Genomic DNA, 115,343 nt, shown 5'->3' on the forward strand with positions numbered 1-115,343 from the left:
GCACGATGCTCTATGGTCATCGCACCGGAAACACCCAGGTTATTGCAGCAACCACACGTTATGTGGTTTTAGCCGATTGGATCTTTACAGGTACTTCAGGGTTCCTCCAACCCCTCACTGGCTTATGGATGGTTTATTTAGCCGGTTATACATGGACTTCTTTATGGGTTATGGGTTCCATTATTGGTTACGCGATCGCTGCTTTTTGTTGGTTTCCTGTTGTGTATCTGCAAATTAAAATGCGCGATTTTGCTGTTGAGGCAGAAGAAAATAAAACCGTACTCCCTCCAATTTACTACCGTTATTTTAAGTACTGGTTTTGCTTAGGCTGGCCTGCGTTTATTAGTTTAATTATTGTTTTTTATTTAATGACGAATAAACCGGCAGGGTTTTGGTTTTAAAACAACATCATGAACATTTTATTTATAGAGGCTCTAATTACCGTGGCTTAACCATGGTAATTCGTGAGCATTTAGAAGAGACCGGTGCAAGCAACCAGGCTGCACTTTTTAAATTATTAGTCTATATTGATTAATAGCTGTTCATATTTTTCGCTTATTTGGGTGCAAGTTACTCCATAACGCTGATTTTACAAGGTAATTTATGAATACAGGTCACATTGCCTGGATGCTAATTTCTTGTGCCTTAGTCATGCTCATGACTCCAGGATTAGCATTCTTTTATTCTGGACTAGTCCCCGAAAGAAATGTATTGAATACAATTAAAATGAGTTTTATTTGCTTAGCTATTGTTCCTTTATTATGGGCTATTCTGGGGTATTCGCTGGTCTTTAGTGCGCATAACCAATGGATTGGGGGGTTAACTTATGTTGGCTTAGCCCATATAGTCGATGCCCATCCGACAGATGGCAACATTCCTCCCCCCCTCTTTATGTTATTTCAAATGATGTTTGCCATCATTTCTCCCGCCATCATCTCTGGCGCTTTTGTTGGACGTATGAAATTTGCTGCCTATTTTTTATTTGTCAGCTTGTGGAGTTTATTTGTTTATGTTCCCTTAGCACATTGGGTTTGGGGACCTAACGGGTGGTTAGCGCAAATTGGGGCTATTGATTTTGCCGGTGGAGTGGTCGTTCATATCAGTGCCGGTTTTTCAGCCTTAGTCGCGGCTTTATTTTTGGGTCCAAGACTTAAGTCATTACACAACAAAGACAAACCCCATAATATCCCTTTCGTAGTGCTTGGCGCGTCATTACTCTGGTTTGGTTGGTTTGGTTTTAATGCGGGTTCAGCCTTAGCTGCTGATGGAATTGCTATAAATGCCGCCATTACCACCATGCTTGGAGCAAGTGCTTCCGTTACCTCTTGGACTCTACTCACCTGGCTCAGAAAAGCTCGGCCTTCCGCTGTTGGCGCTTCTGCTGCGGCAGTAATTGGTTTAGTTGCTATTACCCCCGCCTGCGGTTTTGTTACCCCTATGGGCGCTATTGCTATCGGTAGCCTCAGTGCGATTACAACTCAACTTGTTTTGTTATACATAAATAACATCAAAAAAATCGATGATACGGCAGATGTTTTTGCCTGTCATGGAGTTGCTGGAGTTATGGGTGCAATATTAACAGGTGTTTTTGCTACTACAGTAGTAAATCCGGCAGGTAAAAACGGTTTGCTTGCGGGAAATTATATGCTGCTGTGGCATCAGCTGATTGCGGTTTTCGCCGCCATTGTGATTTCGGTAGCAGGTACAGCATTAATTTTATTTTTATTAAAAAGCATCATGAACATCCGTACGACCCCTAGAGAAGAAATTCAAGGCACGGATATCATTGAGCATGGAGAGAGTGCCTATGATCACTCTGTTGAGCCACCTACCAAAGTATTGAAACGTAGAGGTACATTATCCTAAAGGATGATATGTTCCCTATGTCGCGGGATTCATGGATCCCGCGACATAGCCGCGGGAATTCGAGAGTGAATTATTATTCCGGCTTCAAAAGCTGTATTCTTTAAATTGGCATTATTAAGTGAGCAATTACCCGGAAACTTTACCACAAGCGATGCGAGCACCCCCACCACCTAACGCAGGATTATCACTGTAATTATCTCCACCTTCATGAATCATAACGGAGTGGCCTTGGATGTCTTTGGTGGTTAAACGAGGTGCTAAAGTAGGTGTATTAGCCACGCCTTTACTATCAACCACTAATACGGGCAAATCACCTAAATGGCCTTGTCCATAAGGACCTTGGTGGCTGTTACTTGCCGCTGGATCTAGATGCCCACCCGCCTTCATCGCATGATCACCACAATCAGGATGTTGATGAATATGAAAACCACGAGCCCCTGCGGGAAGACCAGAAAGCTCAGGTTTAATTAACAACCCAAATTTACTGTCTTCAAAAGTAATTTTTCCTACAGTAGCACCTGCTGTATTAGTTACCTCACTAGTCACCGTAGCTGCTTGACTTAGGGATGATCCCAACAAAGCAAGAACGCCTAGAGCAAACACTCCCTTATACTTAATTTTGTTCATAATCTATCCTTAAAAAGTTACGCCATAAATTGTAGCCTAAAATTCCTCTATTATGATACGCTTATCCCTCCATAACTAATGTAGGGACGCATATGTATTTTAAAATTAGGAATACCCTAGGGCCTTTGTTGTTAATTCTTACCTGCCCTATTTTTGTCATGCTAATGTGGTATACCAATACTGAATTAAAAGGCTCTTTATCAGCACTCTGGAGCCTAATGAATGAGCAAGGCTTTTTTCAAACGATCTACAACGTCTGGCAACCTTATTTTTGGGGCTCAGCTACAGCCTGGAAAATTATTTTTACTTTTATTGTATTTGAATTAGCGTTAATGCGTTTGCTGCCAGGTAAAGCATTTGATGGCCCGGTTACTCCTAAAGGAAATGTGCCTACTTATAAAGAAAATGGACCTTTAGCATTCGTTACCACTATGGGGCTTTTTTGTGTAGCCAGTTTTGGTTTGAACTTATTCCCAGCGACCATCCTCTATGATAATTTGGGAGCATTATTCGGTGCATTAAACATTTTTAGCCTTGTCTTTTGTCTGTTCTTATACCTTAAAGGACGTTTTGCTCCCTCAAGCACAGATTCAGGCATTACCAATAACTTTATATTTGACTACTACTGGGGTACCGAGCTTTATCCAAAAGTTCTAGGTTTTAGCATTAAAAAATTTATTACCTGTCGTTTCGGTATGATGAGCTGGGGCTTATTCCTGATTTCCTATTGTGCCAAACAAAGTGAATTAAGTGGCATCTCTAATTCCATGTTGGTGTCTGTAGCCTTACAATTCATCTATTTAGGTAAGTTCTATCTCTGGGAAAAAGGCTATTTACGTTCTCTAGACATCATGCATGATCGCGCGGGCTTTTATATTTGCTGGGGTTGTCTGGTCTGGGTTCCTTGTATCTACACCTCACCAAGCATGTACTTAGTGCTACACCCCATTCAGCTAAGCCCCTGGTTAGCAGCTACCTTCTTCATTTTAGGTGCAGCCGGTATCATTATTAATTATCTGGCCGACAAACAAAGATTAGTAACCCGAGCAACCGATGGTGATTGTAAAGTTTGGGGTAAAAAGCCGGTTACTTTAGTAGCCCATTACCAAACCACTGAGGGTGATAAAAAAGAAACGATCCTACTCGCTTCTGGTTGGTGGGGTGTTGCCCGACATTTTCACTACATTCCTGAACTTGCAGGTACATTCTTCTGGTCGGTTCCCGCTTTATTTGAAAATTTCTCTCCTTACTTCTATATTTGTTTTCTAACCGTTCTTTTAGTCGATCGTGCTTTTCGTGATGATCAACGATGCTCTGAGAAATACGGTCATTATTGGAGTAAATATTGTGAGTTGGTTCCATACAAAATCGTTCCGTTTTTGATTTGATACACTCCTCAGTTTTATTTCAATATCCCCTCCTTCGTCTTTAGAAGGAAGGGGACCTATATTTACAGTCGCAAAACAATCAAGATTTCCAGGTACCTCACTCACGGTGAGATGCTCTTGGTTTGTGTGCTCCATTACGATAGCAATCGCCCAAAAAGTACGGTATTTTGAAGAAGAACTAGAAACAATAAGGAGATTGGGACTATGGAAACAGATGAGCATATTGAACTAGGTAATGCGACTAGACTACGGATGGAACTATTTAAGGATAACCCGTATGTCAAATCTGCTCCCGATGGCACTCCGCTGATAGACATTCAGGGTCTTGATGCTAATGGCATGCCCATATCAATTAATCTAAACGATATACCTGTGGGGATAATTATAGGTATGTCAGGTGATTATTTTGGTGGTCGAGAGGTAGCCTATGAACTGCCAATGATTAATGACTTTAAGCGCAATAAAGCAACATTTAACAGGGATGGCTCATGCGAAACTCTAGGACAACTATTAAACAAGATGCCAATTACTGAGGAACAAGCTCACAAATTGGTGTGCTCGTATAAACGGTTTGCTAATGAAGATGTCACTCAAAAAGACATCAATACGATTTTAACAATTAATAGTGCAAGCTATATTCCTTTTTCCTCAACCCTAAATTCTTATGTGCAACAACTGATGTTTGCGTTGCGGGTAAATAACTATAGTGAAATATTAAATCGGAATTTATCCCATTTTACTCCCTGGTCAGTCCGTGCTTATACTATTGGTCATCATCTTGCTCTTCAATATGCACGCCTTTCTTATGAGTTAAAACAACTCGCGGATAATTCGGATTATCAATCTGATAATGAAGAGTTCAATCGCATTCGTGGCATCTTAGAAAATACACCCAATGGTTTAGCAACCGAAAATGTGCAAGACCTATCTTATCGCTATCAAGCACTTTCTCTGAGCATGGAATATTTTTGCTTCCATTATTATACGGACCATTTTGCAGCAGGCCATGGTGCATTTATGGGCGATTTACGGGCCATATTACCTGAACGCTTCGGCACTTTAGGTAGTATCTTAGTCAACAATCTCCATGACGAATTAAACCGAGTCGCCGTTTATACTAAAAAACCTTATGATCCCACCCCAAATCCTGAAGACCCTCCCGTAATAGCTGGTGGAGATGGCGACTTTGATGCCCCCAACAACCATTTTAATAAATTAGCTTGTATCGCGGGTATGCAAAGTTCATTAGAAGATCTGAATAAGGTATTCATTGGTGAAGCAATACCGCGACAAAACCAATATGGTGGATTCGAAAGCATGCCAGATATTGACGATAATTATCGCCAACCTCAACCCCTAATTATTCTGGGCGAAGACAATAAGGTTTATCGTCGTACTCACGTAAGTGAGATTAAAACTTTATCTCCATCTCAATTAAAAGCAGCCCTTGCTGATCCGGAAAATAATGGCTATACCGAGTTATCGAATAAATGGGATGCATTTCGTTTGGTATTCAAGTTACGCATTTTACCTTTTTTTTACGAAGGCAAACTGCTGCCACTCACCTCCACGCAACTGCAAACCATTGTGGAAGAAGAGACAATTCTCAATCCAGGAAGAGCACCCATCCCAACGCCACAAACTGCGTTTCCTGTGCAAATCCCGGTGGCTACACAGCCCGCTTGGCAGATACCAGCCACCCGTGCTACGGTTAGTGAAGGCTTAAGAAGGAACAGTATATTAGCCACAGATACATCAGCAAGAATACCAAGTGTAGATGTAGAGCTGGAACTAGCTACTGAGCCATCGATGGCAATGTAACATTAGTTGTAGCCTTGATGCAGTACAACGTAATCAAGGGATGCGGAATCTACTAAGCATTCCAAACCTTGATTATTCTGGGCTATATCAAGGCTACGTTTATTAAAAAACAGATATGGATTTGTAGCCAATTTGGATGATTCATCAACTTTATCTTCTGTTTTAGACAATTCATCATTTGCCGCTCTTTTTTTATGGCGCCGTCGCTTTTTAATATAGTGAAGCACCATGTATGCTCGGGCTAATTCCACCTTGTGATTTTGAAATAATTCGCGAATCTTTTTAAACTGTTCTGTAGTAAGTAGGAAGAATAATAAATTATGCTCACACGTATAATTATATTTATTACGAGCATAGGTGCTTTCATTAAGTTCATCGATTTTATTGTATATCGAATTATGCTTACGAAGCGCGTGTAAATAAGCGATTAATAAAGGATAAGCTGCCTCGCGTAACTCCGTTTTTTCCTTGATAATCGGCTTAAATGGCTCGACGTCCTTTACAGATACATCCAGTTTCAACCGAGTCAATTCCATTCGCTAACCATCCTTGTTCCGAACTCACGTTAATTACTACTGATGCATTCCTTGCTAGTATTTTTCAGTATAGTATTAATCCCCCAGAAATGACCACAATATAAGCATAAAGATCTTATTCTGTGTTTTATGATATTTATGTGGGCTTAAGTTGATAACAGCCAATAAGCTCCGCATACAATTAATCTGTGCTAAACTGATTAAAATTAGAACAATTGAGTGTGCTATGAATCCTGGTTTTTTCCAGTCTGGAAGAGACATTTTTATGTTAGCTTTACAGACGAACGATTTAATACCATTGAGAAATGCATTAGCGCCTAAGACTCTTTGTCGCCTAGCACTTTCAGGAGATGGATGGATTCAATCTGATGCTCTGGATGCACTTTTTGAGCAATCTACTGCGGAAGCTAGAGCATTTCAGCGATTAGTACTCGCCTCGTGGGTAAAGCATCCTGAGATAACGTTAATTCCTGATGATGATAAGTTAAAAAGTTATTTACCAACTCTACCTCAATCTGAACAAATATTAATTCTTCTACTAATGGCTAAGAAAAAAGGTATGTCTTATTCAATCCCCGACTGGCGTACTGCTCAATATTGGATTTTCCCTTGTCTGCATGATTTTCAACGTGAGCATTTATTCTCTTCATTGTCTCATGAAATAATCTACTTGACTGAAGAGGCGACACAAAACACTCCTTCTGAAAAATGTCGAAGCAAATGGTCTTTGAATGACATAATCGAGCTTCTATATTTTAAAGAAGCGGAGCAATTGCTTCCTGAAGTTATCACCGCGCTAAAAAAATCACCTATATTATTGACAACGTGCTCATTAAAAAATATACATGCGCTGATTACCTTGCTTTCTGATGAGGATAAATTCACAATTATGGATGAACTTCTCTCTCATCCCTTTTTAAGAAATGCTGATAAAAAAGACTATAAAGCATATAAAAAATTCCCTCTGTGGTCTCTTGATAAAATTTTAAGTCCTCTTTTGGAATCGATGTCTAGTGAAAAAAGAGCCCTATGTTTTGATAAACATGCAGCGTATTTTTTAATCAATTATTCAGAAAAAAACCGGATTTGGAAACCCTTTCCTAACCAATTCCTAATCGCCGCGTTACCTTATCTTGATAAAGCATCCATTAATCAGCTTACCCATAATTTTTTGATTTATTTGAAGAAGGCCTTTAATCGTTCTAAGGAACATGCAGAGTTAGGATTAACACTTATGCCATATTTAGATACCTTTTCTTTAGAGTTAATAGCCTCACATTATTTGTGTCCAGGAAGCTTAAGTCGCCAACAACTCCACAGAGCATGGGCATTTTTATCCGTACGCGTATTTCCACAATGTTTGAATTTAATCGATACTTGGATTAAAGAAAAAGGATTTAAGGATTGCCTCAAAAACTTTTTCTTTGATTTCAACTTTCCTTTGCCTGCAGAAAAACAACAGGCTTACTTTCAACAACTTTATGTCGAGATAAAAAAAGAAGAAAAAGCAATACCACTAAAAGAGGCTGAAGCTTATGCCCGTCTATTATGCGTGTGGTCTATACCCAATAATGAGGCGGATCAAAAAATGGTTTATGATGGATTAATAAAGATATTATTTACACCATCTGTGGCAGGCGAAGAGACATTAAGACCCGAAGCCCGATTTATTTGTGAAGCATTTTGCAATGCCACAGAGCCTATCACTCATTTGCCCATATCTCTGGTAGAGATTTTGAAAGGACATGGATTAGATATGGATCAACCTTTAAGACCATTTTTAGTTCTTCCTGATCCTTATGAATTACTAAGAACAGTTCCACTAAAAGAACGCTGCACCATATTAAATATGTTACAAGAATGGGATCAGCACTTAGATAATTATCTTAATAATAATGAAACGGCATTTGAAGCAATAAACCCTTTACTGGAATGGGCAGATGCAAGCAATAGTTTTTCCCAACATCAAGATCATAATCTGCAACATACCAGTCATTTGGCCTATCAACTAGGATTAAAGTTATTGAACTCCTATCTTTTGTCGTGTTCATTAGAACAATTACCCCTTATGCAGCAACTCATCGATGAGGGTTTATCCGTTTATGCGTACCCATCAGTGGCATTCTATAGAAACTATACTGAGCTTGATAAATTAAATCGCTTATCATGGATTACCACCTTCAGCCAGGATTACATGAGGCCGGAACCGACATCTTGGTGTACCATATTGTAAATGCTTTAATTTTAAACACCAATCACCCCCATCTCAATAAAACGTGGTTTTCTATGGATCCGACTACCATGGGTTTATTTTCAATTTTGTGTAATTTATGAGAAATTTTTTAATAAAAGGACTTAGAATGAACCTAAAGATTTTTCACTCAGAAAGGGATGAGCTTATTTTAACTTTAAAAATAAAGAGTTAGCTCAAATACTGACACCACGGACTCTTTATCGCTTAGCATTATCAGGTGCCCCATGGATTCAATCTGAAGCCCTGGATGTACTTTTTAAACAATCCACTGCTGAGGCTAGAACATTTCAAAGATTTGTTCTCACTTCATGGATTGCGCGCTCAGAAAATATGTTAATTCCTGAAGATGATAATTTAAAAGATTATCTACCTACTTTAGCTGAACCTGAGCGGTTATTTAGGCTTGTACTGATGACTAAAAGAAAAAAATTGGCTTATCCAATTCAAGATGGTTATACCATTAGTTATTGGCATTTTCCTTGGATAAACCATCATCATAAGAAATTATTCACTGTATTATCGGGCCAAGTAAAACTCTTGGTTAAAGAAGTAATGGAAGGCGACGAACTGCAAGAAAATCAAAGAGTACAATATTTTGGCGATATGATTGATTTTCTTTATTTTAAAGAAAATACACAATTCCTTTCTCAGATTACCACCACGCTAAAAAATACACCTCTTTTATTGACCACCTGCTCATGACAAAATTTATATGCACTGCTTACTTTGCTTTCTGATGAGGATAAATTCGTAATTAACCAGTTATATTGTTTATCCCGGATTGCGATTACCCGTCAGGATTGTATACAGCCTGAATCTAAAACTTCGTGTGCGATACATTGATGTATAGAGAAACTGTAGCTTGATGCAGCGTTGGACTTCATCAAGCTACGTGTTTACTACATACCGTAAGAGAAACTATCAAGCTCAAACTCTGCTTCATCAAAAAACAAATTATCTTCATCTTGCTCAAGATTTTCATCAAACTGTGCTTGAATTTGACTTGCTAGGCGCGATTGAAACTGGGCCTCAAATTGATAAAACTCAGCTACCGATTCAAAGCGTTTGCAATAAACTCCGCTTTTAGCTTCTTCTCGCCCAATTTCTTCAGCTAAAAACTCTAACTTCTCATTAAGAGTTTTTAGCTGGCTTAATGTTTTTTGATGTAATGCATCTAGAGCACTTGTCAACTCAGCCTGTTGTTTTTTAATTGTAGGCAATAAGCTGTATTGAACTTGATTTCTAGAATGCTTTTTAAGATCATCCAACAGCTCTTCCCGATCCTCTTCAGACTCCTGATAGAACACAGTGCGAACGGCTAAAGACCATGCGCTTTTCCAAATAGGTTTAGGCTTAGCTGCTTCAGTAACTTTCTCGTGTAAACGTATTAAATCTGCTTTTAAATCCTCGTCTTGAATTTGCTCTATTTCATCTAAATCTAATTTAGCTAATGTAAAGTTTTTGATGCGCTCTCTATCTTGGAAATAAGCCTGCACTGTCGCTGAAAAGCCATTTAAATCATCAGGTGTATCCCCTTGGACATAAGCATTTAATTGCAAAATAGCATCAACATCAGCCTGGAACTGAACAGGGAATAATTTCGAATCTGCAAGTTTAACAGCCTTATGGTTTAACAAAGGTAATTGTTCCCTTTTTAGTTGCTCGAGTTGGGTACATAAATTCAGAGCATCAGCCAATTGCTGGTTATATTCTCTTTGGGTTCGCCTCAAGTTAGGGATTTGAGAATTATAGCGAACAAAGTCGTTCAGTGCTGAATTTACACCTCTTCCCTCAATCACTAAATCCAGATAATCACTAAATCCATTGTGGCCATGTTTTAAACTAACTTCATTAACCAAGAAATTATTCATCCCAGCCAACTGGGTTTCAATTTTCGTTGCTTTAAGCTTGAAGTACTTACTTTCATCCATTAATTCAGGATGATTTTGCTCACACTCATGCCACATTTTATTTATTTCACCACGTAACTGAGTTAGTGGTGCTAACAGCCCTGCATCACCTTTGCCTAGCTTAGCAATTTTATTGATAATGAACTCATTCATTTCATAAAGAGCATAAACACTGTCATTATTTCTTTGTATATCAATTAGGTGCCACTTAATTTGTCTCCAGCCACTATGCCCATCCAACAGGCTTGCTTTCTCTTGTTCTAATCGAAGGAGTGCAGCATTAAACTTATCACGCATTACCTGATAGATGGCCTCTTCTTTGCTCTCTTGAATAAAGGTCTTATTCAGGGTTTTCTGTCCATTGCCGATCAGAGTTAAACCATCTAAGGTGGTCAAGGTTTCTTGAATCAAGTTACGCGTATTTTTATGCCCCAAAGGAAATATCCATAGGTCAGCCAATCGTGCTTGATGCTGCATTAGAACTCTATAAAGATTTTTAATTGCTGATTGGCGTTGAGCCGGGTTGGTCTTAGCTCTTAATGAGGTAGCTGCCTTTAAAATATCATTAGCCGCATCAGTAACTGCCGTACGCTCTAATAAATATCCTAGTCCACGATTCCCTTGAACTGCCCATGAAAGATTATGTTCCAATTCATCTGTAATTTCATCGACCACACTATTAATGTAAATATCTTTTAAATCAGTCAACGCTTCTTCTGGATAATCTACCTGCTGAGCTACCTGGAGCAATTCTTGAATAGCGGGCTGCATGGCATATTTCTTTTCAAAATCTTGATCAGCAAACCATCCTACATAGGAATTTAAAAACAAAATTAACGCATTCAATGTATCTGCATAATTTATTTGGATTAACAAATTATCTCGAACCGATTTGCTTAAGGCCGTTTCATTGGCAATAACCTTGCTAATATGTTGTTGCAATGATTTGACACGAGTTTGAGTAAAAGCCGCCCGATAGGTGTCAAGCTCATCGTCGGAGTAACGCATCATCGCGCCATTTATGTCTAATCCTGAAGCCACATAACGCTGCGCTTGTTCTTTTTTCACCTGTATTGCTTTTGCGTTCTTAAGCTCATCGATTTCATGCAAGCGGAATTGCTCGCTAATTGACATACTTGCTAAATAATTGCTACGCAACTCATCAAGTGAATCATGCTCAATGACGCAGGCTGCTTTTGCTTGCAATTCAGCACATGTTGTCTTCCATATCTCTACAGCAGCTTGTTCAAACTCAAGCATGGCCTCCTGAAAACCAGTAAGCAACAGGCTTTTTCCCTCATGATTTTGGCGCTCATAGACACTAAGATAAAGTTCTTGCCCACCAAGCGGATTAATGCACTCTTGCCATTTCTCACTAAAGGCGCGAGCCAAATTATCTTTTAGCAACAACAATTCATTACTTAATTGCGATAATTCGTCTTTCGCATAAATAGAATATAAAAATGCTTGCCAACCATCAAACTGTTTCATTGCTACATAACGCATGGCAGCAGCAGACTGGTTATACTGATGTTGAATTGCCGTAACTTCTTGCCGCTTATGACGCAATACATCAATGTCTTTAAACATTAATTCACGTTCAGCATCGTCATAATAATTCCAAGATCTAGCACTTATTACATCTTGAGCCTCATAAATAGCTGTATATTGACCTGGCTTCTCATAGGTGGAAATTCGACGTAAAAACTCACGCACATGATTTGCTGAATCGAGGTAGGTTTGTATCGTCAAAAATCCTTCCGAAAGTTCGGTATTAAAAAAAGTACCCCGTCCTAGTGCAGAGGCTGTAGTAATCGTCACCGTATTCGGTTTGCCCGCCTTTCTCAACCAGGACTGCTTATTGGCCAGATCCAACACGCCAACACTCCGTGCGGTACCATAATGTGCTGTTAACATGTCTTGAAGATAACGAACCTCATTCGCATCTTGTGCAATTAACACAATAGGCTGTCCGTTTACGGCTTTAGCCATTACATTTTGGAGCAACCTACGATACTGTTCTTCGTGTTTGGTCGGAGCTATGGCCAATTTACTCTGAGTCTCAGGCATACAGGACGGAATAGCGCTGGCAACGGTGACATTTAACTGCTCACATAATTCTCCTAGCTTATCCGCATTCATTGTTTTAGACAGCCCAATAATGCGTCCTTGAGCTTTATAATCATCAACTAAATCTTTTACGGATGCCTGAGCAATCGTACTACGTACTGGATTAAGAGGGAATTTCCGCCCTAAAGCTACATATTCTTTTTCTAAACGAACATGCAAAAATGGCAGTACGTCTTGAGCAAGGCTCATTCCCTTCTGAGCGGTCTTCAAACTATAAGGGACTGCTGTATAGATATTGGCACCCTGCTTTAAGACTTCAAAATCTTCCCCTTCCACCATACGCTGAGCCGCTACAGCAGAGTCTATCCAACCGCTTAATTGGTTTTTGGGGATGCTTTTTAATTTAGAGCGATGAATGCTCGTTGGAGCATATTGCTCTAAAAAGCCTCTGAGCTGAGTTAAATCTTGGCGTTCGCTCCATGCGTTAGGGTGAGTTAAGTTTTTAAACTGAGGCTGATTAATGAACTCATTAATCAGGGGATAAATCCAGGTATCAGGATGCTCACGTGATTTATCAACTGTCAAATTAAATACTTGTCTGTCATTTAAAGCCGAAAGATCGGCGCCGCAAAGAATTAAATTAGTTGATAATGAGTAACCATCTTTTTCAGCAATTAAAGTCTCTTGCCTTTGCTTGGCGCGTTGACGATACAAAGCCAAATCACCCATGGTTGCGCAATTGATTCCCCCTTTATTATAAGTTCCAAAAGCTGAATCAGCCTCAAGGGAACAGGAATCAATCCCGACCGAAATAAAGAAATCTTTATGACCAAGGCCATAATAATCTTGTTTTATTTGCTCACGATTTGTATAGCACAAATCAACCGTACCACCATCAGCCTGAACCCATTGCATCACCGCAAGCAGTGGATTAATAACTCGCATATCCTGTTCTGAAGCAATCTGCATCAACAAATTACGTCGTTCATTTTTTAGTGACAACAATACTACTGCCAGTTGCGGGGCATAAATAATTTGGCCTGTTGCTCGTTCATATTGTTCACGCAATACGGCAATTAGGTTTAGTTTGGCATTAAATTGGTCTGCAGACGAACAATTCGGTTGGCGTATCGTTGCAATCAAATGATCGGAAATTAGGCGTAACTCGGCTCGAGAAAGCGCCGTTAAATCCTCATGTTTTGCACTCATTCCTTTAATCACTAAAGGAGCTTCTTTGCCAATCGCATTAATGTAAGTAATTTGCTGGGCTAGATCATGTTGTTCCTGGGCAGTTAAATCAATTCCTTCAAGCATATTTTTAACTTCGGTAACAACCCGAGCTACCTGCGACATATCAAATTGTTCTTGTACTACCTGCTCAGCAGTCTTAGTAACTGTAATACCAAATTCTGCATCATATTGCTTTGCGCGCCCATTTTTAGGGTCTTTATCAAACTGCGTAATATACGCCTTTAACTCATTAGCGCTTCCATTTAACAAGCGGATAAACTGCTCTAAATCCGGATAAGGAGGGCTTTCAAATAAAGAAAGAATCTCTGCTAAATTAAACTCTTGTATTTCAAGACCTTCATGTAATTCAAACAACAATGGTAATTTATTGTCAGCAATATTTTGGCCATAAGCCGTGAGTATCTTGATCCACGCATTTAAAACCGGCTCTTTAGCACGAACAAACTTGGCTAGCAGCTCATCATATTGGTGCAGCTCCGCCGCACTCCCTGTTTTACAGGCTTTAATTAACGCAATCATTAACGGAAGTATTAAGTTTTCTGAACCTGAAAAGCCTTGAAGAACCAAAAAGGTGTGGTTAATAATCTGTGCCAACAACAGACTATCTACTTGCTGTACATCAATTTTTTTGATCAAATCCATCCAAACATCAAATAAAGTATAAACTTGGGCAGACTTGCTACTGAATAGTTCATAAATCTGTATTAATTGCTCAAATGGAAATAACGTAGTCATAGACAAATTGTGTCCAAATGACAACTGTAATAACTTCATATACGTAGCATAATCGATAAGACCTGCTATTCTATATTGCATTAAGAGAGATACCTGCTGAATAGCATTCTCAAATTGCTCTTCAGAATAACTCGCTCCTGTTTGCATCGCATTTAGTAGAATATCTAATTGCCCAACAACATTATCTTCTGCTATCTGGTAAAATCCTTTTAGCAGATCCGCAATCTGCTCAGGGGTAAATGAGCATCGGTGATCTTCAGAATTAAATTCATTCGCTAAGAGGGTAACACAACGACGAAACTCATTATGATTATTATTTTTTAGATAAATTAAGGAGTTAATGAATTGTGCTAAATCATCAAATTGTTTGCTTAGGCGAAGTTCGAGCTCGTCATCAAACTCATCTTCATAAAAATCAGGGGCTAAACTTAGCAAATAATCGTCAAAATCTTGATTTGCTGTTTGCAATGAGTTTATGGCCTCAATAATATGCTCTTCATAATCTGCGGAGTCCTTCGGTTTTTTCAAACTTACTATCGGGATTCTACCTATTTTTGTATTAGGTAAGGCTTCCTGGATTAAATTTAAAATAGACGGCTTTTGCTGCTCAACTCTGTCCATGACTCCTAAATTAGCTGCCTCCATGCTTACTGCCTGAACAATTTCAATCAATTTTTCTAAAGAGGGAAGATGGTAAGATGCCTCAATATCAATATCTGCAACCAAGGTTAATAATAAGGTTCGCTGGTCTTCAGGAAGGGCTAAAATATTTTGTGCCAAAGTTTTAACTTGTGTTTCAAATTCTGAATCAGGTACTTCCGCCGCATCATTGTAGGGTGGAATATCATCACTAATTAAAGACAGCAACATCATGAATTGGGCAAAAGAAGTAGGCTCCTCTGCGAAACATTCTGATATGTATTGGCCTAGCTTAGCAGTCAAATCTAAGTGTCTTAATAGCTCATTGAGATTAAATGAGTTAATCTCGGTGGTCTGGGCATGCTCTAGAGTAAAGCGTGTTTTGTAATTATTAATCAAAGATGCGCCAATATGACCATAAGCATGCAGAGAGTTGAGAGAAAGAGCCATGAGTACGAGCATATTTACTCGCGCGTCAGAGGTTTCAACATTCTCTTCTTGGGGGCCCATTGGTGGTTTAGCCAACTCATCCAGCAACGCCTTTAATGTTTCATTATTAGCATGCACATTATTCACTGAAATAAGAGGCATGTAATTCGCCTTCTCGCGCTCAGGTATCTCTATGGCTGCGCCATGCTTGAGTAATAACGTATCGAACAGAACATTCAGCTCATGCAAAGAAGGCATATGTTCTTGCTCATAAGCCCCTAATGCTCCGAGACACATTAAGAGAACAGGCATCAATCCTGTCTTCACCTCAGCCTCAGGATTAATAATGTTGGCAACGGCCATCATTTTATCAATTAAGTTCTGAACTGCCGAACAAGGGTTACGCTCTTCACTGCAAGAACGCTTTCCGGTTGTGGTTAAAAGAATAATACCAAGTAATGCCGCGCAAACATCATGGCCCAGATGGCCATACTTTGCATTTACTTGGGTTTCAATAACTTCATACACATCTAAATCATAAGCCCAATCCTGTGTGCCAATAAAACGATAAAATTGGATACGTAATGCTTCAACTGTATGATCTTCAGCAAAAAACGTACAAAGCTCTTGTGAATTTTTAAACTCTACCGCATTGACCTGTCCAGGAACTAATCCCATGTGTTGGGAAACGAGACGATAATCCTGGGCATAATCAGCAACAAAATCCAAACCATGAAGATGAGCCAATTGCTCTTTGGGAGCAGCTGAATTTTTAATAATAAATAAAGCTCTGTCTAAAGCCGGTTTCATATGTTTAATATTTCTCAGAGGGCAACTCGCAGGTAAATCCTGAGCAAGCTCACCTAATTCAGTGAGAAAATAAGAATAAGCATCAAATAATTCATTAAAATTAGTTCGTGCACCAGCTTCTTTATGCTGATTCACTAATGAGCACCACCAAATGTATTGTTCAGAAGTTAACTCAGTTAATTTTTTAAGATTCTCAATCCCCTTAGGTGTCGCCAAGTCCGCATAACTTTGAGGGTTTTCGAGAAATAAAGCATGTAACTCGTTAAAAAGCTCTTGTTCATGAAGCGTTTTAAATTGCTGTAGAACCAAGACAATCCCATCAGCACCTGCATTAGCCAATACATATGCTAAACCGTGATAATGCGAATTAGATAAAGGTAAAAACTTCAATAAATTATGAATACGTCTGATTTTCAGAGGATCCTGCTCCAATTCTGAAAGGAAAAATTTTAAGGCATTTAGACGTATTTCTGTTGCAATTTTGGGTGCAAATAAATGAGCAAATTCAGTCTCATACCGTACACTATTCGGAGATTCATCTCCAATTAGATTAAATTGCTGAAATGAACCGTTAACGGTTGGATTCACCAATTCCGGGAGAATTGTTAATGGCGTAATCGTATCAAGATGCTGCGCTTCAAGCTCTGGGCTATAGCATAAAACCAGCCCTTCCTCATTGGTGGTTTGGAGAGAAAACCCTGCGGGTAGATTATCCAAAACTACTCCATAAGCGAACTCTGGGTAATAACGAATAATTTGCTCCATGGCTTCAGTTTGCACATGAGTTATTTTCTTATCTTTCTCAGTGGATACCCCCACCAATCGGTCCCATAAAAGCTGTAAATCGGGTGCTTTTTCTTTAAAAAGTTTATTAGCAAAACGTTTTGATTTTGCATTAATCGTCTCACGATCAATAAGCTCTCCAAGGGTATCCATAGGCACAGGCGGCTTTTGAGCCACTGCAGCAACGACAACAGCTGCTCGTTGCTTTCTTAAGCTTGCAGTTATAGGCAGACTTGGTTGTGTAGTGAGTGAGGACTCGCCTACGGAAATTTGTATATTTAAACTTGCACCTTGGGTTCCCTCAAGCCAATTTTTCTTAGATTTTCTTAGAGAAAAGGCAAGGGGTTGAAAAGGTCGGATAGGCTGGGGTAACTCGGCAATATTTTGCTGAAAATCAAGCGCTAATCTACGTCGCTTACTTGCCAAATACGCATCATCAAAAGCCAATTGAGCACTACTATTCTTTAAGGATGCTATTTGTAATTTATAAGTATGAGGATGCTCAGGATTTAAAAGAAACTCAACAAGCTGCGCCACATGCTCTGCTTCAAGGGCCTCACATTTTAAGCGAATAAGTATTTCCCTGGATGCAGGCTGAGCCTGTTCATATGTATGTTCTAAATAGGCAGTAAACTCTTGGACGGTATCAAAACTCCGCGTATCCACAGTGATCTTCATGCAGCCATCCCCTTAACGAATATTTAGATCTTATTGTTCATTGAGTGCGAAAATATAGCACAAATGGCCTTAAGATAATATGAAGGAATGAATAATTTTAGCTCAGCATTAATTAATCATGGTAAGGCTAAGCAAGATCACATTACTTGTCTCATGAGTCCGTGATTGAATGGACTGATGCAGATATCCTAAATCCATAATTGTTGATTTAGAAAGCTGTTTGGCAACTCCGATAAATGCCCGATTCTGTTCAAAAAAATAAGGTGAGGTCCATTGGGGGTGATTTAGATTGAAAAAAAACTCATTAAAGGTTGAAAAAGAATAATCCCGCCATTTAAAAGGAATTCTTAACCACAAACGTTCACGTAAGCGAAAGGCCGTTTGTGATTGATTGCTTTGTCGTCTTTCTTCCAGACGAGTTCGACTGTTAAGGCTGAAATTAAAATCATTCGCTATTCGCCAATTTAACTGCTGCCACCATCGGTGTTCTGTATGTGTTTTATTTGCAGGTGTTTTGGTTAAAATCCATCCAGGCCCTACAAAGAACATCAGGTTTGGATTAAATTGATAGCCTAATCCGCCTAAAAAAAGAAACTGATTAAAAACCGATGCGTTATCAATCAAGCGCAGTTGTGGTTCCACGTAATATTTAAAGGATGAGTTTTCTGATACAGGGCCAATAATGTTTACAACCGCCCAATCTTTGCTGTAAACCCTGGTACTATTGGCGGTTTGCACGCCCATACAAAGAAAAAAACTGACTATTATCTTTATCCAAAAAGAATAACTTATTTTGTCCATAAAATACTCATCGCTTTAACTGTTATCCCCCTAATTTAATAGAGGAAAAACTATTATATCTCATCAGCATAAGTATTCCAAAGCAGGAATTATTTTGAAGTATGCCTTCACCAGAAATAAATGCATTTTATTTAGCCCACTTATTTTAGTACCATAGAACCAAGTTTTTAAAATAAAACATGATTCATGGTTACCAAAGAAAAATGGGACAAGCTCGCAGAGCTAATGCATAAACTCAATATCGGTGAAGCAGAACTCATTGAAAAATTTATTGTAGGCAGCGGCAAAGGAGGTCAAAAGCTACACAAAACAGCATCAACAGTGTACTTAAAACACCCCCCCTCCGGCCTGGAAATAAAATGCCAGGAATCCAGAAGCCGAGAAGACAACCGATATTTCGCAAGAATGCGGCTTTGTGAAAAAATACACTCATTAGTTAGTGATGAAAAAAGCAAAGCACAACAACAGCTTGAAAAAATAAAACGTCAAAAGAAAAGACGAAGCAGACGATCTAAGCAACGAATGTTAGATGAAAAATCTAAAAAAGGTGCGATTAAAGTATTAAGAAAGTCTCCTCAATCTTATGAGTAAATGTATTTAGAACCAATTTTTCCTGCCCCTCATTTGCATTCAATGAACCACTTTAAGATACAATGAGTTAAGAATAATAACTCTGATTAAAAATAATTACAGTTAGTGATTTTTAATATTTATGTATAATTTCCGGTAATAAAAATGGAATATGAGAAGGCTCCAGCCCATTGTGCTAGAGAAAAGTAGATTAATTTCTCGAGAACAAAAAAATTTTTTAGTCCTTACTGATACTTTCCACCACGATGAAGCCCAATATAGGTGTTAAATTAAACAATATTGTTGGGCTTCGTTGTGCTCGGCTTGCTACATTGGTGCAGCAAGCTTCGTCATCCGGCTCACATACTTACCATAGCAAAATACAAAGAAAACAATGAAAAGCGATAAGGGAATGCAAAGAGTCCAAATGTTTATATTCGAATAATTTTCACCAACAAATCCTACAAAAATGGCACCGATTACACCGCTCAAATAATAAGTCATTTTCCACGTGGCAAGACCTAAACCCTCATTCCCTGGGCCAAATGATGTTGCAGCTATTTTTTTTGAGATTGGCGAGAAGAGCATTTCGCCAATGGAGGCGAAGAATATAAAAATTAGACTCAATACCAGGTAGCTGGTAATTCCAAATAGAAAATATCCTGCACCTAAAAAGAAAGCCCCGGTACTTAGCAGAACTAAATTTCCCTTAGCGTGCAATTTGCCGATCAATAATGGCTGGACAAATATAAGCATCATGGGATTTAACGATAAAATAAGCCATGAATAAAATGGGCTGTTAAAGCGTGAAACGGCCTCTAAGGGAAAATAGATTCTAATTAATGAGTAAATAATGCCGTAAACAAACACCACGGGTATAATCATGCCTAGAGCTGATATATTTTTTTTAACTGAATAGACAACCTTTTTTTTCTCCAGCACAAAACCATCATCCCTGGTCAGTAAAAAAATGGCTGAAAATAATAAGAGAAACCCAAACAGCATAAATAAATTCGTCAATCGCTCAGCTTGAAAATAACTCATAAAAAAGCTGCTGATGGAAAACGATAAATTAAATACTACGGATTGAACAACAATAATTCGATTTTTCATTGCATCACTGTCAGCCAATTTAATCAGTGCCGTTAGATTCGCGATCATCATAAAGACCCCGCCAATACCGCATAAAAATAAGATGGCCAGCAGATAAGAATATGAAGTTATGGATGAAAGTAAAAAGAAACCTAAGGCGTAAAGAAATATCCCAAATGCAGATACCTTAACCACAGAAATTCTAGTAGTTAAATAACCGCTTATTAATGAGCCGATGCAGGTCCCTAATGAGAAGGCGGACATTAATTTTCCGACTTGAAAGGTTGTAAAGTGTAAGGAATGAACCAAATAAATTGAAATTAAATGTGAAACACACATCGCTATTGATTCAATAACTACTAGGGGAATCACTTTTCCTGTGCCTTTGGGAACATCAGTATAATGTGCTAAATAATTTTTTAGAAAAGTGTTTGTAGCACTATCCATAATTACAACCTATTTAAATCCATTTTATCTAGGAGGGATATTCTGTGATATTTATAATTTTTGCAAGATGTAAATTTAAAAATCATCAGGACAGCATGGCCATCCTGATGTGCTCTGAATTATTTACCCGCATTCATTTTGGCTAACTCTTCCGGAGTTGCTAAGAATTTATCTTCGAAATCGATAACAAAACCGGCAAAAATACGCACAATTCGGTCATCAATTTTTTCAGGATAATGTACGGAAATACTCCAATTGTTTGCGCTCTTATTGCGGTTTAACTCGGCGATTGGATGAGGATTAGTATTCGATTCGAGAATAACAAATCTATCAAAATTTGCATTTGCATAAGCACTACCTATGTACTTTGGATTGCCTGACTCATCATATTCATAAAGATTAAATTTAGCTGATTCAAGCGTAGCCATATCACCATCAATCAGACCAATTTTTACCCCGCGAGTATCATAAATATCAATATCAGTTGCCCAAGGATAGATAGAACCCATAGAAATTACGCGAGTAATTCCGGTAGCCTGCCAACCTTCGTTCTTTGATAGGTCATAGTTGGTGCGAATACGAAATGCGCTCTTTTTTATTGAACCTGGATAAGTTTCTTTAAGTGGAGATTTAATTTGATACACTTCTGAAAACTTATAAATATCTTTGGTTAGTGCTAAATCATAAGGATGATCTTCATGAACACCATAGCTGCTAGCGCCTGTTGCAAAAACGAGTACAAACAGGAAAAACATGCATGAGGTAAATAATTTACGCATTAAATACTCCTATATTAAATTTGTGTTTAGAGGCGATGATGCTTCTTTGAAATGCAGGGCTATCATATATCATCTTTATTAATGATTTATTAAGTCGATGAATTTAAATTTCTTATTCCTTGTTAGATGATATCTAGCACTGCATTGAGCAATTGTTGGGTATATTCGTGTTCTGGCTGATGGAAGATTTTTTCACAAGAGCCGAACTCAATCGCCCGCCCCTCCTTCATCACTAAAACATCATCAGCAATGTAGGAAACAACGCCCATATTATGGGTAATAAATAAATAGGAAATACCGGTCTCTTGCTGCAATTCTTTCAATAAGTTAAGAATCTGGGCTTGAACGGAAATATCCAAAGCGCTTGTTGGTTCATCACAAATCAGAATATCTGGCTCAGTAGCTAAAGCCCGAGCAATACCAATTCGCTGCCGTTGCCCACCTGAAAACTGATGCGGGTAACGGTGCAAACTACCGGCTGGTAAATTAACCTGGCACAAGAGCTCTTTTTGACGCTTATGAATTAAAGAACGTTTCATCCCCTGAGCACGCATACCTTCAGCAATGATTTCACCTACGGTCATCCTCGGGTTCATTGAGGAAAACGGATCTTGGAAAATAATTTGGACCTTTTTACGGTACTCTCTTAATGCCTTGCCCCGCAATGATAAAATATCCTGGCCGCGATATTGCACCGCCCCCCCAGAAATAGCTAATAAACGCAACAAAGCGCGACTCGTAGTTGTCTTGCCACAACCTGATTCCCCAACTAAAGCTAGAGTTTTTCCTTGTTGTAAACGAAAAGAAAGCTTATCTACGGCAGGAAATAATATTTTAGCTCGGCTAAACAATCCTTTTTTCTGAATAAAATCAACGGATAGGTTAGTAACTTGCAAAATGGTTTCTGTTTCGTTAGTTGCCGCATTCCATGCGATTTTCTTCGTATCTAAAGGGGGGAGCTCATTAAGTTCTGGATATAAATGGCAGCGTACTATCCGTTGCTCTTGTTCTTGCAATTGAGGTTCTTCTTGATGACAACGTGAAAAAGCATAAAGACAACGTGGATGAAAACGGCAGCCCGAGGGCAATGCATCCAAAGCCGGAACAAAACCTTGAATTACCGATAAGCGTTCTTCTCTTTTGGCAAATGAAGGTAATGAAGCCAGCAATTGCTGTACATAAGGATGTTTTACGTGTGAAAAAAAATCATGGGCGGTTGATTGCTCTACTACCTGCCCCGCATACATCACACAAACACGGTCAGCCATGGCTTTTACTACACCTAAATCGTGGGTAATAAGTAACATACTCATTTGATGAGTTCGTTGTAATTTTTTCAATAGAGCGAGTATCTGCGCCTGAATCGTTACATCCAAAGCAGTAGTTGGTTCATCCGCTATTAAAATTTCGGGACTACAAGCTAAGGCCATGGCGATGACAACCCTCTGCTTTTGCCCACCCGACAACTGATGCGGGTATTGATGCATTTTGATTTGTGGTTGTGGCATTTCTACTTCATTAAGCAATGCCAGCATAGCCTGCTCTAATCCTTGTTTCGAATAGGCTTGTTTTCTTTTTAATACCTCAGCTAATTGTTCTCCAATCGTCATCACTGGATTTAAGGCGGTCATCGGTTCTTGAAAAATCATCGCCAACCTCTTGCCCCTTAAGTGTCGCATCATCTGCTCTGGCAAATTGAGAATATCTGCTCCATCGACATTAATTTGGCTATCAAGACCATAAACACCCGTATGCGGTAATAAACGCATCAAAGCTAAGGAGGTTAATGATTTCCCACAACCTGATTCACCTAACAATACTAGCGTTTCTCCAGGATGGAGTACAAAGCTTAACTTATCCAATGCGGAGACCGTTTTATGCGGTTCTTTGAATGCTACTGATAATAAATGCGCTTCTACCCGATGTTCCATATCTTTTATTACTTATGAATATTCCTCTACTCTACCATATCTATGATAAAATGAACCCTAGTACATATATTTGAGTGAGTGCCATGTCAGAAAATTACACCGCCCAGGCCATTGAGGTCCTAAGTGGACTTGAACCGGTTCAACGTCGCCCCGGGATGTATACCGATACCACACGCCCAAATCACTTGGCTCAAGAAGTCATTGATAACAGCGTGGATGAAGTATTAGCAGGCTTTGCTAGCCACATCACCGTCACCCTTCATGAAGATGGGTCTGTTGAAGTAGAAGATAATGGTCGCGGTATGCCGGTCGATATCCATCCCCAAATAGGATTAAGTGGGGTTGAAGTGATCATGACACGTCTACACGCGGGTGGTAAATTTTCTGATAAAAACTACAGCTTCTCTGGTGGATTGCATGGTGTAGGCGTTTCTGTAGTGAATGCCTTATCGGAGCGCCTTGATGTTACGATTAAACGTAATGGTATTGTTTATCAAATGTCCTTCTCGAATGGGGATAAACTCTGTGAGTTAAATGAGTCTGGCGTGGCTAAAAAGCGCGACACAGGAACAACCATTCGTTTTTGGCCTAATGAGAAATATTTTGATACCACACGTATTTCGGTCAAACATCTTACCCATATTTTAAGAGCAAAAGCGGTACTATGTACTGGCTTATCAATGACTTTCGTTAACAAAGCGAGCAATGAAGTATCTAACTGGTGTTATGAACATGGACTGGTTGATTATTTAAATCAATCCTTAAGCGATGGGACTTATTTACCTGAAGAACCATTCACCGGTGAGTTCAAAAGTGATGAAGCCACAGTGGATTGGGCATTGGTTTGGGCTGATGGCACCAGCGTTGGTTTTAGTGAAAGTTATGTGAACTTAATTCCTACCATTCAAGGTGGAACGCATGTTAATGGCTTACGCTCTGGTTTATTTGATGCCCTGAATGAATTCTGCGAACTCAGAAATTTATTACCACGCGGGGTTAAACTTACCGCCGATGATCTTTGGGATGCATGCCAATATGTTCTTTCTGTAAAAATGAAAGAGCCGCAATTTGCAGGACAAACTAAAGAACGTTTAAGTTCACGACAAATTTCCGCCTTTGTCAGTAACGTGGTAAAAGATGCTTTTGCACTTTGGCTAAACCAACATCGAAATCAAGGTGAAGCAATTGCCGCTCTAGCAATCGACCGTGCGCAGCGCCGTTTAAAGCAAGCCAAACAAGTAGCACGTAAACGCGTAAGCCAAGGACCAGCTCTTCCGGGAAAACTGGCGGATTGTTTGCAAACAGATCTCAGCCAAGCCGAACTCTTCCTGGTTGAAGGAGATTCTGCAGGTGGTTCAGCTAAGCAAGCACGTAATAAAGACTTTCAAGCAATACTTCCATTACGCGGAAAAATTCTAAACTCTTGGGAAGTTGATTCGTCTCATGTGTTGGCCTCACAAGAAATTCATGATATTTCTGTTGCGATTGGTGTTGATCCAGGCTCGATAGATCTCAGTGGTCTGCGTTATGGAAAAGTCTGTATTCTTGCCGATGCGGATTCAGATGGTGCGCATATTGCAACCTTGATTTGTGCTTTATTTTTACGCCACTTCAAACCCTTAGTCCAAGCAGGACATGTGTTTGTAGCGATGCCTCCTCTTTATCGTATTGACGCAGGAAAAGTGATTCATTATGCCCTTGATGATGAAGAAAAGAATCGCTTAATCGCACATTTAACCCAAACGAGCAGAGCTAAAATTAATGTGCAACGCTTTAAAGGATTGGGAGAGATGAATCCCATTCAATTGCGTGAGACCACAATGGATCCAAACACCCGTCGTTTGGTCCAACTTACTTTAGATGACGAAGCAAATGCTGAAGCAGTAATGGATATGATGCTCAATAAAAAACGTGCAGGAGATCGTAAGGTTTGGTTAGAAACGAAAGGGAATTTGGCGGAGATTTAAGAGCTAATTATTCGACGTCATTGTGAGCATAGCTCGCAATGACGAAATTTATATACATCGTGAACATTTACTTATTGCCTTACCAATTAATTTTCCCTTAAGCATCGTATGTTTAAATTAATGAACAAAATTTAACATAAAGAATAGCTTTTTTCATGTCCTCTTCAAAAATAGACCGATTATTACGTGAAGGGATGCCGAATCACATCCCTGTTCCGCATAAAGCCCCTCATTTTATTAAACAAGACCCCATTTCCAGACATTTACGCAAACACGATAATAAGGAAATTCAATTTCCCTTCCCTAATCAAGCGGGCGTGTATATCAATACCAACGAACATGGAGTTAAACATATTTTTGATCAAATGGACTCTCTCGATCGTGTACCAGAATCCATTCATATCGGTTTTTCTGGCTGGCATAATTTTGATATTATGGCCCGAAGAGAGTCTTCTAGAGCGATTATTTGTGATATTAATCCAGAAAATGCATTATTTATGCATTACACCTTAAAATATCTAATAAGGTGCAACAGCAAAAATGAGTTCATTGAAAAAATGACCCAAGTGGTTAAGAAAAAACAATATGAAGGTTACAGAACAAATTTTGCCAAAAGCTCATATCTCACACTGGTTAAACCTAAAAGCATCAAATTCAGTTTAAACGTTAGCGAAGAATATCCTGATCACTTTGCTGTTCATGAGGAAATCGCTTTGGAACAACAAAGAGAGACAAGCTGGCTGTTTACGGATGAACGTTACCACTACATTAGAAATTTAGCATTGACTGATAAAATCGCTGTAATCACGCAAAGCATATGTGCATATGAAAGCTTTTTACGTATCCGTAGTGTATTAACGGAAAACGCGATCCAAATAGACACTATCTATGTCAGTAATATAGGCGAATGGATATTTGGAGAGCAACAAACCAGTTTTATTGAAACCATAACCGCGTTATTGACGGAGAATGAAACGATTTTAATTGATGCTCAAGTCAAAAATCCTCAAAACAATGAACCACCTTCTCAACGATGTATTTTAAAAAAGGATATCACTCCGCAACGTTTAAGAGATTGGTTTTTTCCAGGTAAAAAGCAGGAAAGCATTGAGGAATTAAATACGATATTCACCCCATAACCATCAAAGCAATCCTGGTTGCGAACAGCCAGGATACATTATTTCAAATTAAAAATTACATCCTGACCTACCACTTCAACAACGGAATTATATTTGAATAATCATCAGTCCATAAAAACTGTTTACCACTAGCCACAAAATGCCATTCATTGCCATTCATTAATTTAGAGGCTAAATCCTGATTCATTGTTAATAAAGCCCATTGAGAAGCGAATTGCCCTAATGCTGCATTGCCCTGATCAACCTTACTAAATACCATAAGCTCCAAAGCACGCCCTGAGGCGGTCACAACCGGTAATAAATCCAAATGCCGATTGCTCAAATTAATCAGAATGGTCCCGTCTTCTGTGATTTTCTGCCGGTATAAAGAAAAAGCTTCCAAAGTAATTAAATGGATGGGAATCGCATCCGAACTAAAGGCATCAACTATTAAAAGCTTTTGGGAGGCATCCATTAATTGCTCCACAGCCAAACGACCATCATTTTTTATGAGTTCAATTTTTGGAGGACAATCGCGTAAATAAGTAAAATATTGCGGATCTTGAGCAATTTGAATCACTTGCTCATCGATTTCAATAATCTTAACTTCATCACTATGACGAAATTGGCAAGCCATAGTACCAATACCCAAACCAATAATCGTGACTGGTAGGGATTGCCATTCTTGTTGAAGAACCGTCACAACTGATTGGATCGCGCCATAATACGAGCTAAACCCAAAAGGTATTACATCACCCATTGCTTGCAATCCATGTACGGTGGATTGACTAATCAACGCATGCACGGCATTTTTATCGGAGCCTTTATCAACAACCTTTTTCACTCCATAAAAATTTCGTTCTTGCACTAAAATCTTATCTACTTGCAAATAAGGAGAAAAAATAAAGCTAAACAAAATAAATAAAGAACAAACTAAACTCGTTTTACCGCGCCCCCAAACAGCGATGAGCGCGAGCGCCAGAATCGCGCCTATTTGAAAGTTCGATAGTCCACCAGGCCATTGAATAGCAGGAATGAAATAATGGCACAGTAAAATGGTCAAGACACCCGTAGGAATACCAATTGCCAGCAATGTTGATTGCTTTTGATAAATAGATTTTACCTCTCCATTCGCTTCAACAGACCAACTTATAGGTAAAGCAATTAAACAAAGTAATAGCGCTAAAGGATATTCATAAACTTGATTAAACCAGTGTGGCGCCAGAATACCATTAAATATTCCAGCTAAAACACCTCCAAGAGCCAAGCAAAAATAAAATAAAGTCAGTAATTGCGGCTTAGGTCTTTTTAAAAATAATTGCCGATGGCAAAGCACTGCCAAAATAAAAAAGGTAGCTAAATTAAATAAAATATTCTGCCATGCCCGGATTTGGCTCACATTCAAGACAAAACAAAGCACAGTAAACACTAAAAATAAAACAACATTTTGCGCAAGCCAGCTAAAAGAAATGAGTGGTTTGGATGAGAAGGCAATAATAAAGGTCAATAAATACAATGCCAGGGGCAACACCCAAAATAAGGGAGTCGCAGCAACATCCGTGGTGATATATAAAGTAACGCCTAACATTAAGCTGCATGGGACAAAGCTTAAAAATACCCAATAGCCCATCTGTCGCCAAGGCCATGGAGCGCTATCCCCCTTATCTGATACCAAAGGATTAAATCGGTTAGTGCAAAACACCACTAACAAAAGCCCTATATAGATTAGATAGCCAATTCCCCACCAATGAAATTGCTCCTTTAATCCGATGAAACGTTCGATTACCCATGGATAAAGTGCTAAAGAAGATAAGCTCCCCAAATTAGAGGAACTATATAAAAAATAAGGATCAGCAGCACCTTTCGCCTTAGTCTGACTGTAGCCAAATTGCAATAAAGGGGCCGAGGCGCCAAGGACCAGTAAAGGCAAACCTAATTGAGTTAATAAATTAGATAAAATACTCCTCTCGGGTGCTCCAGGCATAACCACTGGCTGCAAGAAAAGAGGAATAGCGCTAAGACTAAATATAAGCACAATACTATGAATTATCCGCCAAGTCTTAGTATTTTTAAAAGCACTCAATAAGGCTGCATATCCATACGCAACTAACAATATTGCCTGAAAGAAGAGCATACAGACAGTCCAAACGGCGGGAGTACCTCCGTAAATGGGTAATAAGGCCTTCGCGGCCATAGGCTGAATACTGAACAGTAAAACTGCGCTTAGGAACAAGCAAGTTGGAAATAGAAAATGTAGCACCACTCGTCCTTGATTTACCTTAATTCTATAAAGGACGTTATTGTAGAATTATAAAAATTTATATTCAACTTAAACACCTAACAACGTACAACACGTTTTAGGGAAGCGTATCCCCAATTTTTTTATAATCTCGCTCACCAAAAATCGCTGAATCATAAGAATAGTATTTAAATTCCAGTAAATTATTGCTGGGATCTTTTAAGAAAAAAGATTGATGCTCAATACGAGTACCTATGAAGCGGGTTTTTACGGGAATTTCAAAATGAACGCCTTGCTTATATAGCCTGTCAATAAATGCAAGAAACTCGTTCTTCTCGAGAAAAATCAAACCAAAATGTCTAGGATAAATGCTCTCCTGTACAGGTACGGGCTCTTCAATTTTATGCGCAACAATTTGATGAGCCCCAAAATTAAAAATCAATGCCTGCTCCGATTCACGCCCTAAAATAAACCCTAATTTGTCTTGGTAAAAATTCTTTGCTAAAGCCAAATCGTGAATTGGGAATGCCAAATGAAACAAAGTCTTCATAGAGGTTGCTCCGAATGAAATCTCTAGATTGATGCATCGATTCTCGCTCACGCGAATGACGCAAATTAAAATTTATTTTTAATTATATGACATTGCATTACGTCATGGTACAGCATCGACAAGGGAGCATAAAATATGGGAAAATGACCGCGATGAGTAAAACGGGACTCTGCTTACATTTAGCTAAGGCTTTCTTACTCATGCATAGGCGGGAATCTATTTCTGAATGTAACACCAAACTGCACTAGAATTGGATCCCGGCATTTTTGATAAACAATAACCAATCCGAACCTAAACGTAGGGATAAAATGAGCTTCTTACATCAACTGATTGATTACATCCTGCACATTGATATTTATTTGAATACCTTTGTATCCACTTATGGATTTTGGACTTATCTTGCTTTATTTGCTGTGATCTTCTGTGAAACAGGACTCATCGTCACGCCATTTTTACCAGGTGACTCATTGTTATTTGCAGCAGGAAGTATTGCGGCTCAGTCGGATAATTCATTTAATGTAGTCCTTCTATTTACGCTACTGTTTATTGCTTCTGTCTTAGGTAACCAACTTAATTTTCTTATTGGTAGAGCCTTAGGACCACGTATTTTTTCAGCCAATGAATCCTGGTTGTTAAATAAAAAGCATTTGCAGGAAGCCCATATTTTTTATGAAAAACATGGTGGCAAAACCATTATTTTTGCCCGCTTTCTTCCCATCATACGGACATTTGCCCCCTTTGTTGCCGGGGTAGGCACTATGAAAATAGTGCATTTCTCTCTTTATAATATAGTCAGTGCTCTACTTTGGATCGGGGGCTTACTCAGTTTGGGGTATTTTTTAGGCTCCATCCCAGTTGTTAAGGCTAATTTTGTCCTGGTAATTTACGGGATCATTTTTGTTTCTTTACTCCCTGCTTTATTTGCATTTGTTAGTAAGAGAAAGGTTCACTCATAGGCCAATTGCTGACGAACGTGCTTAAGTAAAGTCTTTTGTGGTTTATAAAGTCTTGTATCGCTTATAGAAGACCCCATACCGCGGCTTGACCGCGGTATTTGAAGGATGTGCTATTCATTGCCGCGACCAGGTTATATTTTTATAATGAACTTAGGATTGTTGTCGCTGTATTTTCTTCTATATCTATTTGCTTTTTGAGCTGTACTAATTGCCAATCATAATTTTTTGAAGTTTCCTGCAGACTAGTGTTCAAACTTGGGTTTGTTAACTCATGTAGCAGCATAGTACGGAATGAATGTGGATGAGTGTTACCTTTCTTATCATTCTCAAGATAATCAATCAAGAGGTTCTTAACCTCATTAAAGTCTTTCTCTACATTGATTTCGGCTAGAAAAGCTTGAGCGCGATCTCTCCCTGATTTGCCATGACGGTGAAAAAAAGAAAAGATAATACCATCGCTATGCGCGCAATATCTGATCACTGCATCACCAATTACACGCTGCAATTCCTCAACATCATTGATTTCTTTAAATAGTTTTTTACGAGCTACTGGTTTACGTGGCAAAGGAGCTTTTGACTCAGCCTCTACTTTATTCTCAGGTTGAACCTTTATCTCTGGCTCTACTTTGCTCTCAGCTTTTTTTATTGTTTCCGTTTCTTTTACTATTTTTCTAATATTGGTTGGACGTACAATAACCTTCTGGATTTCTTCAACAAGCGTGGTCCAATGACCATTACCTTCATTATTCACAGTAAGAATTGGGCGATCAGGCTCGTCATTAAAAGGATATTTTTGTATCTTATTTTCTAAAGTATGTAAATTAACCTCAAAAGGATAGGCTAAATAATCCAAATCCAAATGAGTACCCCAAAAATAGTTTTGGGTAATGCGTTCAATAGCACTAGGAATGGCTGAATTAGGTGCTATCGGTGTTTCCTCAGTAGTCGCATCCAAATCAACATCATCACCATAAAGTAAGCGCAAAAATAATGGCGCTAAAATATAGTTTTCAAAGCCATCAATAAATAAAGTATTATCTTCCTGAAGTATCTCTAATACATGCTTTTTTCTTTCATCAGAAACAGCCTCATAAAGCCCATTAGATATTTCCCTCCGCAGCTCATCACGCTCTAGTTCAGTAAGCTCAGGCAGATGTGTTGCCAAGAGTTGCAGCAAAACAGGTTTTTTTACTTCCCAAGTAGCTTCATCGAATATTGTCTGCCATACCTCTTGCTGTCCAGCTTCAGTAATATTTAGAACACGCTCTAGTAAGCCCGGGAGCGTGCTTTGACTTACTCTCTTTTTTAGTTCAAGTGCATTTATACCTTTACTGGTGAAAGCCGCATCAATACTCATTCGTTTTAATGCGGCGGTAGGAGTATGACCTCCATTTGATGTAATTAATTTTTTAATTTGCTCAGCAGTCAATTTCAGTGAGCTGGAGCTATCTCCATTTATTTTGACCAATTCTTTTTTGAATAAGGCTAAATTATTAATTTTTACCTTTTTAACCTCTCCATTCACGTTAATATAAGACAACTCATCCTTGCAAAATATATAACTGTTTTTTAATTTTTTAGGGTCTTCAGGGAATTCATCTAGCAAATGGAAATTACGTCCGCCGACTAAAGCAGCTTTAATTTTTTCATCAGCAAACTCATTATACCTAGGATCATTATCTCTTTTTAAACCATAAAATAAATAAGAAAAGTTAACAAAACTACTCGTACCAACAAGACCTGCATACCCATCTGCAAGTCGGGAGCGCGCACAGGTCTTTCGCAATTCACTCAACTTATATTGATAAGTAATTTTCCTAAGTCCCATTTGCATGCGATCTAATAATGCTGTCTGTTTATTAGGATTATTGAGATCAAACGCACAAATAGCCTCATAATCATTCGCAAAAGACGGATCTAAAGCAATCCAACGCTCAAACATGGGACTACGTACATTGCCATTAGCAGCTCTTTCTTTTTTGATAATATCAATCAGGCCAATAGAAAAAGCATAAAAAGCGCAATTACCACGCCCTGGGTTATCAATGCGTCTTACGACCTTTTTTTGAATAAATTCAGTGGTCTTAGGCGAATTATCGGCACCTTCTGACTCAACAACGGTACGTGGTTTGTGAGTGCCCTGAGAAGAGTTTAGAATTAAATCTGATGTGTTCTTTGTGCCGCCAGTCATAGCCCCTCCGGGAATATAGTATATACTCCACTGTGTATACTTATTATACTACGAGAGAGCAAACCATTCAATGGGGAATCTATTTAAACTACGTCTGCGAGTTATTACGCCTCAAGGTTTAATTAATAACGCAGACAAAAGTCCTCGCTGAATCCAGTTTTTAAGATAAGAGGCTGCCCGCATCCCTACCTCTTCCTCGTCTATCCGTTGACAGAGGCCCTCACAAACTAAACCGAAGGAAGCACCTTGAGCCAACCGCTCTAAAGCCCAGGCTTCATCTAGTGATAAACTACAAAATTGAATCATTAATTCAGGAGTGCGCCATAAAATCCAAGCAGAAGTTTCTACTTGTTGCTGTAGTTCAGGCAAATCGTGATCATGAGCCAAAGCTTGCCAAAGAGAAACACTATTCCACAAGTAATTAAGCCGCTGTACTGAAGGGTGTAATACAAATTGCAAATTAGCCCAAGCCTCTGGTGGAACCGCGGCCATATCAGCAACAGATACTACAGGTGCCTCTGCGGCATCAAAAGCTAAAGTCATATTCCATTCAAAATCAGTTAACTCGCTTAGATAAGGATATTGGGGATAATTAGTGTGAATAAACGCCGCCAAATTATCACCAAACCAGCGAATAGAACGAAATGAAGAAGGATGCTCTCGCAGATAGGCTCGTGCAAGGTGATTAAATTCCTCGGTACCGAGATACGCATACAAGCAAGGAAAGTTTGCGACAAGACTTTCGATTAAACGCAGTTCATAAGCATCTCGATAAATTCCTAAGCGAGTTTCAGCAGAGACGAGCTCTGTTTTCATAATTGAACTATGAATTTGATTATCACCCGATAGTAAGAATTGATGGAACTGCTCTTGCAACTGCTTTAGCTCATTCATACCAATACCTCACCGCATAATGCCACTTCGGCAATACTTCGAGCTTGATTCATTTCGGCCAATAGCTCAGCAAAAACAGGCATATTATCATCACGCTCAATCATGGTAGATATTTTTCCCAAATGCCGGATTGTTTCTGCATAAAGCGCCCATACTGCCTCCGCCACCGGAGCATCATGAGTATCAATAATGTAATCACCATTATTGGAATGCCCTGCTAAATGAATCTGGGCAACCCGCTCTCCAGGCATTGCATGAATATAATCTAAAGGATTAAATCCATGATTAACCGAGCTTACATACACGTTATTCACATCCAATAGGATATAACAGCCAGATTCGTTAACTATATCTAAAAGAAACTCCCATTCAGACATTTCAGATTGTTTATAGGTTAGATAACTGGACACATTTTCAATTAAAATTGGGCGTTGTAGAACATCTTGTACTTGTTGGATACGGCCCACAACATGCTTTACAGCATACCGGGTATAAGGGATCGGTAGTAAATCATGGGCATTAAGACCATTAATCCCAGTCCAGCACAAATGATCGGAAATCCATTCGGGCTCTGCTCGTGTAGCCAAGTTTTTTACTTGCTGCAAATAATCATTATCTAAAGGGTCACTGCTTCCTAGGGAAAGGGAGACCCCATGCATTACCATAGGATAATGCTCACGAATCCTATCAAGATAATATAAGGGCTTGCCCCCGGGAATCAGATAGTTTTCGGTAACGAGTTCAAACCAATCTACCTTCGGTTTTTGCAATAAAATTTCTTCATAGTAATCAGGTCTTAACCCAAGACCAAAACCAAGAAAGGGCATTTTTTGTATGGATTTATATTGAGACATAAGAAACCTTGATGGCACCAGGCAGAGGCTCATGCCTGGTGTAAGGCAAAAAATTATTCAGCAGTACCGCCCGCTTTTTCGCACTCTTCTTTAGTCATTTTAACAACGCCTTTTCCTTTGCAAGAATTTTGGCCTTTGCATGAATTATCAGCAGTTTTGCAAGAGCTTTGACCTTTACATGAGTTACCACCTTTACAATGAACCATTGGTGCAGAAGAAGCTGAGTCATCAGCAAAAGCAGGAGCTAAAGCAAACATAGAAGCAGCGCCAACTGCAAGTGCAGCACCAGTTAATTTAATTTTGTTCATTTGATTAATTCCTTTTAATTTAGTTGATAAAACACTTGAGATACCAAATAACAATTTGGTCACTTGCATTTTAGAAAGCAATATTAAATCTTGTCAAGTGAGGTTTCAAATTAAGATTATACTACTAATTATTTTTTTGTTTCTAGGGACAACAGCAAAACTATTGCCCCTAATATTTTCCTTTATCAAGATATTGAAGAACGGTTAAGGGACATTCCAGATGCCCACAAAAGAAAGGTTGGCTAGTGCAATTGATATTGATCTATTGAACTTGACAAACTCCAAGGATAGACCAAAATCTATTCATTACTGCTAATTTATACTCTATTGCTCAGGACCTGAAACGGAGAATATAATGGCTACATCAAAAAGACCTAGGGAAGCCCGCCCTGCGCGCGAAATAGATGCAATCTATAAACGCAGAACCGTACGAGATTACAAGCCGCAAAAAATCGAGGCGCCAATGATTAACGCCTTACTTAATGCCGCGGTCCAAGCTCCGACAGCATTACGCGAAGAACCCTGGGCTTTTGCAGTAATTCAAGATAAAGAAATGCTTAAGCAACTATCCGACACGATTCAAGGTTTAATCTACAATGAAGCTCGTAATTATCCCAAGCTAATGAACCGTGTCAAAGAGCTCACGGATAAACCAAATTTTAATGCGTTTTATAATGCAGGCACACTCATCGTAATTTACAGTAGATTCCAAAGACCTTTTGTTGTAGCTGACTGCTGGCTTGCTGCTCAAAATTTGATGCTCACGGCTTGTGTGAATGGCTTAGGTTCTTGTGTCGTTGCGCTTGCAGTACCTGCGTTAAATACTCCAGAATGGAAATCAAAACTACATGTTGGGTCTGAAATGATTGCCATCGCACCAATTATTATTGGCATTCCCGCAGGTCCCGTTGAGCCAGTATCCCGTTATGAACCAGATATCCTTTCCTGGATCTAAACAAGAATTCAATCCATACCTTCACACCACAGTCCTGGTTAAATCAGGACGTTGGTTGTATTTTGATAATAAGAGCTCACCTCAACGAGTACTCGCTCAATATCAGCGCTGGAAATATCACGATGGGTAACAAGGCGAATGGAATTCATTTTATTCGGTCTTTTGGGAAAAATAATACCTCGCTCAGCCAAATAAGCCTGAAGTTTAGGATAGTTACTTCCCACTTTGATAAATATCATATTGGTCTGCACTGACTCCTGATCTACAAGCAAATCCCCCACCCCCGACAAACCTTGAGCTAATAAGGCCGCATGCTCATGATCCTCTTGTAAGCGCGCGATATTATGTTCTAAAGCATAAATTCCGGCAGCAGCAATAACACCAGCCTGACGCATACCACCACCCAATACTTTACGCCATCTTTTTGCTTTACTGATTAACTCTTTATGCCCGCACAATACTGACCCAATAGGAGCAGCCAATCCTTTGGATAAACAAATAGAAATAGAATCAAAGCCACGACTAATGCGGTTTAAATCCACATTCTGTTTAACCGCTGCATTGAACACACGAGCCCCATCAAGATGGCTCGCTAAATTTTTTGCTTGGCAAAAAGCCTGAACTTCATCTACATAAGAAAGAGGTAAAACTTTGCCATTTGTTGTATTTTCCAGGCATAACAGTTTGGTACGAGCATGATGATTATCAATGGGCTTAATTGCCATCTCTACCTTGTGTAAAGACAAACTCCCATCTGATTCAAAATCTAGGGGTTGAGGTTGAATACTACCCAATACCGCAGCACCACCTCCTTCCCACATATACGTATGAGCAGTTTGCCCAACAATATACTCATCACCCCGTTCACAATGTGCCATAATCCCTAATAAATTAGTTTGCGTTCCCGTAGGCGCAAAAAGAGCCGCATCCATCCCCGCACGCTCAGCCAGCATAGCCTCCAATTGTTTAACAGTAGGATCTTCATCAAAAACATCATCCCCTACTTCAGCATCCATCATCGCTTTTAACATTTCCTGAGAAGGCTTGGTCACTGTATCACTACGGAAATCGATTGAATTCATGCATAACTCCTTAACTGGCGTCAAATAAATCGTTTTCTATACATTGATTGACTACGGATTCAGGAAGTGTGATCCCTGACCCTTGGCCTATTCGTCCTGATGATTGTTCTAAAATAGTAACGTTTGCTCCTAAACGCTGAAGCAAAACTGCCGTAGCACAACCAGCAATGGAACCCCCAACAACTACTATATTTTTTCCACGCATAAATCACTTTAAGTGGTAAGAGAGCTAACCATCATACAAAATTTTTTTAACAAAACAACTACTAAACAACGAATACTCCCATGTCTCATTCAGCAGCGTCCTTACTAGGCTCTGGATGACGTAGGCCCTTTACCAATGACCATCATAAGGCCTATGCTCTTTAATTTCTTGTTTTGTTTTGCCTCGATGATAGTGCAATTTCCATTCTTTGCTTTGAGTAGCCTTATTCCAAAAAGGATGATAATCAAGGGCAAAAACCCGTAGTGAATGATTATCTATTTGTTTATACAGGTTTACCCCCCCTCCTCCCTTTGCATAAAACTGTAAAGCTACTCGATAATTACCGGTGCGTATTGCACCATAAGCAGCTACGGAAGCCACTACTGCAGCTGTCGCCGTTGTTCCAAATAAAGAATGTTCTGCTTTGGGTCCGTTTATTTTACTATCAGCCACGAGCTCCTCTCTCATAGTGCATCAAATCCTATCTGATGAAGAAAACTGACATATAAGACCACATTTAGGAGATTATTTGCAAATATCATTAGAAATGGGGTTATTTACATGTCGCTAACTTGCGGCCATTTGGGCTAAGACAGTAGAAATGTGAATAGCCCCTCTAGCGTTTTGCATAAACGGCTATAGATAATAAAACCATTCCCATTCCAATCATTTGTCCAATCGTCAATTTTTCGCCTAATAAGACCCAGGCAAGAACTACCGTTGCCAAGGGCATTATCGCAGTAGATAAAGAAGCCATTACCCCATCAACGCGTTGACAACCAAAGTACCAAAATACATAAAATAAACCCGAACTTAACCCTAAAATAATTAAACTCCACCACCCAGAAACATCAATATGAGCACCACTCCAAGAACTCAGACTTAAAAAACATAATAATAAAATCGCATTGATCCCATTAAGCAGCGAAGAAACTAAAAATACTGGCAGCGAACTTACATACATTTTACTTAAAATGTAATAAGCAGCCTCTGGAAATAAAGATGCTAAGACAATTGCATCGCCTAAGAAGGAGTGGCTTACAACCGCGCCAACCAGCTTTTCTCTAGCAATAACCAAAAGTCCAAAAGTAGCAAAACCGATGCAAATCGCAGTCTTACCGGAAATTTTCTCCTTCAGGATAATCCAGGACATAAGCGCGATGATTGCAGGTAAAACACTCGTAATAATACCGGCTACATTTGCATCAGTATAATGCAATCCCAATAGCATCAAAGCATTAAAAAGAACTCCTGCGCATAAAGCCTGGGCTAAAATGAAATACCAATCTCGTCGTTTTAATTGCGAAAAATAATAAGCAATAGACTGTTTTCTAGCGGGTGACAATTCATGTAACACGAGTAAAATCGCAGCGGCCAGACTAAAGCGAAGTACTAGAATGAGTTGGATAGGAATTGATAAGAGGATGTATTTAGACAATACAATATTAATCCCCACCATAATTTGGGCAAGAAAAAGAAAGAACATGCCCTTAAAAAAAGAATCACTTTTTTGCATCGCGTACCGCTTTTTTATTTCCAAGTACGAGCAAGTCTAGCAGACTTAAGAGCAAAATCAGTTATCCGTGGCATGCATCTGTTTTGCCGTTAAACGCCATTGTGATGGAGATGTTCCGTGTACCTTCGTAAAACGTCGGCTAAAAGCGGATAAATTTTCGTAACCAACCTTAAAGGCCACCTCTTCAATAGAAAGGGCACTCCCAGATAATAAAATCTGTGCTTGTTGTAGTTTCTTCATGCGCCAATATTCAGCAAGAGTACATCCCATCTGCTCCTTAAAACGCCGCTGCAATTGACTGATACTCAAATGACAATGCTTTGCCACCTGGTAGAGCATGACCGGTTGGGCAAAATGTAAATCAATCCAATGTTTCGCTTTTTGTACCTGAGCATCACTTTCTGAAACATAAGATTTAGTCGTAATTTGCAGCAACAATTGATTCATTAATGCATCAGTAAATACATCACGTTCGTTATGGATTAAATAATGATGGCTAAACTGCATTAGTTTCTTAGCACCGCTGGAGAGATTCATCAAACTGGGAATTGTGCCCTCATTCCATAAAAAACACTTATCTTTAATATCAATAACTAAAAAAAGATTATCCTCGCCCCCAGAAAAACAATGCCGCTCTTCAGGGGCAATATAAACGCCTAGATCCTGATGAATAACTCCAGAATATTGATTAATCTCCAATTCCATAAAACCGGACAAAGGCAACACTAACTGGGCAAAATCATGGACATGGCTGCAGCTTTCGGAATGATAAGAGCGCAGCTCAATGTGGTTGTTAAACACGCAATAATCCTTCTGTATCTCTTACCCAGAATGGGTGAGCGCATTATAGCGCGCGTAGATATTTACTGTATATCCTCATCATTCAAATTAAACGCTTCTTGAATATTTTCCAACTGCTCTTCAACAACATTTAATTTTTCAAAGCTTGCGATGTGAAATAAAGCCTGTCCGGCATGAACCAGCGGCAACATACTTTCGCCAATAATAATGCCTGAAATAGGTGATTTGAGTTTGTACTCTTCTGTGCTGGTAGGATTAGCAATAATCGCAATAATTTGCCCTTTGCTAACGCGATTTCCAGCTTTTTTAATATGCCGCAAAATGCCACTAATTGGCGCCCTTAACCAATAACTATTCCTTGAAATGGTGGGCGTAAATTTTTTTATACCAAGCCGCCCTGGTTTAATCATATCTAAAGCGGCCATAACGCTTAAAATGCCATTAAGTCCGGTTCTAATTGATAACTCATCAAAACGAAGGGCCTCCCCACCTTCATAAACTAAAATAGGTACTCCTTGCTCATTCGCATACTCTCTCATCGAGCCGTCTCTAAAAGAGGAATGCAAAATCACCGGGGCGTTAAAAGCACGTGCGAGGGCCTCAAGGCCTGGCATATCGAGGTTGGCACGAATTTGCGGTAAATTAAAGCGATGATTTGACCCTGTATGTAAATCGATAACATATTGAGATTGAGAAAGAATTTCGGTACTGATAATCCCAGCAAGAATTGATGCCAATGATCCCTTAGGCCCCCCAGGAAAAGAACGGTTTAAATCCCTTCGATCCATTAAATAACGTTCTTGGTATAAAAAGCCATAAACGTTAACAATAGGGAGAGCAATTATGCTGCCCTTGATGCGTTTCAACCCTTTTTTGTGTAATAGGCGTCTAATGATTTCTACCCCATTGATTTCATCACCATGAATAGCCGCAGTCATACAAAGTGCCGGTCCTTCCTCTACACCATTGATAACATGGATGGGTAAGCTCATGGGGGTCCAATCATATAACTCAGGTAAAGGCAAAAAAACCGTTTTTTGCTGTCCAGGTTTGATTTCTTCCTTACCAATAACAATATTTGCTTTACTCATTAATTATCCTTATATGAGCGAGCAGCTGTATGAGTCATGGTAAACGTCCTGTCCATTAAGATTCTTCTATAAAGTATAGTGCATTTCCTAATAGAACAGGCTTCAGGCTAACTTAAGCCCAAATGGCCTGATTTTGCAGGGTCAAATCAGGCCATTTGAGTTATATAATATATCTTAGTGTTGTGTTTTATGTTTGGATTTACCACACAACCAATCAATACTGACCTCAAGCTCATCAGCAATTTTTTTCATAGCATAGGCATCTAAAGCAACCACGCCATTTAATAAAGCCTCTATTTTAAACTTAGGCAGCTCAAATAGTTTGGAGCATACTTGCACTCGCTCAGTCATCAAGGATGGAACACCTAGCTCGTCAAGTTCATGATTCAAACGTTCAGTTAATTTTTTGTTTGTCATAGTATTTCTCCTCTTGGCTTTTCATTAGTGTAAAACACTAAAGCTTAAGGAGTGATTAACTACTCAAAATTTTTGAAAATTATTTTGAGGCTCCCCTCCCCCATAAATGAATCACTGTATTTTTTACAAATTTCCATTAATATAAAAACCACGCTCGCATGAACTAAAAAATGGAAAACCTGCCAATATGACGAATGGACCAAAGGATAATTACGATAGAAACACAGGGAATTAATCAACATAAGGAGCTTATGTCTTTTCAACACACGGTCTTAGTGTAAAAGAAAGTGGGACTGCTGAGTATGTTATTTAGTTTTATTATTAATAATTTGGTGAATTATGAAGCGATTGTTGGACAAAAATGATCCTCTATTAAAGCAAGTTGCTGAGCCTGTTCTAAAATCGGAATTTGGAAGTAGCTGGCTAAACGAATTAGTGCAGGACATGTTCCTTATAATGAAAGAACAATGTGCTGTAGGTGTTGCAGCACCACAAATTGGTATCAGTAAACGCGTTATTGTATTTAGTACAGCTTATACAAAACGTACAAATCTGGAATACCCAATACCCGATACAGCGCTGATTAATCCCTCTTTAAATGTTTTATCTGAGGAACTCCAAACAGGTTATGAGGGCTGTCTCAATTGTGGTGAAATCATGGGAGAAGTCCCAAGAGCAATGGAAATTGAATATTTTGGTTTGGATATCAATGGGAATTTCATTTGCAAAAAAGCTCATGGCTTAGAAGCGAGAATCCTGCAACACGAAATTGATCACCTTAATGGTTATTTGTTTTTAGATCGCATCCAAGACAAGGAAACATTAACAACAAAATCAGAGTTGCAGAATAAGATTTAGCTTAGGTTCCAATACAGCGTTTTTAAATGGAATGCGCATGCTTACAGCACCTATTGACAGCACATAGGTGCTGCTCCTAACCCAAACCACCGAAAGATGGTCTACTGCTATCGTATACATCCATTTTGGGGGTTAATGCATCCATTAAGTTCATTGCCATTTGAGCAATCTCCTCTAACTGAGGCAAAGTAATTTCCTCAAACTCATGCTCTTCAGGCTCATCAGAAACACGTTTTTCTGCGGCAAAGACATTGGCTCAAAGCATGGTTTCATTGGGGTTGTAAACCTGAACAGCCTGTCGAAACCACCGTACCGATGAAAGGGCGGAATTTTAATTGATAAGTGAAGGAGGAGATCTAATGGACTTTACTAGACTTATTTCTGCTGTAGATTATGATGATTTAAATCGTGTTATCAGTTGCTTAGATGCAGGAGACGAAATTGATAAGCCAAGTTATGATGAGTCTGAGGAAGTAGCCAATAGTTGTACCGCTTTATTTCTGGCAGCACAAAGAAGTGAAGCTAATATTTGTGAAGAGCTTCTTAAACGAAGAGCTACTGTTGATTTACCATCTCTAGCAAACCAAACCCCTCTATGGATAGCCTCTTTTCTGGGGCATTCAAAAATTGTAGCCCTGCTGCTTCAACATGGCGCCAATACTTAAACAATAGCCCACCAAGTTACTCCATTATGGATCGCGGCACAAAATAATCATTAGGACTAGATAGCGTAATACACCCGAGTGTATTAAGTTTACGTCAATAGAATCTCCACTCATTCAGAAACTAAGAGTACCAGTCATTAACAGATTTTAAATTTGGCATAAGAAGAAATGGATAATTAATATACAATAACTATAGACGAGTTTCTTAGCCCTATCTTGTATCGATGTTCCGACCAGGAGATTGGAACACAACACTACTCTGAGACCTTGTAATTTATATTAAGGCTTTAGGGAGAAGCATCATGTCTGTATTAATCGACAATGCTAAAACTTATTTGAATATTTCTGTGAGATTTAGTCCTGCTTAATATTTTTTCAGCCCCTCCACCATGCGATAATCGCCCTTGTACTACCCTGCATCCAAATGAAGCACCCTATTAGCGCAATCCAGGTTTGTTAGAATTAGTGTTGCTATGCTCCGGTTCATCCTTATTCAACGCACCTACTTCCGTTTTAGAATCTAAAGGTCCCAGGTTATGGAGTTGCGCATCATACTCTTCTATGGTGTCAATAGGGCTGCCTAGTTGCGTACTATTAATCCGGGTCCTGACCTTCTCCGCACTATCAACGGCTGAATGAGGGTTATCTACTTGGTTTGGTTGTTTAGACATAACATTTCTCTCGATAACGCATCTTAATCTCATTATAGTCTATTATGACAATAAAATTTCTTGGCAACAGAAAAGACTAGGACCTTTGCTAGGAAAGCTTCTCCGGTGATTAGCAACCCTGGAGAGCGCTATTTTAGAAAATAAACAATGTTCAAATAGAAGAGATAGTAAAGGACTCTCTTCCAAGTTTTAAAGCCTGGAAGGCCAGCCAATCTACTTCCGATTTTTCTATTCTATTCGTTGAAATCGAGGAACTGTTTTTCCATTATGAATGACATTCTCAAAAAACATTTGCATAGGACGAACCCAAAGCTGATTTTCCCCATATTCATCACAATGATACAGTGCCTTGTAGACTACCATATCCTCCTCTGTTTCACTGTGACGAGCTTGGCCAACTACCTCATATAATTTTTCATTTTTATAATGCCTGTATTTTCCACATATAATAGGATCAGCTAACATTTACACCCTCCCAGAATGGTTAAGTAAGCCCTGATTTTGGTTTTCTTCCTCAAAAAACTTCACGAAAAATGTTTTTGATAACTTGGAGTTTATCTTATTTTCACGAGTAAACTCTGGGTAAAACCCACACTTCTTATAAAATTCTGGTGCCTGAAAAGCACTTGTACATAAATTAATATTATTAAATCCTTGTCCTTTAAAATGCGCTTCCAAAGCTTGCAACAATTTCGTTCCATAACCTTTGCCGCGATGATCGCTATCAACCCATATGTCATCAATATAGATTTCCGCAAAGGCCGTATAGGCATTAATAACGCCACAAGCAACATCATTTGCATTATAGAGAACTACTGAAAAGCGCTTGTAATTAATATCAATCCCATGACTAACCTCATAAGATTCAAAACCTTCCGACATACGCTGCTTTAGCTCATCACTGAGGCTATCAACAAAAATAATTTTAACATTATCATGTCCTTTGAAAGTAGGGGCTGAAAACTCATTGCGAGTATCAAAACTCAGTATAATTCGTTCCGATTGTGACTTATCATAATCAATTTCCATGAGCTTTTCTGTGTAACTACTCTTGGTAAAAACTGATACAGCTTTTCGCCAAAATGCTAAAGCAGGCTTATTTTCGGGGATAACTGATACCTCCCAACAACCGGAATGTGTTTTCCATAGTTCATGTGCAATGGACTGACCAATGCCTTTCCCTTGAAATTTAGCAAGAATAAAAAATTCAGCCATATTCCAATCAATGCTGAGTTGCGTGCCCTTTTTATTAAGCAGAATAAAACCTGCTACTTCACCCCCAACGTTAATAAGAAATGCTTGATTAGGATTAGTGAAATAAAAAGTTAAATCATCGGGAATAAAATTCAGATTCACCGGGCATTCCCATCCCTTATTGAATCCGCAATAACGACCCAATTCGTAAATGTAAAATAACCACATATTCTGAATGAGGGGCAGATCATCTTGAGTTGCTTCAATAATTTGAGGTTTCATTTTTATATCACTATTTAAAAATTTCAACGTGTTTAGCTTATCTTTTTCTGGGTTTCTTTACTTTCATGATCACCAAGATGTTGCTTCCGGCAGCAAATAAAAAAGATGGAATCTAAACAAGGGAGTGTCATTTTAATGGAAATGTATCCCTAATTGTACCGGACAAATTAAGCCAAAAAATTATTTTTCATCACTCATTTATTTGTCAATGAAGCTATTTTTTCATCTTCCATAAATTGCATAATAGCGTTTAACGTTGTTTCTTTATCTTGGCGAATGGGTGAATGCCCTGCATTTGCAATTTGCATAGGCACTAAATCAGGTTTAATTGTAAGTAATGTTCCAACCTCATGGGCAGTTGTTAAACTCCCAAGAGTAGCGTTTCCATAAAGTAACAACGTGGGACATATTATTTGTTTAAATAATTTATTGATATTGTAATGTTTAAAGGTTTCATCAAATTGATAAATCATTTCTGAAAGCATATCCGGATCACAGTGTCTCACATGCTCAGGAATAAAGTGAGCGATAGGGAATCCCAAATTACTTAATCGAAGACCTTGAATAAGCATATTAATTTGATCTTTAAAACTCATCGTTAATTGTCGAAGATAGCTTTAATTTAAAGGAGGATCGATAAGAATGAGCGCTTTCACAAGCTGAGGGTAAGCGGCAGCAAGCATACTCCCCACCATTGCGCCTAATGAATGCCCGATTAACACGGTAGGCTCTTTTGTTACTCCTTGGATAAATGATTGGGTGTCTTCTAGATGATCCTCTAATGCATAGCGGGCCGCACTCTTTTGCGATTTACCATGGCCGCGAAAATCCATAGCATACACATGAAAATAAACACACAAATCAGCCGTTATAGGGGTGAAGGATTGCCAACGATGTGTAGCACCATGAAGTAATAAAATCGGAGCCCCATGATTAGGCCCTTCTGCATAATTTATTTTGAGGGAACTATTATAATAGGAGTATTCTTTCATCCGAGCGCCTTAAACACATACCTACAAAAAGCAACCTGACTACGAAGCGTGATTTGTTGCGTTTAATTATAGACAATTAAGATGAAGTTTGGCCAAATGCTTCTTTAAAAATACATCCGATGTCCTTAATTAAAAATTATAGAAAAAAATTCTTCCAATTTTTAAAGCTCAGTAAGCGTATAAAAATAAATATGATAAATTTCAAGAAAACCAACACCGTATACCACCATGGCACACGGCTCATCTAGCAGATGATGAGCAAACCTTAAAAGATATGTTATAGCTATAACTCTAAGCTGAATATTAAAATCAAAATCAATCGAGCTTGCCCTCATTGATCGTAAAAAAAACACTTGACCCCTTAAAATTCTGAAATACAATCCTTCTACTAAATTTTAATATCCATTGAAAGGAGTAATTAACATGCTTGGAGATTTAAATCCTGTGAATAATAATGATGATGATTCTTCGACGAGTTATTATCTTCTCTTTACACTTCTTGTTGGTCTCGCTACTACTCTTTATTTAATTACTAGGGCCGCATCCCAAAATCGTCTCAGCTTTAAAGATCCAACGGCCCGTTTCATAGCCGGCGCATTAACATTGATGGTAAACACTCTACATACCAAGAAAGGGGATTTAGAGATTACGAATCCAGAAGGTCAAATTATTGCAATAGGTCCACATCGAACCGGTTTATTGGACGCGGCTGTTGCTTCCTCAAAAATTAGCGGAACACCACCCCGCTTTTTTGCCACAGATTCTTTCAATACCATACCCGGTGTCGCTGCTTTTATGAAGATGTTTGAAACCATCCCGGTAGCAGCAAAAGCTACTAAAAATAATACTCAATCTGCGAATGCTGGAGTTATAGAATTAGGATGCGAAGCGCTTAGTAAAAAAGGTTGCGTTGCTCTGTTCCCTCAAGGAAATTTTGCAAAATTAGGCCAAGATCCACACCCAGTTTACGCTGGAGCAGCCAAGATGGCATTAAAGAGTAAAGCACCTATTCAAGTAATTCGACTGGATGGTTTTGGATTCGAAAAGTCCTTATTGCCTGCCTTTATTCTCAATAATAATGTATATCGCGCCATGTTTTCTTTATTTGCCGTAAGAAATATAACCGCCACACGATGTTGCGTAATTGATTTTCATCTACAACCAGAGAATGAAAATCTATCAGATGAAGAAAAAATCGATGAGATCTGTGCACAAATTTACGCCTACTTTCGCAATACTAAAGACCTGAATTCTGAACAGATTGATAAGATTGGTACAGATATATCGAGCAAAAAACATCATCTCATTTGGGGCAATAAAAAAGAGCAAGAAGAGGCCAAGAAGAAACTCTTAGTGTTGAAAAAAGATGAAGCTGCATTTGATGAAACCCCATCAATGAGTCAATAGAAAGTAAGTCGGGCCCATGGCCCGACATTTCTCATTCCCTCTCACCAAAATCAGTCGTCATGAGATTCATTTTTTTTACCAACTTTCGTGGGATGTAGAATCTGGCATAATTATCTCCATCAAAAATTTGGTTAACAAGTTTGCTACGTTATAATTTCCTGTGGCATTTTATACTTATTAATAAATTTCGATTACCCTATAAAATAGGGTAGTAGCAATCTAATAACATGCCTAGTTAAGCTCATACCTCACTATTTATGGCCTATAGCTTGGCGAACTTGCGACACCATATTCAATTCGCCACTTTCTATCATTAGGATCATAATCACTTCTAATATTGAATTTTTCGTTTTCATTTATTCTCAAATTACTTATTTCATTTAATGCCATCATTCTATAGGTTAGAGGTTTGCCTTTGGTGAGATGAGAATTAGAAGTACCGCCAATTTGATAACAAAGCAACGAATCTACCGGTGGTTTCTTGATTAATTTATACTGGGGTGTCATCACAGGTACCCCATAATGATAGGGTTCAGCTACTCTTGAATGCCCTTTATAATTAAAAGATATCGTATTCCTCGCATCTATCGCAATTTTCAAATCATCCTTGATACTCATTTTTTTCCTCCACACGTTCTTCTTAAATTATAATGAATCCAAAAAAATATGATGAAATAAAATGCAATTTGCCTTTATTTTCCACCATAAGTGTCACGCTCGCGTAGGTCGAGACCATGGCCCGATGTTTCTCATCTCATCCGATCTCACCATCCTTTCATTAAAAATAAGATGTCCCCAAAATAGTTTTCCCCCGTCCCGTTTATTTTTCCCGGTATTAGAGGTTAGCAGCGGTTTTGAAAAATGGTCGGATGGTGTTTTTGAATGAGGAACGTAATTTATCAATATTCTGAGGGAGCAATTTCTTTTTCTATCTTGGAGGGCTAGTGGAAATGTCGGGCCATGGGCCCGACCTACGCTGGGGAGCCCATAGGCCGATTGTTCCTGCGATTAGATTACTGCTCGTATTTTGCGCGATTGATGTAATTTTTTATAGCTTTCAATCAGTCGTAAATGAGGCTCTATACCTTCAAGAGCCATACTTGTTTTAGTTAAGCCGTAAAAACGTACCGTGCCAGTGACTGAACCCACCACATTTTCCATCACCTCGACACCAAACATGCGATTGAAATTCTCGATAAAATGCTCCAGCTCAAGATTTTCATCTAAAGTGACTTCGAGTACGGCATTTATCGCTTGGTAAAACAAACCGCGTTTGACTGTATTGTCGTTATATTGCAAATACTCCTCGACTAATCCGATGGCATCCTCATGGGCGCCAAGTGCGAGATAAATCAGGATTTTAAGTTCGATAATAGTCAACTTGCCCCAAGCCGTATTTTCATCGAACACGATACCAATCAAGGTACCAATATCAATATAGTTATCTAGTTGACTTTCTTCCAAGCGATTAACTAAATTACTCAGCTCTTTAGTGCTTAATGAGTGTAAATTTAAGATGTCTTCGCGGTAACTTAGCGCTTTGTTCGTGTTGTCCCAAATAAGATCTTCAACTGGATAAACCTCTGAATAATCAGGCACTAAAATACGACAGGCGGAGGCACCTAAATCAGAGAGATTGGCAACATACACTTCTTTGCCCATAGACTCTAGAATGCCAAATAACTCGTTAGCTTCTTCTTCGCTGCTGCCAGAGAAGTCCCACTCACAGAACTCATAGTCACTTTCACTACTAAAGAAGCGCCAAGAAATCACTCCTGTAGAATCAATAAAGTGCTCAACAAAGTTTTCAGGTTCGGTAACGGCCATGCTATTAAATGTTGGCTTTGGAATATCGTTTAAGCCTTCAAAACTTCGGCCTTGCATCAACTCTGTAAGGCTGCGTTCCAATGCCACTTCAAAGCTTGGGTGAGCACCAAAAGAAGCTAATACCCCCCCAGTTCTAGGATTCATCAAGGTGACACACATCACAGGGTATTGTCCGCCTAAGGAGGCGTCTTTCACCACAAGTGGAAAGCCCTGCTCTTCTAGGCCTTTAATGCCTGCTAGAATGCGAGGGTACTTTTCGAGTACGCTCATTGGCACATCGGGTAAAACAATTTCTTGTTCGATGATTTGCCGTTTGACAGCCCGTTCAAAAATTTCAGATAAACACTGCACATGGGCTTCATGTAGATTGTTGCCCGCACTCATGCCGTTACTTAAGAATAAATTTTCAATCAGGTTTGATGGGAAATACACCGTTTCACCATCGGACTTACGAGTATAAGGAATGGCACAAATACCGCGAGCTTTATTGCCTGAGTTGGTATCAATCAGATGGGATCCATTTAATTCATTATCTGGGTTGTAAATATCTAGACAATAGTCGTCCAAAATACCCGCTGGCAACGCATCATCCTCTTCTAATGGAAACCACTTTTCATTAGGGTAATGAACAAATTCACTGTTGGCTATTTCTATACCAAAGAATTGGTCGTTATAGAAAAAGTTATTATTCAAGCGCTCAATAAATTCACCTAATGCCGAGCACAGTGCGCTTTCTTTGGTTGCACCTTTGCCGTTAGTGAAACAGATGGGCGAGGCGGCATCACGAACATGTAAAGACCAGACATTAGGCACGATGTTGCGCCATGAAGAAACTTCTATCTTCATGCCCAGAGCGGCTAACATCGCAGTCATATTTTTAATAGTCTGTTCCAGAGGTAAGTCTTTACCCAAAATAAAGGTATTCGCATCCCCTTCTGGCCGGTCCATCAACATAGCATTAGCATCAGCGCTCAGGTCGTCAACGGTTTCGATTTTAAATTCTGGGCCAGTTTGCACCACTTTTTTTACCGTACAGCGGTCAATAGAGCGTAAAATTCCTTCTCTATCTTTGTCTGAAATATCATCAGGCAGTTCAACTTGAATTTGGAAGATCTGGTTATAGCGATCTTCGGGATCGACAATATTATTTTGCGATAAGCGAATGTTTTCAGTGGAAATATCACGAGCCTTACAATACACCTTGATAAAGTAAGCAGCACATAGGGCTGATGACGCTAAGAAATAATCAAACGGACTTGGAGCCGAGCCATCCCCTTTATAGCGAATAGGTTGATCGGCGATGACGGTAAAATCATCAAACTTGGCTTCGAGTCTTAAATTGTCGAGAAAATTTACGTTGATTTCCATTGAGTATGTCCAAAGTCATGCACGGCCCACCGGCCAAATTGCATTATGATTATGTTTATAAGGTAAAGAGTCATTCAATGTTGAGCTAGCGTTAGCGTAATTTTGAAGAAAATCTTTCGTTATTTGAGGCTTAAAACAAGCCTAATAAGCTAAAAATAGCTGAAATATATCATAGAGTATAATATATTTGCAAAATCAAACTGTTAATCACTAAAGATGAAACTCATTTAACGATGTTTATAGGCTAGCAATTTTGAACACTATAGAGTGCAGGTTAAGGCGCTATGTTATTTACCCTCTTACAAAGACCTGATAAGACTTAACAACCTGAATTTTATATTCTTTATTATGAATAAAGCAAAGAACATTAGACAATACATTAGCTGTGATATGCATTGAAAATCCGGTTCGAATTTTAGAAATACCGTAAAAATTACGGTATTTGGCATTGTATGAATAGATTAAAATATGAACACTAATGCCATACAAGGATTTCTATGAAAAGCACTAACGCTCAACAATTAAACCCGCAGATACAAAAGATATTAGATGACTATTTTAACCTTTTATTTAGAACCATCATTACAGCGGCGACTGAAACAAATAATCCCAAACTAGGCTTAGCAGCTTTTAAAGAACTTAATGCCGATGCGGTTGACCTGCTCTTGAAATAACAGAACAAGAAATTACAGAATTTAGTGGAAATGCTATCTGGATCGACGTTTATGAAGCTATTCGATTTATCCAAGAACCGTCACTCCTTAACTTAAAAAGCCATAACAATGGAATTGAACCTGACGTAGCTGAGGGTGCAACTCTATGATGAAGTGAATGAGGAACGATATAAAAGAATCCCAAAAAATGTAAATTCCATTTCCTTAGACCGCGCAATTCGCACAGGCAATATCCCTACGTTCATGCAGCATTTAGGAGAAAGGAATTGACCTGAATACCTTAGATCCTCCCCCCTTCAATTAGCCACTCAATATGGCCAATTTGAAATAGCCAAAATTTTACTGGAACTAGGTTTTGTAAATGAAGATGTTTTAAATAAAGCTATAAAGTCCCTAACATTTTATGAACGGTATCCAGATTTGGTATTATTGTTAACGACCTATAAAAAACAAGCTGGTTTAGAAGAAGCACCTCAACCAGCGAGCGCTAGTTCACTGGAGAGTGTTCATTTAACTGTGTCACCTCATTGTTTATCTAAGCCTCAAAGTTAGCCTGTCTTCAAAATAGATTTGTAGCTGGGAGACGATAAGTGCCCAATTGTGCATGGGCTGATTCCATTTTTCCAGCCAGCGTAGGTCGGGCCAATGGCCCGACGTTCCTCATCCCATCTCACCAAAATCCAATAGATTAAATTTATCATCACATCCCCAATCGTTTCTAAGAATTCCCTTCTGAATAAACCGATGAATACTTGAATACTCCCAATCTGATGGATTTACTACATATCTATGTTTAACCGGATTATAATGAATGTAATTGGCATGATGCTCAAAATCCTTTTCATCACGAATAAGATGCTCCCAAAATCGTTTTTGCCAAATACCCCGCTCCCGCTTATTTTTCCTGATATTCGAAATAGACTCATTGGCTGGCAACTGTTTTGAAAAAGTGCCCTTAATGCAATTCCAACGTACTGAATAATTCCCATCGTCTAGAGGCAAGCTCATGATCATATGAAGATGATCCGGCAGCACAACGATAGCCTCAATACCAAAGGGGTAATACTGCATAGTGTTTTGAAAAGAGAAACGTAATTTATCAATATTCTCAGTGAGCAATTTACTTTTTCTGTTTTGGAGATTGACGGTAAAAAAATAAGAAGCACCGGGAATAATTATTCGTCGATAGCGCATGGCTGGCTTATTGGTTAGTCCATTAAGCCAGATATATAGCAATTAAAAGCTTGGAGAGCAAGAGAATTGTCGGGCCATGGGCCCGACCTACGCTGGCTCCTTTTGGCCTAGAACTGCTTGCAACAGTACATTGGGTGATTGCTCATAACTCAATAAACTCTCAGGATGATGTTATAAAATATACTTATGCTTGGAATGAGCGAAAAAAACAATTTTCAACCTCACAAATTAATCTGGCAATTAATATATTGTCAAGCAAAGGTTGGATTGAAATCTCTCGCTGGAAAAATTAAAAGGTTGACATATGCTCTCCTGTCTTAAAAAACATTAATCAGAATTTTATTATATAAACAGACTCTTAAGTTTTCATATGGAAGAAGGTACTCTTTTATAAATTATTCTGCCGGGAATTGAGCTTGGGATAGAAGCTAAATTCCCGCTTTTTATTGCTTCTTTAAACATTAAATCGCTAGGATCTTGATGTACTTTAAAGTTACAAGCCCCTAATTCTTCCGGTAGTTTAGTAGTATTAAATAATTTGGAAAGTCTGAAATCGTTACACATTAATCCTAAAGCACACTTCTCTATTGTATCTCTTTTTTCTGTATCAAACCCAAGGCAAAAATCTACATTAGCTAATTTGGCCTCTGCAAAAAGCCAAATATAATTTTTCTTTCTATCATTAAAGATAGCATTTCCAAACTGAGTAGATGTTAAATCAGCACCAAGAAAATCTACCTCAGTAAATTTAGTATTGGTAAAGTTTGCCTGTGTTAAATTTGTATTAGCGAAAGATGTATTTTTAAAAGTAGTATTTTTAAAATTCGCTTCAGTTAAATCAGCGCCGTTGAAATTTACATTTTCTAATGAACTACCCTCAAAATTTACATACGCTAACTTACTTCCTGATAACTCAACATTTGCCAAATGAACATGCGATAAATCAATAATATCGCTGCGATTATGAGGAATATCATATTGCCCTTCTGCTATAAAATTTAAAATTGCTTGAATGTCTGTTTGAATATTTTCGTTGCGTGAAGGATTTTTGTAATTAGTATCAATAGAACGATAAATTTTAATATAGGAAATTAAAGTATGAAGGACTGGCCAATAAAAATCCTTATTAGTTCGAGCCAAATTTTCTAAAGCATAAATTCCTCCAACTCTAACTTCTAAATGAGGTGAAGCTAATATTTTTAACATTGCTGTAAAAGTTTCGTTTTCTAACTTATTTTCAGTCATTTTTACATTCAATAGGCTGACTTTAGTATTTTCTTCTTGGCTAGTTTTGATTTGCACTAGCTCATGCCACCCTAAATAAAATGTTGCGATTATTCCAAAAACTTTAAATATCTGAGGAATTGAATATTCTTGTTCATTTTCATTATTAAAATTCAATAAGAATAATATTCCAGCAAAAATAACAATAGAAAATTTGGAGTTAACATTAATTAAATGATATAAAAAAATTAAAAAGCTTAATATTAAAATCAATTGCATAACTTTAGATCTTATTATCTTATTCATTATTATCCGATTCCCATGATTAAAAATTGCATATCATTACTTAGCACAGATCGTATCACAGAGATTTTTTATACTCATATCAAGAAATTAATTAAATCTACTTTTACATTTGCTATTCAACACACCCAGTACTTTATATAATCATCTAGCAATTCTCTGGCTGACTCAAAATCGAATTATTGAACTGCTTGGTGTCCAGCGTTTAGCAATTACCAAGCATTTAAAAAAATATGCAAAGGGAAGAATTGAAAAAAAATAGCACAAGTTCTATTTTGGAACATATGAATAATGAACATAATTAAAGCTTAAAAGTGATAATCCATAGCTGTTACTCAGATAAAGGGAGGAGGCAATTTGCCCCCTCCCTTCCATATGACAAATTTACTTCATCATGAATTGAATAAATTACGGCTAGAGCCGTAGCTAGAGTCAATTTCAAAAATTAGGCATGAAACATTAAAAAGAAATAAAGATAAATCACGAATAAAAAGAGTTAAGATCAAGAATAGACATATAGATTGTCAGCTCAACAGTTGCAAATTTTGCAACTATTCAAAATAGAAACAAATCTTCGGTTATGGAATATAGGAGTTCCTAAATTTCTTTATTCAGGGATAGAACGCACATTACATTTCACTAAGCTCGATTATATAATCCTCGTGTCAAGCTATCTTTAGCGGGAGAAAAGGAGGCATCAGCCCCTCTCTGCTTGGCAATAAACTAGTATGTGCTGCTATTACTTGCTGGAGTAATTCTTATGGTATCGGTTATTTCAAAAGAAAAAACCTTATCTCCTATTTGATAAGTATGTTCCTGTCTTGTTAACAGCAAAGTATCCTGAATATTATGAACAGTTGATAGAGTATGGTCTGAATCGTCAAATTACTTTATGTTGTCGCACTAATATTCTTTCAGCAAATGATATTAAAATATCTGAAGATTTTCAGTTAAGTCCCGCTCAAATAACACAAGTTTTTCAGGAAAAACCAAAACCGGTGACTCTTCATTTTAAATTACCTGAACACTTGATGAAACCCCGATATAAAAACATTAAAGTTAATGTCGGAATTAACGGGTTATATATAAATAGCATTTGACGCAGATTATCTGGTGTCATTAATAAAACAAGATCTTCTATCCCCACAAGAAAATACAACTGGTTACCGTCAAGATGCTATATCAAGTGCTGTTATTAAAGATATTTTACCCATACTCTTCCCCAATAAAACTGTGAGTTTATCCAACAAGGAAAAAAACAAATTAAAATTCAAATGCTTTGAACAAATTAAATCAATTTTGGAAAATAACGGATGTAAAATCATTTATAAGAGAATGCCAAGAAAAGACGATTCATATATACAAGTTCAAGATAAAAGTGGGACATCGATACGGACCACATTTGAAGCATTTCGAAAAAGGTTGGCGAATTCTAACTAGAAGTGCGACAGACAAAAATGCTGTATATTCAAGTTGTTGAATACGAGAATATCAAAGCAAAGGAGTCTGTCGAATGAGGGATTATACTCATTTAACGAAGAATGATCGACAACGATTATATACCTATCTTGATATGGGTTTATCGATAAGAGCGATATCGAAAAAATTATTAAGGCATCCATCTACATTATATAGAGAGGTTAAACGTAATAAAGAGCATGTATATTTGCCTGTTATAGCCCATCAGAAAGCGATATCAAGAGCATCAAATGGTCGTCGAAGCAAACTGGCTGGAGTCCTGAGCAAATATCAGGAAGGATGAAATGTCAGAAGCTCACACTATATGTTTGCCCCGAAACTATTTATCAATATGTATATAAATCAAGAAATAAAGAACTCTATCATTGCTTGCCTTATAAACAACCTAAAAGATATCAACGCTATTCTAGAAAGCAGCATCAGTGCCGCTTTGGTGGAGATATGCGCTTAATTACAGAAAGACCTATTGATGTTAATTCAAGGACACGTTTTGGTCATTGGGAAGGAGATACCACATTAGTTGATCGTAAATCGAGAATGGTTTTTCTTATTAAAAATAATAGCAAGCATTCCCAAGGTGTTATGGAAAAGATAGGTGCTAAGTTTCAAAACTTACCTCAACAAATGTTTAAGTCTATAACCTTCGACCAAGGTGTTGAGTTCGCTAATTATAGGCATCTTGAGGATAATATGAAGTGCAATGTTTACTACTGTGAAACCCATTTTCCTTGGCAGAAGGGAAGTAATGAAAACACGAACGGTCGGTTAAGACGATATTTACCAAAAACAGCTACAATTGATAATGTAACGCAAATAGAGCTTGATTTATTAGCTGATAAAATGAACCTATGTCCAAGAAAGTGTTTGGGATTTAAAATGCCTAAGGAACTGTTTATACAGCAGTATAAAAATGACTGTCGCACTTGGAGCTAGAATGCGCCCTCTGGGGTAGACTGTAACCTGTTGATTCTATTGGTCGGGACGGAAGGATTTGAACCTTCGACCACTAGCACCCCATTCTTAAAAAGACCGTTTTCAAACAGTATCATTTGATATCAAAAATCATCATTAACTTATTGTATTTTATTAATTTTTACCATATGCTATACTTCAAAAAATATCAAACGTTTTCATGTGAGAACTCACGAAAGTACACCTAGAAGTACACCTAATTTTTAAGTGGTGCAATGATGGAAAGACAATTTACAGATGCCTATATTCGATCGCTAAAACCAAATTCTTCTCGCTATGAAGAATTCAGAGATGGAGGTTTTGGTATTCGAGTCACTCCCAAAGGGTTAAAAACATTTCTATACCGATATAAAATCAACGGTCAAAGGCATTTCATAACTATAGGCCACTACCCTGCTATGAGTTTATCGGAAGCCAAAAAACGCTTTATCGATTTAAGCGACATGCGCCATGGGGAGGTAAATCCCAAAGAACAGATCGCAGAACAAAAACAGAAAGACCAGAGTACAGTAAAAAATCTGATACTACACTGGTATACCAATTACATTGAAAAACACCGTGCCCAGCCCCTGCAAGTCTGGCAGCACATCAAGGGAGATATTATTCCCTTATTAGGCAATAAAAAACTCGAACACTTAAAAACTCGTGAGATCACTCAAGCACTGGATAAAATTGTAGGCCGTGGCTCACCAGTTCATGCCAATAAAGTCTTAAGCACGCTAAAACAAGCATTCAACTACGCAGTAAGCCGAGGCGAAATGCTGCTAAATCCTGCCATGACCATACGAGCCAGAGACATAGGCGGTATAGAAAAACCCAGAGAACGCTATTTAACCCTCGATGAAGTAAAAATCCTATGGCAATTCCTCGACAGCGAAGAACACGGCACCTCCTTCCAGATCAGAGCAGCCCTGAAAATCATCCTGCTTACAGGCGTAAGAACAGGCGAAATCCGAGTAGCTAGATGGTCAGAATTCGATTTTGAAAACTCCTTATGGACTATCCCCGCCGAAAATACTAAAACCAACATAGTCATGAGAATTCACCTCACAGAAATAACCAAAAAGGTATTACGAGAGCTTCAAGCACGCAGCGATTCAGAATACGTCATTACAGGCGCAGACGGACAAAGTATTTTATCCGACCGAGCTATGCCAAGAGCCGTGATCAGAATACAATCCCGTGTCGGAATTCCGCACTGGACAGCCCATGATCTAAGACGCACTTTTGCAACCCAGCTTGGAGAGGCTCTGCATGTTGATCCAGTCGTGATTGAAAAATGTTTAGGACATAAGATGCCAAAGATCATGGCGACTTATAATAAAAATGAAATGCTGCCTCAAAGAAAAGAAGCACTAGAAAGGTGGAGCCAACACCTTAAATCCTTATCTCAAAACAATTTAGACGTAGCCTGGATGAAACAACGTGAAATCCAGGAACCCATGAGCGCAGCGAATTCATTCTAATAAGTATCAATTGGCTGTCCATAGCATATGTTCCAAAATGGAACTTATGCTGATTATGCAAAGTTACCTAGAGTTTTTGATAAATTTCAAATCAAATCTTGTAAACTCAGTTTACAAAAACTATAATAACAATATGGAATAGAAGTAATGGTTACAAAACCTTCTAAAAAAACAGACCTAGAGCTTTTTGCTTTGATTGAGCAAAAAATTAAAGAAAGAAACTATCTCTTTGTAAAGCATGCAAAAGAAAGGCAACAACAAAGAAATATTTCAGAACTTGATGTGCTCAATATTTTAGAGGGTAAATCAGGCTATGAGAGAAAAAGAAACAAAAGCAAGGATTCCTATGAATCCAACTACATACATGAAAAACCGCAGGATTGGAAATACTGTATTGAAGGCAAAGATATAGATGAGAAAAAAGTACGAATTATTCTTACATTTGATGACCATCTGATGCCCATTATTACAGTAATCAATTTAAGCGAGGAGGAAATACCATGAAAACTAAAATAGAATCCACATTCCTTTACGAAGGACTTGGTTTTCCTATTGAATTAGAAAATGTAGAAATGATTAACATCAATGACGAATGGCATCCCAAAATTGATGTCCGCTACGTTGCTGATGAAATAATAAAAAAATTGGCTATCCAAGAAGAAAGATTAACAGGTAATCAAGTGAAATTCATTCGTTCCTATTTCTCCATGCCTTTACGTGAATTTGGTGAAACCGTGGTTCATGAATCACACACCGCCGTCAGTAAATGGGAAAAATGTGAAGATGAGATAACCAATATGAATGAAAATACCGAACAGGTATTACGACTCTATATTATCGAACAAACTCAAACCAAGACTAAAGCTGATCAAAAGAATTTTTATTCGAACTTTAGAAGAAGCAGAGCTTTTGTAAAGGCAAAAGGTAAAAAACCCAAACCACTGCAATTAAACCTCTGTGCGTAAATTGTTTGCACTGAATACCAGCCGGTGACATTTTGTCACCAACTGAAATTAACAATTAATGAACAAAGTGGGATTAAGGGAGGTGGCAAATTGCCACCTCCCTTTCAATTGAATAAAACAGGTTATGGAAAACAGGTGATTATTATGACTAAGAAACATTTATCTACTTTTGAAAGAGAAATGCGAGACCCTATTTTTCGTAAACAATTTGAAAAAGAATACCAAGACGAACTTGAAAAATGTCAAAATAACTGTGAGAAAACCAGCCTAAAAAGTAGAAGCACCTCTGACCGTAATTCAAAAAAATGTAAAACTTAAATATACTTTAAACAACTTCCACTTTTGGGGTAACTTTATAAAAAATGAGTGATAAATATAATTTAGAAATTAATATAACCACTTGATTTTTAATTAAATAAATTGAAATTAATGGTTATCTCTAAAAACCTCTAATAAAAACCTACCCTTTGGTAACACGCAAAAAGCCAAAATCCATTCAAATAATCCTATATAAATAACAGGTTACCCCCAACACTCCAGGGTTACGGCCAGAATCGCGGCTAGAGTGAAATCATCTTGCAAACATCCAGAGGAGCAAGCCTTGCTTCTTGCCTGTTTTAGCAATACATAGCAAAAAGCAAAGCTTAATACTCTACTGTTATCGTTTTGCCTCTAATTTTATGCAATTTGAAAATTTATCACAAAAACATTGTTGCTGGGATATGCACGCTATAATATTAAAAAGCACTTTTTATTTTATAAAAAAAATAAAATATTATATTTCATATAGATAAACAGAAAATAAAATTATTTAATGTAATGTTTTTGGTATAAAATTTATTACATGGGTTAATCATGAAATCAATGAGTGACAGCATTTTAAGACGAATCAGAGCGAAACAACACGGTTGGGTTTTCACACCTAAAGATTTTATTGATATTGCACCTCGAAATACAGTAGGCGTGACCTTATACAGGCTGGTTGAAAAAGGTATTATCAGGAAAATTGGGCATGGGATATATGATTTCCCTGTCAAACATTCAAAACTTGGAACTCTATCAGCAAATCCTGATGCAATAGCAAGAGCAATTGCATCAAAAAAGGGTGATATTATTCAACCCGGTGGTGCTCAATTAGCTAATCAGCTTGGCTTTGATGATCAAGTATCAGCTACACCGTCTTATATTGTTTCTGGTGTCTCCCGACAAAAAACCATAGCGAACTATCCAATAAAATTTAGTCATTCAAAATTTATGAATAATATACCTTTAAATCCCCATGTGATTAAGGTACTGAATGCATTAAACCATATTGGAAAGAATCATATTACTGAAGATATGGTGCAGAAAAGTAAAAAAATATTGTCTCAAAGAGACAAAGCCCAACTTAAAAAAATATTGAATCAGTTACCAGACTGGATGATTTACGTTGTTTTAAAAATCCTAGGAAAATAATAATGCAAGATTTATTGGAATTTAGTCCTCAAAAGCGCCAACAAGCTTTTGAAGAAGCCACAGCTCGTTCCACAACAATTAAGAACCCAATTATAATTGAGAAGGATTTTTGGGTATGCAGGACTCTAGATCAAATTTTCTCTAATGAAGACCACTCTCCTCATGTGATTTTTAAAGGAGGAACTTCACTTTGTCACAATTTGAAAATAACTTCATATATATTCAATCAATAACCGGTAGGAAAAACCTTTGACAAACACTCCGATTTAAATAAACATCATCAATAGATAACCATTAAACTAAACTTTCACCACAATTTTTTAACTCCCCAAATCAATGAGCCTAAATCCGTCCAAAACAAGACCGACCTTAACACGACACATCAACCCGGCACAAACCCGACATAGCACAATTCAGCACTAACAAGGGAAAAATAACTGTCGAATATAAAAACCCGACAAAGTGAAACTCTCCAGGCCGACCCACCTCATAACTCTAAAATCTGTTTTTTATGTGTTTACGCGCGCGAGGAAAAATTTTTAAACAATTTTGAACAAAAATAACTAATTGCCAATGCAAAAACTTCTCAGTAAAAAAATATAAGGTTCATTGAATATCATTTAGTATCAAACTCATTTTCCCTATTGACACCCTCCACCAATTTCCTAGAATGAATCAAGTTTAATGCATCTTGGTTATCTAAATATCATCGATTGATAGCGTTTGATATCAATTGAAATGCAAATACAGAGTTAAAACAGGAGTAAAAAATGGATTTCTTATTCGTCACCACATACGAACGGGGCGCACTCAGTGAAATCCCTCTCATGCAACGAGTAGTCTATCTCATGGGCATCCGCCCCTACATGGACAGAAAAACGTTCATAGTCGGCATTAAACGCAAAATCAGTTACCAGTCACTGAGAGAAACACTTTATGTCGCGCCCATCAAAGGCGTAAAAACAGGCTGCCCCAGCCACCAACAAATGAAACGAGTAATTAAATCCCTGGCACGCCAAGATATTATAGAAATTTGTTCAACAAACAAAAACCTCATAGTTAAATGTCTTCTGGCTAATCCATATGAGCCAGTGGACATTGAAAATGAATCTCAGGCTGAAAAAAATCCATCAACACAAATAGAGCAGAATAAGGCACGACCTCAAGAAAATATAAAATCAATAAAAACCCGAAAAGCCAACCTATGTTTCAAAATCAGCTATCAAATCTCAATCCAACAGAAACCTAAAAGATCTATACCTAAAATTCGAAAAATTCTGGCAACTCTACCCACTACCTAGCTATAAATCTGAAGCCTGGAAGCAATTTCAGCAAATTGATCCTGATGAGCAGCTTTTTGCAAATATCATGAATGGGTTACAGGTACAGCTAACCAAACTTAGTCAATCAACATTTTATTGGCCTTATCCTGTAGGCTGGTTGGGTCAAAAGAGTTGGTGTAAAGATCCAGCTACCCAATAAGTTTCTTAAGAAATATTTCGTGTGCAGACGCAAGAAAATTTTGCTTCAATAACTCATTCGCTTGATCACAAAAAATCTGACAAATCTGTTTTTTTCGCCCTGGATTGTCTATCAAAAAGGGAGCGCTATCAGGATTATTAAGAGATGTACACTCTTCTGCATATCTTAGGATCTGTTTTTTATAGTGCGCTGGTTTGTTTCTATCATTAATCTGATCTTTTTTTATTATTTTGTATTTATCTTTTTTTAATATCTGATTAATCACTATTATCATCATCTGATAAGGTAAGAAATCTTCAATTTCCCAATCTGCATCTAAATTACTAGCAATTACGCCATCGTGCCGAGGAAGCGATTCGATATTCACGCAAAGATTTTTGTATGAATTAGGCTTTAGCTGATTTTTCTGTTCTCTTCCTTCGTTATCATTATCAAATATGCAAATAAAATTAGGTTTATAATTCAGATCTCTAGCAAAATGATCATAATATTGTAGATACCCAGCAATTTTAGATGCCCCGCCTGACCAAACAATATTAGGTATGGGTAAGTTAAGATAACTAAATAATGTTTCTAAATATCTTTTATCCTCCTCTCCCTCTACAAGTATATTGTGAGGAAGAACCTCCCACCCATCGTTATTAGTTATTCCTAAATGATTTTTAATCAAGGTAGCTTTTTCGTAATTTGATTTACACTTAAATGGGAATGCAGACATCTCATAGTAATTTTGATTAGGTCTTCTCTGATAAGTTTTGTCTGATATTTCCCCGACGAATAAGTGAGTATCGTTTAACTCATTCAATTTTATGAAATGTTGAGAATGAGTAGTCAGAATAACAGGTTGACCTCTTTTTTCTACAATTTCATGCATAACATTCGAAATTTGCTTTTGCAATCTAGGCTGCAGAAATGCCTCCGGCTCGTCTATACCCCAAACTATATTCTTTTTGGAGTTTTGAGAAATAAATTGCATCAAGGCAAGAAACACAGCTCTTTGTGCTCCACTGCCTTTAGCTGCAATACCATGATTGTTACCATCGTATAGAGTTATCGAGGTCATATTTTTAACAACATCTCTTAATTTATCAAACTCAGCAAATTTAATTCTTAATTCTTTCCCTTTTAAGATACCGTCAAAATTAGTTCACTGTCTGAAACAATCATTTATTTCATTTTCAATATCGGCAATGGCATGTTGAGATAATTCTATAAACTCAGCTAATTTTACTAACGGTGCAGACTGTTTAGATCTTTTTGCGTCTAACGGCATAAGACCGTCCTTCTCGAGAATCACTGAAATTAAATTTGGCAGTACTATATTGTGAGACTCAACATACAAATAATGGAATTGAGAAAGAATATCTTTAACTTTATCTATATTGGAACTCTTACCATTAATAAAGTAATGAGGATCACAATTATTTTTGAAAATAATTTGAAGTGAAATTTCCTCTCCATCTTTTATAAAAGTACCAGTAAGTTCCGTTTTCGCCCCCGCACCACCTGAACCATAAAAAATGTGATGAGGAATATCATGATTTGCTTGATAATTATCTTTCTCATAAATGTGGTTAAAAAACACATTTAAAGCCCGTAAAAAATTAGTCTTTCCGATATTATTTTCTCCACAAATAACTACTGGCCTGGAATCACTGATATCAAGGCATACATCTAAAAGTGAACGATATTTTTTAACATGAAATTTCGAGAATTTAATTTTATTCATTAAACAATATCCTTGTTTCAGACTGGACTATGAAAAAAAAAAGAACTAGATAGTTTTATTACCAATTATTATAGCTTGGCTTTTAAAGTCCGATCATATCGTAATAAAACTCTGCGTCACTGCATCTATCAGCAGTGACGCAGAAATACTTATAGAAAATCTGATTTTAAAATCAACTAATTAACAACTAAAATTCAATCCCACACCACAGGATTGAACAAAATATTCCTCCAAAACCTATTGCCCCAAGATCTCACCTTTGCTAAATTTTTCATAAGCATAACTGATGAGCCTGTGCAACTCAGGCGAAACCTTCGGGTCTTATGCTAAGCCACTCTCATCCCATAACCTGTGGCTGGACGTCTAGTCGGGAATCTGTAGTTCTAGGATAGGCTACCATCGGGTAGATAAGTTAATAATCACTTCTTTATTAACCATGGATCAGCGGCAGCTGTTGTTGGATTGCCGTGCGTTTTTGTATTTAAACAATAAGGAGATAAACCACTAAAAAAACCGTTGTACCAAAATAATCATTAACCTTGATTTGCCCCACCATTTCGAGCCTTGCAGCGCAAGCTGGATATCCTCTTTGAGTGAATCGCTCGACTAACACTAAACCAAAGACAGGGCAAATATATTGATTGAATAAAACTATGCGCAAACACTCTTTAAGACAAATAGCGAGCCAGTATCTGGATCATGATAATAGCGGTAGTCCTCGCGGTAAAAAATATCGTCGCTTTGTTATTCTTAGGATGATAGAGGAGCTCTTTGTGCTTGGGCTTGCTCCATCCAATTGGCCTTGTTTGACCCCAATCCATTTGCAACAACTGCTTCAACATTGGCATAAGAAAAAAGTTAAACCCTCGACCCTAATGAATTACATGACAATCATCCGCAAATTCCTCTGCCATGTAGGTCATAAGGCAGAGAATATTGATAATCTCAGTCTTGGTTTGCAAACTAAGAAAATTAAAAAGAAAACACGGAAATCCCCTAATGATTTATTAGAGAAGATCAAAGATCCTGTTGCCAAAATTCTCTTAAGCTTTCAAATTCATTTTGGTTTGACCTTGAGCGAAGCCATGCGCATTTTGCCCGGAGTACATATTCAAGAACATGAATTATTACTGACCCGAGAAATCACTTTTAATAGCAAGGATAGGAAGATTCCTATTCGCTCTGAAGCTCAAATAAAGCTTATAGAGGATTTTAATCTATTAACCCAAGGGAACGGTTGTCTTATCACTACTCATGGTTACAGAGCTATCTGTTTTAGCTGGCAAAAGGCTATGAAGTCCTTAAGGTTTTCTGGAAAAAAATGCTGGCGTTATCTTTATGCCCAACAATTAAATTCACAATTATCCTCTCAAATATCCCATTACCGCTTGTCCTTACTCATCATGGATGAAATGGGATTGAAATCACGTACCTCACTTTGGAGTTATCTCAATGAGCAATAAACTACGCAGTGCACTTTATTCAGTACACCAATTAATTAAACAAATGCAGGGTTACTCCTATGCCAGTAAGGCAGATATGAAACATATGATTAATCGTTGCATGAAAGACCTACATGAATTGGGTTTCAAAGTTAGTCATTTAAATGGTTTAAAGCCTAAACATATCTACGTGCTTATTGAACACTGGAAAAAGCAAGGTAAGAGTCCTGCAACTATCAAAAATTACATGTCCAAATTGCGTAAACTTGCTTATTTTCTTGATAAACCCAAGCTGGTTAAAACAGGAAATGATTCTTATCAAATTGATAAACGCGCTTATATTCCTACTCAAAACAAAGCCATTCACCATATCGATTTAAACTTATGTACTGATCCGCACATACGCCTTTCGCTTGAAGCGCAAATGCTTTTTGGTTTACGGAGGGAAGAATCAATGAAATTTGTAGTCAGTGAAGCATGGCATGGCGATTGTTTGCATATAAAACCCAGTTGGACAAAAGGCGGTATCGGTCGATTGCTTAAAATCACCAATGAAGAGCAAATGAAATGGCTATCAAAAGTCTGGCAACAAATAAGACGTGGTGAGTCCCTAATACCTGCAGAAAGAACCTATAAACAGCATTTAAGTCATTATCAACAGCAGGCTAAATTAATGGGGGTCCGTAAATTACATGGCCTTCGTCATGCTTATGCTCAACGTCGATATGTCGAATTGACTAAAGAATTTGATTCTTTAAAAGTTGGATTAATTTGCCCGATAGCTGGCGGAAAAACTACTAAAGAACTCAATCGTGAAGAAAAGCAAATTGATAAGCAGGCGAGATCAATCATTAGCCGTGAACTTGGGCATTCCCGTTTAAATATTACTAAAATTTATTTAGGTTAATAATTAAGACTCTGCGAAACAACATAAAAGAACGCATGCTAAGCAGAAGCCCAACATGCGAAATAATCATTTTAATTAGCGTCGACTTCTCTTTTTAGCTTGTGCTAAATCACTAGCGGCAACTGACTTATGATCGCTTGTCGATCTTTTATCTTTTAATTGTTTTGAAGCCTTTGAAGCAATTTTTTTACTTGTAGTCATTATAAACTCCTTTTCTTAATGACAAATTAAATGATCAATTCTTTCTCTTAAAGAGAGAATTCAGATCATATTATCATTAAAGAATGCATTACGGAATAACATTTTTAAATGATTTTATGAGGCAAGTAAGAAGGTTATAAAAAGCTCGATTTTACCAATAAATATACAAAAAACCTTAATTTGCTTCACTATATCAAGGCTAGTTTTGTGTGTCCAGAGACATCAAGCTTTGTTTCTTTATTAAACTATCCCCCCCACACCTTTGAACTTATCAACAAACGCAGCGATCTTTTGAAATACGCTCTGTTTCTTGGTGAGGTATTGCGGATTTAATGGACTCATCTTAGGCAGAATGGCATTAAGCTCTGTTCCTTGGTCACTCGCGTACTCCCGTTTGAGTGAGGAGGCGAGATAGCGTCGGGCTTCTTCGGCATTCAGGCCTTCTGCATTTATCAGCTCATCGGCTTCACGTTGCTGCTCAGCTTGGGCGAAGGCAAAGAATGCTTCGATCACGCCGGACTTTTCGCCAATCTGATCCAGGTCGGTTTGATTGATAAAATCCACTATCAGGCTTTCTTTAGCGCGGTTACCGAGGCTGGCGCGGATCACCCGGCGCACTTCGTCAACCAAATCGACTTTGCTTTTGGTTTTCTTGTTGTGCTCGAAAATCAGTTCCAAAATATAATCTAGGTTGATCTCCTGAGATTTCAGCAGGCCTATCTCGAACACCACGTCATCCCAGTCAATGGTTGATTTTTCTTTCTCTTCTGCTGATTTTTGTCGGCGTTGCCAATCGCGGATGTCGTTGTAGGTAGAACGGTAATCCTGAATCTTTCGTTCAGCTGGCAGGCGTATGGTTTGTAACTCAGCCAGTTTTTCATCATCCAAATAATGTTCTGCTTTAAACGCTTCAACTGCTTCGGGGTTATTCATGTCAAGGCTTTGCAGGGATTTCAGGCTGGCAAACTCATCATAGTTTTGTAGTACGTTCTCTACGCGCAGGTATTCGCCAAAGAGTTTGGCAAAGTCTTTTTTATCGGACTCTTTTTCAATGGCACTCGGATCAGGAAAACGTTGCTCTAGCTCGCTTACCACATCCATAAAACCGCGTCTTGCTTCACCAGTCACCACATCGGTAAAGCCTTCCATGTATTCCTTATAGCTCTTTTCTAGCACCACGTTTTTGGTGTTTTTATCGCCAAATAGGGTAATAGCATCCACTGTTGCCGTTTCCAAGTCTCGGAATGTGACAATATTACCAAAGGTTTTGGTTGAATCATAAATGCGGTTAGTGCGCGAAAAGGCTTGTATCAAACCGTGGTAACGTAGGTTTTTGTCCACAAACAGAGTATTAAGCGTAGGCGCATCAAAGCCGGTGAGGAACATTCCCACCACTATAAGCAAATCGATTTCCTTGTTTTTCACTCGCTTGGCTAAATCACGGTAATAATTCTGGAAGCCTTTACTATCAACACTGAAATTGGTTTTAAAAAAGACGTTGTAATCGCCTATCGCCGCGTTTAAAAACTCTTTGGCGCTACTATTCATAGCTGAAACATCAAAGCTTTCATCCAGAATTTCACCCACCGCATCCTGCTCTTCATTGGCAGCAAAGGAAAATATGGTGGCGATTTTCAACGGCTTGTACTTGTTTTTATATAAAGGGGCGGCCTGCAACTTGTTCAGCGTCTCATAATAGAGCTTAGCTGCATCCACACTGCTCACGGCGAACATGGCATTAAAGCCCCTGGCGTTCAGCTGCAATCGGTGGGTCTTCTGGCGGTAGTTGTTCAGAATATACTGGGAAATTTCGCGAATACGTTCTGGGTGCAACAGCGCCTCTTTATTTTCTGCGGCAGATAGTTTCTTCTCATCCTGTTCAGTTTCAATAGCCTTAAACTTGTGGCGCACATCGTTATAGTCCACCTTGAACTTGAGCACTTTCTCATCGCGTATTGCGTCGGTTATCACATAGGAATGCAATTCACGGCCAAATACGCTGGCGGTAGTTTCCGCACCTAAAGCGTTTATGGGGAAGATGGGCGTGCCGGTAAAGCCAAATTGAAAGAACCGTTTGAATTTCTTGTTCAGGTTTTTCTGAGCTTCACCAAACTGGCTGCGGTGGCATTCATCAAAAATAAACACCACCTGCTTGTTGTAGATGGGCAGATCTCCTTCGTTTTTCATTAGGTTGTTGAGCTTCTGGATGGTGGTGACAATGATCTTATTATCATCTTTATCCAGATTGCGCTTTAAGCCTGCGGTACTGTCTGAGCCGTTCACACTGTCGGGTGAAAAGCGCTGGTATTCTTTCATGGTCTGGTAGTCAAGATCTTTTCGGTCCACCACAAAAAATACCTTGTCGACAAATGGCAGTTCTGTAGCCAAACGTGCGGCTTTAAAGCTGGTTAAGGTTTTACCAGAGCCGGTGGTATGCCAGATAAAACCGCCACTATCGGGTTTGCTCCAGCTTTTGGCGTTATACGAGCTTTTAATCTTCCACAAAATACGCTCGGTGGCAGCGATCTGGTAGGGGCGCATAACGAGCAATGTGTCACTCACATCAAACACCGAATAATGCAACAACACATTAAGCAGAGCGTGCTTCTGAAAGAAAGTGGCGGTAAAATCTTTCAGGTCTTTAATCAGACTGTTATCTGCTTTAGCCCAGTGCATAGTGAAATCAAAGCTGTTTTTGTTGCGCTGGGTGGTATTAGCAAAATAGCGGCTATCGGTGCCGTTAGAGATGACAAACAACTGCAAGTACTTATACAGCGAATCCTCGCTGTTAAAGCTCTCTTTGCTGTAACGATGTACTTGGTTAAAAGCTTCACGTATGGCTACGCCACGTTTTTTCAGCTCGACTTGTACCAGAGGTAAACCGTTCACCAGAATAGTTATATCATAACGATTGGCATGGCTGCCGGTTTGTTCAAACTGCTTGATTATCTGAACTTTGTTGCGGGTGATATTGTTTTTATCCAGCAGATAAATATTTTTAATGCGGCCATCGTCAAACACAAAGTCGTGAATATAGTTATCGTGGATTTTTCGGGTTTTGTCTATGATGGTGTCACTCGGCTTGTCTAGATAAGTCTCCACAAAACGCCGCCACTCACTATCATGAAACTCCACGTTATTAAGAGACTGCAGTTGAACACGCACATTAGCCAACATGGCCTGTGGGGTCTTCAGTCCAGGTAGGTACTCATAACCCTGGTTTTGCAAATCCTGAATAAGCTCACGCTCTAACGAATCTTCGCTCTGGTAGCTTTCGGCCACTTTCCATTCTTTTTTGTATTTATCCAGAACGATAAAGTTGTTCGATTCAGCGATGGACTTTGTGTAATTAACCATTTTGTTCTTCCTCCTGCCAAAAGCGATACTCATTTTTTAAATGTTCAAGCAACAACTTCACCGTTTGTTTCTCTGGCGCTGTTGGCTCGGCCACTTCTTCATTAGATAGGGTGCGATGGCTGTAAAAATGCATAACTCGCTTTGAATATGACTGCTTGTTTTCAGGTAATAAATCTGACCATTTAGGGTAGCCTAGAAAGTTTGCGGCCTTTTCATACAGATTCCGAAGCAGCGTAAAATGGTAGCGTTGAACTTCATTCTTCTCGATGGCTTGCTCAATAATCCGTTTAATATAGAGGTGGTAAGAGAAGCTTTTATTGGAATCACCTTTTTTATCTTCAAGTTCGAAGGTTCCATCTTCAAAGAGTTTGAGGATGTACCCACACTCTGGTTTAACCTCATTATAAAGCACGTTGTAAAATAATGGGTTGTGAGTGGACACGATGAACTTAAGCCCTGAATCGCTTAACCTTATTAGCTCCGCCAAATCAATAGCCAGTTCAATCAAGTGGTTCTCATCTAACGAACTGACTGGATCATCAATGAAGACGTATTCTAGCTGGTCAAATTGGTTGGTTTCTCGTTCTGTTGACTCAGCGACATTGAGGATAGTAATTACCTGATCCAGCAGGGTGTAAAAGATACTCCATATAAAGTTACTTTCTTCGCCTTTGGAGATTTTCAGGTTGCCCAAGTGTTCATCGTTACCACGTTCAAGGGAGAAAGTTACTTCTGAAAACGCCTTTACTGTAACCTCTTTTTCATCTTTGACTTTAGTTTTGTATTCTTCATTAAAACGAGGGGTAAGCTTGTCATTTGCATAACGCTGAAAGTTGGCAATGATATTTTGATCTTGCCCTTGTTCTTTCAGAATCCAGTCGGTAAATGAATTAGGCTGGATTTTCAGCTTGGGTTCAGCATCACTTTCTAAATCATTATCCCAATAGAACAAGTCTTCGGTAAAGGCGTTGTAGTAGAGTATTTTGTTGCGTGACAACTCAGGACGATCTACTTCATCACTTCCCTCATCACTATCATTTTTGGGCGCAATCAGTTCCTTAAAGGCCCGCGAAAGGCGCGTTTTACCCGTACCATTAAAAGCGTAGATCAACTGCACTTTTTTATGGGCGTCTCTTATCTCCTGAGCTATTTCTGTTAGCGTCTGGTTCATATCAGGCCGTTACCTCTGAATCTGGCTTGGGAAAGCTCAGCAGCAAATCACGGTAGTATTCATATTGCTTTTGGCGCAGTTCGATTTCACGCGGTAAGCCTTCAATGATTGAGCTGGTTAGAGCGTCGAATTTATCCAAGATGGTGACGATGCGGGTTTGTTCAGCGAGCGATGGAAAGGGCAGTTTTAATTGTTCAAAAGTAGCAAGATTGATATTGCTTTGCGCACTGCTTTTTTCTCTTCCTTTTTCTTCTAGCTTGTTTTTAGTCGATTGAAGTAGGTATTCGACATAGCCTGCGCTGGTTTTTTTGGGATCGGCAACAAAGCCAATGACACTATCAGGGAAGCAAGCATCAAAGCCTAGTATGGATGTTTCAGCAATATTGGCTGCAATCGTGATGCACAAAGTCCCCTTAGGCCATAACTTGCTTTGTTTTAAGCCAAAATCGCTGTATGTTTGACTATATTGCGTTATGATGTGCGATGCGCTTCTAATATCGCCGGTTTGTATAAATGGTATATCACCTCCATACAGTCTTTTGTCATTCCTCGGGCGATGCTTAGATTTGCCACGCCCAAAATCAAACGCCATCTCTGGCAACGTCCTCCACTCCACTTCCCCTTCTTCAAAATTCAACAACTGATCGCGATAGTAGTTGTATTGTTTTTTGCGGGCGGTTAGCTCGGCGGTTAGCTCGGCGGTTAGCTCGGTAAAAGCGTCCAGAATGCGGACTATTTCTGCTTGGATTTCTAGCGATTTTTTGGGGTTTTCTGGGCAGGGGATGGGAATTTGGAATTTATCAGTATCAGGAGTCGCAATTTGTGGCATCTGCATTCTACTACCAATGTTCTGAAAGTAGGGCTCATTCAATTTCAGAAAATAATAAGCATACTTGATATTGATTCTGTCATTTTTTGAGTGATACGACCACATTTCATTTTTATGAGAAAACGGTTTGTCATAATACTCAAATTCAATAACACCACGAGACTTGACGATAATGGAAGGTTCTCTATTTATATCCTTTGCGGGTATATCTTCAAAATTTACAAATGCTACTGTCTTGCCACCAGCAAAAATTTTTAAAGGTGCACCATCTTTATGCAACTCTTTCATCTGACCAGCGGTTATCTTTGTTCCTTTGGTACGAACAATCACTTTGCCCAACGGCAACCACTCCACCTCAACCCCATCGAGCAGCTTCTCCATGAAACTCATGCTTTAGCCTCCGTACCTTCCATCTCCGCCACAATAGCATCAATATCGGTACGTAGCTGGTTAATCTTATCAACGGTAGTTTTTATCTCAGCATTGAGCTTGGTAATATTAATGACTTCGCTATTGTCTTTGGCTTCTACATAGCTGCTCACCGATAAGTTGTAGTCGTTGGCGGCGACCTGTTCAAAGGGTACAGATTTAGCCATATGTACGACATTTTCTTTGCTATCGAATACCTGCATGATTTGTTTGATTTGTTCATCGGTAAGAATATTGTTATTGGTTTCTTTTTTAAATAAACCACTGGCATCAATAAACTGGGTGGTGGTATCAGTTTTATGTTTGGACAACACCAGAATATTCACCGCAATAGTGGTGCCAAAAAACAGGTTGGGGGCAAGTGAAATCACCGTTTCCACATAGTTGTTATCTACCAGATACTGGCGGATTTTTTGTTCGGCACCGCCACGGTAAAAAATACCGGGAAAGCAGACGATGGCGGCGCGGCCTTTACTGGATAGGTAACTGAGCGCATGCAGTACAAAGGCAAAGTCAGCTTTGGATTTGGGTGCTAATACACCGGCGGGGGCAAAGCGATCGTCGTTAATCAAGGTTGGATCATCTGAGCCTATCCACTTCACTGAGTAAGGCGGGTTGGAGACGATGGCATCAAAGGGTTTATCATCAAGAAAATGCGGGTCTATTAAGGTATTGCCCAGCTGCATATTGAACTTGTCGTAGTTAATGTTGTGTAAAAACATGTTCATCCGGGCTAGGTTGTAGGTGGTGTGGTTGATTTCCTGACCGAAGAAGCCCTCTTCAATAATATGGGCATCGAAGTGCTTTTTGGCTTGCAGCAGCAGCGATCCGGAACCACAGGCAGGGTCATAAATTTTATTGACGCTGGTTTGCTTGTGCATGGCAAGCTGGGCAATCAGCTTGGAAACGTGCTGCGGGGTAAAGAATTCACCACCGGATTTACCGGCATTGGCGGCATAGTTGGAGATCAAGAATTCGTAAGCATCGCCGAACAGATCAATCTGGGCGGCATCACTTTTTTTATAAAAATCATGCCCAAAATCCAAACCGGCCACGCCTTTCAATACCGCCGCTAAACGGCTGTTTTTATCTTTAACGGTATTACCGAGTCGGTTACTGGTGGTATCGAAGTCGGCAAACAGACCCTTGATGTCGCCTTCGGAGGGATAGCCATTGGCCGAGGCTTCTATGGCGGAAAAAATCGCGGCCAAATCGGTGTTCAGGCTTTCGTTTCTGTTGGCATTTTTAGCAATATTGGCAAACAGCTGGCTGGGGTAGATGAAGTATCCCTTGGTTTTAATGGCATCATCTTTGATGTCTGGCGTGATAACTTCATCGCTAAGCTCGGCATAATGGATACTATCGTCACCAGCCTCGATATAGAGGGCAAAGTTTTCGCTGATGAAGCGGTAAAACAAGGTGCCGAGGACATATTGTTTGAAATCCCAGCCATCTACTGAGCCGCGCACATCGTTAGCAATAGCCCAAATTTGGCGTTGAAGGGCGGCACGTTGTTGATTGCTTGTCATTTTATTTTCCCGTTTAAATTCGTTTACTAGTCGCCGTTAACTATCTTATTAAATGATCTTCCATACAAAGATATATTTTGAATCAAACTCCAATATTAATAAATACAAAGTAACAATATCAAAATACCTAAGTACACCCAGAAGTACACCTAGCAGAATTTTTGATTTTTAAAGGGTTTTACGAAGAAGATGCAACTTGCTGATTTTAAAGGGGATTTGATGGTCGGGACGGAAGGATTTGAACCTTCGACCACTAGCACCCCATCCTCTTGTCATCAATATTTAAAGTAATAACTTTCACTATCAAATATAACAAAAAACCCTTGATCGGTAAAGGGTTAACGCCTATTATGGATATAATTTAGTAACTTTCGATAACATTCAAAAACAAAATTAAGTACCCACCAAAGTACCCATTAATGCCACTTATATGCATGGGAGAAAATATGGCAAAGTTCACGGACACTTACATTAAAAATCTCAAACCTAAAGAAAAACGTGATGAAAAATATGAAGGCGGTGGCTTTGGTATATTCATTTATCCAACGGGATCTAAAACATGGATCTATCGTTATAAAATTGACGATAAAAAAGATTATATGATCATTGGGCATTATCCTGAAATGAGTTTGGCAGAGGCAAAAAAGAAATTCATTGATCTACGTGTCATCCGTCGAACTGGAACAAACCCAAAACTAGTGGCCATGCAAGAAGAAGATCAAGCTAAATACACAGTCAAAGAATTCGTATTGAATTGGTATACTAACTATATTGAACGCCATCGAAAGCAACCCGAGCAAATCAAACAACATATTAATTCAGATATTATCCCATCCTTAGGTGATATAGAGCTTCAAAATATCCAGACAAGACATATCACTAAAGAATTAGACAAAATAGTTAAACGGGGCTCCCCTGTTCATGCTAATAAAGTACTTAGCACAATAAAACAGGCATTCAACTATGCGGTAAGTCGTGGAGAATTGTCGATCAATCCCGCAGCTAATATTCGCGCAAGAGATATAGGTGGTCAGGAAAAATCAAGAGATCGCTTTCTCACTTTGGATGAAATTAAAATTTTATGGGAGTTTCTGGACAGTGATTTAAGTGCTATGTCACTTCAAATAAAAATCGCCTTAAAGCTATTATTGCTTACTGGTGTTCGTTTCGGTGAATTAAGAATAGCTAAATGGTCTGAATTTGATTTTCAAAATTCAATGTGGACCATACCTGCAAAAAATACGAAAACTGGCATTGTGATGCATGTTCACTTGACTGAATTAGTAATATCCCTACTTAAAGAGTTATATAACTGCAGCGAGGGAGAATATGTCATAAGTGGTGCAGATGGTATCAATGCTCTTTCTGACAAAGCATTGCCTAAAGCAGTAATCCGCATCCAGGATAGAGTTAATATCCCACAATGGACGCCTCATGATTTACGCCGAACCTTTGCTACACAATTGGGAGAAGCATTGAATATTGATCCTGTGGTGATTGAAAAATGCCTAGGGCATAAAATGCCCAAAATAATGGCGACTTATAATAAAAATGAGATGCTCCCACAGAGAAAAGAGGCATTAGAAAAATGGTCAACCCTTATCAGTAATTTGGTTAATACTAAACCCACCCAACAGGAAAAGCTACTTAACCTTTTAAATACAATAAATATTAATAATCACGAATCCAATATTTCCACATAAATTTTAACTGACATTTATAAACTTAGTTTACATAAACTACGAGAATTATAAAGTCTTAATCATATAGGATTAGTTTATGATGCTACAACTTGCTCTACTATCATATCAGCTAATTCTTTCTGTAATTGTTTGGCTGTAGTGATTCTAATGATTAATTGATCACACAAAGCAAATAACGCATCAATTTTAACTACGATACGATATTGTTCTTGTAGAGGTGGTAGTGGCAGTAAGGTTTCCTTAACCTTACTCAAGTTTAGATTGGGTTGTGCTCCCCCTGCAGCCAACTCTCGGATTTCATCGTATATTTTTTCAAAATATAATTTCACATATTTTCTGTGAAATTCATCAGTATTAAATAATCTAATTGCAGCACAAGCCTGATTTGTGCAGGCTTCGATCATTAATTCAGTTATCTGCCCACGAGTTTTTCCTTGTCCATACATTGCAACAATAAGCGTTCCTTTTGGATACACAGTTAAATTAGTTTCTTTAAGTGCCAAAGGAGACACATATTGTTCAGTTTCATAGACATAAGGGTTTGAAGTTTCTCCACTTGTTACCCAGCTAATAACTTTAGGAGTAAAATATTCAGGCTTTGTACGTAAAGGGGTTGCGCCAGTACCAACCTGAGAGATTTCATCGAGTCTTATCAACTCCCATCCTATTGGCAATTCAAATTGTCTTTTAACATTAGATATTAATGAAGGCAATTTTTCTTTATTAATCTTGCTCTTAGTTAACAATTTAGCTTTTTCAGCTTTTATGTTCTTGATTAATGTACTGGCTGGTTCATCATTCGGATCTTGAGGCACTAGTTTCCCCATCATAGCCAGATGCAACAAAGTTTGCTTAAGAGCATTGATGCTGGATTCAGTGGTGAATAGGATGTCGAAATACGCAGCAAGACGTCGCCAGTTCTCATTAAAATCTTCGGCGCTTTGTGATTGGATAAGAGTATTTAGTAGGTGGTTGACGAGTTTTTCATGAGCTTCGAGAGCATTATTTTGCTTGCTCTCCAATTGATCACACAATGCCATTAATTGATTAACTTTTTCGACGATGCGATGTTGTTCGTTAAGAGAAGGCACTGCTATTGGCATTTCTGATAATTTACCTAAATATATTCCTTTTTGCGCAGTTCCCTTACCATGTAGTTCGTAATAGTTAAGACATAATGGCGAACTAAGTTGCAAACATAAAAACTCATTAAATAATTCTGTTCTAATTACAGCCACACTTCTTTGCAATACAAATTTTGGCGCATCTTGCGGAACTACTGCGGGCCGACCAAGCGAACCAACGATAGTCAATAGCACATCTCCATATTCAACTTTAGTTCTTCTATTTTCGATTTCAAAATCTTCAACACTGACAAATCTAGAGGGAGAATCAAAATCAATTTTTCCAAAATTAATATTCTGACTACTCAGCATTGGTAACCCACAACCAGCATCTTTCGGTGGATTATGAGAACCATCTGTTAATTTTTCAGTAAGCACTCCAAGTTTTACCCACTCCCAACCCAATGGTAAATTAAATGGTTTTTCTCCATCAGAAATCGGATGCACCAACATATTTTTTTTTATTTTTCCCGCAATAATCAGTTGGTTTTGATTTTCTTGAATACGTTTGAGTAATTCACTTACCGGTTCATCGTTTGGATCTTGTGGCACCAACTTACCTCTAACAGCGAGATCCAATATCAGTTCTCGCAATTTTTTTATACCATATATATTAAAAGAATTAGCACCACTACGACCACGACCTGATTTTTTTTCTATTTCGGCAGCTGTCCAGATGTCAAGATGATCAGTAAGCAACTGTTGAATGGTTCTCATACGATTTTATCCATTTCTTTTTCCATAGATGATGATGCCAACGCGGAACTTAAAATCTCTCTTAACTGATCACGTAATGCAGCTACCTCATTCTGCATTATATTGTACTGAGCCAAAAGCATATCCGGATCATGGTTTTCCTGTTCTGTCACATGCGGATTTTTACAATCGAGGTTGTAGTTACGTGCTTTGATTTCTTCAACACTGACGCTCCAAGCATATTCGTTTTCTTCTCGTTCTTTGAAACCATTTTCCTCTTTACCCCACCATGCTGATTCTGCCACAAACTCCTCAATTTTCATTGGTTTAGTTTTGTTATAGCTTTTTACTCCAGGTGGGTATGGATGTTCATAGAACCAAATGTTCTGCGTAGGTGTACCTTTGCTGAAAAATAGCAAGTTAGTTTTGATGCCTGTATAAGGGCTAAAAACTCCGTTAGGTAAACGGACAATAGTGTGCAGATTGCATTCTTCCAATAGCTTTTCTTTAATGCGTGTTTTTATACCCTCACCAAACAAAAAACCATCTGGTAATACTAATGCTGCGCGACCTCCGGTTTTCAACATTTGCATAATTAATACAAGAAATAAATCTGCTGTTTCACGTGTACGAAATGCGGCTGGAAAATTTGTTTCAATACCATCTTCTTCCATACCACCAAATGGTGGATTAGTAACAACCACATCCACACGCTCTTTCGGACCCCAACTGATTAATGGCCGTGCGAGAGTATTGTCATGGCGAATATTACTTGGCACATCAATGCCATGAAGGATCATATTGGTAGTACAAAGTAAGTGTGGCATCGGTTTCTTTTCTATACCAAAAATACTGGCTTGTAACTGCCCTTCTTCTTCTACTGTTTTCACATCCTGTTTACGTATGTGTTCAATTGAACAGGATAGAAAACCACCAGTACCACAAGCTGGGTCCATCACTTTTTCGCCAAGACGTGGGTTCACCATTCGTACCATGAACTCTGTTACAGCACGTGGTGTATAAAACTCACCTGCGTTGCCTGCTGCTTGTAAGTCACGTAGCAACTGCTCATACATATCTCCAAACAAATGGCGTTCTTGTGCTTTGTTGAAATCGACTCCATCCTGAATCTTATTAATTACCTGTCTAATCAACTGGCCAGATTTCATATAGTTATAGGCATCTTCAAATACCGATCTGATTACGTAGGCGCGTTGATCACCGCCTTTCACTTCAAGTTGCTGCAAACCAGGAAACAAGTCATTATCAAGAAATTGTTTCAATTCTTCACCAGTCATACCTTCAGCATCGGCAGCCCAATTTCTCCAACGGTATTTTTCTGGTAACGGTGATTGATAATTATCTTGTAATAGCTCCCATTCGCACTCACGATCATCAAAAATTTTCAAAAAGAGCATCCAAACCAATTGGCTTAGACGTTGAGCATCACCATCTACGCCTACGTCTTTGCGCATGATGTCTTGAATGGATTTTATTGTGGAAGAAATACTCATTGATTTATCTACTTATTGTTAAGATTGAATTCTGAATAAAGGTTAATTTCTAATTCATGGAGTGCTTTAAGATAGGCTTTCTTGCTGCCAAAGGCTGAAACAAGCTCACTAGCTGTCCCCATGCTTCTAAACGGATCTAGAGTTAGTATTTTAATATCTTCGATGTTTTCAATGCCAGTATCTGCATATTTATCTAACAGTGCTTCCAGCACTTTACGTGCTTGTTCACCATATTTAGTAAAGTAATTGCGCTTCTTAACCTGCTCAGCTCGTTCGCGACGAGTCAGTGGTGGCTGATCAAAAGCTACGTGACAAATCAGGTCAAAAGCATCGAAGTCCTTACCTACTTGCTCTGCAAGTGCATCTAGCAGCACACCATGTTCTTCTAGCTCTCTAAGAATAGTTGCCTTGCGTTCAGCTTTAGTCCATCGGCGTAAAAAATTATCAAGAGATTGATAATCCTTTCTCACTGTCTTTCGTGTGAAATCTTTCAGTGACTCGGTAATTAGCTTACCGTCTGGGCCATAATACTGAACACGTTCAGAAATCACATAAACCTCGACATCTTCACCAATCACATATTTCACGCGTCCTGTGCTTTCCTCATCGATAAATCCATCATTTAGGATAGTGTTAGAATAATCTAGTTCAATAGGATTTCCATTGTCATCTAGCATATCCTCATCAGGTGGCACTGGCGACTCATCATTTTTTGGCTCGTAAACCATTACTGGTTCACCATCAAATGCAGGATCGGCAAATAGCTCCGTTGCTTTCTTGAAGTCCATGATAGTAAACCAGTATTTATCATAATCTTCATTGATACGTGTGCCACGCCCTATTATTTGCTTAAATTCAGTCATTGATTTGATATGTTGATCTAACACAACCAATTTACAGGTTTGTGCATCAACACCTGTGGTCATTAGTTTGGAGGTAACAGCAATCACTGGATAACGCTCTTCTGGGTTAATGAAATTATCTAACTCAGCCTTGCCTTCATTTTCATCACCAGTAATACGCATCACATATTTACGACTTTCATTTACTCGCTGTGGGTTCATATTTACCAAAGCCTGACGCATACGCTCTGCATGGTTAATGTCGTCACAAAATACAATGGTCTTAGAAAAAGGGTCTGTTGCGACCAAAAACTCAGTAATTTTCTTTGCTACTAACTCAGTACGTTTCTCTAAAATAAGAGTACGGTCCATATCGCTCTGGTTGTAAACACGATCTTCAATGACAAGCCCATGCTTATCAGTCTGACCTTTACTCGGTCGCCACCCTTGTACGTCTTTATCAATATCGATACGCACAACTTTATAGGGTGCTAAGAAACCATCTTCAATCCCTTGCTTTAAGGTATAGCTGTATATTGGGTCACCAAAATAATAAATACTTGAAACATCCTTTGTCTCTTTGGGAGTTGCTGTTAAACCAATATGTGTGGCAGATGAAAAATAATCAAGTATCTCACGCCATGCAGAATCTTCTGCTGCACTACCACGATGACATTCATCAATAACAATAAGATCGAAGAAATCGCGAGAAAACTGTTTGTAAATATTCATTTCCTCTTCATTACCTGTAACTGCCTGATACAGGGAGAGATAAATCTCATAACTTTTATCTACTTGGCGCTTGCTGATTTTAGTCATTGCAGCACCAAAAGGTTTAAAATCGTTGTTCTTAGTTTGATCAACTAGAATGTTTCTATCAGCCAAAAAAAGGATGCGCTTTTTAATACCAGATTTCCATAACCGCCAAATGATTTGAAATGCAGTGTAAGTCTTTCCAGTTCCGGTAGCCATAACAAGTAATATGCGACTCTGACCTTTTGCAACTACCTCTACTGTGTTATTTATAGCGTTGGCCTGATAATAGCGAGGAGTTCGCCCAGTACCATCATCATAATATGACATTTCTATTATATGACGAGCTTCAGGAGTTTCTAATCCTTTCCACTCGCAATAACGTTGCCATAGCTGTGCAGGTGATGGAAAAGAATCAAGGGTTAACTCTTGCTCGGTTTTCTCAGCTAATCCAGTACGATCATGCAAAAGAAAAGCATCACCGTTAGAACTAAATACAAAGGGTACATTAAGTGTTTCAGCATAATTGAGTGCTTGCTGCATTCCTGCACCTACACTGTAATTGTTGTCTTTTGCTTCAATCACGGCGAGAGGAATATTAGATTTGTAATATAAAATATAGTCAGCTCTCTTCTGCTCACCACGAATATGCATCTTACCGCGTACAATAATGCGCCCCTTTGTAAAACTCACTTCCTCACGAATTTGACTAAGCAAATCCCATCCGGCCTCAATAATGGCTGGAGTAATGTACTTAGAGCAAATGTCTCGTTCAGAGAGGCTTTTTTTATTGGTCATAGGACAGAATATTCAATTATTAACATTGATAGCAAATACTTACATTGTAGCACTTTTTAAGGTCTATCATCTGGAGTGGTTAAAAACAAACCAATATAATAAAAAAGCCCCGAAAATGGGGCTTAGTACCTTGAAAAAACATGAGTCATTCCATTTACTTCTACCGAACAATAATCACTGATAAAAAGATCACGAGCAAAAGCCTCACAATCAAAATAACACATCAAATTATCTGGTATCGCATTACTATAGCAGTCTTCAAAAAGATGCCAGGCAAAATCAACCTCTGAATCGTAACAGCCATGATAACAATCAGTTATCATCTTTTCTGCCTCTTCAAGCCCATAATCAGCAAGCAAAGCTTGTCCAAGTTCGTCATGCTCAACTATAAATTCCGCATAAGCTACTACTGTTGAAATAGACTCATACTCATCAAGCCTGAGATTACCAAATCCTTCAAAATCATGGATCGCAAATTCCTCGGCATTCTCTATTGGACTACTTGCTAACATGGTTTGTATATCTGCTATTACTTCGCTTTCGCTTTGGGTAGCATCTATCCATTCACCATATAAAATACCATTATTATAAGATGCCAAGCAGGCTACATAAATTTTAGGTTTATCCATGAGGTTGTTCTCCTTAAATTATAAAGAGAGCAAGCCCCAGCGGGAGCATGCTCCCGCATTAGGTTGTTATTAGATTTGAAAATAGATATATTTTGCTGATTAAATTACAACAAGCCTTAAAGGATTCCTGTGATTTCTGATAAATGAAATCAGCGATTCCAATTTGCTTAAACTTAGTTCTGCCTGATTAGCATCATCCATAGTTAACTTCTGGCGATAAACCTGAAGATCATTGACGCACAAAGCTAATTCAACTAACAGATGCTCAATTTCCAAAGAGTTAGGATTAATTGTTTGCATGGTATTGCTCCTTGATTTAAAGAGGATTACCTATCCCCATTGGGATAAAAAATCCCCAATGGGTTTGCAAAGCAGAATCACCGAAACGGTGGTTGATTTGCCTGATTGTTAAAGAAGTTATGCTTATAGCATTCCTGGGCATAAAGCCATGAATCATATCCATGAAATTGAATCTTGAGATAAACAAGATTCAAAAGTTTCCCAACTAAACGTTCCACCATTAAATTAGGGAAGAAGATGGTGTTATCACAAGACCCGAAAAATTTAATCAGGTTTCACCAGACTCACACTGGATCATCAGTTGTGTAACCTCGATTTTATCTGGCCTAATTGGAAAATCAATACTTTTTCTGATGCTGTTATCAAATGAATCTATTTGATATTAATTGATATTTTAACAACAACCTGCCTGATGATTTAAACCAGCATATCAAACCATGCTTCGACAATCATAACCATTGCCAAGGTGTCCAACTCACAGTATCTTAAAAGTGCTTTTCTCAGCTCATCACGCTCAAAATCACTCATATGAGTAAACTGTAATTTAGCATAAGCAATGGTTGCAGCCCCTCCTTCCTTTAATTGATCATCTTCAAATAGCAATTCAATTTTCTCATTCGGTATTTCTTTATTGATGGGGGCAAGCAATGAATAAGGATCTTTAATTTCGTTGTGATCAAAAACAATCCATTGTTGATCTGTAAAATTTTTACTGGAGACTCCATTTTTAGATCCATAAATGGGTTTACTGTATTTCTCCTGTAAAAACTTAGAACGTTTTATGATTGTTGGAAATATTGTTTTAATAGAGTTTGACCCTTTGGTTAAAGGATCATAATAAAATCGTTTTACCAGTTCCCATAAATCAACCATGCATCGCTTTCCCTCCCATTGTTCACGACTTTTACCAGACGATTTAGTAATTGATTTTATGAATTCACATATTTCTTCTTTATCGGGTGGTGGTTCGGACATTTCTTCAAGTTGGCGCAAAATAAAATTGAGATATGTATTTTCATGATTGCTGTAGCGAAAAATGGTCCCGGTATCTTTTTCTAATTCTTTTTTAAGAGCACGAACAAACTCGATAGAAGGATCGATGCCTGGCTCAGTATTTAAGTATTCACCAAAATGCTCAATATTCCCTTGCTGGTCAATGATATGATGTGAAAACTGGAATGCAACACCTTGATATGGATGCATGCCTTTTTTAAAGGGGATTGGCATCATAGCTGTTTCAAAATCGATAAAATGTAATGGGTAGGTCCATGAAGCGATTTCATCTTTCAACCCTTGTTTGTCCAACCATACCTCATTATCAGCATTTTTAACTTTTTCTATCTGAAGCCACTGCCGCTCAGATTGAGAAAGACCTGGTTTACCGTCACTTTTTGTTTGAAGATCAGACTCATCAAAATCTTTGAGCTTAATAAGTCCTGATTTTAAACATTCATCTTTTTTGGGATAAGCCCATAAATCAAGTATGGTTGCATCTTGAAAATCAGAGTCACGATACTGCAAAGCTTCAGCCCAACACTCCTTATATCCTGATTTAAAACCACCTGTCTCATCTTGAAGTGTTCTAAATTGGCATTTAGCGCATTCCTTTTTCGGAATAGGTGGTGATTTTTTGTCGCTGAAATAATAGTCGCTGAATTCCTGGAATTGATTTTTAAAATCAATACCTTTTTCATTGCGTTCATTCCAAATTTTTTCGATCAGATCGTCTACGTTCATTTCTTTTAAAAGAGGAACAGATAAATCCTCAACAGATAAGGTATCTGCTATTTTCACACATGGCTTTCCTGATTGATCTTTCTCCAAAATAAATTTTTGGTTCAATCCATCCGTTGGGCAAAGGCTATCTTTATCAATCAGCATTAAATAGCTTGAGATTCGGTAATTTGGATAGACGTTCTGTAATACCCATTTCTGAAAAGCAATATCTGCAATGTACGATTTCCAATCAGCATTAATTGTTCCATCTCTTTTTTCAATCTTGGTTCTTGTGTTTTTATCAATAGATTTTGCTTTTACCTCAATGAGCTTAAGGTGATTCTTATCTTTGATTAAAATATCTGATCGAACAAAATACCTCTTATATTGAATGGCTGCTTCAAATAATGTTACAGATTCTTCAAGCAGCAATTTTTGAGTAGTGGTTATTGATGATTCATTGTCATCTTCTTTAATCAGAGTGCCTAGAGGGTAATAGCATCGGGCTAAAGCCTCAACTTGATAACCCCCTTCTGCTAATGCTTTGAGAAATGCATCTTCTGTTTGTTGGTTTGCGTAATCACGTTTATCGACATAATAAAGCTTAGTGGGGCATTCGAGTGCCAACTTAAATTTAGATTTAGTTAGGTTAGAAGACATCAATATCTCTATTCGTCTATTCATATCAAAGTGTAGCAAAACAAAAGAGATAAAATTTTTAACCAATATAGGTTTTGATGATCCCTAAACGAGAATGCCCCAATTGACGGCTGAGTATGTCCCTCGCACTTCTATCCCATTCGCGTTCATGACCCTTGAGGTTTTTTGAAGATTTACCACCGTTTATAGGACAAATTAATCCTTTCCCATTTACATCAAAACTTTTAGTCAATTCCACGTATAGCCGCTGAGCATAGGCATGGCGCAGGCCATGACATTTGCTAAGGCCCATATTTTGTGTTTGAACTTGATAATGACTAAGGTGCTGTTTGTAGGTTCGGTCTTTGGGAATCAAGGAGTGTCCTGGTAACACTAACTGCATGGCTTTAGCAATCCACTGACGTTGTTCCTCATTTGTAATTTCAACAATTCGTCCGATACCCCCTTTTGTCCAGCTAGGTTTTATTTTAAGACAATCACCTTGCCAGGCATCGCTGATAATCAATTTCATTGATTCTTCCCGACGTAATCCAAAAAGCGATTGAGCTTCAAGAGATAATTTAATCATAGGATCAGTACATTTTGAAAAATCTATCTGATGTATAGCTTTGCTATGAGTAGGGATGTAGCTACGCTTCGAGATCTGATAAGCGTCATTATCGGGTTTAACCAGATGAGGCTTATCCAGCAAAATGCTTAGTTTGCGTAATTTTGCCATGTAATTTTTTATTGTTGCAGGATTCTTGCCCTGAGTTTGCCAATGCTCGACCAAGATATGAATATGCTTGGGTTTGAGACCATTAATGTGTCCTACCTGGTATCCTAATTCATGTAAGTCTTTAATGCAGCGATTTAACATATGGCGCATATCGGCTTTGCTGGCAAAGGAGTATACCTTGATACTTTTAACACATTCATTAATGGAGAACTGAGCGCTTTTTAGTTTTGATTTACTCATTTAAGTAGAGCCATAGTGTATTAGGGGATTTAATCCCCATTTCATCGCGAATGAGCCAATTCGTTTGATAATTACCAAGAATGGGCTGCAGTTCTTTTTTTAATTGTTGAGCATAGAGATAACGGTAGGTTTTATTGGTTGGTAATTTATAAGCACTTAGTGCCATACCCCAAAGGGTGCGAATGCTATTATAGCAATGCATATCCACCAAACTTTGGCGGCCTTTGCTGTATTGAATCAATGCCTGAATAATCACGAGTTGGCTCTCATGACGCATGGGGATTTTTCTATCCTCTGAATTAAAGGCAACTTCACGGGTGAGCAAAAGTTTGTGTTCTTTGATGTGTATGTCTGGTCTTAGATTAATGGCTTCATTGAAGGTCAAACCGAATTGGATTTGAAAGGCCATAATAATTTGCGCGACCGGCTCATTTATATTGGTCCAAATATCGGGTGGAACTATTTTTTTTCTTTTAGAAGAATAAATTCGACCCAATCCCAAGGATTTATTATCGATTCCTTGTAATGGACAATCGATGTTGTTTAAGAAACTTCGAATCGTGGTCATGTAATCCATAATAGTAGCAGGCTTAACTCTATTGCCTTGCCAAAGCTGAATAAGGTTTTGGATATGCTGAATTTTTAAAACAGACCAAGAACTGGGGATCTCACCAGTCGTGAATAAATCATCAATCATTTTATGAATGACGAAAGCTCGATTTTGTTTATCCTTGAAGCTGCCTCGTGTATCCGATTTTAAGTAGCGATTGGCAGATCGTCTCAAAGACTCTTTTCGCATGATATTGCTCTCTAAAAATACTTGCCCTGACTTTGGTTTAGTGTTGATCGAGCGGCTCACTCAAAAGCGATACCAGGCTTACGCCACAAGGCTCCAACTGGGGGGCAAATCAATCGTTATAAGGCAAACAATATTGCCGGTTTACTACGGTTTTTTAGTGTTGTTCTCCTTTTTTATTTAATAGGTAAATGAATACGCAAAGAAGTACTCTGCGCTTAGACTGAGTCATAACAAAATGTTGTGATGACAGTAAATTTTTAAAGAAATCTACGCTGCCGAATGGCAGATATCCATGAAGGGTTTCCCGACTTAAACGTCCAGCCACTGAGTTAGGGAATGAGGTGGCTTAGCATAAGACCTTAATAAGGTTTCGCCTGAACTACCCAGGCTCATCAGTTATGCTTGATTTCAAACTATCAAAATGGTGCTTGCTGGGCAAGGGGTTTTGAAAGGAAATTTTATCCTATCGGATTTGGTCCGATAGGATAAAATGACTGAATGTATTGATTTTACTGGGTAAAATCAAGGCTGTTGTTCTGCGTCACTGCAGATATTTTGCAGTGACGCAGTTGGTGGCTTTAAATTATTGTTTCCTCTCTGAGTATTTTTGAACAGCCAGGTCCATCAATCGCACTTCTACCACCACTTATTGGTTGTACATTTATTTGAGTGCCAATTCGTTCTTTTAGTGCTTGAACATGAGATATGATTCCAATTAGTTTGCCATCTTGTTGTAATTCACCAAGTGTCTCCAATGCCGTTTCCAGTGCATCATCATCTAAGGTACCAAAACCTTCATCCAGAAACAGCGAATCTACGCGAACTTTTTGACTTGCCATTTTTGATAAACCCAAAGCAAGCGAAAGACTGACAATAAAGCTTTCACCACCGGAGAGGTTTTTTGTAGTACGAGTTTCCCCAGCCTGATAATTATCAACAACATTCAACTCCAAGGGTTGTACATCATCTCTAATTAACAAATAACGATCAGTCATTTTTTCTAATTGTTTATTGGCATGATTAACCATCAGTTCAAAAGTTAATCCTTGTGCAAAGTTTCGATATTTTTTGCCATCGGAGGAGCCAATAAGGCTATGTAATTTGTCCATTCGATCGCATTCAAATTTCTGTTTATCTATTAATGTTCTTTTAATTTCAAATTGTTTCTTATTGTCATTGTGTTTTTTTAATTCAAGGGTCAACGTAGTAACTCTTTCTCGAATTTGATTTAAACTGTTATTGGATTTTTCTAGTTTTGGTATTAGTTCACTCAAATTAGATTCGGTAACCATTTTATCTCTTTCAGTGACAAGACGTTCGCTTCTGTCTGTTATTTTTGCGTCCAGACTGGTTTTCTTGTTATCTAATATTTTTGCTAATTCCGTAAGAGAGTTTCTCTGATCAGGTCCCAAGCAAAATGATATAAAAATTGTTTCATCACTAAAATTTAAGCTCTTTAATGCACTTTTGAAGCTTATCTCCAATTCGTAAAGCTGAGGCTCTCTTTGTGAAATTTGATCTTTCAAAGTTTGAATTTTAGTTTGAGCTACCTCGAAATTACGAGCAAATCTGTCCAACTCACTTTTAACAATACTTTTAGACTTTTCAGCCTCCTGAAGTTCTTGTTCTATTATGGCTTCCTCTTCGTCTGGTTTTTTAATGCCAAACATTTGGGTTCGCTGTTCTTTGATTTCAATATATTCTTTGTTGATATTTTCAAAGCTCGTTTGTTTTTCAGATAAAGATAACTTTAATGTTGCAATAACAGCTTCCAAGGGTTTTATTTCGTTATTTATCTGAGTGTATTCTCTTTCTATAGTTGCACGCTCTTCTTGTTTGATATTCCAGTTTGTTAACCGTAAATTAAGATCGATTAATATCTGATCAGTATTTGAGTAAGATATCACTTTAATACTAAATTTTTTTAACCTTTTAAGAGCTGCTTGTTCAAGCAAATCCAGTTCAGAAGTTAATTGATCAATTTGTTTTGCACATCGTTGTAACTCTTTCTCAGACTGATTATTTTCATATATTGCATTAGATTTTAACTGGGTAATATCTGATATTTTTTGTTGCACCACTTCCTGTAAGGTTTTTATTTCTCGGATTTCTTGTTCAAAATCTTCAGCTTTATTGATCAATTGCGATAAAGATTCAATTTTTATTTCAGTCTCATGAAGTTGGGGAATATTATTTTCTGCATATGGATGTATTTTTGAGCCACATAAAGGACATGGCTTATCATTCTCTAGTTTTTGTCTTTCTGATTCTAAACTTGCGATCTTTTGCAAATATGCCATTTCTCTGAGTAGGTTATCTTTCTCTGTACGGTATTCTCTTAGTACGCGATCACCTAAAAGTTGATTTAAGTTATCATTTATCCGTGTAATTTGATTTTGAACCTCAGATAATTTAGTTTGCTGCTCGGTTTCTTGCTGTGTATATTGTTCCAATCTATTTTGGTCATTTTTTAATTTTTCATTCAGAGTTTTTACTATATCGTTTATTTCAGTTAGTGATGTCTGTAATGTAACTAATCCTTTTAATTGTTCTTCAATTCCTGTAAGTTGGCTAATTAATTCTGCATCTTCTGCATGTTTTTCTATATAATCACCAGCAGCCTCTTGTTTTTGTTTTAATAAATCTATTAACCCCTTTTTTTTGTTTAATTCATAATTTCTAGTATTAATTTCAGCAGAATTTTTTTCAATATCTCGTTGAGACTCTTCAATTATTTTTTTCTTGTCAATTAACTGATGATCTTTATGACGAACTTTTTTAAAAATTTCAGACATTATTTTTTGTTTACTTTTAATATCAGTTAATTTTTGATCGGCGTTGATTAAGTGTTCTTTCTGACTTTCAATGGCGGATTTCATTTCTGGGATCTTCAAGTCTTCATTGGAAAGAGCCTCCTTGTCACTAGCATGCTGCTTTCTAAATTCTTTGAGGGTGGCATAAGGCCCATCTAGCTCCATTGCCTTATTTGCTTGAGCTAGTCTATTTCTATCTATACTAAACGCTTCCAAGTCCCTATTTAACGTTACATATTCTTTTTTTAACTCAGCTATTTCTTTATTTAGCATTTCAATGGCAGTTAACCAATTAATAGCCGTGCTTAATTTTTGATTTTCATTTATCAATCCTCCTTCTTGCCCTTTTTTTTCAAGAATTTCAGCATGATAAATTGTTTCCTGTTCATCGCTAAGAAGTACGATACCACTCAACTCAGCGTGCATTAAATTTAACTTATCTCTTTCTTCTCTTGTTTTTTCATGAACTCGTTTAGATATTTCACTATAAATTTCAGTGCCTGTAATCTGTTCAAGGATTGGCGCTCGTTCATCCGGTGTAGCCATCAAAAAGGCTGCAAAACCACCTTGAGCTAAAAGAATAGAACGGGTAAATCGTTCAAAGTCCATTCCTGTTTTTTCTTCAATAACATTCGCAACATCTCGTTTTTTAGATTCAAGAATTTGGCCTGTCAAAGCATCGATTATTTCATGTTTGGATTCACCAAGAATGCCATCAATTTTTCTTCTGGCTTTATGCTGGCTCCAATGACATGTAAATTTTCCTTGTTGTGATTCAAAGGTGACCTCTGCATAACACTCAGCCGTTTGTTGCGACATCAGTTGATTGCTACTTTTAGTGATCTTGCCTAAACGAGGTGTTGCCCCATAAAGCGCTAAACATATAGCATCCAGAATTGTTGACTTGCCTGCACCAGTTGGACCAGTAATAGCAAAAATTCCGTTCGAGATAAATTCAGGTGTTGAAAAATCAATTAACCATTCACCATATAATGAGTTTAAGTTTTTAAATCTTAGTTCGAGTATTTTCATATAGCCCGCTTATTCAGCATTTAAGTCATCTTCTTGAATAGATTTGATTATTCCATTATAAATAGTCACCATTTCCATTCTTTCATCATTTGGAACATTATTGACTTCCAAGCAACGCTCAAATACGTCTTGTTCATTCAAATCATCTAACGTTTCATCTCCATGTATTTGACTAATTACACGATCTATCACTCTTTTATTCTTGATACGACGAATTTCTAATAATGAACCCTCTAAATTTTGGTCCATTAGTTCTCGTAAATTACCAACAAGCTCATTACCAGTATATTCAATCTCTAACCAAGCGTTGCTTTCTTGATCTTTCAACATATCAATTTCTTTTTGAATCTTTTCCAAATTTCCAGTCAGTCTTACTAATAGTTGAAAGCAAGGCACCGAGATCTCATCAATAGTACGAAAACCCTCTTCAAATTTAATTTGAATAACCTTCTTTTGTTGTTTAGCTTCACCAAATCCCATTGGGATAGGCGATCCTGAATAACGAATATGTTCATTTTGACCAACAATTTGTGGTACATGTAAATGCCCAAGGGCTAGATAGTCAATACATGAAGGAAATATTGAAGCACTGACATGAGCCAATGATCCAACATATAATTCTCTGACACCATCCCCTTCAATAGTTTGGCCACCAGCAGCAAATAAGTGCCCCATACCAATGATAGGTACTCGTAAATCAGGATTATCTTTTTTGAATTCTTTTTGTAAATTTTCCGCCACAGCACAAACTTTGGCATAGTGGATTTTTAAACCTTGAATTAATTTTGTATTTTTATCATCAACCGTTTCACCTGCTTCAGCAGTACGAAGGTCTTTATCTCTTAAATAGGGAACAGCACAAATCAGTGCCTCAGGATTGTCATGATGATCTTTTAGAATAATAACTTCATCGTCAGGGTGCTCAGTCATTGCACCTATAACATATACATTCAATGCCCGCAAAATATCTTTAGGAGCATCTAAAAATGAAGGTGAATCATGATTTCCAGCTATAACGACGATATGGCGACATGTTGAATTAGCAACTTTGCATAAAAATTGATAATACAATTCTTGTGATTTATTGCTTGGAGTACTGTTATCAAAAATGTCACCTGCAATTAGCAATATTTCTATATTTTCTTTACGAATTATATCAACCAGCCAATTTAAAAACGCAGCAAACTCATCATAGCGTTTATGTCCGTAAATTGTTCGGCCTAAATGCCAATCAGAAGTATGAAGTATTTTCATTATATAACCTAAAAAACTATTAACTGGGAATATAGCATTTATATTCATCCACAGAAGATAAAATATGACGAAAACAGGCCATTATCAGAGGAATTAGACCATCTTTGAGATTTGATAATATACCCGTATCTGTCTCGTATTGTTGATTTAAGCAGTTTTTGCTTTCGGAGGATTTTGTAAAGCCTTGCGCCGATCTTCACATTCCTGCCGGCGTTTTTTAATTATGGTCCTAAATTCCTCGATTTTCTTTATATCACTCATGATGTCATCGTTTTTTGGTAATGGCGTACTGTTACCGCTGGCTTTGTCGTGGCCTGAATTTTCTGAAGCGTTTTTCATTGCCCAATAGACAGTTTCATAATCCGAATCCTCAACAATAACTCCTGCAAGGCTTTGTGTGCGAACGTCAGAATCGAAACGAGCAACCACGTTATTCAATAGAAGTTCTTCGACTAATCGCTCCCATGTTTCGCGCAGATCAGAATAGAAATCTTTGACATCCCGGCGGCGTGTGTCATCATCGGAGTAGATTTTACCAGTAAAAGCTTGAGCGCGATTTTTTAGAAGTTCAATACGCTTATTAACTGGAGTAGCTTGCCAATGTTTATCGCTGCTTTGAATAATCCCAAATCCTTTTTCTTCTGATTTATGGATGTAATGTTCTAGCCAAGGTATGCCGTATTCTGCAGCATATTTTTTTATCTCGCTATAGAACAAAATATTGTGGGTGAAAATCACTACTTGACGGTTCTTAGCTTCTCTTGCAAGGCGCTGAGCAACTCGGCGCAACCTTAGATGATCAAGTGAAGAAACTGGATCATCTATGATAATACCATGTTGGATAGGTTCGCGCTTTACCTCAGCTAAAAAGCATGAAAGAGCCAAAGCTCGTTGTTCACCTTCACTTAGAACATCACTATTTGATACGGAGACCGTAGTTTTAAGGCTAACGCCAACTAGTGTGGTACCGCGCTCAGTTCGGCTTTCTACGGTAAATGGAATGTGGGTAAGGTCTAGCTCATTGATTTCATCCAAAATATTAATCTTCAGGTCATCTGTGAACAATATTTTTCTCAGGTGGGTGATTTTCTTGGAAGTGTTAGTGGTATCGAGTGCTGCAATGCATTTATTCAAATTTACAAGCAACGTTATATCCTCCAGGCGCTGTATAAAGATATCAATATCAGCTGCAAACCGCTTTCTGTCCTTCATGATGGCTAGCTGCTCTTGCAGCTTCACGAAGCGCTCGCTATCAGCGCATTCTTTTTCTAAATCTTCAATTTCCATATTAAATACGGCGATATCATCCTCTAATTGCTTATAAATAGGCGTAACGGTAATGGTGGGTTGGGTAAATTTCTGCGCATTAATGCATGCTTTTAACTCAACTAGCAGCTCAGATGCTTCTGTGAGGAAAGTAAGGATATTACTAGCAATGGTTTTCCGCCCTTTGCTTATACCAGCATATTGCTGAACCAGAGTTTCATACTCTGTTTTTTTTGGCAGGTTCAAATTAATGAGTACATCAGCTCTATCACTCAGCGTTTGCACTGCTTGCTGTGCGTCTTGAGCAGCTTTATCAGCTACGAACTGCTCAAAGCGCTTCAACCTCTCAGATGCTTCCGAATCAAGTAGTTGCTGGCATAATAGGCAAAGATCGCCAACTTCAGCAGGTATCTTGCCCCCATTACCAGGGATCGATTTTGCATATTCGGTGGCATATTTATACATCAATTGCCATGGGTTGGAACCTGTGGTATCTAACTTTTCATCATGGAAACTTTTAGCAGCGGCAAGTTTGGCTGCTTCCGCCGTGGTTTCTGCCATCTTAAAGGCCGCTTTCAGCTCGTTAATTTTAGCGGGAGTAAGTGCCAATTCAATGGCATGAATTTTATTAGCAAGGTTAGTTATAGAAGCACCTAATGTGCGATAGGCGCTTAACTTGAGCATAGGATTTTCTGCCAGCTGCTTTTCTAAATCTTCAATTAGTTTATCGTCTTCGATCTTCCAGACTGCATGTTCTTTAAGTTTTTTGGCGGTAGGTAGCTCATTAGCAGATATTTTAGTATCGAGCTTGTCAATCAACTCGGCAATTTCACTCCCAGCTGTATAGTTAGAGCGAAGCGTCACTTGCACATGTTTTTTGATCAGCTCAATTTCAGGGGCAAGAGACTTTTTACAATCATCTAATAATTGAATATACCGCTGTAACAACTCGATTTCAGCGGGTAAATACTCAATTTTGTTTTCCTTATCAACGTAAAGACGTGCACATTTAGCATCGAACACTGTTAAACGACTCACGGGCTCTGGTGGCTCATTTCCATCAATCCATAATTGTTCAGTAGGTTCTTCGCCCTCGGTTTTATAACGCACCGTTACTTCAGCTTTTGGGCTTTCGCCTTCCTTGAAAACGTCGCCAAGTAAGTGATCGCGAACAAGTGTACGACATATTTTTTTTGTAATCTTGCAATAGCCACTCTTACCACTGCCATTATCGCCGTAAATAAGTGTGATGCCATCAGTAGCAAATTCCATTATTTGATCATTGGCTAAGCGATTTACATACTTAGAAGGACCGATGGCGCATAGAATTGTTTTAGGTGCGGCAGCAGAAGTTTCAGTGTTGTAATTTTCTTCAAAAAAATCTTTTATATCTGCTTCAATACCGGTTTCAATATTGTGATTTTGTTTTAAATTATTGATGATAGCTGTCTTGTCGTCGTCATTGAAAGTGGTGAGTGCTAAACGACGCAATGCATCCTTAGCCCAAAGTGGTTGCTTTTGAATCCACTCAGATAGATCTTCTGCCTTCATACGATGATTTCCATTTATGTTTTTTTATTTTCCGCTCTTAAAAACCGCAACTCATTACTGATTGGGATACCAACCATAAGAATAGACTATTATTAGCTGATTCAAAACCTCAAATTTATATTCTTCACATAGATTCTATTTGTAAGTGCAATCACCGGTTTTAAAATCTAACGCCATTGACTAAATTAGTAATGTTGATGAAGTTTTTAATTAAGCTTTTATTATTCGAAGGCAAAGGAATTCGAACTTTATAAAGTTCGCCTCCACTCACCAAAACAAAAGCTTGTCCCTTAGGTAAAGAAATAAGGTCATTTACATCAACCATAGGTACTGAGGTAGTTTGTACACGATCTTCATTAGTAGTATTAAAATAAATCCCATCCTCTCCATTGGGAGTATCATTAACCATAGATACTTGAGTATGATCAACAACACCAACCTGAGGTAAGGCTTTAACCAATAAATTAGCGGTTTCCTCATTTTTAACTCTAAGCATAATCAGGGTATTAAAATTACCCTCGGTTACTGCAGCTTTAGCTTTTGAGCCAAGAGAGACTTCCATATCTTGTATGGTTTGAGCATAGGCTGTTACCTGGAATCCTGCACCACCTGCTTTATTGAGAATTTTTACAAAAGAATCCTGGATGATTTCTGAAAGTTCATCACAATGCAGATTTAAACGATAATTGGCATTACTTTCTTTATAGATCTTTCCTGCAGTAGAGACTAAATCAGATAAGAATGCTTTACCCACTGCTTGGGCTATATTTGGATTAGTCAGACTATCTAGGCCTATATAAATGACTTTTTTTTCCTTAATTGCAGTCATTAATTCAATTTCATTAGGACTTTTATTAAATGAGAAAATAGCAGAAGCGTTACTTTTATTGATCTCCGATAAGACTGGTCCTACGCTTGCGGTAATTTTGTCATAATAATGTTTATCCATTATCGCAGCATCATAAAGATCGATTAGGATTTGATCATGAAGGCTTTCAACATTTCCTGCAGCGATAGTTTTATTTATATAATTTTTTAAGTACTCTGCGACTGCTTTGGGTCTATCCATAGGAGCCGTATTTTTATTTTTACGACTGTTACGTTCTTCATGATGAGTTAGTATAGCTTCTATGTGATCATTATAATCAGGGTAAAGATTTGGCATGATTGTGTCTGAATAGGCCATAAGCAGTTGATCTAGTCGGCTGATGTAGAATGCTATTGATTTATAGGTGATAGGCTGTTGCATTTCCTCCAAGCAAATTGCGACTATGTTAACGTATTTCCATGCAAAAGCTGCGAATTGTTTTCCTTCACCTTCTGCGGCAATTGCATCAGTTATTCGGGTTGCAACCTCACTAACCTGATCATAATTTTTTAATGGATTGTAATGGGCGGATAATTCGGGAAAGCCTAAATGCACTATACGAAAATCATCTAAACGTCCTGATGCCTCACAGGCTGAATACATGTCACGTACTAGATCTAGATCCCCCTTGGGATCTACTACAATCAATGCATCACCATTTCGAATATCCTGATTGATCAGAATACTTGCCAACCTTGTTTTTCCGACCCGTGTTGTACCTACAACAAAGGTATGACCTACACGCACGTCTTGGGGTATATAAACTGGACTATCCTTTTCACCTAATCCATGCAGAAAAGGGCTACCACCTACAGGTGGATCTGGTCTGAAAGGGTTTAGTTTAGACGAACTACTTAACATTTTTGCCAATATTGTTTTTTCATGGTTTTGGCAAAATTCTCTTACTGTTCTGTAGCATTTTCCTCTTTGCATGAACGATTCATTTTTTATTTGCTTAATCTGATGCAAACGTTGAGTGTGGTGTGGTAGCCAACGAAAGCCCTTTCCAACGAATAACCATTTTTGCGATAAGGGTACTTGAGTAGTTGATAATGCATAGTACGGCATAGTAATTAATCGGCGATGATAGCGTTTGATTTTCAATGCTTGCCATCCTCTAATTAAACTTAAACAACCTAGACTTACTCCAGCGTAATATCCCATGCCTTGGGTTAATAAAAATAAATGCGGGCTAGTCGTAGCAAGTAAAGCTAATGCAGTACAAGTAATACTAGTATAGATTTCTGTTGGTTCACGTAATAAGTTTTCAACGGGATAATCAGCCATTATTATCTCCACCAAACCAGTAATTCAAAAAAGACCATTGCAACCAATAAGTACCATTTAGCTTTTAAAGCAGATTGAATGTGCTCAGTAGGAATTTCGGTATTACTTCGCTGAACATAGAAAGAGATGACTCTTGGCCATAACCCAAACAATGCCAGATAAAACGTTATATGAGTAACTAGAAAACCGATTTTATGAGTTAGAAAAAAGTGACTGGCTTGATTGAACTCATGATTAAATTGCAAAAGTTGTGGTGCCAACAGTAAAAGGAGCACTACTGGCAGAATAACCTGAATCATGACTATAATAGTTGAACGAATATATCTATTTAACATGGAAAGCCCCCCTTATGATTAGGAATATCAAGAGTCGTAAATCCATGGCCTTTATGGCATTGAAAATCCTTTGGAAATTTGCATTTTTAACTTTGCAAGCAATAGCGTCCTTTGCCTCGGATGATCGATCTAAAACACGCTATATCGCCGGAAAAGCACAACAGCTTTATGAGGAAGATGCGATCAGTGGATCTGAGTATGCCAAAAGCATTCATGGTGAATGAAGTTATTTGACTCATAGCATTTTCCCCGCACTGGCTATTTTTGCTCCTTGTCTTATAGTGTCTGATGCTGAATTAGCAACTTTATCACTTTGTTGGCCCGCTTCATTTATCAAACTAGATAACCCTGCCCCTGCCTCTCCACCAAAATGACTGGACAGTTTCAACAACAACATAGGTGCAATGAAATAAAACATCACAGCCATATTACGCATGGCAGAAACGGCATCATTTTGGCCCAAAGGATCAAGTACACTCCGTTCAACAAAACCAACCAAATGCCAGAGATATTGCAGAAAGATAGCCATGATGAATAAACCACAGATACTGCCTAATGCCTTAGGGTTATATCCGCTTAAAGCTAAAATAACTGGAGTCATAATAATCAGAAAAAAATATAGGAAAGCTTGCATTACAGGTAGTGTTTGCATAATAGCTTCCCGTTTCAATGGTGTTGAAGTCCATGATTTTGTCCATTGCCCCATGTTAACCAGTCCATGGGATATGGCACCACCGAATGCACCATTAGTATTATCCATAAGATTTTTAACACTGTTGGCTTGCATATCACGGCTATCGTTAAGCAGCATCTTGGCGATGTAATCTTCTGAGCTTAATTGTGAACCCCATGCTTTAGGATGGTTAGTTTTAAAAGTACGAACTCTGTCCAACACAGCGAAATAATTCAAATGGCTATCAAAAACACTGGCATCATTGGCGACTTTCACCAAATCTGTTTTTAATTTACCCCACCATTGATTACATGTTGGATAACCTTCCTCTGGCAAGTGTTTTGAATCAATATCACCTCGTTGAGCCGCCTTTTCCAAATTGCTATTGGGAGCTTCTTTAAAACTAAATCCTGGTACAGGTTGTCTGGCATGAATTTTTCCGTAGTACAGAGTTTGATAGACTTTTGAACCTATCCATTTCAGATCTTCTTCACCACCATATTTTTTCAGGATTTCTTTTACCTTGACCTTGTCATATGGTTCATTGTGATAACTGTTTCTGGCCTCCAAAAAACATTGCCTATGAAATTTTAGAGCTTGTTCCCGAACCTCTGTTGGCAGATACGTGGAAATTAAATCACCTTCGATGGCTTGTAAGCTATCAGTACACCCTGTTACTTTCATTAAGCCATAAGTGATCCCAGACATATAGTTTTGCAAAATGGCAAATCCTATAGGCATTTTGACACTGGGGGTCAAAACATCAGCGAAGGCTTCATCGTAAGTAGTTCCGGTATCTTTTAATGTAGATGTCTTGGCATCAGAACCCTTTTTAATTCCACACATGGGTTTAAAACTTAGAGCTTTTTCTTCCAGAGGGACACAGGGATAAACGAATATCCCGCAAATTAAGAATGTCATTGCCAATTCATAAAGAAAATTATTTAAGGCATGTTCGGCTGCGTGATGGGTAGATCCAGCTGGAGCCAGGACATTTTTCAAAAACCGATAGCCCACCATAAGAAAGCCAAGATAAAGTAGCCCTGTTTGCCACAGGGCATTGAACAACACCTCATATTGCTGCCAACCTAAATAGGTGGTGTAGAGGGATAATGGACTAAAAACTACCATATCAATCTCCTTTGAAGTTGGTTTGGGGTTTCACATACACAGCTCCATTTTTCACACTTGATTGCTCATGATCATCACCTGGTAAACCTTTAGCTATTTCATTGGAGCGCATGTCCATTAACATAGTTAGAGTTTCTGTCATCATTTTTTTGCGTACTTCACTTTCAAATGCCAGTGAATGAATATCGTCATCCAGCTTTTTTAATGCAAACCGCACCATATCCAAGGCAGGTTTCAGGTTTTGTACTTCTTGTACTTGTAATCCAGCTTGGAGAATTTTGCGCATCATCAATGCCTTATCCAGCATGTTTTGCACAGCAATTTGTTCAGCTAGTTTGGATACTGTGAGTATTTGTTCTTCACGAGGTAAACGTTGAATAGTGATGATAATTTCATCTGTAATCATCAAATTAGATGCGCTCACTAATCTGAGTTTTTCTTCAGTCAAAGGCCATTGTTTATCAACCAATTTCCACAGTGCTTTAGCTACATTAGAGGTGCATGTGTTGCTACTGTCGCAGCTTTGTAATAAAGCAGATAATCCTATACCTGCTTGGGCATCATGTTTGGTTTTATCGTTTTTATCTTCACTGGCGCTGACATGAATATCTCCTAATACTTTTACTGCCCAGTCAGCAGCTTCCTTTGGAGTTTTCCAGTTCTGAGTCATTGGTGTGGTTACATCTGCTTTTTTATCGTTATTTAAAGGTTTTCGGTTTAGTAGAATGTTGTAACCAGCTATCACCACATCATTAATGACTTTAATTGGTCTTTGATACTTACCACCTGCATTACCTGCTTCATGTCCAATCCATGGTAAGCCATATTCATCTCTTTTCTTTGCGATGTTTTTGGCAGTTGCAGTAACATCTACATTTTCTGTTTTTGCACGTCTAGCAGCGTCTAGCCAACCTTGACTGTCTGAAACTGATAACATACTTTCCATAGGCGACTGACCTTCCTCCAGAGTCTGTTTAACGTCCTGGCAATCTTTCACTTTGACGGCAAATTCATTTAGCGCACCAGATGCAGTATTTTGCAAAACGTTATAAAGAGCTGGCATGGATTGCTGTAGCTTATACATAGGAAAACCAGCTACGGAGCCTTTCAAATTATCAATAATTCCACCAGGTATATTCATTGCTGAAGATTTCATATCCTGAAAAGTATTGGTGATAGAAACGACGGGATTAAAACCACTACAGGTAAAACCCAGGCGACCATCAAAATTTCCACCTATAGTTATGGTTTGATCGTTATTGACAGGGGGTATATATAAATTGGATGAACCTCCCAATTTATAATAGTAATCTGATTCATTGGGCATAAATGAACCGGCCAACAAGATTGATGGCATGAAACAAATAATTAGTGCAATTGTTATTTTATTCATAATTTCTTCCTATCGTTTTTGAGGTTGACCTACTTTGGGAAATGACAGAGCGCGGATGTACTTTCCTTCATGATGAATACAGCCACGATATTTACGCCAAACCACAAAGACATAATTTCCATTTCCTGCTTTATCATCTTCTATGCCCATATCACTTGAGTCAGTTGGGTTTATATTACGATTCTTGGGATAGACTTCCTGCCAAATTACCTGCTTACGTTTTGGGTCAAAAATCACGTTGGAAACAACACAATTTGGACCACAAGAATTACTGGTACTTTGAGTGACATGCAGACTGTTTTTATTGGTAACGATATCAGCAGCATGCATTGCAGCAACAATTGATGCACGAAATCGTGAGGGTTGAGTTACTCTCATTAATCGTGGAATTTCATGGCCCCAAATATCAGTTTGACTTCCAATATCGTGGTTAAACAATAATTGAGGATGAGTAGCCATATAAGCAATTTCAGCGATTTCAGTTCTATCGGATACAGCATCAGCTTCACTAATGTAATAGGGAAATCCGAATCGTGTTTCGGGACGGTGCGAAAGGTAAGGAAAACGATACAATCCAGCAGGACTACCTATCACATCTACGATTCTGGTTCGCTCATCATTAAGGTGCATTGAGTTAATCTGTCCTGCATCATCACCAAAATCCAAATCTGAACCTGTCGCCAACTTATAAGTTTGTTTATACAACGTTTGACTGGCAAGATTTTCAAACAAAGCTTTAGCTTCTATCCATGGATTGGTTTCAGGTCTATTAGCAACGGTGACAATTAAATCAGGAAGAAACTGTTCCACCGCAGGCACAGGAACCAATTTTGGTGGCAGCTTTCCAACTGCCCAAGTGCAACTGCCTATGACTTTATAATGGCTATAGGTAAAGATTTTACTAATGACTTTGGTTGCAATACCAAAACTGCTAATAGGATTAGGTGGTTTGAGGCTTTCCTGAGCATGCAGAACTGTAGAACCAAGGAACAATACCAGTAATGCAGAATGGTTAATCTTCATAAAAATAACCTCCATCATTTTGATTGCGTACTTTGTTCTCCAATCTACTAGCCACAATCTCAGCTGCTTTAAGAACATCGTATTGTTCCTCTAGTGCATGACGTTCGGCTTTTTCTGCTTTTTCATTGAGTAATAACGCCAAGATGTAGCGTGTTGGAATGACGCGAAATAATCCTTGATAACGTGAGCCGAGTAAGACTGCCTCAGCGTAAAGTCCTTTTTGCGAATCAATGTCACGAATAAGCGCTATTTGCTCAGGAGTTAATTGTTTGAATTTTTGGACATCAACCAGTTCCTTTTCATCAATGCCTAATAAAATCCATGTTTCAATCAGTGATAAAATCTTGGTGGCCATTTCAGAATTCATGTCTGCGACATTTTGGGTACTGGGAACGAGCCACAAGCCCAGTTTACGTGCAACTTTAGCTACAAGCAGTGCGCATGTGACAACAGATGGAATTTGAAACTGGATATGGGCTTCGTCAAAAAAGAGAAAAGTTGGGCGATTGTTATTTTGGTTTTCTTCAGCCATAGCAAGAATACGTGGTAAGAGCGATACCATAACCAGAGCCAATTTCCCTTTATCATCTTTAATAGCTGACACATCGACATGGAAAATATCAAAATCACCTAAAGGTTCTGTTGGCACATTAAAAAAGCGGGATTTATTACTATTAATTACATAACTTTTTAATCGGTCATGCATATCTAAAATACGATCTTTTTTGCGAGGAACGGTCTCTTTTTCCATTCTTCTGGCAAAGGCAGCCAATACATGTTCCGTTAGCATCTGCGGAATATTGGCATTGAAGGAGGTTAATATGGCATCACTTAAGACTTCAATTAGTATGGTTTCATCAGCTAGAGTGAAGCTTTTTTCTTCTAAATCATTAGCCTCAGTAATCATGGTACGCAAAGCAAGTGACAACTCAGCCAAATAGTTACGTGATTCTTCGTTACAAGCCTGCTCAGCCAAATTTGCAGCCTCATGTAATCCTTCTTTCATCTGCATTATTTTTTCAGCCAGGTGTTTGGCCTTTTCATCACTTAAATTACTACTGATTTCATCAAGCGCTTTGTAGGCTTCACAAAATGGGTTTAAAGGAACAGCTTTGCTTTTTTGATTGCTTAATAATAATTGTTTGACACTTTTCCCCTTAGCTCGACAATGGGTGAGAAAACGGTCAAAAGAGTTACCCATTTCAAACAGCACAATACGCGCGTTTTTAGTAGCCATTAGTGTATTAATTATCCATCCCGCTGCTACGGATTTCCCACCACCTGAGTTAGCAAAAAGTGCCATATGCGAGTTTTGGCTAATAAAGTCAGTGTGTAATGGATCAAACAATACCGGCTCACCAAGACGATTAAAGAATGTAAGACAAGGCAAATGTCGTGCCCCTTGATTGCGACCATAGACGGGCAGTAAAGCTGCTAATTCAGAGGCATAGATTAAACGATCGAATCGTAAATATTGCCGAGCAAAAGTGGGTACAAAATTAAAGGGTAATGCACTAAGATAACTGTTGATTGGGTGAAGATCATAACTGGAAGGTATTAAAGGCATTTTGACATCAATGAACAAGTCTTTTAGGTCTTTTTCAATTTGGATTGCCTGTTCTTCAGTTTTTGCATGATAGAATATTGCCTGATTAACCCAAAATAGTCTGTTGCCCATTGATAATTCATCTCGGGCAGTTTTAATATCATCTCTGACCTGTTGCGGTTTTAAACTGGTACCAATGATGCCTTTTTCAAGTCGCATTAAATGAGCATCAAGAGCTTCATCATTACTAAAAGTGACCTGAATAGTGTAGATTGCTCCCTCTGGTAATCTGTCTAATAATGCATAACGATGTTTGGGATTTGCTTGAGGCTTCTCACGAGACAACAAACCTGTTTCAGGCGCTTCTCTTAAACCATCTACATATAATATTCGATGTTGATAACCATCAAATACAAAACCCTTCTCATTACTTTCAGGTGGGGTAAAAAATAGTGCCTGACTCAGATTATATCCAGCTGGTTGTTTTTCTTTGGGGTAAGGAAAGCGACTAAGTAATTCCTCAATATTGCCATTAGTCATTGCAGGTTCAGGATTAAACCAGCGTACCCACCATTGGTAATAGTCCTTACCTGTTAGTCTTTTGAGTTGTAAGCCAGGTGATTTCAGTTTGCTTTCAATCTGCGCCATCACTTCTTGATGCTCCAACAATGCTTGATCTCGTGTTGGTTGAACTTGTTTGTATAAACGATAAAACAAAACACGAACGCGTCTTCTTCTACCGCGATAAGGCATATCAGTTTTAGGATCTAAGAATAAACCCTCTGGTCTTACCATCTTGGTGAATAGATCATCGAGTCTGGCCAGATAATCCTGAGTAAAGGACATTTGAGCGATTTTGGGATCAAGATTATTTGTGATGTGATTCAAAACAGGTTTTAAGCTGTACTCATCATTGACATACATTTGCATTACCCAAGGATCGTCTTTATGTAAGGGAACTACTGCTGCAAAAGTGTCACGAATTTTATTAAAAACTGACTCTAGATGAGCAGGAGATGCGGCTTCTGCAGGTATGCTGGCTAATTCAAATCCTGAGCCGATACTGATCCCATCATTTAACAAAAAAAGATTTTGTTTATCACAAAAATCGACTATAGCGAGTTGATCAGGTAATGAAGGATGGGGATTGTTATACCCTTTCTTAACTTCCTTTTCTGTAATAGCACTCCTGGATTTAGAACCTAACAACCAATCGCTGGCTTCATTCAATAATAGCTTCATACCATCCCCTCAATATTGTTCAGATGCCAAAGCAAACTGGTTTTGTTTGTAGAGAAAAAATCCTGTGGTGTAGCCAGGTTTAATCAATTGCTCATCACCAATTAAAGCCACATGGGGAAACACATAAATTGGAATTTGAGGGTTATCTAAGGGCTTAAATAAATTCTGAATTTCATTAGAAGCATCACGTGTATACCCTTCATAATTGACAGGCTTGTTTAGTGTTCGTTTTACAGACCAGCTTTGTGTTGGTTCGCTAATGCTTTGCTGATAGAGCTGACTGACAGTCAAACCTCCTTCTGGTATTGCTTTGGAGGCTACTATCGAAGAAGCACACGCACTCAAAGTCAATGTGCTACCTAAGGCTAAAATCATGCGTAGTTTGTTGTGAATGGCCATAATCTAATACTCTCCCGTTCGCTTCTTTATCGAGTTTGATGGTTTGTGTTAAATGAAATGAAAATTGATTGGGTCTATACCCTGATTTATAAGCAACACTGGCAGGAACAAATACCATGTCAAAACTACCCTGAATCCTTTTTTCCAGCCAATCAGCTGCTTTGACTGATCCTTGGGATAACGCACCGCCTAAAGCGTAGTTACCCATAGAACCTGTTGGTGTAGCAGTTCCGCCATTGTCATTGGCCGTGTAGGTCATTTGCCATTGAGACAATGCATTACCAAAACCCTTAACCCCATCTGCTGCAATCATGGCGGTTAATACACGCGGAGCATTGGTAAAATATTGGCCTTTGATGCATGGGTTGCCGAAGGCAGTAGTCAGATAACCCAGACTTTCGTTATTAATCATCTCAGCGGTTCCATTCATTTGCTCCTTGCCGACGGTTACAAAATGGCCGTCATCAAAGACAAATAAAGCAGAGGTGACATAAGCTCGTGCACAACTGATGTTATCGAGAAATGAGCCTACTCCTATGGCATAGCCATTGACCTTCATCCCTGAAATATTAGGCGGTAAAGGGATGCCATTTGCAGCCATTAAATCCCCTCGATTAATAACTGCTGAAAAGGGAAAAAGTGGTTGCATTAATTTTCCTTCCACTGGAACTTCACCAATTAATGCGGATAATAAAGTGGTGTGACCAAGATCCGATCCAGCTGGAATGGTGTAGAAAGGAATAGATTTTTTTACTTCTGTTTTTTTCAGATTGATTTTAGTTTTTTCGGTTAAAGATTTACGCTTGGCATTGAGTCTGTCCCAATAAGCAAGTTCGGTTTGATTGTTTTCATTTTTCATCAGTAACTGATCTATGTCTTTAATAGTGCTTTTTTTAATTGGTTTTTTTGCAGGCTCACCATTAATTGAATAAGGTTGATCCTGAGGTTGTTGTACCTGTGAGGATTTAAGTTCTGCGATTTGTTCTTTTAGGGCATCAAGCTCTTTGGTTAACTCTGGATTGTTGGTTTGTGGTGCATTAATGTTTCCTTGAGTGTTTTGCTCCTTAAGCATTTTATTCTGCGCCTCAAGACTCGCCAGTTTCTTTTCAGTCTCTTGCTGTCTGGCCGCAACATCACGAATATTGTCATTGAATTGACTGGCTATGGCTTCATTTAAGTTATTAGGATCGCTTTGTTGTTTATCAAGTACAGATGAATGATGACCACTATTCATTAGTATCAAAGCAGCGACTCCTACTACAGCACCAGTTAATACTTTTAATCCGGCATTTTTCTTCATCGTACAAACTCCCTACCAGTAACCAAGGCCTCATTAAATGGTCTATCCGAAACCAGAAATACGGTGGTTGTGTCTTCTTTACCTCGTGGTGCTAATGTATTGGTGGGATAGAAGGTAGCGGTTTGCCAATTTCCCACCATGCGACGAGGATCAACAACTACCTCTTTATTCAACAGATTTTTTAATTCGATCGCTGTGACATAAAAGGCACCTCCATGCCATGAAATCAAAGGACGAGACTCCATACTGGCACCATAAATCAGACTTATTTGTTTTCTGGTTTGCATGGGAATACGACCAACCCCTTCAGGAATGACTAATAGTCTTTGTGGGGCATATAGGGATTGGATAGCGAAACGGGTCAATGTGATTGAGTTGATATCAAAACTGTTAGCCGTTTCCGGTTGATTGTTGTTAGATTCTTCTTTATTTTCCAACAAGATTTCTACAGGTTTATTGGCGGTGATTTTCTCATTGGCAGATAAGTTAAGAATAATCACTTCGCCTTGGGGCATAAGCTGAACGAGCAGGCGTTTGTTATCAAAAGATTCCTTTCCTTTAAGATAAAGAGCATCCTGAATTTTTAATACTGCGATTTTTTCGCCAGCTTCGTTGTCGATAATGCTAATGGCTTGGGGGAAATGAACTAATCGTTCCTCATTTAAAGAAATACTCAAATGAATAGGCGTTTTATCCCATAACACATGCTCGGCATCGAGTGCGAAAACCTCCATACTGACCAAAACACTGATTAATACGAACAACCATTTATACTTTGTCATGTTGTTTTTCCTCCAAAGGTGTAGCTAACAAATCTTTGACCAGGGCTTCTGGTTGGGTATAACCATCGAGAGCTAATTGAAAGGGATTTTGCAGGCGAGATAAGGTCACTTTGACTACTCGAAGATGGTAATCAACTACCTTGTCAGCAATGACCATAGGGCTATTGTCTTTAAGTCTTTGCGTGATGCGTAAAACCAGATGTACTTCCCACATGTTATTGCCTATGTCTTTCACATCACTGTCTTCCATAAAGCGATAAAGACTAGCCACTTGAACTCTATTGAAGAGTTGAGCATCTTTATACGCTGCCAGTGTTTGCTCCATTAAATGTCTATGACGTGGGGTGAAGTAATAGTGGAAACTGGCGAGGTTATTAGTGAACTCACTTTTACCTGATTTGGACCAGGTATTTAAAGCAGGCATTAACGTTGCAACAAACCCTTGCACATACTCAGCAGGAATTTGCTCTGCTTTAATTAATCCACCATTTGTTGCCATTGAAGGGGTTAGCCAAAATTCATAACGATTAGGGGATTTAGCCAGAGTGATAATCAGTCCAGATACAATGAATACAAGCACTGAGATAAAGGCCAATAACAGGCGGTTGAGATGATTTAAGCTATCGATTTTCTTCCAGTAATTAAACATGAGGTTCACCTACTAATTTGGATTTTTGCCAGATGCCTTTATGAGAAAGATAAGGCGAAGTTCTTATGCCCCAACGTGCAAACCCTAAAATGGTTTTCTTCATTAGATAACCATAAGGTTTGCCCGCTTTTAATCGGGCAACACGCTTTGGACAAACCGTAATGGACAAAACAAAACCCACCAAAAAACCAACGCAACCAAAAGCCAATGGGTAGCCTGCAGGTATACCGCTTAAGGTAAAAAGCAAGCTAGTACCTAGTGTTGCTACAATGACAATCCAGAATAGTTCACGCAGACTTAACCCTTTGTAGGCTTCGTAATCATGAGACAGATGGCGTGATGAAGGTCGGTTCATGGCAGCCACCTAAATCTTGAATTTGGTAATCATGGTGTAACCCACATAACCTGCAACAATACTGATTGCCAGATAAGTAATACCCATCACCGCAAAAGTACCAAAGGCCACCATCGAACCGTCATTTTTCTTGGATTCCTCTATACCGTGCTGAACTGTTGTGATGAACTTGATAAAACTCATTACCGCAGCAATAAAGAGTAATAATCCCAATCCTTGTCTAACGTAATTTCCTGTCACCGTCATCATGCTTTTATTGCCGTCACTAATATCATCGGCATTAGAAATTTTGGGGAACCAGTTATCAGCAAACAGGGCTGGTGCGTAGTTTAAAGTGATAAAACCCGTACCGATTTTTTGCCACCATTGATTCAACTGGACGTTTTTATTTTTCATGGTTAATTCCCCTTTACGATTAAAATTAGAATGAATAGGCAAAGTCCCATTACAATGCGAATTGAACGAGAGCCAAGACGAATGAGAAAACCATCCTGTTCTCTTTCTTCATTGCCCATAAAGTGATTGATGCACCAGATCACTGCGATAATGACCATCATGATCGCGATGAACCGAATGCAACTTGAGTACACCCCAGCAGCTGTATTACCTGCCGCTTGCTTGAAGCTGGCGGCAAATGTTTTAGCGATATCCACTTTGCCCATGGCTACTTACCAATGAAATCAAGCGCTAAAGGCTTGATAGTTTTAGGTTCGATGGCGGGCTTATTGATGTAATCAATTAGTGAATTGCGGATAACCAATAAATCATTACGCAACCCAGGATGCGACTTGCCATCAGATCCTTCAAAAGATTCAATATGTAATTGGGTTCGAGTATTAGGTTCAATTTCCGTTTGGGCTTCATCCAGCAAGGGCATGATGGCGTTGATTTGGTTAATAACTCTGACCAACGTTTGATTAAGAGCTTCTTCACTGGCGTGTGTCGCAAAGCAAGTCATACTCAGCATTAAAATCAAAAACAATCTTTTCATTTTTTCTCCTTACAAATATTTCTTAAAGCGACTGGCTGTAATGGAAACCATCACACTTAATAAGATACTGACGGGTACGAACATTAGTGCTGGGGTAATACACAAAGGAACTGCTAGCCATAAGGCCAATAACATCAGCAAACCACGTTTGAAGTAGCGATTTAATTGATGAAATACATATGAGGACTCACGTCCCAACGAGGCGGTGCGAATGGCTCGTTGATTCAAACCATCGACCAAACCTGCTGTCATAGCTAAAGCAAATAATGGAATGCTTGCCAGAAGAATCATCAGCTTGATAAACATCACATGAGCAGTCAGGCTGATAAGTAACCCAACTTGTTTTGTAGTGGTAAATAAGTCATCTACTATCTGATCTAATTCAGAGTTGTTTTCTGGTAAGACGGTATTCAATTCACTTTTAATAACGGTAGTAACTTTTCCTACTTTGTCGGTCATTTTTTCAGTTGGTATTGCGGTAACCCATGACTTGAAGTGCTCAGCCACTGAAGCATCATTAAATTCTGCGACTGCACTAGTTTGTTGTTTGGATAGTTCATAGATGGTTTGCCAGGCTGAATCAAAGCCATTCATTCCCCATAGACTCAATGCCCAACCCAATAAAATCAACCAACCGATAAAGACAAGTAACAGCAAGCTCATGATGATTCTTTTGGATTTCTTTTGGGTTTGAGTTTTTATTGCCATATCTCACCTTTATTAAAAATCAGTGGGTAATGGCTTTCTTTGAAGATGGCTAAGAGGTCATCTACATCAGCAGGCAATAATGGTTCTTTGATTAATTCCTGAAGTTCCAGCAGACTGGAACTGCTGTCTATATTAGTAATAAAACCCAGAGCATTTATCTTTTCTAACTCTTGTGCATGATCCTTTAACCATTGACGAGATACAGCATCATCGCCAATGATAAAAATAGAATAAGAAAAGTTAATTAATTCTAATTTGCGTTTTAATACTTTGCCCACTGTTGCTTTGCTGGTCGCAGGTAATCGCGCATCCAGTTTTGCCTGAAGTTTCAGTGATTCTTCTGTGAGTTGCTCTTGCGATTCTTTGATGTAGTGTTCCATATCGATGACTTGATAGGCATAGCAGGAAGTAATCATCAATAAACCTGCAATTAGTGATATCTTTCTCATCTTAAAACCTCCCCAGATCAACAACGCTAGAACTGCCGTTTTTAGAAAGTAATAACAATGGGGTGGTTTTTTTATTAGCCTTTAGAGATTGATAATTCAGGTCGCCATGATTGAGCGTAAGACGACCACTGTTTATCAGATGTTGTGGGATTTGATGTTTGTTAGCCCATAATTGAATTGATAAATCATCACTATCTAACAGCATGAGGTGTAAGCGAGTATCAGGAGTATTTTCAATTGCTTCAGTTAAAATCATCAAAATAGTTTTGACTGCTTCATCTGGTTTCATGAACAGATAAAGGATGTCTCCCTGATTTAGTTGAACAGACTTATGGGCATAGGGTGAGTAAGGAGATGGATCAAAATCACCAACAACAGGTACATTGGCAAAGAGCTTGTTATAGGCTTTATAAAATGCATTATTCCAGGCAATATTTTTAGAGACTTTCTGGGCTTCCTGAGCTGCTGCAAGTTCTGCAAAATGATTGCGTTCGTCTTCATTTCTGGCATTAAGCCCCAGTATATCCAGTGGGGTTTGTCTTAATCCCTGATAATAGATCTTGCTGCGATTCTTCATGAGGAATACATAACGCTTTTCTTCCTCAAGGGTTAACTCCCAAACTTTGGCTTCATGAAGTTGTTGTTCATTGAGCTTTAATTTGTTTACGTCTTGCTCCAAAGTTAGATCGTCATTATTTACTGTTAACCCAGCTCTCGCTAAAGTTTGATCTTGTGCACTTTGAGTATTCAATGGTTGAGTATTAATGCCAGGGATATTCAATTCAGCGTGTACTGTATGAGTTGATAACAAAGTGAGAGTGAGTACTGTTTGTTTAAACATGTTGCTCACCTTGTTCCATATTCACTGGAACACGATCTTTATTACTGTTTTCAAATACAAGGTGTTGCCTCCCAAAATCAATTTCTAAAACAGACCATCCAGCCAGGGTATCTCCTCTTTCCATTGGGACAGTTTTAAAATCATAGATAACACTAGCTACACTGACTTGTTGAATGCTGTCTATGCTCAGAACTTTAAAGGGCAAAACAGTAACGGGTAGATATTTGATGGGGTGTTCTTTCTTATCCAGAGTGTTAACGACCTTATGGATAGTATCGAGCTTCTGGGTTAATTCTGATCTGCTTTCAAGTACCAACTGATTTAATTTGCTTTCATCTGTAGATTTCAATTGTTCAATTAATCCGGCCAGTTTATTAAAATCCTGATCGATGGAACTTAAATCAATTTTTTCTACTGGCTTTTTAATTTCTGTTTGAAGAGTAATGAGTTGAGATTGAATGTCGTTTAAACGAGAACTAATGACATCATTGTCTGTTGTACTGTCATTCGAATGCATTGCTCCAAGGACAATGCCACTAACAATCGCTACATTAACTAATGCAATAAATACCCATTTATTCACAGGTTTATTAAATGAAATCATGATTTACTCCTTACTATTTTTTTAACAACAGATTGATAGCCAGGTTTCAATTTGAAATTCACTTCCCGTAGCAACGGATTAACAACCAGCAAAAAGACTTGCTGTCCCGCAAGTACTTCAAGTCCATCTTTAACGCTTAAAGGGCCTAAATTTCTATCGATTTGAGGTAAGGTCTGCAGCATTACTGCCTGCAAACTTTGGGGTTGCTTTTCTTTTACAGCTAAGGAATAACCAGAGTATTGCAACCACCATTTTATTGCCTGACCAACAGTTTTAACTTCTTGGGGGAAATGAATTTGTTGCACTGCCAATAAAGGATTAACTTGAGCAGCTAAAGGTTTATTAGCGACTGTTGCATAACGATTAATCTGAGTAACATCTGCCAGCGCGTGGGTCGTAAAAGTTAAGATGCTTAGTGAAGTAGCAAGTAACAATTTGAACATAACAAACTCCATCAGGGCTTCATGCCCTGAGTTGATAATTAATTGGTTTCTGAAACAATTTCTTGCTGTGTGACAATCTCAGGATTAGCCTTCTTCCTTAAATAGATTTCTTTGCGATCAACATCCACATTTGACGGCGCATGAATCCCTACCGCAATGTGACCTCTACGAACGTATAAAATTTTGATTTGAATCTGGCCTTTGTCTATGAGGATTTCCTCTCCAACACGGCGGGTAAGTACTAGCATGGCAACACTCCTGTTTTGATTAACTGTTTAATTTTTTTAACATGGCTTTGATATGCATCTCAGCGACTTCACGGCTCGCTGGTTTGTTGGAATCTTGATTCATAGGGCGAGGAATTCTGCGACCCTGGATTGCTTTACAATCTTCAATAAACTGAGGCAGTGTTGGTGGATACCCTCTCCCCTCACGAAGCATGAGCAAAACTTCTTTCAAAATTTGATTATCAAAACGCAATAAAGCGTCAAACCACTCTTTTTTAGCACCAGCCAACCCACGTTCGTTTTGGAAATTACTCCACCAGATATGGCCATAAATCGCTCCAAGCCTGCTAAACAGGGTATCAATCCGCTTGTCATGAACTTCTGGGGTTGCTGAACTGGACGACGTTGCTTGTGTTTGATTGCCCGGATTCTTCTTCGTTGAAATCGAAGTCCGTGTCTCCACATGAGTCCCAGAAAATTTCGATTGCAGATTTTTTTGCATGAGTTGTTGTATGTTTTGCATTGCTACGCTCCTGTTTTCTGACAGAGGAAATTTCATCATCCCAGCAGTGTTGGGCTAACCAGTTGGCAGGGTACTTCCATGGAGGAACCCAATCACCTGCAAATGCTTGCTCATCCCAATTCTTCACTTGTGCAATCAAAGCGCTGATTATTTTGTCCACTAGAAAATCATCGGGATTGATTTGTTTAAACTCCTGCCACGCTTTTTGTTTGGATTTTTTGCTTGGGTAATGCGACCAAAATTTTTCAAATTGCGTAAATAAATATAAATAATTATTCTCTTTATGAGGTATGTCGGCTTTTGCACATTTAGCTATGTCGGCTTTAACTGGTTTAAAGTTCGATTGGCTATTATTATCAAGGACTTCTTGAAATTCAGGACTGATGCCTTGCTGTGACGGCTTTGTGACGGCTTTTTTCTGGACATAATAATCCCTTGTCGCTAAAAGGCATTTTAAAATTAATTGATGATCTCTGGATTGGAATTTAATAAGACCCGCTCTTTCAAGACCAGCGATTGCACGGCGTGTTTGTGCACGAGAAAAGCTAACACTTTTGATACCTTGATGTGGTTCGATATACAGTTGTTCAGCAATTGATTGATAGCTTATCCCCCTATCAATTCCCACTATCCCGGTTTTCACATTCATATAAGGCCTAATCCCTCTAAAATAAGCTAATTGCTGAATGTGCGGTAAGCCACACAATGCAACCATCTCGTTGTCATTAACAGTGAACTCCATTGCTCCCTCTTCTTCCGTTGACTTAATTAATCATCAATTTTGCTGTATGTTATATTTTGAAAATTAACGACCCATATTAATGCTCTTAATGAGCATAATTACTCAAATCGAGCAACTATAATTAGAACTTAACACATATTGAGAATGTGTCAATATCTGGTATCATATTTATTAAGTATTTTTATGGACGTAACATGGAATGAACATCAAAGAGAAAATAGGACAACGAATTAGGCATGAACGAACCACCAAAGGCCTAACGAGAAAGGCTCTGGCAGAGCTAACAGAGGATTTAAAAGTCTCTCGCATCAACAATTACGAACGCGGCGAAAGAACCCCTGGCCCCGAAGAAATCAAACAACTAGCTAAAGCACTAGAGGTTTCACCATCCTTTTTAATGTGTTTGTCCGATGACAAACAAGGAAGATTAAATAAAACTCCTGGCTTGGGTGCTCTAATTCCAGTGCTGGATTACAAGCAGGCTGCAAATCCTGCGCTATTTATTCAACAAATCAAAGAGGAGCACTACTCTGAAAAGGTTGCATTAATCCCAGTTAGTTCAGGACTGACTGAGCGTATCGGTCCAAATGCCTTTGCGATGGAAGTGAGGGATGACAGTATGACTCCAGAATTCAGAGTGAATGATGTGCTCATCATTGATCCTGATACTACTCCAAATCCAGGAGATTTTGTGGTGGCTAAGCTTGATTCTGAAAATGAAGTGATTATTCGCAAATATAAGCAGCTTTCTGCTTCTAAAACATCTCCAGCATTTGAATTAATTGCGCTTAATGAAGATTGGGCAAGTGTTCGAGTCGATCCCGATACCAGCTGTGAATTAGTTGGGTCGGTTATAAGTCTAAATAGATTTATTAAATTATGACCTGTTAAGGATGAGTCCAAGGATAATTAATGAAACCGATTTTGATAAACCTACCCATGCCAATAATAACCCCCAGGTTATTAATAAGACCCACCCAAGTAAATGACGGTAAGGCAGTGAATGCCGCTATTTTAGAATCCTATGAAGAACTCCATCGATTTATGGATTGGGCTAAAACAAAGCCCTCTGTAGAAGACTCAGAAGAACAGGCTCGACTCGCTGCTGCCAACTGGATTCTAAAGAGAAATGAAGAACCGTGGCTTCAACTATTTATTTATGACAAAACCACCGGAGAATTTATTGGCGGAACTGGCTTTCATCATATTATTTGGGAAGTACCCTCTGTTGAGACAGGATATTGGATACGCAGCTCTCGTGCAAAAGAAGGTTTGATGACCGAAGCGATTAATGCCATTACACAATATGCGTTCAAACAATTAGGCGTAAAACGAATGGCCATTACCTGTGACCTTGATAATAGCAGAAGTCGAATGGTTCCCGAGCGACTGAATTACACCTTAGAGGCAACCCTAAAATCAAATAGAAAAAAACCAATTACAGGTGAAATCAGCGATACTCTTGTCTACGCAAAATATGATCTTGATAATCTACCCAATCTAAACGTGAATTGGCCTACAGAATGAACTCTCTACAATTCAAGAGACTATGCGAAAATGACCTAGAACTTCTCTACACTTGGTTCAAAGAACCAACGATTAACCAATTGTATGCTAGAAACCAAGCTTGGTCTCTTAAAGATATTCAAAATAAATACCTACCCAGAATTTTAGGCCAAGAAAATGTACCCAGCTTTATCATTATCAAAAATAATAAAGCCATAGGATTTATACAATATTATTGCCTGACAGTGTCTTTACCTGAAGGTATAAAGGGTTATAACAACCCTTTATTCAATGAATACACTCCAAATCAACTTGCCGGAGTTGATCTTTTTATTGCACAAGCAAAAGATCGTGGCAAGGGCATAGGGGAATCTATAATAAACAACTTTATCTCAGAATATTTAACTCAGTTCAAAACTATTCTCGTTGATCCAAACAGTAATAATATTCACGCAATTCGATGCTATGAAAAAGCGGGGTTTGTAACATCAACCTTCAGCCGAGACCCAGACTATATTGTTATGATTAGAGCTTTAACTCCATTTTCATAGGATGCATCGAACTAATGAATGATCAAGCCAAAACCATACTAAATGATCTAACAAGTGACATAAACCAGTTATTAGGTTTTCATGAAAGCACCCCTAGAATTAATTACGGTCCTTGTGGTGTATTTGCTCAGTTATTTTATGAAGCATGGAATAATCGTTTCCCTGAAAAAGTATATATCTGCTTTGTTATGATGCCTTCAGGTGATGAGTGTGATCATGTCGTTATTAGACTCCCAACAGGGGACTTATACGATGGTGGTGTAGGTGTTCATTCTGATGATTTCTATACTCCACAATTTATCATAGAAGAGATGCTGGAATATGATCATGCCATATTGGAAAAATGGGCTTATGGTCTTGACCGTACTTACCCAAGATTCTGCCCAGACTTTGATAAAAACAAAGTTAAAAAATTGATTGATTATCACCTTGACCGTTTATCCAAGATGACAATATAGAATTCAAATTAAGGAGTACAGGTTGGCAATCGACAGATTAAAAATTTCAGACATTGATCGCTTAATATCCTACATTGAACTTTCTTCAAGAGACCCTGTTCTATTAGCAGAATTAAGTCATTTCCAAAAAATCAGATTTAATAAAGAGGGTCATTATGAAGAGCGTCCACTAACGGAAAACGAGATTAAAAGATTAGGATCAAATAGAACAATTAAATTCTATTTAATTTTATTATTTCTTGCTGAAAACATTGCATTAGAATCCTTGCGAATAAAAAACAGAACCTACGATGGTGATGTTGTCTTAGTCAATGATTTGTGGGAAGAAATGGAAGAAATGCTAGTTAAAAAATTGTTTCTTTCCCGAGAAATCAGCTCCTATTTTATAAAGCTTGGCGGGAAAAATAGCCCAGAATTTCAAAAATTTATTAGCTTAGCGAAGTTCATTAAAATAGAAAACTTAAGTTCTGAAGAATTTACCTGTTCCGCTGACAAAAAAGCAACATGCTCTCTATATCTAACAGGGAAATACGTACTAGAAGAAACTAATCCTAAATTAAAGACTAAAAATGATAATACATCCCTGAGAGAAAAGTATGATTTATATGACCGCAAGACTTGCTGTCATGTATTCTTATACGATCCATTTAAATTCGAAGAACCACAATCCTATGTTGCTTATCGATATATCAATAAATGTGCAACAAAAAAGAATATTGAGTCAATATATACTGTTATAGATTCAAAACCTGAACTGACGGTACTTCTTGATAATGGATCTTTTACCAAGGTGGCAGCAGAAGATATTTCAGATTTTCTTGAGAAGCAATTATTTGCTGGTGAATTAGATAAAACGATAGTACAACACATTAAAAATGATTATCCGCCCTTATTTTACCCTCCATTAACCATCGAGCTCACAAAAACCATTTATCAAAACCTTTATAAATTAATAAATAAGGGTATGAAACAATCCGAAGAAAAAGCTAAACCACTATTGCTGATTCTTGCGGAAATTCATGATTCAAAAAATTCATTTTTATTACAAGTCATCGTACTCCTTATTGCAAAAAAACTTGGAGTTGAGTGGTTATTTCACGAAACAATCAATTTGCATCATAAAGAACATGGTTTCGATGCACCAGTAAATGCTACCAATTCACTGCTATCTTTTGCCCAAACGAATCTTTGTATCCAAGTAAAAGACCTTGAAGCCAAACTTCATTACGGTGATATTGAAGCACCTTATCCTTATCATGAAATCCCTGAAGAAGAG

At 38.3% G+C, this 115,343-nt stretch carries 100 protein-coding genes and 1 pseudogene (2 of these 101 cut by a window edge); 32 read left to right on the forward strand and 69 right to left on the reverse strand.

All coding sequences use genetic code 11. The annotated features are described in order from the left end of the window. Together E1P08_RS11275 and E1P08_RS11280 are read left to right on the forward strand one after the other, a co-directional pair. A protein-coding gene (locus E1P08_RS11275; RefSeq protein WP_133137127.1) for a DUF2269 family protein crosses the window boundary here: on the forward strand, positions 1-401 show its 3' portion. It extends 76 nt beyond the left edge of the window; the window shows 401 of its 477 coding nt (coding positions 77-477); its start codon lies beyond the left edge, outside the window; the stop codon is at positions 399-401. Positions 402-603: 202 nt separating this feature from the next. Next, positions 604-1,866: an ammonium transporter gene (locus tag E1P08_RS11280; protein WP_133137128.1), complete on the forward strand. Its 1,263-nt coding sequence runs from the start codon at positions 604-606 to the stop codon at positions 1,864-1,866. A gap of 126 nt (positions 1,867-1,992) precedes the next feature. Here E1P08_RS11280 and E1P08_RS11285 read toward each other — a convergent pair whose 3' ends face one another. Then, positions 1,993-2,493, reverse strand: coding sequence for a superoxide dismutase family protein (locus E1P08_RS11285; RefSeq protein ID WP_133137129.1), 501 nt, complete (start codon positions 2,491-2,493; stop codon positions 1,993-1,995). Between the two features lie 92 nt (positions 2,494-2,585). On the opposite strand from E1P08_RS11285, the gene E1P08_RS11290 reads away from it, so the two are divergent. Next, entirely contained in the window at positions 2,586-3,881 is a 1,296-nt protein-coding gene (locus E1P08_RS11290; protein ID WP_133137130.1) for a phosphatidylethanolamine N-methyltransferase family domain-containing protein, read from the forward strand. 204 nt (positions 3,882-4,085) lie between these two features. After that, a complete protein-coding gene (locus E1P08_RS11295; RefSeq protein ID WP_133137131.1) occupies positions 4,086-5,702 on the forward strand; it encodes a hypothetical protein in 1,617 nt (538 codons plus the stop codon). 2 nt (positions 5,703-5,704) lie between these two features. Here E1P08_RS11295 and E1P08_RS11300 read toward each other — a convergent pair whose 3' ends face one another. Beyond that, positions 5,705-6,238: a hypothetical protein gene (locus tag E1P08_RS11300; RefSeq protein ID WP_133137132.1), complete on the reverse strand. Its 534-nt coding sequence runs from the start codon at positions 6,236-6,238 to the stop codon at positions 5,705-5,707. A gap of 226 nt (positions 6,239-6,464) precedes the next feature. On the opposite strand from E1P08_RS11300, the gene E1P08_RS11305 reads away from it, so the two are divergent. Continuing rightward, positions 6,465-8,471: a hypothetical protein gene (locus E1P08_RS11305; protein WP_133137133.1), complete on the forward strand. Its 2,007-nt coding sequence runs from the start codon at positions 6,465-6,467 to the stop codon at positions 8,469-8,471. Positions 8,472-8,822: 351 nt separating this feature from the next. Beyond that, positions 8,823-9,194 carry a hypothetical protein gene (locus E1P08_RS11310; RefSeq protein WP_133137134.1) on the forward strand — a complete coding sequence of 124 codons (372 nt, stop codon included), beginning with the start codon at positions 8,823-8,825 and terminating at the stop codon, positions 9,192-9,194. A gap of 197 nt (positions 9,195-9,391) precedes the next feature. Here E1P08_RS11310 and E1P08_RS11315 read toward each other — a convergent pair whose 3' ends face one another. Next, positions 9,392-17,797, reverse strand: coding sequence for a hypothetical protein (locus E1P08_RS11315; RefSeq protein WP_133137135.1), 8,406 nt, complete (start codon positions 17,795-17,797; stop codon positions 9,392-9,394). Between the two features lie 108 nt (positions 17,798-17,905). After that, the gene (locus E1P08_RS11320; protein ID WP_133137136.1) at positions 17,906-18,598 is read right to left on the reverse strand and encodes a DUF2490 domain-containing protein; all 693 of its coding nucleotides are present in this window, start codon (positions 18,596-18,598) and stop codon (positions 17,906-17,908) included. A gap of 186 nt (positions 18,599-18,784) precedes the next feature. Here E1P08_RS11320 and E1P08_RS11325 point away from each other — a divergent pair, with 186 nt between their 5' ends. Further along, complete coding sequence (locus tag E1P08_RS11325; protein WP_133137137.1) at positions 18,785-19,189, forward strand: peptide chain release factor family protein; 405 nt, start codon at positions 18,785-18,787, stop codon at positions 19,187-19,189. Between the two features lie 306 nt (positions 19,190-19,495). Here the strand turns inward: E1P08_RS11325 and E1P08_RS11330 are convergent, their stop codons facing one another. The 3 genes from E1P08_RS11330 to E1P08_RS11340 all read right to left on the reverse strand — a co-directional run bounded on the left by E1P08_RS11330 (position 19,496) and on the right by E1P08_RS11340 (position 23,417). Further along, the gene (locus E1P08_RS11330) at positions 19,496-20,707 is read right to left on the reverse strand and encodes an MFS transporter (RefSeq protein WP_133137138.1); all 1,212 of its coding nucleotides are present in this window, start codon (positions 20,705-20,707) and stop codon (positions 19,496-19,498) included. Between the two features lie 119 nt (positions 20,708-20,826). Continuing rightward, entirely contained in the window at positions 20,827-21,486 is a 660-nt protein-coding gene (locus tag E1P08_RS11335; RefSeq protein ID WP_133137139.1) for a hypothetical protein, read from the reverse strand. A gap of 122 nt (positions 21,487-21,608) precedes the next feature. Then, entirely contained in the window at positions 21,609-23,417 is a 1,809-nt protein-coding gene (locus E1P08_RS11340; RefSeq protein WP_133137140.1) for an ABC transporter ATP-binding protein, read from the reverse strand. Between the two features lie 83 nt (positions 23,418-23,500). Here E1P08_RS11340 and parE point away from each other — a divergent pair, with 83 nt between their 5' ends. Next, positions 23,501-25,384, forward strand: a complete 1,884-nt coding sequence (gene parE, locus E1P08_RS11345; protein ID WP_133137141.1) for a DNA topoisomerase IV subunit B — start codon at positions 23,501-23,503, stop codon at positions 25,382-25,384. Between the two features lie 155 nt (positions 25,385-25,539). Continuing rightward, on the forward strand, positions 25,540-26,523 hold the full coding sequence (locus tag E1P08_RS11350; protein ID WP_133137142.1) for an LIC_10091 family protein: 984 nt from the start codon (positions 25,540-25,542) through the stop codon (positions 26,521-26,523). 67 nt (positions 26,524-26,590) lie between these two features. On the opposite strand, the gene E1P08_RS11355 is transcribed toward E1P08_RS11350, so the two are convergent. Beyond that, a complete protein-coding gene (locus E1P08_RS11355; protein WP_133137143.1) occupies positions 26,591-28,762 on the reverse strand; it encodes a spermidine synthase in 2,172 nt (723 codons plus the stop codon). A gap of 97 nt (positions 28,763-28,859) precedes the next feature. Further along, positions 28,860-29,291: a VOC family protein gene (locus tag E1P08_RS11360; RefSeq protein WP_133137144.1), complete on the reverse strand. Its 432-nt coding sequence runs from the start codon at positions 29,289-29,291 to the stop codon at positions 28,860-28,862. 308 nt (positions 29,292-29,599) lie between these two features. Between E1P08_RS11360 and E1P08_RS11365 the strand changes: the two genes are divergently transcribed. Continuing rightward, on the forward strand, positions 29,600-30,247 hold the full coding sequence (locus tag E1P08_RS11365) for a DedA family protein (protein WP_133137145.1): 648 nt from the start codon (positions 29,600-29,602) through the stop codon (positions 30,245-30,247). A 139-nt stretch (positions 30,248-30,386) separates the two neighbouring features. On the opposite strand, the gene E1P08_RS11370 is transcribed toward E1P08_RS11365, so the two are convergent. The 4 genes from E1P08_RS11370 to bufA2 all read right to left on the reverse strand — a co-directional run bounded on the left by E1P08_RS11370 (position 30,387) and on the right by bufA2 (position 34,494). Then, positions 30,387-32,438, reverse strand: a complete 2,052-nt coding sequence (locus E1P08_RS11370; protein ID WP_133137146.1) for a hypothetical protein — start codon at positions 32,436-32,438, stop codon at positions 30,387-30,389. A 111-nt stretch (positions 32,439-32,549) separates the two neighbouring features. Next, positions 32,550-33,332, reverse strand: coding sequence for an HvfC/BufC N-terminal domain-containing protein (locus tag E1P08_RS11375; protein ID WP_133137147.1), 783 nt, complete (start codon positions 33,330-33,332; stop codon positions 32,550-32,552). Next, entirely contained in the window at positions 33,329-34,186 is an 858-nt protein-coding gene (bufB, locus tag E1P08_RS11380) for an MNIO family bufferin maturase (protein ID WP_133137148.1), read from the reverse strand. The genes E1P08_RS11375 and bufB overlap by 4 nt, the downstream gene beginning before the upstream one ends. 53 nt (positions 34,187-34,239) lie before the next feature. Next, positions 34,240-34,494 (reverse strand): BufA2 family periplasmic bufferin-type metallophore, encoded by a 255-nt coding sequence (gene bufA2, locus E1P08_RS11385; protein ID WP_133137227.1) that lies wholly within the window; start codon positions 34,492-34,494, stop codon positions 34,240-34,242. A gap of 355 nt (positions 34,495-34,849) precedes the next feature. On the opposite strand from bufA2, the gene E1P08_RS11390 reads away from it, so the two are divergent. Continuing rightward, entirely contained in the window at positions 34,850-35,449 is a 600-nt protein-coding gene (locus tag E1P08_RS11390) for a nitroreductase family protein (RefSeq protein ID WP_133137149.1), read from the forward strand. A 38-nt stretch (positions 35,450-35,487) separates the two neighbouring features. On the opposite strand, the gene ltaE is transcribed toward E1P08_RS11390, so the two are convergent. The 7 genes from ltaE to E1P08_RS11425 form a co-directional block, all read right to left on the reverse strand. Next, positions 35,488-36,531: a low-specificity L-threonine aldolase gene (ltaE, locus tag E1P08_RS11395; RefSeq protein WP_133137150.1), complete on the reverse strand. Its 1,044-nt coding sequence runs from the start codon at positions 36,529-36,531 to the stop codon at positions 35,488-35,490. Positions 36,532-36,541: 10 nt separating this feature from the next. Then, on the reverse strand, positions 36,542-36,736 hold the full coding sequence (locus tag E1P08_RS11400) for an NAD(P)-binding protein (protein WP_133137151.1): 195 nt from the start codon (positions 36,734-36,736) through the stop codon (positions 36,542-36,544). 129 nt (positions 36,737-36,865) lie between these two features. Next, positions 36,866-37,189, reverse strand: a complete 324-nt coding sequence (locus tag E1P08_RS11405; protein ID WP_133137152.1) for a hypothetical protein — start codon at positions 37,187-37,189, stop codon at positions 36,866-36,868. Positions 37,190-37,352: 163 nt separating this feature from the next. Further along, positions 37,353-38,252 (reverse strand): DMT family transporter, encoded by a 900-nt coding sequence (locus E1P08_RS11410; RefSeq protein ID WP_133137153.1) that lies wholly within the window; start codon positions 38,250-38,252, stop codon positions 37,353-37,355. A gap of 57 nt (positions 38,253-38,309) precedes the next feature. After that, positions 38,310-39,053: an AraC family transcriptional regulator gene (locus E1P08_RS11415; RefSeq protein WP_165485161.1), complete on the reverse strand. Its 744-nt coding sequence runs from the start codon at positions 39,051-39,053 to the stop codon at positions 38,310-38,312. Between the two features lie 62 nt (positions 39,054-39,115). Beyond that, complete coding sequence (locus E1P08_RS11420; RefSeq protein ID WP_133137154.1) at positions 39,116-40,144, reverse strand: succinylglutamate desuccinylase/aspartoacylase family protein; 1,029 nt, start codon at positions 40,142-40,144, stop codon at positions 39,116-39,118. Positions 40,145-40,318: 174 nt separating this feature from the next. After that, positions 40,319-40,561 carry a hypothetical protein gene (locus E1P08_RS11425; protein WP_133137155.1) on the reverse strand — a complete coding sequence of 81 codons (243 nt, stop codon included), beginning with the start codon at positions 40,559-40,561 and terminating at the stop codon, positions 40,319-40,321. Between the two features lie 339 nt (positions 40,562-40,900). Between E1P08_RS11425 and def the strand changes: the two genes are divergently transcribed. Both def and E1P08_RS11440 read left to right on the forward strand, forming a co-directional pair. Continuing rightward, positions 40,901-41,419, forward strand: coding sequence for a peptide deformylase (gene def / locus E1P08_RS11435; RefSeq protein WP_133137156.1), 519 nt, complete (start codon positions 40,901-40,903; stop codon positions 41,417-41,419). Between the two features lie 359 nt (positions 41,420-41,778). After that, positions 41,779-42,084 (forward strand): ankyrin repeat domain-containing protein, encoded by a 306-nt coding sequence (locus E1P08_RS11440; protein WP_133137157.1) that lies wholly within the window; start codon positions 41,779-41,781, stop codon positions 42,082-42,084. A gap of 437 nt (positions 42,085-42,521) precedes the next feature. Here the strand turns inward: E1P08_RS11440 and E1P08_RS11445 are convergent, their stop codons facing one another. The 5 genes from E1P08_RS11445 to E1P08_RS17475 all read right to left on the reverse strand — a co-directional run bounded on the left by E1P08_RS11445 (position 42,522) and on the right by E1P08_RS17475 (position 45,223). Then, the gene (locus E1P08_RS11445) at positions 42,522-42,755 is read right to left on the reverse strand and encodes a hypothetical protein (protein WP_242602436.1); all 234 of its coding nucleotides are present in this window, start codon (positions 42,753-42,755) and stop codon (positions 42,522-42,524) included. 228 nt (positions 42,756-42,983) lie between these two features. Next, positions 42,984-43,220 (reverse strand): DUF1653 domain-containing protein, encoded by a 237-nt coding sequence (locus E1P08_RS11450; protein ID WP_133137158.1) that lies wholly within the window; start codon positions 43,218-43,220, stop codon positions 42,984-42,986. Beyond that, the gene (locus E1P08_RS11455) at positions 43,221-44,231 is read right to left on the reverse strand and encodes a GNAT family N-acetyltransferase (RefSeq protein WP_133137159.1); all 1,011 of its coding nucleotides are present in this window, start codon (positions 44,229-44,231) and stop codon (positions 43,221-43,223) included. It abuts the gene before it with no gap. Between the two features lie 194 nt (positions 44,232-44,425). Continuing rightward, positions 44,426-44,827 carry a hypothetical protein gene (locus E1P08_RS17470; protein ID WP_242602437.1) on the reverse strand — a complete coding sequence of 134 codons (402 nt, stop codon included), beginning with the start codon at positions 44,825-44,827 and terminating at the stop codon, positions 44,426-44,428. A gap of 21 nt (positions 44,828-44,848) precedes the next feature. Continuing rightward, entirely contained in the window at positions 44,849-45,223 is a 375-nt protein-coding gene (locus E1P08_RS17475) for an alpha/beta fold hydrolase (RefSeq protein ID WP_242602438.1), read from the reverse strand. A 444-nt stretch (positions 45,224-45,667) separates the two neighbouring features. Between E1P08_RS17475 and E1P08_RS11465 the strand changes: the two genes are divergently transcribed. Further along, positions 45,668-46,630 (forward strand): lysophospholipid acyltransferase family protein, encoded by a 963-nt coding sequence (locus tag E1P08_RS11465; protein WP_242602439.1) that lies wholly within the window; start codon positions 45,668-45,670, stop codon positions 46,628-46,630. A 255-nt stretch (positions 46,631-46,885) separates the two neighbouring features. On the opposite strand, the gene E1P08_RS11470 is transcribed toward E1P08_RS11465, so the two are convergent. Together E1P08_RS11470 and E1P08_RS11475 are read right to left on the reverse strand one after the other, a co-directional pair. Beyond that, positions 46,886-47,248, reverse strand: coding sequence for a hypothetical protein (locus E1P08_RS11470; protein WP_133137161.1), 363 nt, complete (start codon positions 47,246-47,248; stop codon positions 46,886-46,888). A 390-nt stretch (positions 47,249-47,638) separates the two neighbouring features. Continuing rightward, positions 47,639-49,825 carry an OsmC domain/YcaO domain-containing protein gene (locus E1P08_RS11475; protein WP_133137162.1) on the reverse strand — a complete coding sequence of 729 codons (2,187 nt, stop codon included), beginning with the start codon at positions 49,823-49,825 and terminating at the stop codon, positions 47,639-47,641. Positions 49,826-50,322: 497 nt separating this feature from the next. On the opposite strand from E1P08_RS11475, the gene E1P08_RS17185 reads away from it, so the two are divergent. After that, a complete protein-coding gene (locus E1P08_RS17185; protein ID WP_165485162.1) occupies positions 50,323-50,499 on the forward strand; it encodes a hypothetical protein in 177 nt (58 codons plus the stop codon). A gap of 660 nt (positions 50,500-51,159) precedes the next feature. Here E1P08_RS17185 and E1P08_RS11480 read toward each other — a convergent pair. Then, on the reverse strand, positions 51,160-51,693 hold the full coding sequence (locus tag E1P08_RS11480; protein ID WP_133137163.1) for an REP-associated tyrosine transposase: 534 nt from the start codon (positions 51,691-51,693) through the stop codon (positions 51,160-51,162). A 366-nt stretch (positions 51,694-52,059) separates the two neighbouring features. Further along, on the reverse strand, positions 52,060-53,223 hold the full coding sequence (locus E1P08_RS11485; protein WP_133137164.1) for a pentapeptide repeat-containing protein: 1,164 nt from the start codon (positions 53,221-53,223) through the stop codon (positions 52,060-52,062). A 1,510-nt stretch (positions 53,224-54,733) separates the two neighbouring features. On the opposite strand from E1P08_RS11485, the pseudogene E1P08_RS11490 reads away from it, so the two are divergent. The 8 genes and pseudogenes from E1P08_RS11490 to E1P08_RS11520 all read left to right on the forward strand — a co-directional run bounded on the left by E1P08_RS11490 (position 54,734) and on the right by E1P08_RS11520 (position 60,858). Beyond that, positions 54,734-55,632, forward strand: a pseudogene (locus tag E1P08_RS11490) (IS30 family transposase). Positions 55,633-55,886: 254 nt separating this feature from the next. Beyond that, positions 55,887-57,137, forward strand: a complete 1,251-nt coding sequence (locus tag E1P08_RS11495; RefSeq protein WP_242602441.1) for a tyrosine-type recombinase/integrase — start codon at positions 55,887-55,889, stop codon at positions 57,135-57,137. A 147-nt stretch (positions 57,138-57,284) separates the two neighbouring features. Then, positions 57,285-57,641 carry a DUF4258 domain-containing protein gene (locus tag E1P08_RS11500; protein ID WP_133137165.1) on the forward strand — a complete coding sequence of 119 codons (357 nt, stop codon included), beginning with the start codon at positions 57,285-57,287 and terminating at the stop codon, positions 57,639-57,641. After that, a complete protein-coding gene (locus E1P08_RS11505) occupies positions 57,638-58,102 on the forward strand; it encodes a hypothetical protein (protein WP_058515894.1) in 465 nt (154 codons plus the stop codon). The genes E1P08_RS11500 and E1P08_RS11505 overlap by 4 nt, the downstream gene beginning before the upstream one ends. 144 nt (positions 58,103-58,246) lie before the next feature. Further along, positions 58,247-58,420 carry a hypothetical protein gene (locus E1P08_RS17190; RefSeq protein ID WP_165485156.1) on the forward strand — a complete coding sequence of 58 codons (174 nt, stop codon included), beginning with the start codon at positions 58,247-58,249 and terminating at the stop codon, positions 58,418-58,420. A gap of 537 nt (positions 58,421-58,957) precedes the next feature. Next, on the forward strand, positions 58,958-59,557 hold the full coding sequence (locus E1P08_RS11510; RefSeq protein WP_133137166.1) for a DUF6088 family protein: 600 nt from the start codon (positions 58,958-58,960) through the stop codon (positions 59,555-59,557). A gap of 2 nt (positions 59,558-59,559) precedes the next feature. Next, on the forward strand, positions 59,560-59,790 hold the full coding sequence (locus tag E1P08_RS11515) for a hypothetical protein (protein WP_133137167.1): 231 nt from the start codon (positions 59,560-59,562) through the stop codon (positions 59,788-59,790). Between the two features lie 537 nt (positions 59,791-60,327). Beyond that, entirely contained in the window at positions 60,328-60,858 is a 531-nt protein-coding gene (locus tag E1P08_RS11520; protein WP_242602442.1) for a Vir protein, read from the forward strand. 170 nt (positions 60,859-61,028) lie between these two features. On the opposite strand, the gene E1P08_RS17350 is transcribed toward E1P08_RS11520, so the two are convergent. Both E1P08_RS17350 and E1P08_RS17355 read right to left on the reverse strand, forming a co-directional pair. After that, positions 61,029-62,171 (reverse strand): ATP-dependent nuclease, encoded by a 1,143-nt coding sequence (locus E1P08_RS17350; protein ID WP_341272485.1) that lies wholly within the window; start codon positions 62,169-62,171, stop codon positions 61,029-61,031. Between the two features lie 15 nt (positions 62,172-62,186). Continuing rightward, entirely contained in the window at positions 62,187-62,768 is a 582-nt protein-coding gene (locus E1P08_RS17355) for an AAA family ATPase (RefSeq protein WP_207387366.1), read from the reverse strand. Between the two features lie 653 nt (positions 62,769-63,421). Between E1P08_RS17355 and E1P08_RS11530 the strand changes: the two genes are divergently transcribed. Both E1P08_RS11530 and E1P08_RS11535 read left to right on the forward strand, forming a co-directional pair. Beyond that, positions 63,422-64,231 (forward strand): phage integrase N-terminal domain-containing protein, encoded by an 810-nt coding sequence (locus E1P08_RS11530; protein ID WP_133137168.1) that lies wholly within the window; start codon positions 63,422-63,424, stop codon positions 64,229-64,231. Continuing rightward, on the forward strand, positions 64,221-65,117 hold the full coding sequence (locus E1P08_RS11535) for a phage integrase N-terminal domain-containing protein (protein ID WP_133137169.1): 897 nt from the start codon (positions 64,221-64,223) through the stop codon (positions 65,115-65,117). The genes E1P08_RS11530 and E1P08_RS11535 overlap by 11 nt, the downstream gene beginning before the upstream one ends. Before the next feature lie 75 nt (positions 65,118-65,192). Here E1P08_RS11535 and E1P08_RS17645 read toward each other — a convergent pair whose 3' ends face one another. From E1P08_RS17645 to E1P08_RS11555, 5 genes are all read right to left on the reverse strand, one after another. Continuing rightward, positions 65,193-65,318 (reverse strand): hypothetical protein, encoded by a 126-nt coding sequence (locus tag E1P08_RS17645; RefSeq protein WP_278042902.1) that lies wholly within the window; start codon positions 65,316-65,318, stop codon positions 65,193-65,195. 240 nt (positions 65,319-65,558) lie between these two features. Beyond that, positions 65,559-68,675 carry a type I restriction endonuclease subunit R gene (locus tag E1P08_RS11540; RefSeq protein WP_133137170.1) on the reverse strand — a complete coding sequence of 1,039 codons (3,117 nt, stop codon included), beginning with the start codon at positions 68,673-68,675 and terminating at the stop codon, positions 65,559-65,561. Beyond that, on the reverse strand, positions 68,668-69,846 hold the full coding sequence (locus tag E1P08_RS11545; protein WP_133137171.1) for an ATP-binding protein: 1,179 nt from the start codon (positions 69,844-69,846) through the stop codon (positions 68,668-68,670). Before E1P08_RS11545 ends, E1P08_RS11540 begins: the two co-directional genes overlap by 8 nt. A 1-nt stretch (position 69,847) precedes the next feature. After that, the gene (locus E1P08_RS11550; RefSeq protein WP_133137172.1) at positions 69,848-71,065 is read right to left on the reverse strand and encodes a restriction endonuclease subunit S; all 1,218 of its coding nucleotides are present in this window, start codon (positions 71,063-71,065) and stop codon (positions 69,848-69,850) included. Then, positions 71,062-72,633 carry a type I restriction-modification system subunit M gene (locus tag E1P08_RS11555; RefSeq protein ID WP_133137173.1) on the reverse strand — a complete coding sequence of 524 codons (1,572 nt, stop codon included), beginning with the start codon at positions 72,631-72,633 and terminating at the stop codon, positions 71,062-71,064. The genes E1P08_RS11550 and E1P08_RS11555 overlap by 4 nt, the downstream gene beginning before the upstream one ends. A gap of 446 nt (positions 72,634-73,079) precedes the next feature. Between E1P08_RS11555 and E1P08_RS11560 the strand changes: the two genes are divergently transcribed. Then, positions 73,080-74,336 (forward strand): tyrosine-type recombinase/integrase, encoded by a 1,257-nt coding sequence (locus E1P08_RS11560; protein ID WP_242602443.1) that lies wholly within the window; start codon positions 73,080-73,082, stop codon positions 74,334-74,336. Positions 74,337-74,410: 74 nt separating this feature from the next. Here E1P08_RS11560 and E1P08_RS11565 read toward each other — a convergent pair whose 3' ends face one another. The 13 genes from E1P08_RS11565 to E1P08_RS11625 form a co-directional block, all read right to left on the reverse strand. Continuing rightward, a complete protein-coding gene (locus tag E1P08_RS11565; RefSeq protein WP_133137174.1) occupies positions 74,411-76,177 on the reverse strand; it encodes a restriction endonuclease subunit S in 1,767 nt (588 codons plus the stop codon). After that, on the reverse strand, positions 76,174-77,670 hold the full coding sequence (locus tag E1P08_RS11570; protein WP_133137175.1) for a type I restriction-modification system subunit M: 1,497 nt from the start codon (positions 77,668-77,670) through the stop codon (positions 76,174-76,176). The genes E1P08_RS11565 and E1P08_RS11570 overlap by 4 nt, the downstream gene beginning before the upstream one ends. An 8-nt stretch (positions 77,671-77,678) precedes the next feature. After that, positions 77,679-80,063, reverse strand: coding sequence for an EcoAI/FtnUII family type I restriction enzme subunit R (hsdR, locus tag E1P08_RS11575; protein ID WP_133137176.1), 2,385 nt, complete (start codon positions 80,061-80,063; stop codon positions 77,679-77,681). Positions 80,064-80,185: 122 nt separating this feature from the next. Then, a complete protein-coding gene (locus E1P08_RS11580; protein ID WP_133137177.1) occupies positions 80,186-80,692 on the reverse strand; it encodes an antirestriction protein ArdA in 507 nt (168 codons plus the stop codon). A gap of 99 nt (positions 80,693-80,791) precedes the next feature. Further along, complete coding sequence (locus tag E1P08_RS11585; protein WP_115300376.1) at positions 80,792-80,992, reverse strand: hypothetical protein; 201 nt, start codon at positions 80,990-80,992, stop codon at positions 80,792-80,794. Positions 80,993-81,409: 417 nt separating this feature from the next. Then, the gene (locus tag E1P08_RS11590; protein WP_242602444.1) at positions 81,410-83,140 is read right to left on the reverse strand and encodes a DUF2779 domain-containing protein; all 1,731 of its coding nucleotides are present in this window, start codon (positions 83,138-83,140) and stop codon (positions 81,410-81,412) included. Between the two features lie 286 nt (positions 83,141-83,426). Then, positions 83,427-84,326, reverse strand: a complete 900-nt coding sequence (locus tag E1P08_RS11595; RefSeq protein ID WP_133137178.1) for a phage integrase N-terminal domain-containing protein — start codon at positions 84,324-84,326, stop codon at positions 83,427-83,429. Continuing rightward, a complete protein-coding gene (locus E1P08_RS11600) occupies positions 84,319-85,125 on the reverse strand; it encodes a phage integrase N-terminal domain-containing protein (protein WP_242602445.1) in 807 nt (268 codons plus the stop codon). Before E1P08_RS11600 ends, E1P08_RS11595 begins: the two co-directional genes overlap by 8 nt. A gap of 578 nt (positions 85,126-85,703) precedes the next feature. After that, a complete protein-coding gene (locus E1P08_RS11605) occupies positions 85,704-88,970 on the reverse strand; it encodes an SbcC/MukB-like Walker B domain-containing protein (protein WP_133137180.1) in 3,267 nt (1,088 codons plus the stop codon). A gap of 9 nt (positions 88,971-88,979) precedes the next feature. Then, complete coding sequence (locus tag E1P08_RS11610; RefSeq protein ID WP_133137181.1) at positions 88,980-90,224, reverse strand: exonuclease SbcCD subunit D C-terminal domain-containing protein; 1,245 nt, start codon at positions 90,222-90,224, stop codon at positions 88,980-88,982. Between the two features lie 147 nt (positions 90,225-90,371). Next, positions 90,372-93,041 (reverse strand): AAA family ATPase, encoded by a 2,670-nt coding sequence (locus E1P08_RS11615; RefSeq protein WP_133137182.1) that lies wholly within the window; start codon positions 93,039-93,041, stop codon positions 90,372-90,374. A gap of 160 nt (positions 93,042-93,201) precedes the next feature. Continuing rightward, on the reverse strand, positions 93,202-95,196 hold the full coding sequence (traD, locus tag E1P08_RS11620; protein ID WP_133137183.1) for a type IV conjugative transfer system coupling protein TraD: 1,995 nt from the start codon (positions 95,194-95,196) through the stop codon (positions 93,202-93,204). A 2-nt stretch (positions 95,197-95,198) separates the two neighbouring features. Then, positions 95,199-95,531 carry a hypothetical protein gene (locus E1P08_RS11625; RefSeq protein ID WP_133137184.1) on the reverse strand — a complete coding sequence of 111 codons (333 nt, stop codon included), beginning with the start codon at positions 95,529-95,531 and terminating at the stop codon, positions 95,199-95,201. 14 nt (positions 95,532-95,545) lie between these two features. On the opposite strand from E1P08_RS11625, the gene E1P08_RS11630 reads away from it, so the two are divergent. Next, the gene (locus E1P08_RS11630; RefSeq protein ID WP_133137185.1) at positions 95,546-95,755 is read left to right on the forward strand and encodes a hypothetical protein; all 210 of its coding nucleotides are present in this window, start codon (positions 95,546-95,548) and stop codon (positions 95,753-95,755) included. Positions 95,756-95,766: 11 nt separating this feature from the next. Here E1P08_RS11630 and E1P08_RS11635 read toward each other — a convergent pair whose 3' ends face one another. Genes E1P08_RS11635 through E1P08_RS11730 form a run of 20 tightly spaced genes read right to left on the reverse strand, consistent with a single transcriptional unit; the run spans position 95,767 to position 111,459 of the window. Next, positions 95,767-97,335: a conjugal transfer protein TraG N-terminal domain-containing protein gene (locus tag E1P08_RS11635; RefSeq protein ID WP_133137186.1), complete on the reverse strand. Its 1,569-nt coding sequence runs from the start codon at positions 97,333-97,335 to the stop codon at positions 95,767-95,769. Position 97,336: 1 nt separating this feature from the next. Further along, entirely contained in the window at positions 97,337-98,728 is a 1,392-nt protein-coding gene (locus E1P08_RS11640; protein ID WP_133137187.1) for an integrating conjugative element protein, read from the reverse strand. Between the two features lie 9 nt (positions 98,729-98,737). Beyond that, positions 98,738-99,751: a TIGR03756 family integrating conjugative element protein gene (locus E1P08_RS11645; protein ID WP_133137188.1), complete on the reverse strand. Its 1,014-nt coding sequence runs from the start codon at positions 99,749-99,751 to the stop codon at positions 98,738-98,740. After that, positions 99,741-102,539: a conjugative transfer ATPase gene (locus tag E1P08_RS11650; protein ID WP_133137189.1), complete on the reverse strand. Its 2,799-nt coding sequence runs from the start codon at positions 102,537-102,539 to the stop codon at positions 99,741-99,743. Before E1P08_RS11650 ends, E1P08_RS11645 begins: the two co-directional genes overlap by 11 nt. Before the next feature lie 9 nt (positions 102,540-102,548). Beyond that, positions 102,549-102,938 carry a TIGR03751 family conjugal transfer lipoprotein gene (locus E1P08_RS11655; protein WP_133137190.1) on the reverse strand — a complete coding sequence of 130 codons (390 nt, stop codon included), beginning with the start codon at positions 102,936-102,938 and terminating at the stop codon, positions 102,549-102,551. Beyond that, positions 102,895-104,238, reverse strand: a complete 1,344-nt coding sequence (locus E1P08_RS11660; protein ID WP_133137191.1) for a TIGR03752 family integrating conjugative element protein — start codon at positions 104,236-104,238, stop codon at positions 102,895-102,897. Before E1P08_RS11660 ends, E1P08_RS11655 begins: the two co-directional genes overlap by 44 nt. Next, positions 104,235-105,020, reverse strand: coding sequence for a TIGR03749 family integrating conjugative element protein (locus tag E1P08_RS11665; protein WP_045096240.1), 786 nt, complete (start codon positions 105,018-105,020; stop codon positions 104,235-104,237). The genes E1P08_RS11660 and E1P08_RS11665 overlap by 4 nt, the downstream gene beginning before the upstream one ends. Further along, on the reverse strand, positions 105,007-105,669 hold the full coding sequence (locus tag E1P08_RS11670; RefSeq protein WP_045096241.1) for a DUF2895 family protein: 663 nt from the start codon (positions 105,667-105,669) through the stop codon (positions 105,007-105,009). Before E1P08_RS11670 ends, E1P08_RS11665 begins: the two co-directional genes overlap by 14 nt. Then, a complete protein-coding gene (locus tag E1P08_RS11675; protein ID WP_045096242.1) occupies positions 105,662-106,024 on the reverse strand; it encodes a TIGR03750 family conjugal transfer protein in 363 nt (120 codons plus the stop codon). Before E1P08_RS11675 ends, E1P08_RS11670 begins: the two co-directional genes overlap by 8 nt. A 9-nt stretch (positions 106,025-106,033) precedes the next feature. Continuing rightward, positions 106,034-106,420, reverse strand: a complete 387-nt coding sequence (locus E1P08_RS11680; RefSeq protein ID WP_045096243.1) for a hypothetical protein — start codon at positions 106,418-106,420, stop codon at positions 106,034-106,036. A gap of 2 nt (positions 106,421-106,422) precedes the next feature. Then, positions 106,423-106,686, reverse strand: a complete 264-nt coding sequence (locus E1P08_RS11685; RefSeq protein WP_040534879.1) for a hypothetical protein — start codon at positions 106,684-106,686, stop codon at positions 106,423-106,425. Between the two features lie 2 nt (positions 106,687-106,688). Then, positions 106,689-107,015 (reverse strand): hypothetical protein, encoded by a 327-nt coding sequence (locus E1P08_RS11690; RefSeq protein ID WP_133137192.1) that lies wholly within the window; start codon positions 107,013-107,015, stop codon positions 106,689-106,691. 9 nt (positions 107,016-107,024) lie between these two features. Beyond that, positions 107,025-107,723: a TIGR03747 family integrating conjugative element membrane protein gene (locus tag E1P08_RS11695; RefSeq protein ID WP_045096245.1), complete on the reverse strand. Its 699-nt coding sequence runs from the start codon at positions 107,721-107,723 to the stop codon at positions 107,025-107,027. Beyond that, on the reverse strand, positions 107,714-108,172 hold the full coding sequence (locus tag E1P08_RS11700) for a PFL_4695 family integrating conjugative element protein (RefSeq protein ID WP_133137193.1): 459 nt from the start codon (positions 108,170-108,172) through the stop codon (positions 107,714-107,716). Before E1P08_RS11700 ends, E1P08_RS11695 begins: the two co-directional genes overlap by 10 nt. A gap of 1 nt (position 108,173) precedes the next feature. Further along, on the reverse strand, positions 108,174-109,013 hold the full coding sequence (locus E1P08_RS11705; protein ID WP_133137194.1) for a TIGR03759 family integrating conjugative element protein: 840 nt from the start codon (positions 109,011-109,013) through the stop codon (positions 108,174-108,176). Next, the gene (locus tag E1P08_RS11710) at positions 109,006-109,617 is read right to left on the reverse strand and encodes a hypothetical protein (RefSeq protein WP_133137195.1); all 612 of its coding nucleotides are present in this window, start codon (positions 109,615-109,617) and stop codon (positions 109,006-109,008) included. The genes E1P08_RS11705 and E1P08_RS11710 overlap by 8 nt, the downstream gene beginning before the upstream one ends. Further along, the gene (pilL2, locus tag E1P08_RS11715) at positions 109,614-110,060 is read right to left on the reverse strand and encodes a PFGI-1 class ICE element type IV pilus protein PilL2 (protein WP_045096249.1); all 447 of its coding nucleotides are present in this window, start codon (positions 110,058-110,060) and stop codon (positions 109,614-109,616) included. The genes E1P08_RS11710 and pilL2 overlap by 4 nt, the downstream gene beginning before the upstream one ends. A 38-nt stretch (positions 110,061-110,098) precedes the next feature. Next, a complete protein-coding gene (locus tag E1P08_RS11720; RefSeq protein ID WP_045096250.1) occupies positions 110,099-110,308 on the reverse strand; it encodes a carbon storage regulator in 210 nt (69 codons plus the stop codon). 19 nt (positions 110,309-110,327) lie between these two features. After that, positions 110,328-110,750, reverse strand: a complete 423-nt coding sequence (locus tag E1P08_RS11725) for a Vir protein (protein WP_242602446.1) — start codon at positions 110,748-110,750, stop codon at positions 110,328-110,330. Continuing rightward, positions 110,659-111,459, reverse strand: a complete 801-nt coding sequence (locus tag E1P08_RS11730; RefSeq protein WP_242602447.1) for a hypothetical protein — start codon at positions 111,457-111,459, stop codon at positions 110,659-110,661. The genes E1P08_RS11725 and E1P08_RS11730 overlap by 92 nt, the downstream gene beginning before the upstream one ends. A gap of 292 nt (positions 111,460-111,751) precedes the next feature. Here E1P08_RS11730 and E1P08_RS11735 point away from each other — a divergent pair, with 292 nt between their 5' ends. The 5 genes in view from E1P08_RS11735 to E1P08_RS11755 are tightly spaced (at most 29 nt apart) and all read left to right on the forward strand, a layout consistent with a single transcriptional unit that may run on beyond the window. Beyond that, the gene (locus E1P08_RS11735; protein WP_045096252.1) at positions 111,752-112,435 is read left to right on the forward strand and encodes a LexA family protein; all 684 of its coding nucleotides are present in this window, start codon (positions 111,752-111,754) and stop codon (positions 112,433-112,435) included. 29 nt (positions 112,436-112,464) lie between these two features. After that, on the forward strand, positions 112,465-113,079 hold the full coding sequence (locus E1P08_RS11740; protein ID WP_133137197.1) for a GNAT family N-acetyltransferase: 615 nt from the start codon (positions 112,465-112,467) through the stop codon (positions 113,077-113,079). Further along, complete coding sequence (locus E1P08_RS11745) at positions 113,076-113,609, forward strand: GNAT family N-acetyltransferase (RefSeq protein ID WP_133137198.1); 534 nt, start codon at positions 113,076-113,078, stop codon at positions 113,607-113,609. Before E1P08_RS11740 ends, E1P08_RS11745 begins: the two co-directional genes overlap by 4 nt. A 14-nt stretch (positions 113,610-113,623) precedes the next feature. Beyond that, positions 113,624-114,067, forward strand: coding sequence for a hypothetical protein (locus E1P08_RS11750; protein ID WP_133137199.1), 444 nt, complete (start codon positions 113,624-113,626; stop codon positions 114,065-114,067). Between the two features lie 22 nt (positions 114,068-114,089). Further along, a protein-coding gene (locus E1P08_RS11755) for a hypothetical protein (RefSeq protein WP_133137200.1) crosses the window boundary here: on the forward strand, positions 114,090-115,343 show its 5' portion. It continues 285 nt past the right edge of the window; the window shows 1,254 of its 1,539 coding nt (coding positions 1-1,254); the start codon lies at positions 114,090-114,092; the stop codon falls past the right edge of the window.

This window comes from Legionella rowbothamii, assembly GCF_900639985.1.
In the GTDB taxonomy this organism is placed as follows: domain Bacteria; phylum Pseudomonadota; class Gammaproteobacteria; order Legionellales; family Legionellaceae; genus Legionella; species Legionella rowbothamii.

Coding starts and splice junctions, on each gene's coding strand:
- E1P08_RS11340 (WP_133137140.1), bottom strand. CDS start 23,417: ATGGAACATCGGGTAGAAGCGCATTTATTATCAGTAGCATTCAAAGAA.
- E1P08_RS11400 (WP_133137151.1), bottom strand. CDS start 36,736: ATGCGTGGAAAAAATATAGTAGTTGTTGGGGGTTCCATTGCTGGTTGT.
- E1P08_RS11740 (WP_133137197.1), top strand. CDS start 112,465: ATGAAACCGATTTTGATAAACCTACCCATGCCAATAATAACCCCCAGG.
- E1P08_RS11305 (WP_133137133.1), top strand. CDS start 6,465: ATGAATCCTGGTTTTTTCCAGTCTGGAAGAGACATTTTTATGTTAGCT.
- E1P08_RS11670 (WP_045096241.1), bottom strand. CDS start 105,669: ATGTTTAATTACTGGAAGAAAATCGATAGCTTAAATCATCTCAACCGC.
- E1P08_RS11475 (WP_133137162.1), bottom strand. CDS start 49,825: ATGGAAATCAACGTAAATTTTCTCGACAATTTAAGACTCGAAGCCAAG.
- E1P08_RS11565 (WP_133137174.1), bottom strand. CDS start 76,177: ATGAGAACCATTCAACAGTTGCTTACTGATCATCTTGACATCTGGACA.
- E1P08_RS11585 (WP_115300376.1), bottom strand. CDS start 80,992: ATGCAAACAATTAATCCTAACTCTTTGGAAATTGAGCATCTGTTAGTT.
- E1P08_RS11530 (WP_133137168.1), top strand. CDS start 63,422: ATGCGCAAACACTCTTTAAGACAAATAGCGAGCCAGTATCTGGATCAT.
- E1P08_RS11705 (WP_133137194.1), bottom strand. CDS start 109,013: ATGTTTAAACAAACAGTACTCACTCTCACTTTGTTATCAACTCATACA.
- E1P08_RS11315 (WP_133137135.1), bottom strand. CDS start 17,797: ATGAAGATCACTGTGGATACGCGGAGTTTTGATACCGTCCAAGAGTTT.
- E1P08_RS11280 (WP_133137128.1), top strand. CDS start 604: ATGAATACAGGTCACATTGCCTGGATGCTAATTTCTTGTGCCTTAGTC.
- E1P08_RS11505 (WP_058515894.1), top strand. CDS start 57,638: ATGAAAACTAAAATAGAATCCACATTCCTTTACGAAGGACTTGGTTTT.
- E1P08_RS11390 (WP_133137149.1), top strand. CDS start 34,850: ATGGCTACATCAAAAAGACCTAGGGAAGCCCGCCCTGCGCGCGAAATA.
- bufB (WP_133137148.1), bottom strand. CDS start 34,186: ATGTCTCAATATAAATCCATACAAAAAATGCCCTTTCTTGGTTTTGGT.
- E1P08_RS11420 (WP_133137154.1), bottom strand. CDS start 40,144: ATGAGTAAAGCAAATATTGTTATTGGTAAGGAAGAAATCAAACCTGGA.
- hsdR (WP_133137176.1), bottom strand. CDS start 80,063: ATGACCAATAAAAAAAGCCTCTCTGAACGAGACATTTGCTCTAAGTAC.
- E1P08_RS11650 (WP_133137189.1), bottom strand. CDS start 102,539: ATGAAGCTATTATTGAATGAAGCCAGCGATTGGTTGTTAGGTTCTAAA.
- E1P08_RS11510 (WP_133137166.1), top strand. CDS start 58,958: ATGAAATCAATGAGTGACAGCATTTTAAGACGAATCAGAGCGAAACAA.
- E1P08_RS11425 (WP_133137155.1), bottom strand. CDS start 40,561: ATGACAAACAAAAAATTAACTGAACGTTTGAATCATGAACTTGACGAG.
- E1P08_RS11640 (WP_133137187.1), bottom strand. CDS start 98,728: ATGAATAAAATAACAATTGCACTAATTATTTGTTTCATGCCATCAATC.
- E1P08_RS11480 (WP_133137163.1), bottom strand. CDS start 51,693: ATGCGCTATCGACGAATAATTATTCCCGGTGCTTCTTATTTTTTTACC.
- E1P08_RS11750 (WP_133137199.1), top strand. CDS start 113,624: ATGAATGATCAAGCCAAAACCATACTAAATGATCTAACAAGTGACATA.
- E1P08_RS11300 (WP_133137132.1), bottom strand. CDS start 6,238: ATGGAATTGACTCGGTTGAAACTGGATGTATCTGTAAAGGACGTCGAG.
- E1P08_RS11685 (WP_040534879.1), bottom strand. CDS start 106,686: ATGGGCAAAGTGGATATCGCTAAAACATTTGCCGCCAGCTTCAAGCAA.
- E1P08_RS11630 (WP_133137185.1), top strand. CDS start 95,546: ATGATTAGGAATATCAAGAGTCGTAAATCCATGGCCTTTATGGCATTG.
- E1P08_RS11335 (WP_133137139.1), bottom strand. CDS start 21,486: ATGCGTAAATTATTTACCTCATGCATGTTTTTCCTGTTTGTACTCGTT.
- E1P08_RS11500 (WP_133137165.1), top strand. CDS start 57,285: ATGGTTACAAAACCTTCTAAAAAAACAGACCTAGAGCTTTTTGCTTTG.
- E1P08_RS11560 (WP_242602443.1), top strand. CDS start 73,080: ATGGCAAAGTTCACGGACACTTACATTAAAAATCTCAAACCTAAAGAA.
- parE (WP_133137141.1), top strand. CDS start 23,501: ATGTCAGAAAATTACACCGCCCAGGCCATTGAGGTCCTAAGTGGACTT.
- E1P08_RS11310 (WP_133137134.1), top strand. CDS start 8,823: ATGTTAATTCCTGAAGATGATAATTTAAAAGATTATCTACCTACTTTA.
- E1P08_RS11580 (WP_133137177.1), bottom strand. CDS start 80,692: ATGGATAAACCTAAAATTTATGTAGCCTGCTTGGCATCTTATAATAAT.
- E1P08_RS11375 (WP_133137147.1), bottom strand. CDS start 33,332: ATGAATGAGCTAAAGCAGTTGCAAGAGCAGTTCCATCAATTCTTACTA.
- bufA2 (WP_133137227.1), bottom strand. CDS start 34,494: ATGAACAAAATTAAATTAACTGGTGCTGCACTTGCAGTTGGCGCTGCT.
- E1P08_RS11635 (WP_133137186.1), bottom strand. CDS start 97,335: ATGGTAGTTTTTAGTCCATTATCCCTCTACACCACCTATTTAGGTTGG.
- E1P08_RS11445 (WP_242602436.1), bottom strand. CDS start 42,755: ATGTCTAAACAACCAAACCAAGTAGATAACCCTCATTCAGCCGTTGAT.
- E1P08_RS11350 (WP_133137142.1), top strand. CDS start 25,540: ATGTCCTCTTCAAAAATAGACCGATTATTACGTGAAGGGATGCCGAAT.
- E1P08_RS11520 (WP_242602442.1), top strand. CDS start 60,328: ATGGATTTCTTATTCGTCACCACATACGAACGGGGCGCACTCAGTGAA.
- E1P08_RS11515 (WP_133137167.1), top strand. CDS start 59,560: ATGCAAGATTTATTGGAATTTAGTCCTCAAAAGCGCCAACAAGCTTTT.
- E1P08_RS11695 (WP_045096245.1), bottom strand. CDS start 107,723: ATGGCAATAAAAACTCAAACCCAAAAGAAATCCAAAAGAATCATCATG.
- E1P08_RS11535 (WP_133137169.1), top strand. CDS start 64,221: ATGAGCAATAAACTACGCAGTGCACTTTATTCAGTACACCAATTAATT.
- traD (WP_133137183.1), bottom strand. CDS start 95,196: ATGGCTGATTATCCCGTTGAAAACTTATTACGTGAACCAACAGAAATC.
- E1P08_RS11690 (WP_133137192.1), bottom strand. CDS start 107,015: ATGAAAAGATTGTTTTTGATTTTAATGCTGAGTATGACTTGCTTTGCG.
- E1P08_RS11360 (WP_133137144.1), bottom strand. CDS start 29,291: ATGAAGACTTTGTTTCATTTGGCATTCCCAATTCACGATTTGGCTTTA.
- E1P08_RS11545 (WP_133137171.1), bottom strand. CDS start 69,846: ATGAACCAGACGCTAACAGAAATAGCTCAGGAGATAAGAGACGCCCAT.
- E1P08_RS11720 (WP_045096250.1), bottom strand. CDS start 110,308: ATGCTAGTACTTACCCGCCGTGTTGGAGAGGAAATCCTCATAGACAAA.
- E1P08_RS11410 (WP_133137153.1), bottom strand. CDS start 38,252: ATGCAAAAAAGTGATTCTTTTTTTAAGGGCATGTTCTTTCTTTTTCTT.
- E1P08_RS11290 (WP_133137130.1), top strand. CDS start 2,586: ATGTATTTTAAAATTAGGAATACCCTAGGGCCTTTGTTGTTAATTCTT.
- E1P08_RS11605 (WP_133137180.1), bottom strand. CDS start 88,970: ATGAAAATACTCGAACTAAGATTTAAAAACTTAAACTCATTATATGGT.
- ltaE (WP_133137150.1), bottom strand. CDS start 36,531: ATGAATTCAATCGATTTCCGTAGTGATACAGTGACCAAGCCTTCTCAG.
- E1P08_RS11625 (WP_133137184.1), bottom strand. CDS start 95,531: ATGTTAAATAGATATATTCGTTCAACTATTATAGTCATGATTCAGGTT.
- E1P08_RS11450 (WP_133137158.1), bottom strand. CDS start 43,220: ATGTTAGCTGATCCTATTATATGTGGAAAATACAGGCATTATAAAAAT.
- def (WP_133137156.1), top strand. CDS start 40,901: ATGAAGCGATTGTTGGACAAAAATGATCCTCTATTAAAGCAAGTTGCT.
- E1P08_RS17645 (WP_278042902.1), bottom strand. CDS start 65,318: ATGACTACAAGTAAAAAAATTGCTTCAAAGGCTTCAAAACAATTAAAA.
- E1P08_RS11320 (WP_133137136.1), bottom strand. CDS start 18,598: ATGGACAAAATAAGTTATTCTTTTTGGATAAAGATAATAGTCAGTTTT.
- E1P08_RS11455 (WP_133137159.1), bottom strand. CDS start 44,231: ATGAAACCTCAAATTATTGAAGCAACTCAAGATGATCTGCCCCTCATT.
- E1P08_RS11700 (WP_133137193.1), bottom strand. CDS start 108,172: ATGAGAAAGATATCACTAATTGCAGGTTTATTGATGATTACTTCCTGC.
- E1P08_RS11735 (WP_045096252.1), top strand. CDS start 111,752: ATGAACATCAAAGAGAAAATAGGACAACGAATTAGGCATGAACGAACC.
- E1P08_RS11285 (WP_133137129.1), bottom strand. CDS start 2,493: ATGAACAAAATTAAGTATAAGGGAGTGTTTGCTCTAGGCGTTCTTGCT.
- E1P08_RS11600 (WP_242602445.1), bottom strand. CDS start 85,125: ATGCGAAAAGAGTCTTTGAGACGATCTGCCAATCGCTACTTAAAATCG.
- E1P08_RS11665 (WP_045096240.1), bottom strand. CDS start 105,020: ATGACAAAGTATAAATGGTTGTTCGTATTAATCAGTGTTTTGGTCAGT.
- E1P08_RS17470 (WP_242602437.1), bottom strand. CDS start 44,827: ATGAGTTTTAAAGATCAAATTAATATGCTTATTCAAGGTCTTCGATTA.
- E1P08_RS11730 (WP_242602447.1), bottom strand. CDS start 111,459: ATGAATGTGAAAACCGGGATAGTGGGAATTGATAGGGGGATAAGCTAT.
- E1P08_RS17185 (WP_165485162.1), top strand. CDS start 50,323: ATGAAAAGCACTAACGCTCAACAATTAAACCCGCAGATACAAAAGATA.
- pilL2 (WP_045096249.1), bottom strand. CDS start 110,060: ATGTTCAAATTGTTACTTGCTACTTCACTAAGCATCTTAACTTTTACG.
- E1P08_RS11570 (WP_133137175.1), bottom strand. CDS start 77,670: ATGAGTATTTCTTCCACAATAAAATCCATTCAAGACATCATGCGCAAA.
- E1P08_RS11710 (WP_133137195.1), bottom strand. CDS start 109,617: ATGATTTCATTTAATAAACCTGTGAATAAATGGGTATTTATTGCATTA.
- E1P08_RS11295 (WP_133137131.1), top strand. CDS start 4,086: ATGGAAACAGATGAGCATATTGAACTAGGTAATGCGACTAGACTACGG.
- E1P08_RS11645 (WP_133137188.1), bottom strand. CDS start 99,751: ATGAAGATTAACCATTCTGCATTACTGGTATTGTTCCTTGGTTCTACA.
- E1P08_RS17190 (WP_165485156.1), top strand. CDS start 58,247: ATGACTAAGAAACATTTATCTACTTTTGAAAGAGAAATGCGAGACCCT.
- E1P08_RS11540 (WP_133137170.1), bottom strand. CDS start 68,675: ATGGTTAATTACACAAAGTCCATCGCTGAATCGAACAACTTTATCGTT.
- E1P08_RS17475 (WP_242602438.1), bottom strand. CDS start 45,223: ATGAAAGAATACTCCTATTATAATAGTTCCCTCAAAATAAATTATGCA.
- E1P08_RS11610 (WP_133137181.1), bottom strand. CDS start 90,224: ATGAAAATACTTCATACTTCTGATTGGCATTTAGGCCGAACAATTTAC.
- E1P08_RS11365 (WP_133137145.1), top strand. CDS start 29,600: ATGAGCTTCTTACATCAACTGATTGATTACATCCTGCACATTGATATT.
- E1P08_RS11325 (WP_133137137.1), top strand. CDS start 18,785: ATGGTTACCAAAGAAAAATGGGACAAGCTCGCAGAGCTAATGCATAAA.
- E1P08_RS11495 (WP_242602441.1), top strand. CDS start 55,887: ATGATGGAAAGACAATTTACAGATGCCTATATTCGATCGCTAAAACCA.
- E1P08_RS11660 (WP_133137191.1), bottom strand. CDS start 104,238: ATGAAGAAAAATGCCGGATTAAAAGTATTAACTGGTGCTGTAGTAGGA.
- E1P08_RS17355 (WP_207387366.1), bottom strand. CDS start 62,768: ATGAATAAAATTAAATTCTCGAAATTTCATGTTAAAAAATATCGTTCA.
- E1P08_RS11595 (WP_133137178.1), bottom strand. CDS start 84,326: ATGAGTAAATCAAAACTAAAAAGCGCTCAGTTCTCCATTAATGAATGT.
- E1P08_RS11440 (WP_133137157.1), top strand. CDS start 41,779: ATGGACTTTACTAGACTTATTTCTGCTGTAGATTATGATGATTTAAAT.
- E1P08_RS11370 (WP_133137146.1), bottom strand. CDS start 32,438: ATGACTGGCGGCACAAAGAACACATCAGATTTAATTCTAAACTCTTCT.
- E1P08_RS11555 (WP_133137173.1), bottom strand. CDS start 72,633: ATGACAAGCAATCAACAACGTGCCGCCCTTCAACGCCAAATTTGGGCT.
- E1P08_RS11680 (WP_045096243.1), bottom strand. CDS start 106,420: ATGAAAAATAAAAACGTCCAGTTGAATCAATGGTGGCAAAAAATCGGT.
- E1P08_RS11550 (WP_133137172.1), bottom strand. CDS start 71,065: ATGAGTTTCATGGAGAAGCTGCTCGATGGGGTTGAGGTGGAGTGGTTG.
- E1P08_RS11485 (WP_133137164.1), bottom strand. CDS start 53,223: ATGAATAAGATAATAAGATCTAAAGTTATGCAATTGATTTTAATATTA.
- E1P08_RS11470 (WP_133137161.1), bottom strand. CDS start 47,248: ATGAGTATCAAGGATGATTTGAAAATTGCGATAGATGCGAGGAATACG.
- E1P08_RS11675 (WP_045096242.1), bottom strand. CDS start 106,024: ATGAACCGACCTTCATCACGCCATCTGTCTCATGATTACGAAGCCTAC.
- E1P08_RS11745 (WP_133137198.1), top strand. CDS start 113,076: ATGAACTCTCTACAATTCAAGAGACTATGCGAAAATGACCTAGAACTT.
- E1P08_RS11330 (WP_133137138.1), bottom strand. CDS start 20,707: ATGGATAGTGCTACAAACACTTTTCTAAAAAATTATTTAGCACATTAT.
- E1P08_RS11615 (WP_133137182.1), bottom strand. CDS start 93,041: ATGAAGGCAGAAGATCTATCTGAGTGGATTCAAAAGCAACCACTTTGG.
- E1P08_RS11655 (WP_133137190.1), bottom strand. CDS start 102,938: ATGGCCATTCACAACAAACTACGCATGATTTTAGCCTTAGGTAGCACA.